Origin of the sequence: Sphingobacterium chuzhouense, from assembly GCF_014692525.1 — a bacterium.
GTDB classification, from domain to species: domain Bacteria; phylum Bacteroidota; class Bacteroidia; order Sphingobacteriales; family Sphingobacteriaceae; genus Sphingobacterium; species Sphingobacterium chuzhouense.
The window spans coordinates 1,038,085-1,153,427 of sequence record NZ_JACNYL010000001.1; the positions used below are offsets into that span (position 1 = coordinate 1,038,085).

The 115,343-nt window shown below is 41.4% G+C and carries 97 protein-coding genes (2 of these 97 only partly in view); 49 read left to right on the forward strand and 48 right to left on the reverse strand.

Annotated elements, in window-relative coordinates; all coding sequences use genetic code 11:
- On the reverse strand, positions 1-435 hold the 5' portion of the coding sequence (locus H8B21_RS03950; protein ID WP_190312464.1) for a glycoside hydrolase family 43 protein. Its footprint begins 654 nt before the window's first position; only the first 435 of its 1,089 coding nucleotides appear in the window; its start codon is at positions 433-435; the stop codon falls past the left edge of the window.
- A 45-nt stretch (positions 436-480) separates the two neighbouring features.
- Positions 481-1,551: a family 43 glycosylhydrolase gene (locus H8B21_RS03955; protein ID WP_190312465.1), complete on the reverse strand. Its 1,071-nt coding sequence runs from the start codon at positions 1,549-1,551 to the stop codon at positions 481-483.
- A 177-nt stretch (positions 1,552-1,728) separates the two neighbouring features.
- On the opposite strand from H8B21_RS03955, the gene H8B21_RS03960 reads away from it, so the two are divergent.
- Positions 1,729-4,845: a ligand-binding sensor domain-containing protein gene (locus tag H8B21_RS03960; RefSeq protein WP_190312466.1), complete on the forward strand. Its 3,117-nt coding sequence runs from the start codon at positions 1,729-1,731 to the stop codon at positions 4,843-4,845.
- Here H8B21_RS03960 and H8B21_RS03965 read toward each other — a convergent pair.
- The 14 genes from H8B21_RS03965 to cobA form a co-directional block, all read right to left on the reverse strand.
- Positions 4,842-6,257: a Gfo/Idh/MocA family oxidoreductase gene (locus H8B21_RS03965; RefSeq protein WP_190312467.1), complete on the reverse strand. Its 1,416-nt coding sequence runs from the start codon at positions 6,255-6,257 to the stop codon at positions 4,842-4,844. The genes H8B21_RS03960 and H8B21_RS03965 overlap by 4 nt on opposite strands.
- A 21-nt stretch (positions 6,258-6,278) precedes the next feature.
- The gene (locus H8B21_RS03970; protein WP_190312468.1) at positions 6,279-7,658 is read right to left on the reverse strand and encodes a 3-keto-disaccharide hydrolase; all 1,380 of its coding nucleotides are present in this window, start codon (positions 7,656-7,658) and stop codon (positions 6,279-6,281) included.
- A gap of 30 nt (positions 7,659-7,688) precedes the next feature.
- The gene (locus tag H8B21_RS03975) at positions 7,689-8,969 is read right to left on the reverse strand and encodes a Gfo/Idh/MocA family protein (protein ID WP_190312469.1); all 1,281 of its coding nucleotides are present in this window, start codon (positions 8,967-8,969) and stop codon (positions 7,689-7,691) included.
- A 187-nt stretch (positions 8,970-9,156) separates the two neighbouring features.
- Complete coding sequence (galK, locus tag H8B21_RS03980; protein WP_190312470.1) at positions 9,157-10,311, reverse strand: galactokinase; 1,155 nt, start codon at positions 10,309-10,311, stop codon at positions 9,157-9,159.
- A gap of 4 nt (positions 10,312-10,315) precedes the next feature.
- On the reverse strand, positions 10,316-11,353 hold the full coding sequence (locus H8B21_RS03985) for a UDP-glucose--hexose-1-phosphate uridylyltransferase (RefSeq protein WP_190312471.1): 1,038 nt from the start codon (positions 11,351-11,353) through the stop codon (positions 10,316-10,318).
- 102 nt (positions 11,354-11,455) lie between these two features.
- The gene (locus tag H8B21_RS03990) at positions 11,456-12,730 is read right to left on the reverse strand and encodes a metallophosphoesterase (protein WP_190312472.1); all 1,275 of its coding nucleotides are present in this window, start codon (positions 12,728-12,730) and stop codon (positions 11,456-11,458) included.
- 10 nt (positions 12,731-12,740) lie between these two features.
- The gene (gene hemH / locus H8B21_RS03995) at positions 12,741-13,766 is read right to left on the reverse strand and encodes a ferrochelatase (protein WP_190312473.1); all 1,026 of its coding nucleotides are present in this window, start codon (positions 13,764-13,766) and stop codon (positions 12,741-12,743) included.
- 73 nt (positions 13,767-13,839) lie between these two features.
- Complete coding sequence (locus H8B21_RS04000; RefSeq protein ID WP_190312474.1) at positions 13,840-14,688, reverse strand: 4-hydroxy-3-methylbut-2-enyl diphosphate reductase; 849 nt, start codon at positions 14,686-14,688, stop codon at positions 13,840-13,842.
- An 18-nt stretch (positions 14,689-14,706) separates the two neighbouring features.
- A complete protein-coding gene (locus H8B21_RS04005) occupies positions 14,707-15,051 on the reverse strand; it encodes a Rieske (2Fe-2S) protein (RefSeq protein WP_190312475.1) in 345 nt (114 codons plus the stop codon).
- A 102-nt stretch (positions 15,052-15,153) separates the two neighbouring features.
- Positions 15,154-16,959 carry a translational GTPase TypA gene (gene typA / locus H8B21_RS04010; RefSeq protein WP_190312476.1) on the reverse strand — a complete coding sequence of 602 codons (1,806 nt, stop codon included), beginning with the start codon at positions 16,957-16,959 and terminating at the stop codon, positions 15,154-15,156.
- Positions 16,960-17,044: 85 nt separating this feature from the next.
- On the reverse strand, positions 17,045-18,235 hold the full coding sequence (gene kbl, locus H8B21_RS04015) for a glycine C-acetyltransferase (RefSeq protein WP_190312477.1): 1,191 nt from the start codon (positions 18,233-18,235) through the stop codon (positions 17,045-17,047).
- Positions 18,236-18,309: 74 nt separating this feature from the next.
- On the reverse strand, positions 18,310-19,557 hold the full coding sequence (locus H8B21_RS04020) for an ABC transporter permease (RefSeq protein WP_190312478.1): 1,248 nt from the start codon (positions 19,555-19,557) through the stop codon (positions 18,310-18,312).
- 51 nt (positions 19,558-19,608) lie between these two features.
- Positions 19,609-20,040 (reverse strand): DUF2147 domain-containing protein, encoded by a 432-nt coding sequence (locus H8B21_RS04025; RefSeq protein ID WP_190312479.1) that lies wholly within the window; start codon positions 20,038-20,040, stop codon positions 19,609-19,611.
- An 88-nt stretch (positions 20,041-20,128) separates the two neighbouring features.
- Positions 20,129-20,890: a uroporphyrinogen-III C-methyltransferase gene (cobA, locus tag H8B21_RS04030; RefSeq protein ID WP_190312480.1), complete on the reverse strand. Its 762-nt coding sequence runs from the start codon at positions 20,888-20,890 to the stop codon at positions 20,129-20,131.
- 150 nt (positions 20,891-21,040) lie between these two features.
- On the opposite strand from cobA, the gene nirB reads away from it, so the two are divergent.
- The 17 genes from nirB (at position 21,041) to H8B21_RS04115 (ending at position 37,745) form a co-directional block, all read left to right on the forward strand.
- The gene (gene nirB, locus H8B21_RS04035; protein ID WP_190312481.1) at positions 21,041-23,560 is read left to right on the forward strand and encodes a nitrite reductase large subunit NirB; all 2,520 of its coding nucleotides are present in this window, start codon (positions 21,041-21,043) and stop codon (positions 23,558-23,560) included.
- Positions 23,561-23,594: 34 nt separating this feature from the next.
- The gene (gene nirD / locus H8B21_RS04040) at positions 23,595-23,942 is read left to right on the forward strand and encodes a nitrite reductase small subunit NirD (RefSeq protein ID WP_148917271.1); all 348 of its coding nucleotides are present in this window, start codon (positions 23,595-23,597) and stop codon (positions 23,940-23,942) included.
- A 27-nt stretch (positions 23,943-23,969) separates the two neighbouring features.
- A complete protein-coding gene (locus tag H8B21_RS04045) occupies positions 23,970-24,359 on the forward strand; it encodes a hypothetical protein (protein WP_223814821.1) in 390 nt (129 codons plus the stop codon).
- A gap of 13 nt (positions 24,360-24,372) precedes the next feature.
- Positions 24,373-25,119, forward strand: a complete 747-nt coding sequence (locus H8B21_RS04050; RefSeq protein WP_223814878.1) for a HesA/MoeB/ThiF family protein — start codon at positions 24,373-24,375, stop codon at positions 25,117-25,119.
- The gene (gene moaCB / locus H8B21_RS04055; RefSeq protein ID WP_190312483.1) at positions 25,116-26,066 is read left to right on the forward strand and encodes a bifunctional molybdenum cofactor biosynthesis protein MoaC/MoaB; all 951 of its coding nucleotides are present in this window, start codon (positions 25,116-25,118) and stop codon (positions 26,064-26,066) included. The genes H8B21_RS04050 and moaCB overlap by 4 nt, the downstream gene beginning before the upstream one ends.
- Before the next feature lies 1 nt (position 26,067).
- Positions 26,068-27,276: a molybdopterin molybdotransferase MoeA gene (locus H8B21_RS04060; RefSeq protein ID WP_190312484.1), complete on the forward strand. Its 1,209-nt coding sequence runs from the start codon at positions 26,068-26,070 to the stop codon at positions 27,274-27,276.
- Between the two features lie 12 nt (positions 27,277-27,288).
- Complete coding sequence (locus H8B21_RS04065) at positions 27,289-28,611, forward strand: MFS transporter (protein ID WP_190312485.1); 1,323 nt, start codon at positions 27,289-27,291, stop codon at positions 28,609-28,611.
- Positions 28,612-28,639: 28 nt separating this feature from the next.
- A complete protein-coding gene (locus tag H8B21_RS04070) occupies positions 28,640-32,152 on the forward strand; it encodes a nitrate reductase (protein WP_190312486.1) in 3,513 nt (1,170 codons plus the stop codon).
- On the forward strand, positions 32,145-33,641 hold the full coding sequence (locus tag H8B21_RS04075) for a rubredoxin (protein ID WP_190312487.1): 1,497 nt from the start codon (positions 32,145-32,147) through the stop codon (positions 33,639-33,641). The genes H8B21_RS04070 and H8B21_RS04075 overlap by 8 nt, the downstream gene beginning before the upstream one ends.
- Position 33,642: 1 nt before the next feature.
- Complete coding sequence (locus tag H8B21_RS04080) at positions 33,643-34,371, forward strand: sulfite exporter TauE/SafE family protein (RefSeq protein WP_190312488.1); 729 nt, start codon at positions 33,643-33,645, stop codon at positions 34,369-34,371.
- Complete coding sequence (gene moaA, locus H8B21_RS04085; RefSeq protein ID WP_190312489.1) at positions 34,371-35,321, forward strand: GTP 3',8-cyclase MoaA; 951 nt, start codon at positions 34,371-34,373, stop codon at positions 35,319-35,321. Before H8B21_RS04080 ends, moaA begins: the two co-directional genes overlap by 1 nt.
- A 2-nt stretch (positions 35,322-35,323) precedes the next feature.
- A complete protein-coding gene (locus tag H8B21_RS04090) occupies positions 35,324-35,560 on the forward strand; it encodes a MoaD/ThiS family protein (protein ID WP_190312490.1) in 237 nt (78 codons plus the stop codon).
- 2 nt (positions 35,561-35,562) lie between these two features.
- A complete protein-coding gene (locus H8B21_RS04095; RefSeq protein WP_190312491.1) occupies positions 35,563-36,009 on the forward strand; it encodes a molybdenum cofactor biosynthesis protein MoaE in 447 nt (148 codons plus the stop codon).
- An 8-nt stretch (positions 36,010-36,017) separates the two neighbouring features.
- Entirely contained in the window at positions 36,018-36,632 is a 615-nt protein-coding gene (gene mobA, locus H8B21_RS04100) for a molybdenum cofactor guanylyltransferase (protein ID WP_190312492.1), read from the forward strand.
- Positions 36,633-36,639: 7 nt separating this feature from the next.
- Positions 36,640-37,026 (forward strand): TonB-dependent receptor plug domain-containing protein, encoded by a 387-nt coding sequence (locus tag H8B21_RS04105; protein WP_190312493.1) that lies wholly within the window; start codon positions 36,640-36,642, stop codon positions 37,024-37,026.
- Positions 37,027-37,037: 11 nt separating this feature from the next.
- Complete coding sequence (locus H8B21_RS04110; protein WP_190312494.1) at positions 37,038-37,238, forward strand: cytochrome-c peroxidase; 201 nt, start codon at positions 37,038-37,040, stop codon at positions 37,236-37,238.
- A gap of 63 nt (positions 37,239-37,301) precedes the next feature.
- Entirely contained in the window at positions 37,302-37,745 is a 444-nt protein-coding gene (locus H8B21_RS04115; protein WP_190312495.1) for a molybdopterin-dependent oxidoreductase, read from the forward strand.
- Between the two features lie 20 nt (positions 37,746-37,765).
- Here the strand turns inward: H8B21_RS04115 and H8B21_RS04120 are convergent, their stop codons facing one another.
- Positions 37,766-38,449, reverse strand: coding sequence for a Crp/Fnr family transcriptional regulator (locus H8B21_RS04120; protein ID WP_190312496.1), 684 nt, complete (start codon positions 38,447-38,449; stop codon positions 37,766-37,768).
- Positions 38,450-38,595: 146 nt separating this feature from the next.
- Here H8B21_RS04120 and H8B21_RS04125 point away from each other — a divergent pair, with 146 nt between their 5' ends.
- The gene (locus H8B21_RS04125) at positions 38,596-38,958 is read left to right on the forward strand and encodes a phage holin family protein (RefSeq protein ID WP_190312497.1); all 363 of its coding nucleotides are present in this window, start codon (positions 38,596-38,598) and stop codon (positions 38,956-38,958) included.
- Positions 38,959-38,965: 7 nt separating this feature from the next.
- Here the strand turns inward: H8B21_RS04125 and H8B21_RS04130 are convergent, their stop codons facing one another.
- The 7 genes from H8B21_RS04130 to H8B21_RS04160 form a co-directional block, all read right to left on the reverse strand.
- Positions 38,966-40,531 carry a tetratricopeptide repeat protein gene (locus tag H8B21_RS04130; protein WP_190312498.1) on the reverse strand — a complete coding sequence of 522 codons (1,566 nt, stop codon included), beginning with the start codon at positions 40,529-40,531 and terminating at the stop codon, positions 38,966-38,968.
- Between the two features lie 100 nt (positions 40,532-40,631).
- The gene (locus tag H8B21_RS04135; protein WP_190312499.1) at positions 40,632-41,576 is read right to left on the reverse strand and encodes an FAD:protein FMN transferase; all 945 of its coding nucleotides are present in this window, start codon (positions 41,574-41,576) and stop codon (positions 40,632-40,634) included.
- Positions 41,577-41,578: 2 nt separating this feature from the next.
- Positions 41,579-43,765 (reverse strand): PepSY domain-containing protein, encoded by a 2,187-nt coding sequence (locus H8B21_RS04140; protein ID WP_190312500.1) that lies wholly within the window; start codon positions 43,763-43,765, stop codon positions 41,579-41,581.
- A gap of 6 nt (positions 43,766-43,771) precedes the next feature.
- The gene (locus H8B21_RS04145; protein WP_190312501.1) at positions 43,772-44,251 is read right to left on the reverse strand and encodes a DUF2271 domain-containing protein; all 480 of its coding nucleotides are present in this window, start codon (positions 44,249-44,251) and stop codon (positions 43,772-43,774) included.
- 1 nt (position 44,252) lies between these two features.
- Entirely contained in the window at positions 44,253-45,761 is a 1,509-nt protein-coding gene (locus H8B21_RS04150) for an ankyrin repeat domain-containing protein (RefSeq protein ID WP_190312502.1), read from the reverse strand.
- 162 nt (positions 45,762-45,923) lie between these two features.
- Positions 45,924-47,282, reverse strand: a complete 1,359-nt coding sequence (locus H8B21_RS04155; RefSeq protein ID WP_190312503.1) for a hypothetical protein — start codon at positions 47,280-47,282, stop codon at positions 45,924-45,926.
- A gap of 5 nt (positions 47,283-47,287) precedes the next feature.
- The gene (locus H8B21_RS04160) at positions 47,288-49,759 is read right to left on the reverse strand and encodes a TonB-dependent receptor (protein WP_190312504.1); all 2,472 of its coding nucleotides are present in this window, start codon (positions 49,757-49,759) and stop codon (positions 47,288-47,290) included.
- 266 nt (positions 49,760-50,025) lie between these two features.
- Here H8B21_RS04160 and nagB point away from each other — a divergent pair, with 266 nt between their 5' ends.
- The gene (gene nagB, locus H8B21_RS04165; protein WP_190312505.1) at positions 50,026-51,948 is read left to right on the forward strand and encodes a glucosamine-6-phosphate deaminase; all 1,923 of its coding nucleotides are present in this window, start codon (positions 50,026-50,028) and stop codon (positions 51,946-51,948) included.
- Here nagB and H8B21_RS04170 read toward each other — a convergent pair.
- Positions 51,945-52,823, reverse strand: coding sequence for a helix-turn-helix transcriptional regulator (locus H8B21_RS04170; protein ID WP_190312506.1), 879 nt, complete (start codon positions 52,821-52,823; stop codon positions 51,945-51,947). The genes nagB and H8B21_RS04170 overlap by 4 nt on opposite strands.
- Positions 52,824-52,971: 148 nt before the next feature.
- Between H8B21_RS04170 and H8B21_RS04175 the strand changes: the two genes are divergently transcribed.
- Positions 52,972-53,655 (forward strand): peroxiredoxin family protein, encoded by a 684-nt coding sequence (locus tag H8B21_RS04175; protein WP_223814822.1) that lies wholly within the window; start codon positions 52,972-52,974, stop codon positions 53,653-53,655.
- Between the two features lie 45 nt (positions 53,656-53,700).
- Here the strand turns inward: H8B21_RS04175 and H8B21_RS04180 are convergent, their stop codons facing one another.
- Positions 53,701-54,567: a DUF808 domain-containing protein gene (locus H8B21_RS04180; protein WP_190312507.1), complete on the reverse strand. Its 867-nt coding sequence runs from the start codon at positions 54,565-54,567 to the stop codon at positions 53,701-53,703.
- Positions 54,568-54,681: 114 nt separating this feature from the next.
- Between H8B21_RS04180 and H8B21_RS04185 the strand changes: the two genes are divergently transcribed.
- The 5 genes from H8B21_RS04185 to H8B21_RS04205 all read left to right on the forward strand — a co-directional run bounded on the left by H8B21_RS04185 (position 54,682) and on the right by H8B21_RS04205 (position 63,289).
- Positions 54,682-55,236 carry a sigma-70 family RNA polymerase sigma factor gene (locus H8B21_RS04185; protein WP_190312508.1) on the forward strand — a complete coding sequence of 185 codons (555 nt, stop codon included), beginning with the start codon at positions 54,682-54,684 and terminating at the stop codon, positions 55,234-55,236.
- A gap of 87 nt (positions 55,237-55,323) precedes the next feature.
- Complete coding sequence (locus H8B21_RS04190) at positions 55,324-56,409, forward strand: FecR family protein (protein WP_190312509.1); 1,086 nt, start codon at positions 55,324-55,326, stop codon at positions 56,407-56,409.
- Positions 56,410-56,563: 154 nt separating this feature from the next.
- Positions 56,564-60,019 carry a SusC/RagA family TonB-linked outer membrane protein gene (locus tag H8B21_RS04195; protein ID WP_190312510.1) on the forward strand — a complete coding sequence of 1,152 codons (3,456 nt, stop codon included), beginning with the start codon at positions 56,564-56,566 and terminating at the stop codon, positions 60,017-60,019.
- Between the two features lie 25 nt (positions 60,020-60,044).
- Complete coding sequence (locus H8B21_RS04200; protein WP_190312511.1) at positions 60,045-61,826, forward strand: RagB/SusD family nutrient uptake outer membrane protein; 1,782 nt, start codon at positions 60,045-60,047, stop codon at positions 61,824-61,826.
- A gap of 41 nt (positions 61,827-61,867) precedes the next feature.
- A complete protein-coding gene (locus tag H8B21_RS04205; RefSeq protein ID WP_190312512.1) occupies positions 61,868-63,289 on the forward strand; it encodes an arylsulfatase in 1,422 nt (473 codons plus the stop codon).
- An 84-nt stretch (positions 63,290-63,373) separates the two neighbouring features.
- On the opposite strand, the gene radA is transcribed toward H8B21_RS04205, so the two are convergent.
- Positions 63,374-64,759, reverse strand: coding sequence for a DNA repair protein RadA (gene radA / locus H8B21_RS04210; protein ID WP_190312513.1), 1,386 nt, complete (start codon positions 64,757-64,759; stop codon positions 63,374-63,376).
- 26 nt (positions 64,760-64,785) lie between these two features.
- Entirely contained in the window at positions 64,786-66,504 is a 1,719-nt protein-coding gene (locus H8B21_RS04215; RefSeq protein WP_190312514.1) for a serine hydrolase domain-containing protein, read from the reverse strand.
- A gap of 207 nt (positions 66,505-66,711) precedes the next feature.
- On the opposite strand from H8B21_RS04215, the gene xseA reads away from it, so the two are divergent.
- Together xseA and xseB are read left to right on the forward strand one after the other, a co-directional pair.
- Positions 66,712-67,962 carry an exodeoxyribonuclease VII large subunit gene (xseA, locus tag H8B21_RS04220; RefSeq protein ID WP_190312515.1) on the forward strand — a complete coding sequence of 417 codons (1,251 nt, stop codon included), beginning with the start codon at positions 66,712-66,714 and terminating at the stop codon, positions 67,960-67,962.
- A gap of 16 nt (positions 67,963-67,978) precedes the next feature.
- Positions 67,979-68,224 (forward strand): exodeoxyribonuclease VII small subunit, encoded by a 246-nt coding sequence (xseB, locus tag H8B21_RS04225; RefSeq protein ID WP_190312516.1) that lies wholly within the window; start codon positions 67,979-67,981, stop codon positions 68,222-68,224.
- Positions 68,225-68,236: 12 nt separating this feature from the next.
- On the opposite strand, the gene proB is transcribed toward xseB, so the two are convergent.
- The 8 genes from proB to H8B21_RS04265 all read right to left on the reverse strand — a co-directional run bounded on the left by proB (position 68,237) and on the right by H8B21_RS04265 (position 75,254).
- Entirely contained in the window at positions 68,237-69,013 is a 777-nt protein-coding gene (gene proB / locus H8B21_RS04230; protein ID WP_190312517.1) for a glutamate 5-kinase, read from the reverse strand.
- A 1-nt stretch (position 69,014) separates the two neighbouring features.
- Positions 69,015-69,827 carry a pyrroline-5-carboxylate reductase gene (gene proC / locus H8B21_RS04235; protein ID WP_190312518.1) on the reverse strand — a complete coding sequence of 271 codons (813 nt, stop codon included), beginning with the start codon at positions 69,825-69,827 and terminating at the stop codon, positions 69,015-69,017.
- A gap of 385 nt (positions 69,828-70,212) precedes the next feature.
- Positions 70,213-70,641, reverse strand: a complete 429-nt coding sequence (locus H8B21_RS04240) for a hypothetical protein (RefSeq protein WP_223814823.1) — start codon at positions 70,639-70,641, stop codon at positions 70,213-70,215.
- A complete protein-coding gene (locus tag H8B21_RS04245) occupies positions 70,638-71,510 on the reverse strand; it encodes an LpxL/LpxP family acyltransferase (protein ID WP_190312519.1) in 873 nt (290 codons plus the stop codon). The genes H8B21_RS04240 and H8B21_RS04245 overlap by 4 nt, the downstream gene beginning before the upstream one ends.
- Before the next feature lie 13 nt (positions 71,511-71,523).
- Positions 71,524-71,778 carry an acyl carrier protein gene (locus H8B21_RS04250; RefSeq protein WP_223814824.1) on the reverse strand — a complete coding sequence of 85 codons (255 nt, stop codon included), beginning with the start codon at positions 71,776-71,778 and terminating at the stop codon, positions 71,524-71,526.
- Entirely contained in the window at positions 71,768-72,994 is a 1,227-nt protein-coding gene (locus tag H8B21_RS04255; RefSeq protein ID WP_190312520.1) for a beta-ketoacyl-[acyl-carrier-protein] synthase family protein, read from the reverse strand. The genes H8B21_RS04250 and H8B21_RS04255 overlap by 11 nt, the downstream gene beginning before the upstream one ends.
- Before the next feature lie 9 nt (positions 72,995-73,003).
- Positions 73,004-73,735, reverse strand: coding sequence for a 3-oxoacyl-ACP reductase FabG (gene fabG / locus H8B21_RS04260; protein WP_190312521.1), 732 nt, complete (start codon positions 73,733-73,735; stop codon positions 73,004-73,006).
- A 1-nt stretch (position 73,736) separates the two neighbouring features.
- The gene (locus tag H8B21_RS04265) at positions 73,737-75,254 is read right to left on the reverse strand and encodes an HAL/PAL/TAL family ammonia-lyase (RefSeq protein WP_190312522.1); all 1,518 of its coding nucleotides are present in this window, start codon (positions 75,252-75,254) and stop codon (positions 73,737-73,739) included.
- 110 nt (positions 75,255-75,364) lie between these two features.
- Here H8B21_RS04265 and H8B21_RS04270 point away from each other — a divergent pair, with 110 nt between their 5' ends.
- On the forward strand, positions 75,365-76,597 hold the full coding sequence (locus H8B21_RS04270; RefSeq protein ID WP_190312523.1) for an NAD(P)/FAD-dependent oxidoreductase: 1,233 nt from the start codon (positions 75,365-75,367) through the stop codon (positions 76,595-76,597).
- Here the strand turns inward: H8B21_RS04270 and H8B21_RS04275 are convergent.
- From H8B21_RS04275 to H8B21_RS04285, 3 genes are read right to left on the reverse strand one after another with little or no spacing between them, the layout of a single operon-like run.
- Positions 76,594-77,382 (reverse strand): hypothetical protein, encoded by a 789-nt coding sequence (locus H8B21_RS04275; protein WP_190312524.1) that lies wholly within the window; start codon positions 77,380-77,382, stop codon positions 76,594-76,596. The two genes, H8B21_RS04270 and H8B21_RS04275, sit on opposite strands and share 4 nt — an antisense overlap.
- A 12-nt stretch (positions 77,383-77,394) precedes the next feature.
- Positions 77,395-78,120, reverse strand: coding sequence for a YebC/PmpR family DNA-binding transcriptional regulator (locus tag H8B21_RS04280; protein WP_190312525.1), 726 nt, complete (start codon positions 78,118-78,120; stop codon positions 77,395-77,397).
- Between the two features lie 4 nt (positions 78,121-78,124).
- Entirely contained in the window at positions 78,125-79,072 is a 948-nt protein-coding gene (locus H8B21_RS04285; RefSeq protein WP_190312526.1) for an NAD-dependent epimerase/dehydratase family protein, read from the reverse strand.
- A gap of 225 nt (positions 79,073-79,297) precedes the next feature.
- On the opposite strand from H8B21_RS04285, the gene H8B21_RS04290 reads away from it, so the two are divergent.
- The 6 genes from H8B21_RS04290 to H8B21_RS04315 all read left to right on the forward strand — a co-directional run bounded on the left by H8B21_RS04290 (position 79,298) and on the right by H8B21_RS04315 (position 85,510).
- On the forward strand, positions 79,298-80,287 hold the full coding sequence (locus H8B21_RS04290; RefSeq protein ID WP_190312527.1) for an aspartate-semialdehyde dehydrogenase: 990 nt from the start codon (positions 79,298-79,300) through the stop codon (positions 80,285-80,287).
- 104 nt (positions 80,288-80,391) lie between these two features.
- A complete protein-coding gene (locus H8B21_RS04295; RefSeq protein ID WP_190312528.1) occupies positions 80,392-81,135 on the forward strand; it encodes a DeoR/GlpR family DNA-binding transcription regulator in 744 nt (247 codons plus the stop codon).
- A gap of 77 nt (positions 81,136-81,212) precedes the next feature.
- Positions 81,213-82,652 carry a lipopolysaccharide biosynthesis protein gene (locus tag H8B21_RS04300; protein ID WP_190312529.1) on the forward strand — a complete coding sequence of 480 codons (1,440 nt, stop codon included), beginning with the start codon at positions 81,213-81,215 and terminating at the stop codon, positions 82,650-82,652.
- Entirely contained in the window at positions 82,649-83,740 is a 1,092-nt protein-coding gene (locus tag H8B21_RS04305) for a DegT/DnrJ/EryC1/StrS family aminotransferase (protein WP_190312530.1), read from the forward strand. Before H8B21_RS04300 ends, H8B21_RS04305 begins: the two co-directional genes overlap by 4 nt.
- Complete coding sequence (locus H8B21_RS04310; RefSeq protein ID WP_190312531.1) at positions 83,734-84,369, forward strand: acetyltransferase; 636 nt, start codon at positions 83,734-83,736, stop codon at positions 84,367-84,369. Before H8B21_RS04305 ends, H8B21_RS04310 begins: the two co-directional genes overlap by 7 nt.
- Positions 84,356-85,510, forward strand: a complete 1,155-nt coding sequence (locus tag H8B21_RS04315; protein ID WP_190312532.1) for a TDP-N-acetylfucosamine:lipid II N-acetylfucosaminyltransferase — start codon at positions 84,356-84,358, stop codon at positions 85,508-85,510. Before H8B21_RS04310 ends, H8B21_RS04315 begins: the two co-directional genes overlap by 14 nt.
- 12 nt (positions 85,511-85,522) lie before the next feature.
- Here the strand turns inward: H8B21_RS04315 and H8B21_RS04320 are convergent, their stop codons facing one another.
- Positions 85,523-86,425 carry a glycosyltransferase gene (locus tag H8B21_RS04320; RefSeq protein WP_190312533.1) on the reverse strand — a complete coding sequence of 301 codons (903 nt, stop codon included), beginning with the start codon at positions 86,423-86,425 and terminating at the stop codon, positions 85,523-85,525.
- Between the two features lie 236 nt (positions 86,426-86,661).
- Between H8B21_RS04320 and H8B21_RS04325 the strand changes: the two genes are divergently transcribed.
- The 5 genes from H8B21_RS04325 to H8B21_RS04345 all read left to right on the forward strand — a co-directional run bounded on the left by H8B21_RS04325 (position 86,662) and on the right by H8B21_RS04345 (position 91,964).
- Positions 86,662-87,570, forward strand: a complete 909-nt coding sequence (locus tag H8B21_RS04325; protein WP_190312534.1) for a glycosyltransferase family protein — start codon at positions 86,662-86,664, stop codon at positions 87,568-87,570.
- An 8-nt stretch (positions 87,571-87,578) separates the two neighbouring features.
- Entirely contained in the window at positions 87,579-88,337 is a 759-nt protein-coding gene (locus H8B21_RS04330; protein ID WP_190312535.1) for a glycosyltransferase family 2 protein, read from the forward strand.
- 6 nt (positions 88,338-88,343) lie between these two features.
- Positions 88,344-88,595, forward strand: a complete 252-nt coding sequence (locus H8B21_RS04335) for a DUF3820 family protein (RefSeq protein WP_190312536.1) — start codon at positions 88,344-88,346, stop codon at positions 88,593-88,595.
- Between the two features lie 95 nt (positions 88,596-88,690).
- Positions 88,691-89,692, forward strand: a complete 1,002-nt coding sequence (gene trhO, locus H8B21_RS04340; RefSeq protein WP_190312537.1) for an oxygen-dependent tRNA uridine(34) hydroxylase TrhO — start codon at positions 88,691-88,693, stop codon at positions 89,690-89,692.
- Positions 89,693-89,837: 145 nt separating this feature from the next.
- The gene (locus H8B21_RS04345; protein WP_190312538.1) at positions 89,838-91,964 is read left to right on the forward strand and encodes an ATP-binding response regulator; all 2,127 of its coding nucleotides are present in this window, start codon (positions 89,838-89,840) and stop codon (positions 91,962-91,964) included.
- On the opposite strand, the gene H8B21_RS04350 is transcribed toward H8B21_RS04345, so the two are convergent.
- From H8B21_RS04350 to H8B21_RS04380, 7 genes are all read right to left on the reverse strand, one after another.
- Entirely contained in the window at positions 91,965-92,732 is a 768-nt protein-coding gene (locus H8B21_RS04350; RefSeq protein ID WP_190312539.1) for an exodeoxyribonuclease III, read from the reverse strand.
- An 85-nt stretch (positions 92,733-92,817) separates the two neighbouring features.
- Complete coding sequence (locus H8B21_RS04355) at positions 92,818-93,540, reverse strand: peptidylprolyl isomerase (protein WP_223814825.1); 723 nt, start codon at positions 93,538-93,540, stop codon at positions 92,818-92,820.
- Positions 93,541-93,591: 51 nt separating this feature from the next.
- The gene (locus tag H8B21_RS04360) at positions 93,592-93,942 is read right to left on the reverse strand and encodes a hypothetical protein (protein ID WP_190312541.1); all 351 of its coding nucleotides are present in this window, start codon (positions 93,940-93,942) and stop codon (positions 93,592-93,594) included.
- 19 nt (positions 93,943-93,961) lie between these two features.
- Positions 93,962-94,399 carry a low molecular weight protein-tyrosine-phosphatase gene (locus H8B21_RS04365; protein WP_190312542.1) on the reverse strand — a complete coding sequence of 146 codons (438 nt, stop codon included), beginning with the start codon at positions 94,397-94,399 and terminating at the stop codon, positions 93,962-93,964.
- Positions 94,400-94,535: 136 nt separating this feature from the next.
- The gene (locus H8B21_RS04370; protein ID WP_190312543.1) at positions 94,536-96,143 is read right to left on the reverse strand and encodes a SusD/RagB family nutrient-binding outer membrane lipoprotein; all 1,608 of its coding nucleotides are present in this window, start codon (positions 96,141-96,143) and stop codon (positions 94,536-94,538) included.
- Between the two features lie 17 nt (positions 96,144-96,160).
- Positions 96,161-99,355, reverse strand: coding sequence for a SusC/RagA family TonB-linked outer membrane protein (locus H8B21_RS04375; protein WP_190312544.1), 3,195 nt, complete (start codon positions 99,353-99,355; stop codon positions 96,161-96,163).
- Between the two features lie 124 nt (positions 99,356-99,479).
- Entirely contained in the window at positions 99,480-99,671 is a 192-nt protein-coding gene (locus tag H8B21_RS04380) for a hypothetical protein (RefSeq protein WP_190312545.1), read from the reverse strand.
- Between the two features lie 107 nt (positions 99,672-99,778).
- Here H8B21_RS04380 and H8B21_RS04385 point away from each other — a divergent pair, with 107 nt between their 5' ends.
- Positions 99,779-100,171: a hypothetical protein gene (locus H8B21_RS04385; RefSeq protein WP_190312546.1), complete on the forward strand. Its 393-nt coding sequence runs from the start codon at positions 99,779-99,781 to the stop codon at positions 100,169-100,171.
- Between the two features lie 71 nt (positions 100,172-100,242).
- Here the strand turns inward: H8B21_RS04385 and H8B21_RS04390 are convergent, their stop codons facing one another.
- Positions 100,243-101,784 carry a Do family serine endopeptidase gene (locus H8B21_RS04390; RefSeq protein ID WP_190312547.1) on the reverse strand — a complete coding sequence of 514 codons (1,542 nt, stop codon included), beginning with the start codon at positions 101,782-101,784 and terminating at the stop codon, positions 100,243-100,245.
- A gap of 210 nt (positions 101,785-101,994) precedes the next feature.
- Between H8B21_RS04390 and dapF the strand changes: the two genes are divergently transcribed.
- The 8 genes from dapF to H8B21_RS04430 all read left to right on the forward strand — a co-directional run.
- Positions 101,995-102,792, forward strand: coding sequence for a diaminopimelate epimerase (dapF, locus tag H8B21_RS04395; RefSeq protein ID WP_190312548.1), 798 nt, complete (start codon positions 101,995-101,997; stop codon positions 102,790-102,792).
- Positions 102,793-103,014: 222 nt separating this feature from the next.
- On the forward strand, positions 103,015-105,891 hold the full coding sequence (locus H8B21_RS04400) for a DEAD/DEAH box helicase (RefSeq protein WP_190312549.1): 2,877 nt from the start codon (positions 103,015-103,017) through the stop codon (positions 105,889-105,891).
- 138 nt (positions 105,892-106,029) lie between these two features.
- A complete protein-coding gene (locus H8B21_RS04405) occupies positions 106,030-107,694 on the forward strand; it encodes a glycoside hydrolase family 18 protein (protein ID WP_190312550.1) in 1,665 nt (554 codons plus the stop codon).
- Positions 107,695-107,716: 22 nt separating this feature from the next.
- Positions 107,717-109,360: a beta-N-acetylhexosaminidase gene (locus tag H8B21_RS04410; RefSeq protein WP_190312551.1), complete on the forward strand. Its 1,644-nt coding sequence runs from the start codon at positions 107,717-107,719 to the stop codon at positions 109,358-109,360.
- A 24-nt stretch (positions 109,361-109,384) separates the two neighbouring features.
- A complete protein-coding gene (locus H8B21_RS04415) occupies positions 109,385-109,984 on the forward strand; it encodes an RNA polymerase sigma factor (protein ID WP_190312552.1) in 600 nt (199 codons plus the stop codon).
- Positions 109,985-110,076: 92 nt separating this feature from the next.
- Positions 110,077-111,156: a FecR family protein gene (locus tag H8B21_RS04420; RefSeq protein WP_190312553.1), complete on the forward strand. Its 1,080-nt coding sequence runs from the start codon at positions 110,077-110,079 to the stop codon at positions 111,154-111,156.
- A 90-nt stretch (positions 111,157-111,246) separates the two neighbouring features.
- The gene (locus tag H8B21_RS04425) at positions 111,247-114,780 is read left to right on the forward strand and encodes a SusC/RagA family TonB-linked outer membrane protein (protein ID WP_223814826.1); all 3,534 of its coding nucleotides are present in this window, start codon (positions 111,247-111,249) and stop codon (positions 114,778-114,780) included.
- A gap of 10 nt (positions 114,781-114,790) precedes the next feature.
- Positions 114,791-115,343 carry the start of a RagB/SusD family nutrient uptake outer membrane protein gene (locus H8B21_RS04430; RefSeq protein WP_190312554.1) on the forward strand. Its footprint extends 1,247 nt past the window's final position, so the window shows 553 of its 1,800 coding nt (coding positions 1-553); its start codon is at positions 114,791-114,793; its stop codon lies beyond the right edge, outside the window.

Sequence of the window (115,343 nt, forward strand, 5' to 3'; positions counted from 1 at the left end):
GGGATCAAACAATGGCTTTCCTGTTATGTCCTCAAACGGGCCTGTCGGCGTTGAGGAGACTGCAATACCTATTTTGTAATTTTCAAGTTCATTATTCGGATTTTCCTTCCAATGTGCGCTATAGAACATATAGAATTTATCTTCCCACCGATATACTTCGGGTGCCCAAAAATCTTTTGTGCCCCATGATTTCTCTTGCTCCGCGGTATACACAATACCTTCTTTTTTCCAATTTTTTAAATCTCTGGAGGAATAGGCTACAAAACCATTTGTTACACCACCGGTTCCATACATATAATAGGTATCCGAGTTGTCGTCGAATATTATATAGGGATCGCCAAATGGCACATCCAACGGGTTTACCGGCTTTACTTGCGCTTCTGCACTTAGGAAACACACCACTAAAAACATCAATAAGTTAACTATCTTTATCATAATCTCTGTTTAGAAATAAACAACGTATAATCTATGCTTTTCTTCTCAAAAACTCGGAATCTCTTTTTGGTTTTGCGAAGGTTCTCCTAGGTGAACAATCGGCCATCCGTCTTCCCAATGTACTTCATCCAACATCAGCACTCTCCGTGAGGTACCGTTCTTCAATTTATCTTGCTCCTTTCTTATGGCATGATATAATATCCAATCTTTGCCCCCTTTATCCGTAAATATACGAGAATTATGTCCAGGTCCGGCATAAATATCGTTTCCTTTCATGGCAACAGTACCGCTTTTTCTATCCCGAAGGTCGTTTCCCTCTTTGTCATAATACGGTCCTAACAGATTTTCGGATCTGCCTACTAATACGTGATATTTACTATTAGCTCCATCACAACAACTTCCTTTTGAACCAAAAAAATAATAGTAACCATCCTTTTTGTGGATCATGACAGCTTCGAAATCACCGGCTGCAATTTTAGTCGTCTCCTGCAAGCTTTTCACCTTTGTAGCCTTGTCTTTCAATTTCACCGCAAAAGTTCCCTGCTTGGCACTCCTATCAAAGCTCCCCCAAAAAAGATATTCCTTACCATCTTCTTCCATGTAAAACGGATCGATCGAATTCGGCACGTCTATTTCTTTACTTGTAAATAATTTCCCTTGGTCCACAAAGGGTCCTTTAGGACTATCGGCAATAGCTAGACCAATGCCGGGATTATCATCGCCCCAAGTAGACATCGAATAATAGAGATAATATTTATCGTGTATGTAATTGATATCCGGCGCCCATAACCAACCCTCCTTTTTCCACGTTGGCTTTTGTTGAAAAGCTTCACCCACATAAGTCCAATCCGACAAATTAGTGGATTCCAAAATAGGCACCAAGCGAGCAGCATTTCCATCAGCCCAATTGTCTTCCGTACCATATGCATAAAACAACCCCGTCTGTTCGTCATGTACGATCGTGGGATCTGCGAGTACAGGTTCAAACACCGGATTTGTAAAATATTTGTTTTTTGCCTTGTCTGATGGATCTTTAACCATACCGGAATTTGCACAGCTCCAACAGGCAACAGAAAGCAAAAAAACCGGGAGAAAGCCTAACTTCTTATTTAGCATCAAAATTGTCTTATTCTTTAATAATGATTATTCTTAAATTATACACCTACCAAAAGTCTATAATCGTCTCTAAACATTATGTACATTTTGTGTCAATAAATACTTAAATTGTCTCATTAAAAACAGAAAGCTGATAAAACGTTGAGTTTAGCTTACTTTTGATCTGTAGCTGTATCCATGTCCAGATTTAGAAACGTCGTTGTATTGATATTTGTGCTATACGCTTTAGGTGGGTATAGCCAAATGTACTATTTCAATCATTACACAGTAGATCAGGGGTTGTCTAATAATTCCATTTTGTGTTCGGTACAAGACGAAGATGGATTTTTATGGTTCGGCAGCAAAAATGGTTTGAATCGGTTTGATGGTAACCAGTTCAAAATTTATCAAAGCGACCCTTCTATGCAGAATGGGTTGGAGAGCAACTTCATCCGACAGCTATTGGTGTATAAAGACCATACGATTTGGGTAGGCACCGATCAAGGGATTTATATTTTCGACAAAGAGAAAGAACAATTCCACATCTTCCGTGACGATATACGCGGTGAAGTTTTATCTATCCAGAAAGACCATAATGAACAGATATGGTTTGTGGCCAACCTCACACTATACCATTATCAACCAGCGACCGACGAACTACGCCAGTTGACCAAGCCACGCGATTTTTTTGTTTCAGCCGTAACAATAGACAGTTCGGGAAATACTTGGTATACGACCCATAGGGGACGCTTATTTTGTGTACAGAATCAGCGTGAGATCAACCTCAACGAAGCTCTTGAAGCAAAAGACATTTGGGTGGAAAAACTGTATACGGACAAACAGGGATATATCCTGGCTGGGACAAGAAACCATGGACTGTTGCGCATTTCACCTCATGATCTGTCGGTTGAACGTATTCTCCAGACAAGTACGGAAAGCAAAAGTCTTTTTGTTCGGGATATCCTCCATTTGAATCAGGAATATTGGGTAGCAACGGAATCAGGAATATTTATATATGATACGAAAACCGGTCTCACCAAAAAACTCAGTTATGAGAATGACAATCCCTGGAGTCTTTCGGACAACGCAGTGTATACCTTATGCCGCGATCACGAAGGAGGGTTATGGGCAGGCACTTATTTTGGCGGTCTAAATTACTATCATCCCCAATTGGATTTGTTTGAAAAAATATTCCCCCGAAGTCAAAAGCCATCCATTTTAGGGTATGCTGTTCGTGAAATGGAAGAGGATCGGCATGGAAATATTTGGATAGGTACTGAAGACAAAGGTCTCAGTTGTTGGAATCCCCACCTCGGAACTTTTGCACACTACGGTATTGCAGAAGGGCTATCCCATAACAACATCCACGGGTTACTGTTGGTAGGTGACACCCTATTAATCGGCACCTTTGATAAAGGGCTCGACTTATTTGACACTCGCCGCAAAAAGTTAATTGCACATTACGATAGCTATAACACCAACAACAGTCTCCGGAGTAACTTCATTTACCATATCTACAAAACCCGATCAGGAACCATCTACCTTGCGACAGTTCGGGGGTTACATATTTTTGATCAGAAAAAAGGAACTTTTACACTGTCCACTAAAGTCCCTAACTATATTTTTTATACAACCATTTTTGAAGATTCGCAAGGTAATATCTGGTTGGGAACATGGCGGGATGGACTATTTAAATACGACCCTGCTACAGATCAAACGAGTCGATATACGCATGACATACAACAGCCTTATTCCTTAAATAGCAATAGAGTAAACCACATTCATGAACTTTCTACGGGGGCGATATGGGTAGCAACTGAAAACGGAATTGCTATTCTAAATGAAAATAAAAAAGATTTTAACAGAATTACCACTGCCGATGGTCTTCCCAGCAATCTCATTCTCACGCTTACGGAAGATTCTTTTCACACTCTTTGGATATCAACGTCGCATGGGCTTGTCAGTTATCATATACAAACCGGCAGTATGCAAATATACAACAGAGAAAGAGGGATAATTGGATTACAATTTAATTACAACTCGGTATTAGACACTGATAACTTCATCTATTTTGGAGCACTTGGTGGGATGATCCGATTCAATCCGAAGCTTATTCAACGTCATTCTGCTCCTTCAAAAATTCCTATTTATTTTACTCGTCTTCAAGTACAGCACAAGGAAGTTCTCGCGTCCAACCCCAATACTATTTTGGATACCGCTATTGCCTATACACATGCCCTTACCTTGGAGCATGACCAATCGACTTTCAGTATTGAGTTTGCAGCTATGACATTCCTCTCTCCACAATCAAAGGTATATCGCTATAAACTTGATGGATATGATAACAGATGGATTACCTTACAAAACAGCAATACGGCTTATTTCACACAGGTACCGGCGGGCAAATACACGCTTCGCGTGCAATTGACAGAAATTGATGGTACTCCTCTGTCTCTTGAAAAAACACTTCACATCACTATCCGCCCTTCTATATGGTTGTCTCCTTTTGCCTACATCTGTTATGGGTTGGCTATATTGCTTATCATCGGGTATATACTTTGGAGCTACGACAGAAATATCAAAGAAAAAAACCGAAAACGTTTGGAGGCACTTAAAATCCATCGTGAAAGAGCTTTGTACAAAGCGAAAATTGATTTCTTTACCAATATTGCCCATGATATCAAAACACCGCTTACATTAATAAAAGCTCCATTGGAAAAGATAATGTCTAAAATTGATGGGCAATCTCCATTAATCAAGTGGTTACATACGATAGAACGAAATACTAACAAATTGGTCTTGATGACCAACCAATTGTTGGATTTCAGAAAAATCGAGTCGGATAGTTTTAAATTGTATTTTACACCTGTACATATTAACCAGCTCCTAAAGGAAATCGTTGTTGATAACAACACGCTCATCCATTACAAAAAGATTAAATTATCTTGGCAATTAAATGCTCCCGAGCCGTTAACACTCGACAGGGAAACCGTATCAAAAATTATAACCAATCTATTAAGCAACGCGATAAAATATACACGTGACTATATTCATATAACAACCGAAGTTATTGCTGATAAGCAGCTGAGGATTACCTTCAAAAATGATGGAAATCTAGTCCCAAAAGAAGAGATCGAAGATGTCTTCAAACCATTTTATAGAGCAAAAAAACATGCGGATAAAGCCGAAGGCACCGGTTTGGGCTTATCACTCGCGCGGTCGCTCGCCGAACTGCACGGAGGTACACTCCTTATGCAGCTGGATGAAAATGAAAACATATTTATCCTTACATTGCCGCTTCAAGACAAATCTTAAACTTTATAATATTGCTCCCAACCTTTTGCTGGTGGTGGCCCTACCAATAATGCATTTGCAAATTTATCATTGACAATTTCTTTTTTTACTGGATCGAATTCTATTTTGGTGTTTAGTCGTTGTGTAATGACGCCCAGGCAAAATACTTGACTTAACGGCCCTGCTATCTCGAAAGGAGATCTGGTTTTCTCTTCGCCTTTGCAAGCTTTCAAAAAGTTTGCAAAATGGTTTGACGGTGATGGAGGAACTTCCGGAAGCTTATTCGCTAAGTCCTTCGCTTTCGATTCGGGGATAATTTGTAGCGTACTCGCGTGCGACCCGCCTTTAAATGTTAGGTCTTTCCCGTAGATAATCTTTCCCGGATTGAGTTTTGCAGGCTCAATATCTCCTGTACTTGGCGGCGGGATGTTAGGATCCAGACCAGAAACGCCATAGCCCTCTGGTATTTTAGGTAGGTTATCCAATCCGTCGTACCAAGTGATGTCTAAAGCTGGCATCTTTTTACGTTTCGGAAAATGAAATTTAATAGTAGATGACATTGGGAAAAAGAAAGCGTTATGTCCTTCCAAGTACGTAGCTTCAACTTGGCTTGGCAGACCAAGTTCCAGAAACTCATGCGCTGTATCAAGAATATGTGCCCCCCAATCGCCTAATGCGCCCATACCGAAATCATACCAACAACGCCATTGACCATTCACAAAGTCTTTATTATAGCTATGCCCTAATGTTTGCATTTGCCATAATTCCCAGTCCAAGGTATTCGGGATCTTTTCTGCAGGCGGAAAATTTTTGATATTCGTATCCCATCCGTGCCATCGACGTGGCATATTCATGTGGGCATCAATTCTAGTTACATCTTTAATGATTCCCGCATCTTTCCAAGCTTTAAACTGGAAGTAATTCGCTTCTGAATGTCCTTGGTTACCCATTTGCGTGACTACCTTGCTATGCTTTTTCGCTTTTTGCATCATCAATTCCACTTCCCAGAACGTCTGTGCCATCGGCTTCTCGACATATACGTGTTTACCTAATTCCAAGGCCGTCATGGTGATTGCAAAATGGGCAAAATCCGGCGTGCCAATTGATACCGCATCAATTTGATTTCCCATCTTATCAAACATTTCTCTAAAATCCTGGTATCTCGGGACATTTGGAAACATCTTTAAAATCTCCTGCGTATGTTTGGCGTTCATATCTACATCGCAGAGTGCTACAATGTTACAAAGCCCTGTTTTGTACAAATCCCGGATAATTTCCCCTCCACGGAATCCCACACCTATACAGGCCAGATTCACGCGTTCATTGGCAGAAGCAAACGGGATTTTTCCTAACAGACTATTGGATAGTATCACGCCACCGCCTACCATAGCAGCACGGCTAATAAAACTACGACGCGAAAGGTAATGGTTCATATTCTAATTTTTTACAGGTAATTACTTCGATTTTTTAATTTTGATATTTCTAAACGAAACGTTGTCTCCATGATCCTGCAAGAGAATGTGTCCCTGCTCAGCTCCCCCAAAATTCTCCCAATCCTTATATTTACTCTTTGCTACCAAATCAAGATATTCTTCGGATCCACGCTTATATTCTACCATTTTAGCACCATTTAAATAATGCGTTACGGTTCCGTCTTCAGAAACTAGTATTCTTCCACGATTCCACTCTCCTATAGGTCTACGAGAACGTGCATCACTGTTTGAAGTTATTAAATCATATAGAGAAGCCAACGTACGGTTTCCGTCGCGTCCCATTTTTGCATCTGGATGCAGTTTGTCATCCAAAATCTGGTATTCCAATCCAATCGCTGACCCTTCGGTTTTTTCTTTCAGTGTCACAAAATACTTTACACCACTATTAGCACCAGGTGTCATCTTGAATTCAAAAGAAAGATCAAAAACGGCATATTGATCACGTGTGATAATATCCCCTCCATTTGTTGATTCCCCTCCATCAGATTTCAATACCGTAATTTCACCATTACCTACTTCCCAACCTTTCTCAGGAAAGGCATCACCATGCACGCTACGCCATTTGTCGGCTGTGTTGCCATCGAAAAGCAATTCAACACCGGATTTCTTCTCGGCATCGCTCAAATCATTGGGTTTAAGGTTTACGACAAATACATCTTCCGGAAAATCTGTTGGTTTCAGGTCTTCTGTTTGTATACGGATATTTTTGAAGTACACTTTCTGGCCATCCAAGCGGTCTGGAATGCTGTGCACCTGTAAACCGATGAAACCGGATTTGTCGAGCGTATCAATAACATACGCCGTCGGAATATCATTCACCCAGACGCGCAGATCATCCCCTATGGCTTCGATACGGTAATGATTATATTCATTGACTTTGTACGCTGTTTTGGCTTTTTCGTTAAGATCCAATGGGTACAGCCACATACGGCGTGCTTCGTCGTAAATACCTCCTGCCCAAGCCCTTGGCGTCGGATCCACCTCTACTTGTCTACCATAGACCCTCCCTTTGCCGTTATTCCCATTCGGGTCGATATGACTGCGGGTCTGGATACCCGAATTCGTTTCGGTACCCTCCAATTTAATATCAACCTCTAATATAAAATCCCCGTATTCCTTCTCGGTAATCAAGAATGAATTTGGCGTTCCCTTGGTCATCGTACCTACAATAACGCCATCTTCAACGGTGTATGGCGCGTCTCCGCCTACTGATTTCCATCCTTCTAGTGTCTTACCGTCAAAAAGATCTATCCATTTACCTCCGTTTTGCGCTTCGCTCGGGGATTGACAGGCAGCAAATCCGATAGCGGTAGCGACTAAAAATTTTGATATTGTGTTCATTTCTTAGTATTTATTAGATATTAGTATTTATTATACTTTTGGTAATTTATAACCATTATGGTATTTCGCCAATAGGTAGTCATTCGCTTTTTTATCTGTAAATTTACGTTTCGTACGATCCCAATACAATTTTTCACCAGTTCGGTAGGCGATATTCCCCATTTGAGAAAATACAGCAATATGTGCTCCGACCTGAATAGGTGCATTAACCAACGTATGATCTTTTTTTGCTATAGCTTGGACAAAGTTTTTCATGTGCGTATCCAAACCGTTATCTTTAGGTTTTTGAAGTGCGACGGCTTCCATTTTTCCTTTTTCGGCAATAACTTCCCAACCGCCCCTATTCAATACCAACGTGCCATTATCTCCGATAAATGCCACACCATGATTTCTGCCATACGGCCCGAGGCTAATACCTATAGCATGTTCCCATTGAATACTAAAATCTTCAAATTCATAAACAACACTCAACGTATCCGGTGTTTCCGAAGCGCCATTTGGATCTGCATATTTACCTCCTGATGCCATGACCGACACAGGATCTGATACCTTCATGCCCAGTAGCGCGTAGTCCAGCATGTGTACACCCCAATCGGTCATGAGTCCACCGGCATAGTCCCAAAACCAACGAAATTCAAAATGAAATCTATTGGGGTTAAATGGACGTTTTGTGGCGGGGCCTAACCACAGATCATAATGTACACCTTCCGGAACAGGAATATCAGGCTTCTGTTGGATTGTCTTTTTCCAATCCACATAAGACCAAGCCTTTACTGTTCTAATTTTCCCTAATCTTCCAGAGTGTACAAAATCGATGGCATCCCGAAAATGTTGCTGACTGCGTTGCCATTGACCGACCTGAACAATACTGGAACTATTATCAACAGCTTTCACCATGATATCGCATTCTTGTACTGAATTGCCGATAGGCTTTTCGAGATATACATGCTTTCCTGCTTTCACTGCATCTATAAGCTGCAGGCAATGCCAATGATCTGGCGTGGCTATAATAACAATGTCCACTATATCCCCTTCCAGCATATCTTTATAGGAGACGAACGTCTTCACATCAATTCCGCGTTCGGACAATTCAAACGTACGTTTCTTTAACACGTTTTCATCCGCATCACACAGTGCGGTACAGCGAACGTTTGGTTGCTTTAAAAGTGCATTTAAGTTTGACCATCCCATTCCATGTACTCCAATCAATCCTACCCTAAGCTCCGTTTGGTTGGCAAAAGCTGTAGAAAAAGGTATAAAAGCTGATGCTGCAAAAATGGATGAAATCTTTATAAAATCTTTTCTGTTCATTTAGCGCGTTCTTTTTCCGATTTCAAGAAATTCAATCTTACTATTCGGGTCTACAATTAACCCAAATGTAAAGAATATCGAACGCACTTTCTGTACTCGTAATATTTAATTTACGAAAACGTTGTAATTTATGCAATGGATTAATTATACCTCTGTCGGCATTGAAATGTCGTGCGTATAAGGAATTCTACAATAATTCCGTTCCGTTAGAAGGAATGACCTTGATAGCCGTCAATTCCAGATCAAACTGTTTCTGATAAATAGGTGCCAATCGATCAACCAATAAATCTTGGAAAGATTTCTTCACTAAGTTTATAGTACAACCACCAAAACCGCCACCCATCATTCGCGCGCCTATCACCTCTGGAAAAGATTTCACATAGTCTACCAAGAAATCAAGTTCGCGACAGCTTACTTCATACTCCTTACTTAATCCTTCATGTGCGCGAAACATTTGCCTGCCTACTGTTTCCAAATCGCCCTGTTCCAATGCTTCACATGCACTATTCAACCGTTCATTCTCTTCTACAACAAACCGACATTTGACATATACATCCATATCCACTGGCTTAACATGACTTTCCAGCATATCCAAAGTCATATCACGTAAGCTCTTCACCTCCGGAAATTGTTGTTGTACCAAACGGACACCTTCTTCACAGGAAGCTCGTCTGTCGTTATAAGCGGACGAAGCAAGAGAATGTTTTACATTGGTATTCAATAATAAGATTGCATAATCGCCTAATTCCAATGGTTTATAAGAAAACGAAAGATCTCGGCAATCCAGCTTTACTACATGATCGGCCTTGCTCATTACGGATGCAAACTGATCCATAATGCCACATTTTACGCCGGCATACGTATGTTCAGCCTGCTGCCCTATTTTTGCAATATCGACGCGTCCTATTTCCAAATCAAAGAGTACGTTGAGTGCAAAACCCGCAGCACACTCCAGTGCTGCTGAGGATGACAGTCCAGCCCCCAAAGGAACATCACCATCAATATACATATCAAACCCTCTTAACATAGCTCCTCTTAACTGAAGCTGATGCACTACGCCAAGCACATAGTTAGGCCAGCCCTGTTCTACAGGTTGTATCTCGCTTATTGGAATTTCAAAATATGCTTTAAAATCTTCTGCATATAAACGGATGATATCGTCGTCTCGCTTGCCTACACCCACATAAATCGCTTTATCGATTGCTGTGGGAAGCACAAAGCCTTCGTTGTAATCCGTATGTTCGCCAATAATGTTAATTCTTCCCGGCGAACGTATTACGTGTACAGGGGCATATCCAAAAACGGTTGTATATCTTTCTTCTATTTGTTGTTTAGAAATCATGTATTTATCCTTTGTAATGAATCGTAGATTGTTGTTTTAGTGTGTTTGCTGCTTGTTCGGGCGTAATATCACGTTGCGGTGTAGCCAACATCTCATAGCCTACCATAAATTTTTTGACGGTAGCGGAACGCAATAACGGTGGATAAAAATGCATGTGCCAATGCCATTCGGGATGTTCCCCCATATTTACGGGCGATTGGTGCATACCTGCCGAGTAAGGAAAAGACGTCTTAAAAATATTATCGTAACGAATCGTTAACTCTTGTAATGTACGCGCAAAGTCTTCTTTCTCGTCTTCTGTAAATTCTAAAATTGAAGATACCGGACGTTTGCTGACAATCATCGTTTCGTAAGGCCAAGCAGCCCAGAAAGGAACAAGGGCTACAAAATGTTCGTTATTGATAATGATACGTTCATCTTTCTTCAATTCAAGTGCCACATAATCTTGAAGAAGTGTACGTCCATGCTGTTGAAAATAAGCTTTCTGCTGTGTACTCTCTTTTTCTATCTCTACAGGCAATGAGCTTTCAGCCCAAATCTGACCATGTGGATGTGGATTACTACACCCCATGATACTGCCTTTATTTTCAAATATCTGAATATACTTTATCCATTCTTTTGCGGACAGCTCTCTGAATTCCTTTTGCCAAAGATCCACTACTGCTTTGATGGCCAGCAAATCCATTTGGGGAAGGGTCAAATCATGGCGAGGCGAAAAGGAGATGACTTTACATATCCCTCTTTCGGATTCAGCAATGAGCAAGTTTTCCTCATCAAATTGCTCGATGGATGTTTCTTCCAATAAAGCCGAAAAGTCATTAACAAATACGAAACTATCTTTGTAATCGGGGTTTTGTGTACCGTCTGCGCGTTTATTACCTGGGCATAAATAACACTTTGGGTCGTACTGTGGACGATTGTCCGGTGCTAAATCCTCGACCTGTCCTTGCCAAGGGCGTTTACTACGATGTGGAGAAACAAGAATATAATCTCCTGTTAAAAGATTCTTACGTTTGTGTGGTTGTTCTGCAAAATCTAACATGGTTTAAGGTTATATTTTTATAAATATCACCTTTTTTTTGCAAAATCAAAATAGAAAGGACATAAAAGTGTCAATATTACACTTTATGTTATTCACCAGTAGCTAAGAAAGAATTGGCTTTTCTCCTTTTATCAATTCAAAAACAGTAATTTCTGGCAAAATTCCTACACGTCCGGGATATCCTAAAAACCCATAACCTACGTTTACGTAGAGTTTTTGATTTTGCTCCTCATAAAGCCCAGCCCATTCTTTATATACGTATTTGGCGGGGCTCCACTGGAAATGTTCTCCACGAACGCCGAACTGCATTCCATGTGTATGTCCTGCAAACATGACATCAACATCGGTATCTAATACCTGTGCTCGCCAATGCGATGGATCATGTGATAGCAGCAACTTCACGGGAGATTCTTCCGTTCCCATCAGTGCCTTTTTCAAATCCCCTTTCTTCGGAAAACGACCTGTACCCCAGTTTTCCACTCCAACAATGGATATCTTCTCGTTATTCACCTCTATATCGCGATTCTCATCCAACAGCAAATCCCACCCCATTACCTTATGTGTTTCTTTGAGGTTTTTCAAGTTTTTACGCTTTGCTGCAGAATCCTCTCTACCAAAATAGTAATCTCCGTAATCATGATTCCCCAATACGGAATACACCCCTAAATCTGCTTTTAGCTTCGTAAAAATATCTTGATAATCCCGCATTTCGGAAGCAACATTATTGACTAGATCGCCTGTAAAAAACACGGCGTCGGGCTTTTCTCCCATCAACATTTCTATGCCGCCCAATACCGCTTTCTTATTATAAAAAGAACCCGAATGTACATCCGATATTTGTGCGACGCGCATGCCATGAAAGGATGCTGGTAGATTAGGTAAATACAGTTTCTGACGAATGACTTTATAATCATACCCGCCGGAAATCATACCCCATGACAAAGGAAATATAGGCAATGACGCTACCAGTATTCCGGATTTAGTTAAAAACTCTGAACGGGAAATACCATTCACCGGTTTTTCTGGTAAGGGTTCCGAAAGTTCTTCTACCCGCTCTGGTAAACTTTCGTTTCTGCGCGGTGAGAAAAGCTTTGCTACCCAAATCCCACCCCGACGAATATCGTCGAGAAGCAAGACGACAATGAAAATAAACTTACTAGCCGCCGTCATGAAAAACGCGACTAAAATAACCGATCTATATGCTAACGGAAGGTTGAACTTTGCCGAGATATAGAGTCCTAATAAAAGGGCAATAGAATAGCCCCACCACATTACCGAAAACCACTTTGTTTTCGCTACTTTAATTTTCGTCGCTCGTAAAGCAAAGAAAATATAAAAGTCAAAAACAAGCAGCAATATTGCGTTAAATATTAACATATTAATCTTTTTATCCTTGTGCTAATCGTTTCAGCACATTAATCCATTTGGGGTCGTCATTCAAACTTTCTACCATCGTGATCTCTTCTCCTCCTAGCGACTTAAACTCATTTGCATATTCCACCCGAATTTCATCCAATGTTTCTATACAATCTGCTACAAAAGCTGGGCTAAACACCAATAGTTTTTTATATCCTTGCTCCGCCATCTGGTGCAAAGTATCTGATGTATAGGGCTGAATCCATGGCGTCTTTCCTAAGCGCGACTGGAAGCAAACCGAATATCGCTCTTTTGAGAGACCCAATTTTGTCGCTATTGCGCGCGATGTCGCGTAACACTGTGACAGATAACAATGTGCTTTTTTGTTCTCTTTACAGGAACCGCAGCCCGAGTCCGGGCATTTTAGCGCGCCTGTAGGATCGACCTTACCAAGCTGTCTCACAGGCAATCCGTGATAGCTGAATAGCACATGGTCATATTCTTCGATGGGATATTGACGTCCATGATTGGCATACGTCTCGCACATTTCTTCGTCATCGCAATAATTACTAACGAAAGTTACCTGCGGAAAGTATTGCCAGCCCCGCATTATCTCCATTACTTTATCAATCACCGAGCCTGTTGTTGCGGAAGCATATTGCGGAAAAAGAGGAATCACCCGAATAGACTCCAACTTCATCGTTTCCATTTTTTTCAGTACCGAAGCGATAGATGGGTTTTGGTAGCGCATCGCCAACTCCACATGGTAATCCTCTCCCAATTCCTGTTGCAGCAGATCACGTTGCAATTCACTGTAATACATTAGAGGAGACCCTGTTTTTTCGTCCCATATGGTACGATAGGTTGCGGCTGAAAGTGGAGCACGTTTTGGAACAATCGCTCCTTTCACCAATAATGTACGCCCTAGATATGGAATATCCATCACCCGAGGATCCATTAAAAACTCTGTCAAATACCTACGCACATCAGCTGTTGTAGGGTTGTCCGGTGTGCCTAGTTGCACCAAAAGAACTCCTTTTGTAGCGCTCTTATTCATTTCGTACAAAAATAACCATAAATTACAGGGAAGAAGGGAAAACCCAGATAATATGAGAATAACATGACCGAGCCTAAAACTGCTCGAGTGTTTGTTTTACATTTTTCATGAGCCACATGGGCGTCGATGTAGCACCACAAATCCCCACGGTGTCGTTAGGTTCGAATAGCGTTTCGTCCAATTCTGCTGGGTCAGAGATAAAATAGCTTTGGGAATTTGCTTGTCTGCACACATCATAAAGTACTTTTCCATTGGAAGATTTCTTACCGGATACAAATACAATCTTATCGTATTGACGGGCAAAATCACCTAAATCTTCGTAGCGATTGGACACTTGCCGACATATCGTATCGTTGGCTTTTACTTCATAGCCTCGATTTTGCAACTCTTCTTTAATAGCATAAAATTTATCGACGCTTTTTGTGGTTTGGCTATACAAGGTAAAAGATGAAGGAAGTTCGACATGATCCAATTCTTCTAAGTCTTGAAACACGATTGCTTCATTGTTTGTTTGCCCTTGTAGTCCGATTACTTCTGCATGACCATGTTTGCCAAAAATCAAGATTTTTTCCTGTCCGTCATAAGAGGTCTTGATCCTGTTTTGTAGTTTAAGCACCACTGGACACGAAGCGTCAATAAGCGTAATATTGTTCTCTAATGCCGTACGATATGTTTCAGGAGCTTCTCCATGCGCACGAATCAAAACTTTCTCATTCTGTAGATTGGCTAAATCTCCATGCCCGATAATACGCAGGCCTTTTGCTTTTAAGCGGGCTACTTCTTCGTCATTATGAACAATATCGCCCAAACAATATAAATATCCATCTTCTTCCAGGATTTCTTCCGCCATATCAATAGCATAAACAACACCAAAACAGAAGCCGGAGTCTTTATCAATAGTTACTTGAAGATCTTTAGCCATACTTTACAAAAGTAAAGATTATTTTGTTAATAACCTCTTCCACCAAGACTTCTTAATACCCACGTACCATCGACTATTTTCTTCTTTTACGGGAAATACGTCGATATAGTTCCCTTGCCCTTCATCACCCTTTCCGGTTTGCAAATCGAATCGATGTCGATGATAAGAACAAACTAATTTTTCACCTTCACACCAACCGAGGCTGAGATCGGCTCCTGCATGTGGACAACGACTCGAGGTAGCATAAAGCTTTCCGTTCAATAAAACGATGCAAAGCTTTTTACCTCCGACCTCCGCTCTCTCAATTTTCCCTTCTTCGCGAGGTTTCTTTATGGCAAACCATTCTATGTTATCCTTCTCCATACCTAAAGATAATAAAATTGTAATGACTGTTAATTGCATTAAAATAAAAAAGAGACGCCTAGGCGTCTCTTAAAAATATCAATAAATCGTTAGACTCTTAATCTATTGGAATTTCTTTGCATTTATCTTCCGTTCGTTTTCTGTTAGGTAGATTTTACGCAAACGGATGGATTGCGGTGTCACTTCGATATATTCATCTGCTTGGATATATTCCATACATTCTTCTAATGAAAATTTAATAGCAGGTGCGATACGCACGTTATCGTCTGAACCAGATGCCCGCATATTCGTCAATTGCTTTCCTTTTGTCACGTTGATTGTTAGGTCATTATCCCGGATATGCTCTCCCAGGATTTGACCTTCGTAGATATCTACTCCCGGATCAACGAAGAAACGTCCACGGTCTTGCAGCTTGTCAATGGAATACGCCGTGGTTGTACCTGTATCCAACGAAATTAATACGCCTGCCAAACGACCTGGAATGGTTCCTTTCCAAGGCTCATATCCTTTTAGACGATGTGCCATGACTGCTTCACCAGCAGTAGCCGTCAACACATTATTCCGCAATCCGATGATACCTCTGGATGGAATAGAGAATTCCAAGTGTTGCATTTCTCCTTTGGTTTCCATCACCAGTAGCTCCCCTTTACGTTGGGTAACCAGCTCGATCACTTTCCCTGACACATCTGCAGGAACATCGACAACCATATCTTCGATCGGCTCACATTTCACGCCGTCAATTTCTTTTACGATTACTTGCGGTTGCCCCACTTGTAATTCGTATCCTTCGCGGCGCATCGTTTCAATCAATACCGATAAGTGCAGAATACCACGACCATACACCAACCAAGCATCTGGAGATTCCGTAGGCACGACACGCAAAGCCAAGTTCTTCTCTAATTCTTTCTGCAAACGATCGTAAATATGACGAGAAGTCACAAACTTACCTTCTTTACCAAAGAATGGGGAGTTATTAATTGTAAATAACATGTTCATCGTAGGCTCATCGATGTGGATCACCTCCAATTGCTCTGGATTTTCAAAATCAGCTATCGTGTCTCCAATTTCAAAGCCTTCTATACCAACTACCGCACAAATGTCGCCAGCTTGTACTTCCGATACTTTAGCTCGGCCTAAACCTTCAAATATCTGCAATTCCTTTACGCGGGATTTTACAACTTTTCCATCACGTTTCACTAAGGAAACAGGTTGGCCTTCTTTGATCGTACCACGTGCTACACGTCCGATAGCGATACGGCCAACAAATGTAGAGTAGTCTAACGACGTGATCTGCATCTGCAAAGTACCTTCGGAAATTTTAGGTGCCGGTATATGTGAAACGATAGCTTCTAATAAATCTGTGAAATCTGTTGTAGGCTGCTTCCAGTCTGTAGACATCCAGCCTTGTTTAGAAGAACCATATAATACCGGGAAATCCAGCTGCTCTTCCGTCGCTCCCAAGTTGAAAAATAGATCGAATACTTGTTCGTAGACCTCGTCCGGGCGACAGTTTTCTTTATCTACTTTGTTCACGACGACGATAGGTTTGATCCCCAATGCCAATGCTTTCCCCGTAACAAAACGAGTTTGTGGCATCGGACCTTCAAACGCGTCTACCAATAATACCACTCCATCTGCCATTTTCAATACACGCTCCACTTCTCCACCGAAATCGGCGTGACCGGGCGTATCGATAATGTTGATTTTGGTATCTTTATATCTTACGGATACGTTTTTGGACACAATCGTGATACCGCGTTCACGTTCCAGGTCATTGTTATCCAAAATCAATTCTCCCGTATTTTCGTTATCTCTGAATTGATTTGTATAATGTAGGATTTTGTCAACGAGGGTTGTTTTACCGTGGTCAACGTGTGCGATGATCGCAATATTTCTGATGTTTTGCATTGAGCGATAATGTATTATAAAAAATTTGAGGTGCAAAGTTAATCATTTTGCACCTCAAATTTTTATTTTTAACTACAATAATTTATTATTTTATTACCTTGAGGTCTTTCCCTACTTTCGTAAAAGCGGCAATAGCCTTATCTAGGTGCTGTTTATCGTGTGCGGCGGAAAGTTGTACACGGATTCGGGCTTTACCTTGCGGCACGACAGGATAATAAAAACCTATTACATAAATACCCTCTTCCAACATCTTAGCAGCAAACTCCTGTGCCAATTTAGCGTCGTAAAGCATCACCGGAACAATCGGATGAAAACCGGGTTTAATATCAAAACCAGCTTCCGTCATCTTTTCACGAAAATATTTCGTGTTATTTTCGAGTTTATCACGAAGCTCGGTTGTTTCACTCAACATATCCAATACGGCGACAGAAGCGCCTGCAATTGCCGGAGCCAGCGTGTTCGAAAACAAATATGGGCGTGAGCGTTGGCGTAACATATCAATAATTTCTTTACGTCCTGAAGTGAAACCACCCGAAGCACCACCCAATGCCTTACCTAGGGTTCCCGTGATAATATCCACACGGTCTATCACATCAAAGAGCTCGTGTGTTCCCCGACCGGTTTTTCCTATAAAACCGGAACAGTGAGATTCATCAATCATTACCAAGGCTTCATATTGGTCTGCTAGGTCACATATCTTATCCAACGGTGCAATAGAACCATCCATGGAGAACGCTCCGTCGGTTACAATAATTTTATGGCGAGCTCCCGAAGCCGCTTTCAATTGCACTTCCAAATCTTCCATATCACAGTTTTTATATCGGAAGCGCTGTGCCTTACATAAACGCACGCCATCTATAATAGATGCATGGTTCAGTTCATCGGATATAATAGCATCTTCCGCACTAAGCAATGGCTCAAAAACACCACCGTTTGCATCGAACGCTGCTGCATATAAAATGGTATCTTCTGTACCTAAAAATTCGGATATTTTACGTTCTAATTCTTTATGAACATCTTGTGTTCCACAGATAAAACGGACGGACGACATACCATAACCATATTGATCAACCGCTTTCTTTGCCGCTTCTATCACTTTCAGGTGAGACGACAACCCTAGATAATTGTTCGCACAAAAATTGATGACTTCCTGCCCTGTATTAACTTTGATGTCCGCTCCCTGCGGTGTCACTATAATACGTTCTTCCTTATACAGACCTGCTTCTTTAATCGCTGCAAGCTCTTTTTCCAATGCTGGTTTTAATGTTTTGTACATATTTATCCTCCCTTAATCTTCACGAAGATAAGGGGATATTTTGGAATACGACGTATGAAATCGTTTGCTCAATTTTACTCATACCGCAAAGCCTCCACAGGGTCTAGTTTAGAAGCCTTTGAAGCGGGATAATAGCCGGACAACATCCCCACTCCGACACATACGGACATTCCTAAAACCGCCCATTTCCACGGAATAATAAAGTCTGCTCCTAAAGCCAACGCCAATAAGTTGCCTATGGCAATACCGACGACAATACCTACAATCCCCCCAAGCACGCAAATAACAATGGCCTCCATTAAGAATTGCTTCCGAATAACGGCAGGAGTTGCTCCAATTGCCTTGCGCACACCGATTTCACGTGTCCGTTCGGTTACAGAAACCAACATGATGTTCATCAGACCAATCGAAGCTCCAACTAATGTTATAAAGGCGATAACAACAGCACCCAAGGTCACGTAAGCAAGATTCTGCATCAGTATCTGCGCCACCGCATCGGATTTAACAATTTCAAAGTCGTTTGTTTGTTTAGCCGTCAATCCCCTAATTTTGCGAAAGGTTGCAATAGCCTCTCCTTCTGCCCCTTCCATTTTATAGGGGTCCGTAGTCATGACAGTAATCACATAGGAAGGGTTTCCCTGAGCCATCATAGCCCTTCCTCTTGATAAGGGAATAAAACACGTTTTATCCGATCCAAATCCCGCACTGGAGCCTTTGCTTTCCAATACTCCAATCACCGTAAACCGTTCTCCTCCTATGGTGATATATTCCCCTATCGGATTCTTATTATTTTTGAACAGTTTACCCTTGACCTCTTCACCTATAATCACCACACCGTGGGCATTCTCAACATCTTGCGTGGTAAAATCTCGTCCGTCTGAAAGCTTATATCCCGATGTCTGTAAATAATTATCATCAACACCTATTACTCCAATATTGGGATTTGTCTTCTCGGCCATATACTTAGCTGTCGCTCCCCACGTGACGTTTGCACTGAGTGAAACGATAGCGCTGTAGTCAAATCTTTCCTTAAACGCCAATGCATCTCGGTATGTAATGGACGGAAAAACTTTTGCCTGACTTCCGGAGGCACCAATCTGAACATTCACGCCACGATTACGGATATTGAACGAATTTGACCCCATAGATGAAAAGGAATTGGTCAGTGAGCTCTGCATGGCGTCGATGGAAGTCAATACACCGATAAGGGCCATGATGCCTATTGCAATGATCAGTGCTGTGAGAAAAGTACGCAACTTATTGCTTACAATGGATTGTAAGGCAAGTTTAACATTCTCACGGTAAGACATATTAACAGACATGGCGCGTTATTTCATCCAAAATAAACGAAATAATATGGAAAAACAAATAAATCAGTTTGCCAGTTGCCAAGTCTGGGTTCGGCCAATTAAAGAAAAACCTACATAGCCTCGCACAAGAAGTTTATTTCCTTCCCTGGTAATAGTACACTTATACGTTTTTCCATTTTTGGGATCTGTGATAGTTCCACCAGAAAACTCGTCACCTTTTTTTGTTATTCCACGGATAATCTCCAGACCTAATAAGGGTTGATTCTTGCGATCATCTTTACACTGAATACATTTATCGTTCTCTGGCTTAACGAGAAGCTTGCTAATTTTTCCGTAATATTTTCCATCTGCTTTCTGGAAAACCTCTACAATGGATTTCGCGTCTCCCGTTTCATCGTCTATGGTTTTCCATTTTCCGATTATATTCTGGTTGCTTTGTGCTACAGCATGAAGTCCAATCAGCATACTTAACCACACAAATAATATCTTCCTCATGTGTTTTTGTTTATAATTATTCCCTATGTTAAAGGTATCAAAAAGCATGCAGAAAATTGGCCATTAAACATATTAACCGTTAGAACAATTATACAATGTTTCGCTCCTGCTGTAACAAGGACGACAGGTTGTATTGTAGATCAACAACTTCTCCTATCACGATAATTGCCGGATGCGACATGCGCGCTTCTTGGCTAACTTTCACGAGGTCCTTGACTTTGCACACTACCTTCTTTTCATCTGTCCGAGAAACCTGCTGTATAATAGCTGCCGGTTTACTTCCTTTACCGTGCATCAGATATATTCTGGCGATTTCAGCTAGCTTGCGCATACCCATATATATGACGACGGTAGAATTACAGTGGACGGCCAATGAAAGGTCAGCCGTGATATCGCCGTCCTTTTTCATGCCTGCCAAGGCCCATATCCCTTCACTAACACCACGATGAGTCAACGGTATATCGCTCAGTCCGGCACCTTGCATGCTGCTAATTCCAGGTATATATTCGACATCCATCCCGAGCTCCTTTGCAACGAACCACTCTTCAAATCCCCTACCAAATATATAAGGGTCACCACCTTTTAATCTTACTACTTTTGAAAAACGTTCACAATAATAGGCAATTAAGGCATTTATATCTTCCTGCGGAACATATTTACCATAAGGATGTTTACCTACATATATTTTTTTGCATTTTTCAGAAGCTATATTTAACATTTCTTCATTAACCAGGTTATCATAAAGCAAAATTTCAGCATTTTTTATAGCTCTATATGCTTTTATAGTCAATAATTCCAAGTCACCCGGACCAGAACCAACTATTTTTAGACTTTTAACTATTTTTTTCATTTAAAAAACTTAAAAATTCACAATAAAACAATCAAAAATAAAAATTAACATGATATATATCATAAAATATTTGATTTTTTAATATAAAAATACATAAATTAGCAAAAGTAAATCACAAATAGTCGTTTTTTACCTCTAAATACCTGAAAAATGAAAACAAAAACAATAGTAATAATCGGAAATGGGATGGTCGGACATAGATTTTGCGAAAAATTACTTGAAAAAAATAGCAATTTTAAATTAATAGTGTTCGGAGAGGAACCAATCCGTGCTTATGACCGCGTACATCTTACCGACTACTTCGGAAAAAAGACATTGGATGACCTATTTTTATCAAAAAATCAATGGTATGACGAAAATAACATCGATTTATATCTCCATGATCCCGTAATCCATGTCAATACAACCGAAAAACATGTTGTTTCCCAAAAAGGTATCTGTCAGCACTATGATTATCTGGTTTTGGCAACAGGATCCTCGGCCTTTGTACCCTCTATTCCGGGAGTAGATAAGGAGGGTGTGTTTTTATACCGAACCATCGACGACCTTAATCTTATAAAAAGATACGCTGCAAACAAAGAGAAAGGCACTGTAATAGGTGGTGGGCTATTGGGCCTTGAGGCAGCCAAAGCATTGGTCGATCTAGGCATAAACGAGACGGCAGTTGTGGAATTTGCTCCACGGCTTATGCCCAGACAGATTGATGACATGGCCAGCAGCATATTGCAAAACAAGCTACAGGCACTTGGGTTGACCTGCTTCCTGCAAAAATCTACAACCCAAATACTAGGCAAAAATAAAATAACAGGGCTTGCATTCGCTGATGGCTCTCAATTGGACAGCGACATCTTGATCATATCGGCAGGGATCAAGCCTCGCGATGAGTTAGCAAAAGCTGCGGGACTAACCGTTGGATCTCGCGGAGGAATCGTGGTAGATGAAAATATGCGCACGTCCGATCCCTCTATCTTCGCCATTGGTGAATGTGCGCTTTATAACGAAATGATATACGGCTTGGTAGCCCCCGGATATGAAATGGCAGAAGTAGCGGCAACAACTATTTCCGGTGAGCAGAAATCTTTCTCCGGGTTTGATATGAGCACCAAATTGAAATTAATGGGTGTAGACGTCGCCAGCTTTGGAGATCCCTTTATCACCGAGCCCCATGCACGAACCATTCTTTTGGAAGACAAAAACAAAGGTATTTACAAACGGCTCAATATCAGTCCGGATGGTAAAAGACTATTAGGTGGTATTTTGGTAGGTGAAGCAGCGAGTTACAATATGTTATTACAGACCGTAAATAACAATATGCTATTACCCGAACACCCTGAAACACTCCTTTTAGGAGAACAAAGTGAAAGTAAGCCCGCCGGCGCGGGACTGGAATCCCTACCAGATTCCGCATTGATTTGTAGTTGTGAGGGTGTTACAAAGGCACAGATATGCGATGCCGTTATCCAACAGGGGTGCGAAAATGCAGATAGCATAAAGAAATGTACCAAAGCCGGTTCTCGTTGTGGCGGCTGCGTCCCTATGGTCAAAGACATGGTAGCATATACCATGAAGAAACAGGGCAAATATATTCGTAACACCATATGTGAACACTTCAACTTCAGCCGACAAGAGTTATTTGATCTTATCAAGATCCATGATCTAAGAACCTACGATAGTGTGCTGGATAACCTTGGAACAGGGCATGGTTGTGAAGTGTGCAAACCATTGGTTTCTTCACTACTAGCAAGCCTTTGGAACGAAATGATATTAGGAAAGGGAAATGATGTCGCTCAAGATAGTAATGATCGCTTTTTGGCTAATATACAACGGGGCGGAACCTATTCTGTTGTACCACGCATACCGGGAGGGGAAATCCAACCGGAAAAACTTATCATTATCGGGGAAGTCGCTAAGAAATATGGGCTTTATACCAAAATCACGGGCGGACAGCGCATCGACATGTTTGGAGCGCACCTCAATGACCTTCCTTTTATATGGGAAGAGCTAATTGCCGCAGGTTTTGAAAGTGGACATGCCTACGGAAAAGCTTTACGCACGGTAAAAAGCTGTGTAGGAAGTACGTGGTGTCGTTTTGGTCTTCACGATAGTGTATCCTTTGCTATTCAGATCGAAGAACGGTATCGTGGGATCCGATCTCCACACAAATTGAAATCCGCCGTCAGCGGTTGTATCCGGGAATGTGCCGAAGCCCAAAGCAAGGATTTTGGAATTATAGCGACGGAGAAAGGCTGGAATTTGTATGTATGCGGAAATGGTGGCAGCAAACCTCAACATGCACATCTCTTGGTGAGTGATATCGATAGTGAAACTTGTATTCGTTATCTGGATCGGTTCCTCATGTTTTATATCCACACCGCCGATCCATTAACACGTACGGCTACCTGGTTAAATAAAATGGAAGGAGGCGTCGATTACCTCCGGAATGTCGTTGTAGAAGATAGCCTCGGAATGGCTGAAACCTGGGAAAAAGAGATGCAGGCATTAGTAGACGCCTATCAATGTGAATGGAAGGTCGCGGTTAACAACCCTGATATACGCAAGCGATTTGTTCATTTTGTGAATGCTCCTTCCGAAAAAGATGAAACGGTGAAATTCGAAGAAATGCGCGGGCAAAAGAAAGCTGCTGACTGGAATGCCCCAATAACCTATTAATCAATAAAAGACAAAACTTTAATACAATATCATTATGGAAACGTTAACAACCACTTCATGGAAATTAGCTTGTCGAGTAGAAGATACCATTGAAAATGGAGGTGTCTGTTTAAAACTAGAGGATCAGCAGGTTGCTTTGTTCTATTTCAAGCGCCGTAATGAATGGTACGCCACGCAGAATGAATGCCCCCATAAAAAGCAAATGATCCTGAGTCGCGGCATGATCGGATCGTTAGGAGACAAACCCAAGATCGCCTGCCCTTTTCACAAGAAAACATTCGCACTGGACACTGGCGAATGTCTCTCCGGCGATGAATGCGCCATCAAAACCTATCCAGTAAAAGTGGAAGACGGGTTCGTATATATTGCATTACAAAACTAATACATGATCACCGTAATCCATCGCAACATGAAGACAAATCGCACCTTTTGTACGATAGCATTTATAATGCTGACAGCAGTTTTACATGCGCAGCATAAAAAAATTAGTGCCCAAGCTTTTGACGGTATTATTGTAGCGGGCTATGCGGACAACGGCGCATATATTAACTGTACCGGACCTGCCGTGAAATATACCACACAGAAATGGAATCTTATGTTGGGATTTTTACCCTCTGTCAAAATTAAAGAAGACACCTCCGCCGTAAAGAATGCTACGCTTACCCCCACATTAGGTTTTGGTGCTACCTTAACCATTTTTAAGCATCTGGCAATACAGGTACCGACATTCTATATACCCAAGACAAATGTGGACAATGGGAGGTGGACTTTAGGTATCGGTTTGGGATATAAGATATAACCACATGAGAGAAATGCATAGCAGATTTTTTAGCGATCATCTTCAACTGCCGTTTATTGGCAAGAAGGGTCTCGACAAATTAAAATGTACCCGCGTTCTGGTGGTTGGTGCCGGAGGCCTGGGTTGCCCTGTGATTTCTGCACTAGCCTCTAGCGGTATCGGATATATTGGAATACTCGACGGCGATAAAGTTGAGCTCAAAAATCTGGCGCGCCAATATCTCTACACACCAGCACAAGTTGGAGAATGGAAGACTGCAGCTGCCGTCACCCATTTAAGGGACCGATATCAGGAAACGATCTTCAAAGCATATCCATTTTTTGTAGATGAAACCAATATTCATGCGATATTTTCTGCATATGATATCGTCATCGACGCCACAGACAATTTCCCATCTCGATTACGAATCGGTCATGCGGGTATTCAACTTGGTATACCTATCGTATACGGATCTATTTTCCGTTCTGAAGTACAGATTACCGTGTTTAATAACGAGACACAGCGCCTGGCCATAGATGATGTATTTACCCTGCAGCCGGCCGGCGAAGGGATGGGTTGCGAAGTTTCGGGCACTTACGTCATCGGCAGTATGGTAGCGGGTATGCTGATGGCAAATGAGGTCATCAAAGTGTTGTTGGATTTGCCAGACAAACTGACGGGTAAATTGCTTTTATTCGATGTACTCTCCCTTCAGAAACGAGTCATTAATTTTTCTTTACAGTCCGGTCCAACAGAGACCACCCTAGAAATGAAGGCATGAGAGATATAAACCATAAAATTAGCACGTTACGTACCGCATCCGCTAACGCCGTTATATATATCACGGAATCCACGGCTATCAAGATTAAACAAGATAAGTTGCCAAAAGGGAATCTACTGGATGTTGCCCGGGCAGCAGCATTTTTGGGTGCAAAGGCCACCCCGCAGTTACTTCCACACTGCCATCCCGTCAATATTGACGGGATGCAGGTCGATTTCGAGTATATCTATCCCAGCTCCCATCCAGATTTTTTTATTGGAACACCGCCATTGCGTGCCGGGATATTGATTACGGTAGCGGCCAAGTCGATTGGTCGTACCGGTATAGAGATGGAGGCGCTGACCGCCGCATCCATAGCAGCGCTCGAGCTTTATGATATGTTAAAACCTGTCGACGATCAATTGGAGATCGGTCATATCCGGCTAGCGAAAAAAACAGGTGGTAAATCTGATCATAATCATTTCCTGGCACCGCTGGCTACCTGTGCTGTTTTGGTCTGTTCCGATGCTACCGCTAGCGGGCAACGACAGGATAATAGTGGGCGAAAAATCGAAGAAATGTTGCAGGCTACCGGCGCACAGGTACTGGATTACCAAATCGTTGCAGATGAAAAACCGCTCATCCAACAAGCCATCGAAGCCTGGGTTGACCAAGATATACCCTTTATTTTTACAACGGGCGGAACCGGATTGGGACCACGAGATGTAACCGTGGAAGCTGTTTCCGAATTAGTAGACAAAACTGCAGATGGCATTGTCGAAGCCATGCGCGGACACGGGCAGCAACGGACGCCATTGGCTATGATGAGCCGTTCCGTTGCCGGCACAATTCGCAACTCACTTGTCGTCACATTACCTGGAAGTACCAACGGCGTGAAGGAATGTTTAGAGGCTATTTTGCCAGCCTTGTTTCATGCCCGGAAAATGATGATGGGAGGAGGACATTGATATGCTGACCTATCTGGAAGCCCGGGACAAGATTCGAAGCATGGTAAAGCAGCTTCCCGTAGAACACGTACCACTCGCCCAATCCTTAAATCGTGTACTGGCTCATCCCATCTTCGCAGACAGGGATTATCCTCCATTTAACCGCGCGGCGATGGACGGAATAGCCATACGCATGGACGATTGGAATAACGGCATCCGGGAATTCCGTATTCGGGACACCATTTTTGCGGGGATGGAAACGCCTACAACTATTGCAGCCGGTGAATGCTATAAGATCATGACCGGCGCCGCTTGCCCCCGTGAAGCAGACACCATCATCCGCAAAGAAGATCTCATCTATACCCCAAACGAAACAGCTCTTATCCTCGGCGAAACTGTCTCGCGTGGGCAGCACCTCGCACAACAAGCAGAAGATCTGAAGAAAAGCGAGCTGGCCGTTACCGCGCCTCGGGTTTGTGATATCTCGTTGACCGGAACGTTGGCAGCTTTAGGTATCCACCTTGTACCCGTTTATAAAATGCCCACAGTAGGGATTGTCACAACCGGCAATGAAGTGGTAGAGATCCAGCAGCAACCAACGCACTTTCAAATCCGCAACAGTAATCAATATCTATTGCTCGCGCTTTGCGAACAATGGCAATTACCCATTCGGTCTTGTCAGCATGTGTCAGATGAACCCAAAGCGTTATCAGCGGCCCTGAAACAAGCCACGCAGCAGCAACTCATCCTGATCAACGGCGGTGTTTCTGCTGGCGATGCCGATCATGTGCCCCAGATTTTACGAGAACTGGGCGTAGAGATACTATTTCATAAAGTCTCCATTAAGCCCGGCAAACCCCTTTTGGTGGGATTCTTACCAGAAGGCAAGATCATATTTGCGTTGCCCGGAAACCCCTTATCATGTTTCATGACTTTCAAACTATTTGTGGAGGAGTATCTCCACGGATGTCTGGGGTTTACGAACGAACGTTTCCAAAAGGTGAGATTAGCAGTTCCCAGATCGAAGAAATCTTCCCTCGACGAGTTTTTTCCTGTTTTTCGGCATCCCGAAGAGTACGGATACACCTGGAAACCTCACCACGGCTCAGGGGATATAACAGCGACCGTCGGATGCGACGGCATCGGCTGGCATGTCCATAACAAACAAGAAATCACAAAAAACGACACCATACCGGTGCTCTCTTTGCACCCTTTTTTTAACATCATTTAAACTATACTAACGATGCAACAGAACCAATCTCCCCTTTCAAAGCTTAACATCTTTTCGTTTAAAGGCGTTCAGATGCGTACATTCCATATCACCTGGATAACATTCTTTTTCTGTTTCTTTGGATGGTTTGGTGTAGCGCCTTTGATGCCCATGATTCGCGATCAGCTGAATTTGACCAAAAGTGAGGTCGGTAATATCATTATAGCGTCCGTCTCTGCTACCATTATTGCCCGTTTACTGATCGGGAAGTTGTGCGACACGTTAGGTCCACGCATCACCTATACCATTTTATTAATTGTGGGCGCTATCCCGATCATGTTTATCGGCCTCAGCAACAGTTATGCCTCTTTTTTGCTGTTCAGATTCTGTATCGGCATTGTTGGCGCTTCTTTTGTCATCACCCAATTTCACACATCTATGATGTTTGCTCCCAATATTGTCGGCACCGCCAACGCTGTAACCGGTGGGTGGGGAAATCTCGGCGGTGGTGTTACCAATTTGGTCATGCCATTAATTGCTGCGGGTTTTGCCGCGATGGGTTTTGTTAGCGAAGCGGATTCATGGAGACTCGCCATGGTTGTCCCTGGCATCATCTTGCTACTCATGGCTTTTATATACTACCGATACACCACAGATACACCAGCGGGGAATTTCAACGATTTGCAGAAAAGAGACGTGCCCGCTTATCAGAAAAAAAGCAAGGGATCGCTTGTGGAGGCATTGCAGGACTATCGCGTATGGGTATTGACACTCGCTTATGCCGCCTGCTTCGGTATTGAGATAACCGTAGATAACGTAGCTGCGATATTTTTTATAGACCGTTTTGGAACCAGTATCATTGTAGCGGGTGCTATGGCCGGCATATTCGGTGGCATGAATATTTTCGCCCGTGCACTGGGAGGTATCGTGAGTGATAAAGTCGGCAGGCGATTCGGACTAAAAGGAAAAGGAACATTGTTAGGGCTGCTTTTAGTTTTGGAAGGCATTGGTATTGCTTTGTTTGCCGCTTCCGGCTCTTTGGTCTTCGCTATTGTTTCCATGCTGATTTTCGCATTGTTTCTGAAAATGGCCAATGGCTGCACATACGGAATCGTCCCTTTTATCAATAAAGACAATATTGGTGTCGTCAGTGGTATAGTAGGTGCCGGCGGAAACATCGGCGCCATGTTGGTTGGTTTTCTGTTCAAGTCCGAAAACTTAACCTATGCAGATGCCTTTCAATATATTGGTGTAGGGGTCGTGTTCATCGGTTTGCTCGTTGCGGTGACTAGATTCCAGCCAAAGCCCGCCATCAAAAACAGCATAGAGACAGGAGAGCTCGACTTTCAACAATAAACATCAATTGATTTGCCTTTTGTCAGACATGAAAGAAAAAGAAGTAACAAGTACCTGTTGTTATTGCGGTGTCGGATGCGGCGTGAAAATTCGGCTGGATAAGCACGATTCCGTGACGGTAACAGGCGATGAGGAGCATCCGGTCAACCGGGGGAAATTGTGCAGCAAGGGCATGAATCTACAATACACGGTAAACGATAAATCGGATCGTCTGCTTTATCCGCAAATGCGATATCACCGCAACATGCCGATGCAACGGGTAAGTTGGGAAGACGCATTAACCCGTACAGCAGCTGTATTCCGCACGATGATAGATAAGTACGGTCCAGACGCCGTCGCTTTTTACGCGTCCGGCCAGTGCCTCACGGAAGAATATTATGTCATCAATAAACTTATAAAAGGCTTTATAGGCAGCAACAACATAGACACCAATTCACGCCTATGTATGAGCAGCGCCGTTGCCGCCTATAAAATGGCCCTGGGTGAGGACTCCGTGCCTATTTGCTACGATGATATTGAACTCTCCGACTGCTTTTTAGTGGAAGGCGCCAACCCCGCTTGGTGCCACCCCATTCTTTGGCGTCGGGTAGAAGCCCACAAAGCAAACCACCCACAGACTAAAATCATTTTGGTCGATCCTCGAAAAACAGATACAGCAGCCATTGCTGACCTGCACCTACAAATTCAACCCGGTACAGATATCGTTTTGAATTATGCTATTGGCCGGCTTTTGATTGAAAATGATGATATTGATTACCATTTTATAGCACACCATACAGAGGGATTTGAAGATTATAAAACACGTGTATTTGAGCGCACCATAACAGAGGCAGCACATATTTGCTGTATACCCGAATATGAAATCCGTCAAGCCGCAACCTATATAGGTGAATCCAAATCCCTATTGACCATGTGGACGATGGGACTTAACCAAAGTGTGAAAGGTGTGGATAAAAATCTATCCCTCATTAACCTCAACTTGATCACGGGAAAAATCGGTAAGCCGGGTTCCGGACCTTTCTCATTAACAGGTCAACCAAATGCTATGGGAGGCCGGGAAGTCGGTGGTCTGGCTAATTTATTGCCTGCACACCGTGATCTGAAAAACGAAATACACCGACAGGAAGTGGCTGATTTTTGGGGAGGAACTACGCTATCCGACAAACCGGGCCTTACAGCAACCGAAATGTTTGAGGCACTAGCCGACGGCAAGCTGAAAGCTGTTTGGATATTGTGTACTAATCCGTTGACAAGCCTACCCGATACACGAAAAGTAGAACAGGCCTTGGAAAAAGCTAAATTTGTGGTAGTACAGGAAATCAGCAACAAGCCTCAAACCTTAGCCTATGCGGACGTTATTTTGCCCGCAGCCGCCTGGGCAGAAAAAGAAGGAACAATGACCAATTCCGAACGCAGAATCAGTCATTTGCACAAAATCATCGAACCTCCGGGCGAAGCACTCCCTGACGCCGAAATTATCTGTCGCTTTGCCAAAAAAATGGGTTTCAAAGGTTTTGATTACCCAAACACCGAAGCCATATACAAAGAACACACGCGACTCACCGCTAAAACAAATCTGCATATCGAAGGGCTGGATTATGTACAGATTGACAAACATAAAACCATTCAATGGCCCTATAATAAGCGACGGAAAATAGGAACAACGCGTTTATTTGCCGATCATGATTTCTATACCCCGTCCAGAAAAGCAATTATCCATAGCCCCGACACGGATCTCCAAAGTGAATTACCGGACACTGCCTTTCCTTTTATTCTGACCACCGGACGCATCCGTGACCAATGGCATACCATGTCCAAGACCGGTAAAGTCAGTAAGCTGAAACAGCATATCAGCGAATCTCAGCTCGAAATTCATCGCGATGATGCCGAACGTCTCGGTATAAACGACGGGCAATTGGTCGAAATCACCTCAAGACGAGGCCATGTACGTGTCAAGGCCAGTCTCAGCACCAGCATAAAGGCCGGTTGTGTCTTTCTCCCCATGCACTGGGGAAAGCTTGGCGACACCGACTTACATCGGGCAAATAACCTCACCAACCCCTTGGTGGATCCCATTTCAAAAGAGCCAGATTTTAAATTCTGCGCCGTACAGGTAGTTCCTTATAAGAAGCCGTTTGAACGCATTGTGATCGTCGGCGCCGGCGCCGGCGCTTTTGGTTTTGTCAAAGCTTTCCGAGAAATCAATACAAGGGATGAGATAACGGTGATCAGTAATGAAAACCTGCCCTTTTACAACCGGGTCATGCTACCGCATTATGTAAGCGGCGATCAACAATGGGAGGAGCTCGTCAAAATGCGGGATGAGGAAGAAAAAAATGTCTACGGCATTAACCATATCAGAGGCGTTACGGTGACCCGCATCGATCGTGCGCATAAATACGTGGAAGATTCAAGAGGAATAAAAACACCTTATGACACCTTGATCCTCGGCACCGGCAGTCGGTCGGCGATGCCCAAAGATATTCCATCGTTACCGGGGATATTCAGCATCAGACATCGTTCGGATGCCGATAATCTCCGTAAATTCCTCCGTAAGGACGCTTCTGTCGTCATTATCGGAGGCGGGTTACTGGGCTTGGAGATGGCGGCGAGTTTGCGGGAAATGGACGTACAGGTAACGGTTGTACAGCGTGTTTCGCGCTTTTTGAACCGGCAATTGGATGTACTCGGCAGCCAATTGCTCCACGAAGAAATGATTGACCAAGGCTGTGATGTCTTTTACAACGATGAGGTACAACTCTATTACGGCAGAAACAAGGTCAATAAGGTGGAATTAAAGAGTGGCAGACAGATCAAATGCGATGCCGTTATCGTTGCTATCGGTACGACGCCCAATATTGAGCTGGCAAAAGCCGCCGGATTACATTGTCAGCGTGGGGTGGTGGTAAACAATAGATTACAAACAAGTGATCCAGCTATCTACGCCATCGGCGAAATTGCAGAATTTGAAGGGATCATGTACGGCTTTTCGGCTGCTGCCGAACAGCAAAGTGCTGTGGTGGCCCGTTATCATAACGGTGACATCGGCAGTATTTATCAGGGTTCTGTCTTTATGAACATCATTAAGATACAGGGCTTCGATCTCTGTAGTATTGGTATTGTCGATTGTCCGAACGAGGAATATGAAGAGATTGTATTTATTGACAAGGCAAAGCGCTATTATAAAAAATGTATTATTTACCAGGATCGCTTAGTAGGCGCTGTGCTTATTGGTGATAAGAATGAATTCCTAGAATTCAAAGACCTGATCACCAATAAGACAGAACTTAGTGAAAAACGTCTGCAGCTATTACGTAGCGGTAGCGCAAAAGAACCGGTTATTGGCAAGTTGATTTGCAGTTGCAGCCAGGTAGGTGAAGGGAACTTGCACAAGCTCATCCAATCCGGATGCACAGCGTTGAAAGCATTATGCGAAACCAGTGGTGCCGGAACAGGCTGCGGCTCTTGCCGTCCACAGGTGATGGCAATTTTGGATAGTTTTTTAGCCGAAAAAGAAGAAATGGAGGTCATGAATGGCTAAGCAGACACTACCGGAATGGCAACACGTAAAAATCAATCTGCCCGGAGGCTATGTATCGGTGGGTGATTTTAAGGCCATACTGGAAGCGGCGCATGCGGCAGATGTAAAAACCGTTAAAATCGGCGCACGCCAACAACTGCTTTTCTCTGCCTCCCCGGCGCAAATGGAAGATATCGAATATCAGCTCTTCAATCAAGAACTGCTGTATGAAGTGAATGAAAACCATTATCCAAATATGGTTAGTTCTTATGTGGCCGACGGGCTTTACAATCAGCCACATTGGTTGAGAGAAGGAATTTATAAGGATATTTTAGCCTCCTTTGAGTATACTCCAAAACTAAAGATCAACATCGTCGATGCGAATCAGTCGTTTGTACCTTATTATACCGGCAACCTGAATTTTGTATCCTCAGGCGTGGGCAATTATTGGCATGTATATATCCGATGGCCCAAAACAAATCAAGTAAGGAGCTGGTCATCACTCATTTATTCCATGGATATTGCCGCCATTAGCAAGGAACTGGAAAGCGCCATAATGGATAACGAAGATATAGCAGAAGACGACATTACTACGCTATGTGCGGATCTGGAATTAAAAATTAAAGCGTCGGGTGCGTTTCATTGTCAACAAGCCCAAGAACCGTTAACGGAATCGGATTTCCGTCTTCCCTATTATGAAGGCTTTAACCAATATGACGATAAATATTGGCTAGGCATTTACCGGCCAGACGAGTGTTACACCGTTTCCTTTTTGCTGGACGTTTGCAACGTCTGCCAGACGTCTCGGGTGGGCCAGATCTATACGACGCCCTGGCGGTCACTCATTATTAAAGACATCCGGCAGCAAGATCGCAAAGGATGGGATATCATTCTCGACAGACATCGTATTAATTTGCGCCACGCTTCCAACGAGCTAAACTGGCAAATCGAAGACTGGTGTGAACCGGCATTGAAATTGAAGCGTTCCATCGCCCGATATTTCGATCGTTGGAATATTCGAACTTATCGGCTATGCTTTGGCATCAAGATTGGATCAAACAGCGGCATTTGGGGTTCGATTATCATCAAACAGATCAACGATGGGAACCGTGAACCCTGCTTCGATGTTTTCCACACGCAAGATTTCAAGGCCAACTCCTATAACCTCGTTCTCTATAAACAACGTGTCACCGAGAAATCGTTACCCGCGACCCTAAAAACACTTTGTGATTGCTTTTACGATGCTACATTACAAAACAGCCTTCCGGTGTCTGAACATCATCCCTCCGATTTACCGGAGTTTTCGCATAGCGCCCCGCAGCAATCCTTATTCCGTTGTCCACATTGCCTCAGTATTTACGATCCCGCTTATGGGGATGTATTAGCGGCAATAGAACCAGGCATTGCCTTCGACGATCTACCTGCAGATTATACCTGTGGTCTATGTGGCTCTCCCAAGAAAGAATTTATAGCATTTGATCAAATCAACACCATCCCTTTAAAGCATTGACATGGAACTCTATTATATCGCATTCGTCCTATTCGTTGTTGGTTTCTTGTATGCCTCTGTTGGACACGGAGGTGCCAGCGGTTACATTGCTGTCTTTTCTATTTTTTCCATTCCGGTAGCACAATACAAACCGCTTATATTAATGCTCAATATGCTTGTTGCCGGCACAGGGTTCTTCCAATTTCGCCGTGCCGGGCACTTCAGGTGGTCTACCTGTTGGCCATTTTTGATCACCTCTATTCCAACAGCATTTCTAGGTGCCCGGTATGCGCTTGAAGGGAAAGTCTATTTTGTGCTACTCGGTCTTGCCCTCATATTGCCTACCATCCGGCTACTCGGTATAACCCCCAAGGAGCACCAAAAGCGTAAAACGGTAAATATACCATTGGCATTACTCATAGGCGCCATTATCGGCCTTTTGTCGGGTATGCTCAATATCGGCGGCGGTATCTTTCTAAGCCCGCTACTTATCTTGTTGGGTTGGACCAATGCCAAAGAGGCTGCGGCTACTTCTGCCATTTTTATAACATTAAATTCTTTCAGTGGCTTGCTCGGCAACACCACACCGATATACATTGATCCATCATTTGCCCTATGGTTTTCTGCGGCAGCTGTCGGAGGATTTACCGGGGCGTATTTTGGAAGTGCACGTTTCCAGATGGCAACGGTACGCACCTTGCTGAGTGTAGTGCTCCTGATCGCTTGTTGTAAACTATTATTTTTTATGTAATGCACACCTTGACAGACCCTATCGGAAGATCATTCAGCGTCCTACGCGTAAGCCTATTAGATAGATGCAACTTTGCGTGCACTTATTGTGTATGTGAAGATGGGCTCACCACAACAACACCGAAATCTGCGGTATTGTCCAGCGATGAACTCATCGATCTCATAGGTCGTTTGCACCATCTGCTGCATCTACAGACGATCCGTTTAACAGGGGGTGAGCCACTGCTATATCCCGACCTTACCAAGTTAACAAAGGGCATCCGACAATTGGGCATCCAAGATATCCGCATGACGACAAACGGCTTTTTGCTCGCGAAAAAAGTGGTTGCTCTCCAACAAGCTGGTCTTCGGTCCATCAATGTCTCGCTGGATGCATTATCCGAAAGTTCCTTCTATAGGGTAACCAAGCGGACGGGGCTAAAGCACGTAGTCGAAGGCATAATAGCCGCCCAGGAAATAGGATTGGAGGTGAAAATTAACACCGTGATTATGGCCGGTGAAAACGATCAGGAGATTTTGCCTTTACTGGATTTTGCGTTCCGGCACGGCATTAAAATACGCTTTTTGGAATTGATGGGCATGGGTCACCTATTTGGCGATACCGACAGTAAGTTCTTCTCCCGGCAAGCCATACTGGACAGAATAAGTAGCGTCTATGAAATCCACGAGCAGGTAAAGAAATACGGAGACACCGCTACATATTGGCGTACGTCCTGCGGGCATAGCTTCGGAATCATTGCCAATGAGAGCCAGCCTTTTTGTGCAGACTGCAACCGCCTGCGACTAGACTGCCAGGGGAATATTTATGGCTGTTTAAGTAGCAACACGCCTATACCGCTTCGGGAGGTTAATAGTCAGCAAGGATTGGAGGCGGGCTTACACGCCGCATTGAGGCAAAAACAAATGCGGTTTTCCGGAAGTGAAATGAGTATGTTAACAATTGGAGGATAAATATGATTACTGTGGAATTTTTTGCGGGATTGAAGGATTACTTCCCGCCCGTTATGGAGGTCCGAGAGACTCCAGAAGACATCAATTCTTTACGACGCTACCTGATTGATCAGCAATCGTTTGCCAAAACATTACTAGAGCAATGTCGGTTTGCCGTAGATGATACGTTTGTCCATGAGGATTACCCGCTTCGTCAGGGCGATCTTGTCTTAGTCATTCCACCCAGTAGCGGAGGTTAACGATGATACATCTAAGCACTGAAAAAATCGATGTAATGGCACTTTGGGAGCAGGCGCATCATCCAGCAGCAGGGGGCGTTGTATTGTTTAGTGGAGAAGTGCGGAATAACCACCAGGGAAAAGAAGTTTCGCATCTTTCTTACGAGGCCGCCGAGCAGATGGCCAACAAGATGATTGCCGCATTACTGGATGAAGCAAAACAACGCTGGGAGCTACAGGTTGCCATCGCCGTCCATCGGTTAGGCAAGGTTTCGGTTATGGAAACAGCAGTGGTGGTCATTACAGCGGCTGCCCATCGCGCGGAAGCCTATGCAGCCAATCAATATATCATCGATCGTATCAAACACCAGGTACCCTTATGGAAATGTGAGCATTTTGTGGATGGTGAACGAGCTTGGGGAGGACACTGCGCCTGCCAGCAGAAGTCAACAGGCAATATGGAACTATAGTTTTATCAATGGAAAATACAGCACATATCTTGTTAGGGCTGGTCCTATGCGGCGGTAAAAGCAGCCGTATGGGAACCGACAAAGGACAATTACGCAAGGATGGTCGTCCTTGGGCCATACATATGGCCGATAGGTTGGAAAGTCTGGGGCTGAAAACATATCTTTCCATTAATCCGCTCCAGCAAGAAGCCTACGGTCAGATTTTTCCTTCCGAAAGCTTGGTCATCGATCAAGTCGACGTAGAGGGCCCTTTGGCAGGTTTGTTAAGCACCCATCAGTTATTTCCCGAAGCAGACATCCTTGTGCTGCCTTGCGATATGATTGATGTAGAAACGCCATTATTACAGCGGCTAATGGACATTCGCCGGCAGATCGTGCAAGCAGATGTATATCTGTTTGAAAAAGAGGAACAGGTCGAACCCCTGTGTGCCATTTATACTGCTTCCGGTCTACAGAAATTATCTATTGAATATAAAAATGCCCGCCTAACAAACTTTTCGGTAAGACGTGCGATAAAAAACCTTTGTGCGGTAAAACTCCCCACAGCCGGAAACAGGAAAGATTTCCGGAACTACAATACGCCAGCGCATATTCGTAAATGGCAAAAGAGTGAGTTACATTGAAAAAATTATGAAAAAAACACTTTCCATCCTGTTACTCTGTCTACCATATGTCCTCCCGGCACAGACAGCAAACCAACCTGAAAAATCTGTCCGTTCTTTCGAGCTTGGCGAAGTGGTGGTGACGGCGGCTAATCCCGCCGATAGCTTATCCGCTGTCTATGCGGATGATATGGCTAACTATAACCGCACTACCGTAGGTGAAGCATTGAATATGCTTCCGGGTATTCATTTAGCAAATATCGGTGCGAGAAATGAGTCTGTCGTATATCTAAGGGGTTTCAATTTACGGCAGACCCCCGTATTCATTGATGGCGTTCCGGTCTATGTACCCTATGATGGATATGTTGATATGGGACGTTTTACAACATTCGATCTGGCGAAGAGGAGGGCGTGAAGCTTGGTAGGATGCTATTCTACGAAACGCGGCTTTCCGCCCGTAATACCGTGTCTTGCGTATGCTGCCATAAACAACAGTACGCCTTTGCTGATAACCGTCGATATAGTACAGGTCACGATGGCCGTTTGACAACCCGCAATGCGATGGCACTTGTAAATTTACTGTGGGTCAAACAGTTCCCTCATTTTCAAATCCTTTCAACTAAATAATCATAATCTGATACGAAAACTATATTATTATACGCTTTAACGCCCGTTTTAACTATATTGATCATGGGGAGAATCCATGCCCAAGTACTTTTGGAAATCGGTGGCGATGTAACCCAAAAATGTGCATTGACGATGGCGGAGTTGAATCGTTTACCTATGCAGCGTTATGCGGCCACGCGCCAACAAGGTGATATGGTGTTATATGATGTCGTTCGTTTGGTGGATGTTTTGGCATTGGCAGGTGTACCCACCAGAGATCAGCTCAAGGGAGAGGAATTGCAAAAGCTGGTTGTCGTGACAGCCGGCGATGGTTATAAAGTTTTGTTCACACTACCTGAGCTTGATCCGAAAACGGATGAAGCTGCGGTTTTGCTCGCTATCGGACAGGATGGGAATCTCTTGAATAAGGCGGTTGGTCCCTTGCGGATCATTGCTCCAAACGACAGATTACATTCACGTTGGGTACGGGAGGTCAGATATGTCGATATCGTTTATAGTCGAGATTAATGTCCGAGAGGAAATTGCTACTACGATTTACTATGACTAAGAAGTTTTGCCCTATCCTTTATTTTGACACGCTTATCAACCGACTCTATAACGCCCTCCGTCACCAACTCGGTCATCATACGGTATACACTTTCGTAGGTCGACCCCACATACGCCGCCAGATCTGTTCTGGATAAAATCAATTTGATATACCCTTCCTCATCAATCCCCATTTTCTCCTCCAACTGAAAAAAACTCCATGCAAGCCTTCCCTTAACCGACAAATGAACCTGATTAGTCGCTTTTCGCTCAGAAACCTGTAATTCATCCGCATAAAACATCAACATGGCGTACGTTAGCGCCGGATTCGTTCTCAATAATTTTTTAAAAAAATCGAAGGGAACAAAACACAGTACGCAATTTTCTAGACAAGTGGCCGATATCGGAAAAGTAGGTTTATCTCCCGGCATACCACGATGTCCTATAATATCGCCTTTGTTAGCAAAACGTACAATACTTTCTTTATCTCCATGTCTTTTATGTACTTTGACCAATCCTTCTTGCACAAAATAGACTCCTTTAGCTTCCTCTCCTTCATCAATGATTTGCTGCCCCTTTTTTGCCTTGATAATCTGTCGCCGGATATCGATATTTTCCCACCAATCTCGCCCGGCATGGCGGCACATAAAGCAAGAATGATCACAATTATTCAACTTTTTGCTCATCTATTTAATTTAAGAAATTAATTCTCCATTTACAATATTAATCTTTTATGAGCGCTAAACGAATAAGTGCTATTAAGAAAATTCCACCCTTTGGCACTTTTTTTGATTAGGTTAAAAGTATAAATTACATTAGCACACAACTTATTATGAGGTTTATTATCAACTTATTTATTACAGGCGCAGTGATTGCTATCGCGGCCTATATCGTCCCCGGGGCACATGTAGCCGGTTTTTGGTGGGCAATTGTAACTGGTTTGGTTATTGGATTGGTAAATGCCATTGTAGGCGGTATTTTAAGACTGTTCACTTTCCCGTTAAATTGGCTTACGTTTGGCCTTGTTTCTTTTATCATTACCATATTGATGATCCTATTAAGTGACAAACTTATGGGAGATAAATTTGATGTAGAAGGTTTCTGGACAGCTGCTCTGTTTGCTATCGTAGTAGCTATCATCGAAATGATATTTGGCAGTATCTTCGTTGGGGGAGAAGATAGAAGACGCCGATAAGGTATGTTCAAAATAGGCGTTTATTTATTACATTTTGGAAAAGAGCATATCGCTCCTCTCCCATTTTTTTGCGTAATCGCTGTTTAGATTTCTTAATAGCTCCTTGCGTAACGCCCAACAAATCACTGATCTCATCGTTGCTCAAATCTAGTTTTTGCAAGATCGCTATCCGAAGGTTACTTTCCGACAATTCCGGAAATTTGGATATTAATTCTTGATAAGAGTCAGGATATACACCGGAGAAGGTGCGTTTAAACGTTCTCCAACTTTCATCGGTGATTAAATTGGAGGCTAATAGTTGCTGTAACTTATCACGGCCTGCTTGCTGCATAATATTATCACTTATCAACGATGTGGTAGACGATGCTATTTCCATCCGTCTCATCTGTTGTCGAAACAAACTTTTCTCTTTTTGGTTTCGAACGTACGTTACCAAATAAAAACCTCCTAACAATAAAACAATGCTAACTGCCAGTCCCGTCAGGAAATTGCTTTTTTGCTTTTCCATTGCATATTCGTAATTGGACTGTGCTAAGCGTTCTGCTATAATTTCCCTTTCGGTTTGCCATCGAGTTTGTTTGGTTACATTCTCACCGTCGAAAAGATTTAGACTGTCTTGCATGTTATAAAGTAACCTCCGTTGGTTAAATTCAGCTTCTTCATTATCTTCGGCTAAGGCAATCTTCAAAAGAAGCTGATGTAGTGTATGTCGATGCACAATCAAGTTTCTATGCTTTTCGGCGAACGGTTGGATCCGTCTCAAATAATACTTAGCTTCTTCAACTTGTCCGTCTTCGAGGAGAAACTTACCTAATATATTCGTCGCATAAAGTGTGTTCAGGCTATCGCCCCCGGCATCAGACATCGCTATATCCCTTCGCAAATATTCCACCGCTTTTTGCTTTTCACCGTTGCCCCACGCAATAAGTGCTTGATTGCCCAATATCTTCGCGTATCGGATAGAGTCCTTGCTTTGTTCAGCCAATAGTAGCGCCTGTTCAAAATAACGTGAAGCATCGGATGTATCTTTTAGCTGCAGCGTATAAAACCCAATATTGTCCAACAGACTGGCTTGTTCGTGCATTTCGGTAGATTCAGTTAATGTCAGGGAACGGTGCAAAAATTTATTCGCCTTCTCAAAATCGCCTATTGTTCCCAAGAAGAAGCCAACTTGCTTATATACTTTCTGTTCGAAAGGTGGCTGTATATCGGAATGTCGCTCCAATAGGTATACAGCCTCTACCATATCTGGCATTGCCAGTGAAATCTTACGCATTCGATAATAATAATGTCCTCGTTGAGTAAGAGCAAACACCAACACTCCAGGATCTCGCAATGCTTTTGAAGCTTCTATCGCTTGGTTAAAAAGATCGTCGCTTTTTTGATTTCTTACAGATTGTTCGCGCGCATAATATTTTGCCAGATTAATTTGGTCAGCAATGGCGACGGGAACTGTGCGATTATTTTCTTCCTGTATAGGATGGCCATAGAAAAACTGCGCCGCTATAGCGACGACGACAATGAATAACAACAGACGAAACAAAAAATGTTTATACCATCGATTTCCCAACATGTATATTTCCGGTTAATATTACCTTTCCATAGTTCCCTACGAAGGTAATAATAAAATAGTATTTAACCTATGAGAAACATACAATAGCTTCTTATCTACTCTATCTGTCTTTCACCATAATAGCGTTATAATCGGGAAATTTTTCAATTAGTTTTTTGCCATACTTATGGCCTAAAACCATAATAGATGTGCTTAAAAAATTGGCAAACTCTGCTGATGAACCAGATACCGTAACGCTTGTCAGTCCCGTTGATGGCCAACCTGTCTTTGGATCTATAATATGAGAATAGCGCTTGCCGTCTATTTCTGTAAATTTTTCATTGCTTCCCGATGTCGCCACGGCACCGTGTCTTAACTTCAACACTTTTATCATTTTGTGGGCTTTGAAGGGGTTGCTTACACCTATTTTCCATGGCTTTTTATCAGGTTGTGTGCCCCAAGTCGAAAGATCCCCGGAAGCATTGACTATACCGCCTACAACACCTAAAGATTGCAACAATTCCCGACCTTTGTCCGCTGCATAGCCTTTTCCGATAGAACCAAAGCCAATTTTCATTCCTTTCTTTTCTAGAAAAATAGTTGAGTTTATACTATCCAAAATAATGTGTTGGTAACCCACATGTTGCACAGAGCTGCGGATAACATCCTCGGAGGGCAATTGTTCCATACTTCCGTCAAAAAGCCAAACCTTATCCAGAGCGGCGATACTGATATCAAAAGCGCCCTCCGTAAGTTGGGAGTAATGAACGGCACGCTGTGTTAATTCAAAAACTTCACGATCAACCTTTATTGGTCGGATACCTGCGTTTTTGTTTACTTGTGAAATTTGCGTATTTGGTTTCCACTCAGAGATGAGATTTTCAATGCGCTCTATTTCATCTGTTATTAACTGAAAATATTGTTGAGCCTGAACGGAGTCGTTTTCCACCAAAACAAACCCAAAAACCGAACCCATCAGCGTAGTTTGTTTCTTAAATATCTGTTGGGAGAAGCTGTTCGGCACATTCACCATGATCAAACAGAAAACTATCAACACATGTTTCATCCTCAATAACAATCGGTTAAGATCTGTCCCTTATAGTTGCTTAGGTCTTTGGTTGAGCATATTTCGGAAAGCATTTTCTCCACATCCTTCTGCATCGCCAATGAACCGCATATCATAATGATACCTTTATTCTTCAGTAATTTGGAAAAAAACGGTGCATCATTTCGAATTAGATCCATTACATATCGTCGATTTTCTTCCCGCGAAAAAGCAATTTGGAAATCTGTTAGTTTTCCCGACGTTATAGCCCCATCGGCAAATTGACGATATTGTTTGGAGAGTACGTTATTATATCGAAAGCCAGCATAAAGTCGGACAGGTATCTTCCTTTTGTTTTCTTCGATCATGCCGAGAAAAGGTGCTATGCCCGTTCCATTCGCAATCATAGCGACAGCCGGGGCTTTTGTGGGAAAATGAAATCCTTTATTGATAACGATCCGACCAGAAATGCTTCCGTTTTGAGTTAACTGATACAAAAATTCAGATCCCAATCCGTTGGGGTACAACTTCACCATAAGTTGGATATTTCCATCTTTTTTACCGATAGAATATAGCCGCTCCCGACCATCGTTGGCGGGATAAATAGCCAACAAATCTCCCGATCGGAAAGATTGTTTACCTTGTGGTTGAAGTATAATTTTAAAAGTAGAATTATCTTCGGTAACTTCCGTTCTTTCCAATACCTTGAACTTTTTCAGCCCTGTTATTTTGGTTGCGTACAATGCAGGTGTGATGCCCAACTCACATGCATTTTTTTCATTCCAAATCTTAACCCACGAGATAAACTCTTCTACTGAACGATCATTTACCGTATGCAAATCGAGCTGTCGTGTTGCCCAATCTTTTTGTGCTAATAGTTCATCAATCTGTCTTGCGTATGCACAAAAATCGGGATATGCCTTTGATCCAAATCCGATTACAGAATATTGCATAGGTTGATTTTGTGGAAACTTTGAGATCAGTTTATCAAAGTGTGCTGCGTTGGCCGGCGCTGTCCCCAAGCCATACGTAGAGCTAAAAACCAAGGCATGAGTTGCTTTAGGAAAAATCGTAAAGCGGTTCATCTCGGTCAGGAACGATTTATATCCGAGAGCCAGCAATTGCTCGTGAATTTTGTTTGCAAAAGATAATGTACTGCCATTTTCTGTTCCTACCAAAATCACGTATTCTGCATTGGATGCATCGAACTTGTTTTTTATTTTCGTCCCTTTTCTCCGGAACGTAATAACAAAACCGGTATAAATGAAAAATAGAATATTCAGCGAAGCAAAACCCAGAATAATGGCCCAAATGGCATTTGTTCGTCCAGTATGCAGATCGAGACTGAGTTTTTCCAATATTAGGCTATACGGGTAACGGGTTTCTTCCACAATTTCTCCTGTAACCTGATTTATTGACAACTCCCGATCTTTCAGTTTCAGCACATAAAACTCTTCGGGGTCATCGGGCATAAACGGAAATTCGATTTTTTCCACGTTAGCAAGAAGTGTTTCCTGAAAAATAGGGAAATCAGCTAAATCTTTTTGTTCCAGATTTTCATCGTCACCCAATACGTGGTCAACTGTTTGGTTTTCACCACTAATCAAACCAATCCTAACCAAAAAAAGATGTGTACCTGTAAGAGCCAATAGCAGTACGGGAATTAGAAAAATCCGCCCACTCACCACATGAAAATATTGAGAGAAAAAATCTTTATTGATCTTAGCAAAGAAATTTCGTAACCCCTGTTGGCGTTTGGCAATCAGTATAACCCCCGAAATGGTAATCAAAAGAAGCAAAAAGGAAACAACCCCGACGATAATACGTCCGGTTTCTTTTAAAAACAGGGAACGGTGCAACGCAATATTCCATTGAATAAAGTCGCTTTGTGGCTTTACTTCTCCCAAAGCAGTTCCGGTTCTCGGATCGATATAGGCTTTCATCGAATTGCCCTCTTCATCGAAGGCTTCGATCATTACAAACTGATTGTGATCTACTGTCAGTTCGGTTATTTCAGAATAAACCTCCCATAGTGCCGGAATGGCCTGTGCGAGGTTTATCTTGTCAAAATCATTGGCTTTATATGCTTGTGTTTTTTCCTCCACTGCACCGATTGCTAAAATAACTCCGGTTACCGAAAGTATTAACAAAAACAAGGAGGAAATAATGGCCAAAGCCAAGTGAGCATACCGCCAAATGGATACCGTCATTCCTGTCTACTGAACTTTGCTTAGTTTCACGAAACGAATATATCCGGCACCCTCTGTTCGTTCTAGCAGACCCTCTGGGGTTACCGCGAGCTCTACGTCTTTTACATGGTATTTCTGTTCCTCTACAGCAGACTCAAAACGCAATTTATACCCTTTGTTCAGTTTCGTATTGTCTATTTCGATGGTACGCACGGCACGGTCGCCACCACCCACCGAAGCACCGGTCACCGCACTGATTTTCTCTTTGGTCTTCGTTTGAAATTTGTACCATTCCTTTAACGTATTGAACCATTGTTTGTCCGGGCCAAGTACAGAAAGGGTCTTTTCATATTCGCCTTTGGGGTTGATCAATGAGATAATGACATAAGCTTTTTCTCCTTGGTAATTCACCATTTGGATCATGCATTTGTATTTGCTTGTTTGAGCGAAAGAATTTGTCGAAAATAAACCCATTAGTAGGGCAAATAATAAGAGTTTTGTTTTCATGTTACTGTTTTAAGAAATCAATAGCGACATTACTGCTTTTCAAGAAGTCATTTTCTTGAGCTAAATCATAAGCAGTCTCGTCAAATTCTGTCTTCAAGTCTTTTTTGGCGCCTAATGCTACTAATGTTTTTAAGATTTGGTCATCTTTGGCGATCAATGCCGCTTTGTGCAATGCCGTAGTACCTTCTTTATCTTGCGCATTGATATCAGCACCTAATTCAGCTGCTTTTTTAATGAGTGTATCATTTTCTTTAGCAACCGCCAAGTGGAATAAAGAGCTTCCGTTTCCTTGAGGAGCAGTTATATCAAGTCCGTTATTTTTTAAGATGGTCAATTTTTCGGCAAAGTCATCTGTTTGTGGTTGACCCTGTGGCCCACCCGGTCCGCCTTCTCTGAATGAATTAAACCAATGATAAGCCAGATTATGGCCATCCCGGTCTGTTACGTTGATATCTGCACCATTTTTTAATAATTGGGTAACAATTTCCGCCGAACCATTGGCGACAGCTTTAGTTAATGCCGACTCACCTCTTACGTTTACCGCGTTGATGTCCGCCGTTTTCGCGATTAATGTTGTAACTAATGCGGCATCTCTGCCACCTGCTGCGTTTATTAAAACAGTATTGCCTTCATGATCTTTTTGGTTGACATCAATGCCTTTTGCCAAGAAATAGTCGATAATTTCCGTATTTGGACGACGCACCAACGTGTGCAGGATCGTAGAACCATCTTTCGGGTTAATCGCTTTGGGATCCAATTTTAGTTCTTCGACTAAATATTGGTATGTTTCGATGCCATTTTGGGACATTCTGGAGCCTTGTGTTGCAAAGAAAAGTGCGCGGTTTGTTGGTTTTATACCCTTCGCAATTAATTTTTCCATTAACGCCTTGTTTCCTAATTTTGCCGCATAATCAACCGCCGTACTTCCATATTCATCCGTATCGCTGTAGGATAAGCCTTTAGATACAAAATAGTCTGACTTGGAAAGATCATTATCTGTGGAAACACCTAGTAATAACAATGTCGCACCATCTTCAAATTTCTGCTTTGGATCTACGCCAGCTTCGAAAAGTGCATCCAAAACAGCGAAGTTATCACTGCTGCTCATAGCCGCATTCTCGATAACGGAACGGCCGTGGCTGTCGTTTAGATGTATATCGGAACCTTTTTCGATTAAGTAAGCAACTAAATCAGCATTTCCTCTTCCTGCTGCCCAATGCAAATAGGAAGCACTGTGATGTGTCTTTTTGGTGACACCGTTGCCTTCTTGTTCCACCATGAATTTGATGGTCTCTAAAGGCGCATTGTTAAGGATGGCCCTTGCAGTTGGATCCCAGGAAGCCGCATTGGGCTGTGATGGACTATTCCCCTTGGCAATTTCTGCTTTTACCTGTTCTATAGTAGGTTTTGATTTCCAAAAATCAGCATCCATCAAGGTATTGGTTTCACGTTGCTGTGCCGTAGCATATACGGATGCAAGTAAAAATATAGAAAGAAAAAGTCTGTTCATGACGTATAAATTTATTTATATTGATTCTAAATTGATGCGAATTTAAAAAACTGTCCGCATAAAAACGAAGTATTTATATTAAATTCCTGTTCTTAAACATAAAATCAGGTAAGGTGTGTCCCACCTTACCTGATTTCGACATACAGGGTGTTATCAGTTTGTCTAGTATGACCCAATATAGCTAGAACCTGTTTGACCAGCCAATTTAGCTCCTTTGATTACTTCTCCCGTTTTCCAGTTGATAATATACAATCGACCTTCTTCACCCACAGGAGTCAATGGCACATAAGCATAATCATCTACCGCTATTAAACCTTGCCACTGAGAGACATTTAATGCTGTTTCATAATCATTGGCGATAGGTGTTGCCGTGCCAGCATTCAAGTCGATCAAGGCAATATAACCACCTCCGCTATTAGAATTCTTACTATACAATACGATGCCCTTGCCATTCTCGATATATCTCCAAGCTTGTATACGAGCAGAATTGTCCCCTAACGCTGTACGAAGATTGAAGTAAAATGAAGCATCATAGTCGTTGGTATTTTTGCTGATACGTAAGATTTCATAGCCACTTCTATCCGTAGCAGCTTGATAGATATGCCCATCTTCACCCACATATTGTGACATTGTACGATAAGCATGGTTATTTGCGGTAGAACGTGTAGACGTGATGATTTTAGGATTTTGCAGAGATGGATAATCAACAACTAAAGTCACGGTACCAATTTCTCTTGTCGCACTTGCCCAGACTAAACCACCATTTGTGTTAAGCGTAGGTTTTTTAGTTGCATCCGTTCTGGACACATTACAACCGATGAAGATTTTATTCTTAGCTTCGTTCAGAATAGGTACATCAATACGCCCCACAGCATAGCCAGCATCCTTTTGCTCTTGTGAGAAAGGAAACTCAAACTCTGTCTGCCTTGTGATCTCCGGATCATCTAGATTCAAGGTTGCTATTTTTACGGTGCTTTTAGTGGATTGGAAAACAGCATTCACTCCCTCGCCAGTGTACAGTATTTCTGAGGAGCCAAACACCCCTACTCCAATTCCCTCTGCTGCTACCACCCAACGTGGAGCAGATCCTAGAATAGGCTCTGTATTGATCTCCTCACGTGTATCGGTAAACACAGACCCTTCCGACACACGGTATTTGTTAAAAGTACCACCAGATTCTCCAGTGTACTGGATGTTATAGATAAAGTTTCCATTTTTAGACGCCTGTGCACGAGCTGTACGCTGAGATCTCAGCTCTGTACCATTGGTATAAATATTGATGACCTTATTAGGATCTTTTGCTTCTTCTGGTGTAACAGCATACACCATCGTTCCTCCGTTCCCTGCTTCTCCTTCATCATCAGGATAAGAAGCTAATAAGGTAATCCACTGTCGATCCCAGATATCAGGGCCAGATGGCCCCCCAGTATTTGGATCGGGATCATTTTTATCACAACCTATCATCGTTCCCATAACTAGGGCAGATCCAAACAATGCGACTTTCAGTACATTTGTTTTCATATTTGCTAGAATTTATTAAAATTATTTATAGTGTAATTCAGTTTAACATAAGCTCCTCGTCCGGGTTTTATTACGCCAAAATTATCATAAACCTCGGCATCCAATATGTTCTTTAGATCTAAACTCACCACCATTTTCCCACTTGGGAAACGATAACTCGCACCAATGTCATGGTGAAACTGTGTCGGTGTGACAAACCATTCCGACTCGGGCCAAACTGTATTGAAAGGAGCCACGTAACCCATATTGTAATAAACATTCAATGCAGCTTGCTTTTGGATAATATTATTCATACGGTATTGTACGCTTCCATTCATCGTAAAAAAGGGTTCATTAGGAATTTGCCTATTGTAAAAATCGTTAGGTTTGCCACTCTCATCAAGCTCTTGCTTAAAGAGTGAATTGAATTTGGACAGGTTAAAAAGCATATTCAATTTATTATCATAGATATAGATGATCTCACTCTCGAAGCCGCGTGATTGTGTTTTAGACAGATTGACATATTGAGTTACTTGGATATCCTCATGGTCTTGCTCACGACCTTCGATAATGCCATCGACAACCGTTCTAAGGGTGATCTTGTCGTAACCATTTCGCCAAAAAACATTACCATAAACAGACAGTTTATGCTTACCAAACTCGATCGTACCGTAACGCAACCCTAAGTTATAATTGATGTTCTGTTCGGATGTAATCTGCATGTTCGGCATCAAATTATTTTCCGGATCACCAAAAATCTGCGACTCTGTAGGAGCTACGTAGGAGTTTTCGGCGGAACCTATGACGAACAAATTGGGTATAGCGTTGTAGGAAACCGTCGCACCGTAACCAAAGTTACCCTCCCTTGTCGTTTTTTTCTCATGGTTAATAATACCATTCACTTCATCAACAGGTTTCGTTTGTCTATTTCGGCTCTCCGTATATTTACCCAAGATATTTGTTCGCAATTTGCCATCAAAGGTCTGTGCTTCGTAATTCATAGATACAATTCCTTTCGAAACTTGATTCCTTGTAACCCAACGATCTTTGGCAGGATTTAATAGGTCTTTGTCGTTTCGGTCAGTTAGTTCATATTTGTAATTGACCGCTACGCGATGTCCTGAGATTATGGTGTATGCTAAGTTAGAGCGGATATTGGTTATTTGCCGTTGAATATCTGATATTACAGCGTCACCTTGTTGTCCTTTACCAGATAAATGTCCTTCCGGAAGAAGCTCACCATCTTGATTTGGGGCTAACAACAAGGGGTTGCCGTCCCAATTGTACCGCATGCTTACAGTATCTTCCAGATACGTGGTCCTTCTACTATGTACAGCGTCCAAATTCAGCGCTAAACCCTCTACGAACAGGTTTCTTTTATTATAATTGAGGCTGAATGCATTTGCCTGATATTCTGCGTGACGTCCCACATAGGGTCTCGCCATGGTTGTACCATGCGGAATCTCGTTATATGTATCAGAAACATTATACCCCAAAAAGAATTGGTCGGCCCAATCAACATCAGTAAACCCAAACTCAAAACGCCCCCCTGCTGCCCGATAAGAGTCATTAAAGCGCTTGCCTTCATAATAGCGCATAACCCTTCCCCCCGGTTGTGTATATTTCGAGAATTTGCCGCGCATCTTATAACTGTTGTCAGTATATGTATAGAAGCCTGACATCCTCGTCGTAAAGCCATTTTTCTGATTTCGATACAAAGCGCTCAAGTCACCTTGTGCCGTATTGAATGATCCGTAAGACAATGCAGCTGTGATATTGTTGGCTGAGGCATCTTTTTTCATCACTACGTTAATAGCTCCACCAACATAATCACCACTGAGATGTGAGGGCAATACACCTTTATACACTTCAATCCGTTCAATCATAGCGGGAGGAATATTATTGAGATTAAAAGAAGAACCATATGTAGACACCTCTATACCGTCAAGGAATATCCCCACAGCACTTCCCGACATCCCATTTAAGTTATATTCTATAGGAGCACCCACTCCACCATTTTGCCGAACACGCACACCGACGGCACGATCTAACAACTCATTTGTCGTGAGATTTCTAAGAGAAGCTTCCTTGGTTTCGATAACTGCCACAGCAAAACCACTCGTTTCCATTTCCCTTTTTTCCGTCATACGGCTCACCTCCACACCTTCTAGCGCTATATCGCCTGTCGCCGATACCGCAATCAAAAAATTGTGTATTGGTTTATCTACTTTTAGCCGAACCGTTTTCGGCTGAATTTCGATAGCTGTTACTTGTATTTCCCGATTACCGTAAGGCACATTGTTTAAAGAATAACGTCCTTCTTTATCGGACATACTGCTGATATCCGTACCTTTCACCCGTATCGTAGCATGGCTAACGGATTCGCCGGATGCCAGATGGATTTTTCCCGTCACCGTGCTCAGCTGCCCAAAAGCTGTTATTGATAATAAGGTTAATAAGCAAATTAATATATATGGTATGAATCCTTCTAACTTCATTTTAGAACTGGTCTAAATAATAATGCGGTGCAAATATAGAATAATTCTAAATAACATTATGACGTAATCGGAAAATAAATGTTCAAATTCGGAAAATGGAAGTCTATGCTAATATACTTTTTTTGGATAAGTCGTGTACGAACAACCGATTGCGTCCTTATTTATGCTTTTTTTTGCATGATTTTGCCTACTTTTTTCGACTTAGACCGGTTTTATTTTTAAATTTGTTATTCAGGTTGTAAACAATATAAATTATTCCTTATTCAATGGCAAGATTAAACTTATTGGAGGAGACTCGTTTTGAGCGTGTACCGGTAAAAGTGTACGCTAATCAAAATGAAGCCTCTATGGATGTTGCTAATCGTATAGCTACCATCATCAAAGAAAAGCAGGCAAAAGGCGAGACGGCAGTACTAGGTCTGGCTACCGGCGCTACGCCTGTTAAAGTGTATAAAGAATTAGTCCGTCTTCACAAAGAAGAGGGGTTAAGCTTTAAGAATGTTGTCACATTCAATTTGGACGAGTATTATCCCATGAAACCTGATGCTCCCCAAAGTTATGTGGCCTTCATGAACAAAAATCTGTTCGACCATATTGATGTTCCTAAAGAGAGTATCAATATCCCCGATGGTACATTGCCAGAGGATGCTATACACGCCTATTGTGAAGCATATGAGCAGAAAATATCCAATTTAGGAGGCATTGACATTCAGCTTCTCGGTATTGGCCGGACAGGGCATATCGGATTTAACGAACCGGGGTCAGCACCAAACTCAGGTACCCGTCTGGTTGTATTAGATGATCTGACACGCCGCGACGCTTCCCGTGATTTCGGAGGTAAAGAAAATGTGCCTACTAAAGCGATAACGATGGGAGTTGGAACAATCTTCAAGGCGAAAGAGATTGTGCTCATGGCTTGGAATGAGAAAAAAGCAGAAATTGTAAAAAAGGCTGTAGAAGGCGAAATATCTTCTGACATTCCGGCAACATATCTTCAGCTTTCCAATTCCGTGGAGTTTATATTGGATACGGACGCCGCTTCACAATTGACACGATTTGACTTACCTTGGTTAGCACACGAGGTAACATGGACGGATACATTGATAAAAAAAGCGGTTGTATGGTTATCATTGAAATTGAATAAAGCCATTTTAAAGCTAACCGATGACGATTACAACAATAACGGTATGGCTCAACTTGTGACAGAGAAAGGTCCGGCATACAGCATCAATATCAAGATATTTAACGAATTACAGCATACCATTACAGGCTGGCCTGGAGGAAAACCTGGGGTAGATGACACGAATCGACCAGAAAGAGCAGAACCAGGACATAAAAATGTTATCCTATTCTCCCCTCATCCCGATGATGATGTCATTTCTATGGGGGGAACGTTTATACGTTTGGCTGATCAGGGACATAATGTACATGTTGCTTATCAAACTTCAGGCAATACGGCGGTTTGGGACGATGATGTCTTACGCTATCTGGAGTTTGTCCAAGATTTTGCGGTTGCTGTAGATGACGACAACGGTGTTACGGCCAAAATCTACAATGAAGCGAAAGAATTTTTCAAAACAAAACAGCCAAACCAGGTCGATCCAGAAATCATCCGAACAATTAAAGCTTTTATTCGCAAAGGAGAGGCCATTGCGGGCGCACGTTTTGTGGGGCTTCCAGATAGTAACATTCATTTCCAAGATTTACCTTTCTATGATCGCGGTAAATTTTCTAAAGATGTTTCCTATGAAGACGATATCCAACAAACCATGGAATTACTTCGAAAAGTGAAGCCGCATCAGGTATTTGCTGCTGGTGACTTTGCCGATCCGCATGGAACGCATAGAGTATGTTTTGATATCATCTTCGAAGCTTTAAAACGACTATCGAAGACCGATGAGTGGACAAGAGATTGTTGGTTATGGCTATACAGAGGAGCTTGGCATGAATATCCGATCCACGAAATTGAAATGGCAGTTCCACTTTCTCCACAAGAGGTAAAACGCAAGCGTCTTGCTATCTTTAAGCACCAATCACAAAAAGATGTGCCTGTGTTCCCGGGGGATGATCCACGTGAGTTTTGGGTACGTGCCGAAGATCGTACAAGTGAAACGGCAGAGCTTTATCATAAACTAGGATTGGCAGACTACGAAGCTATTGAAGCCTTTGTGAGATGGAAATTTGATTAAAAAATATGCCCCAATTCCATCAAAATTTCAGTTCCTTGTTGGAGAAGAAAGCTGTATTTTAAGGAATTGGGGATAAAACCAAAATATTTTTTAAAAGTGGTCGTGAAATGGGTAGAATGCTTGTAACCCGTCATTCGAGCCACATCTGATACTCGGTAGTTACCTGTAAGAATAAGTTCTTTGGCATATTCCATTTTTTGCTCCATAATGTAGTTCATTACTGTTTTTCCAAAATATTGCTTAAAATATTTTTTCAGATATTGAACATTCGTACCTACCTGTTTGGCTAATTCTGGTATACTGTGATTCTTCGACAAATCTGCTTCAATAATCTCTTTGACAAGTAGGATTTTCTCATAATGATCTTTCATCACGATTACCTGCTGTGTATTTTTGCTTTCTACTGCGAGTGATTCTATCTGATGAAATATAATTTCCAAGATAACCAACTCTGAGCGCATCTTGTAAAGCAAATCCATTTTCGGCAATGATTCCAGCTGTTCGAATAAAAGCCTAAAACGTGTATCACTCTTCGTCATAAAACCTTTTGCAAACCTCACGGATTCTTGTTGGTATTTATCATGAAAAAAGTGGAGGTTTTCTGGTGCAATCAATACAATGACAAGACGATTACATTCATCTTCGCTCCGTATTTCAATAGTACTGTGCGCGTCGAGATAATGAATAACATTATGCCCTTCCGGCAAAACGCACGAATCATGAGATAATCTGTAATGAACGGTTTGCGAACAATTATGGGAAAGAATGTTGATATAACATGCTTTTTCTGTCTGATAAGAAAACAGCGCATTTCCTTTAATATATTGATGTTGAAAAGCGTATTGCGTAACGGTCAATGCACAACTATTCTCCATTTTATTTAGATCGATTCTACACAAACAAATATAGTCATATTTTTATTGTAGCCAAATTTGGAGTTCACTTACACTCAATTTACAATGTGCTGACTAGAGATAACGTCCAGAAAATAGAAAATCTCTATCTTTGAATAAATAAAAAGAGATGATGATGAGAAAATTTGTAGCACTGCTCCTATTCACCATACCAGCCCTTCTTTTCGCTCAGATCAAGGAAACCAAAGAAGAGCTTATCGCACAGGTAAAAGCCAACCCTTCCAGTGTTGAAACACTGAAAACTATACAGCGGGTGGGCGGATACAATCCCGATTATAAAGAGCTGCGGAAATTATTTAAAGGTTTAGACAAGACTGTACGCCGGTCAGCACAAGGCAAGCAGTTTGATTACTACCTTAAACGTTTGGAGAACTCTTCCGTAGGTAAAAAGGCGCCTGCCATCACCCAGCTTACCCCTGAAGGCGAACCTTTCTCTCTTTCGGACTTGCGTGGTAAATATGTGCTGATTGAATTCTGGGCTTCCTGGTGTCCGGATTGCCGTAGAGAAAACCCTAACTTGGTCAGGACATATGCTGAATTTAAAGACAAGAATTTTGATATCTTGGGTGTTTCTTTTGACCGTAAGCTTGACGATTGGGTCGCTGCTATTGAAAAAGATAAGTTAATCTGGAAACATATTTCCGATTTACAATCGTGGCAGAATGCGGCAGGAACGTTATACGGCGTACGCGCGATTCCACAGAATATTCTCGTTGATCCGAAGGGTATCATCGTGGCTCGCAACCTACATGGCGAAGAGCTGAATGCAATGTTGAGAGATATGCTGAAGTAAATAAATTTTTCCGTAAGGTACAAAGTTCTGTACCGCGCTTACTTTCTATCCTTTACTCCTCACAAACACCTTCTTCGCGAATGACACAACCGCAACAACGAATATCCCCGCTATCAATCCCACAGAAAATTCCTTAATAATAGCGGGTAACGATGGAAAAAGATGATGGATATAGTCGATATTATGTACAAAGATACCGCCTGAAACCAATATCAGTGCAATAGTACCTATAACCGCCAACGCTTTAATAATCACTGGCAAGGATTTCACCAATAAATGCCCCAAACGAGACGAAAAACCTTTTCCATTTCCATACTTAATGAGCTTATAACCGGTATCATCCATACGAACAATAAGTGCAACAATCCCATAAACACCTACAGTTGCCAGCAGAGCCACAACAGACACCGTAATAATCTGTATGGTCAAGGTTCTGTCCAGAACCGTGCCTAACGCGATGATAACAATCTCAACCGAAAGGATAAAATCGGTTGTTATCGCTGACCTGATTTTTGCTTTTTCTACTTCTACACTCTCTTCTTCCTTTTGCTCAACCGCGGGTGTCTCATCTTTCGATCGATGAAAGAAATATTCGATAATTTTTTCCGCTCCTTCATAAGCAAGATAGAAACCTCCTAAAATCAAAGCGACTTTTATAGCAATTGGAAAAAAAGCGTTTAGCAATAATGCAATAGGAACGATAATAAGCTTATTGAGGAACGAGCCTTTTGTTATTGCCCATAAAACCGGTATCTCTCGGGATGCTAAAAAGCCAGTTGCTTTCTCCGCATTGACAGCCAAATCATCGCCCAAAATCCCTGCGGTTTTGCGAGTCGCAACTTTAGCCGTCACCGCTACATCGTCCATTAGTGCCGCGATATCGTCTAAAATCGCAAAAATACCTGATGCCATATTACTTTAAAATATAAAGGCTAAAATAGAAAATAATCTTATATTTAAAATTGTAGTTTTGGTTTTTATAACTTTACAACTACTGGCTTGCAACATTAATCTTCTTTTATAAACGTGGAGTCTAAAAACAATCATATTCAATGGAAAAAGATCGTACATGCAATTGCTGATAAGCGTGATGAAGAAGCTTTTAAAACTCTTTTTTTGCATTTTTATGATGATCTTACCCATTTTTCCACATCAATAATACAAGACGAAACAATTGCGGAAGACTTGGTCGCAGAATTAATGATGAAAGTCTGGCTTATGGGAGAAAACTTATTAAAAGTAAAAAATATAAAAACCTATCTTTTTATTGCCATCAAGAATCTTTCACTCAACGTTCTGGCTAAAAATAAAGTTATATCATCCACTCCACTTGCTTCCTATGACTTATCTACTGTTAATAGTCCTGAGGAAATTCTAATTCATAAAGAAATTACCTTACATATAGATGCAGTTATTGAAGCTCTCCCTCCAAAATGTAAGATGGCTTTCATATTAGTGAAGGACAATGCCTGCTCCTATAAAGAAGCTGCCGCTATTATGGAAGTAAGCACCAACACAATAGACCGCCATATCCAAATCGCTTTACGTAAAATTCAAGTAGCCTTAGAAAAAATCAAATAGCTCATTTTCAGAAAATTATAAAAAATATATCTTTTCTGTTGGTGAAAAGTCTTGTAGATTTTGTCTTATATTAAAACACGATGTATTATGCCTATTGAAGATAATCGTTTTTACGAATTAATCGCCAAATACTTACGTCAAGATATAAATGACGAAGAACGGGACACTTTATTCGCAGAAATTGCTTCCGATGAAGGAAGGAGGATAGTTTTTGATAAGCTCACAAAATCATCAAAAAAAACGAGTGCAAAGGAAACTTTAGCCTTTAAATATGCACGTTTACAAGACAAAATATCTCAAACATCACCTCATGTAGGAGAAGAGGTAATCAGATATTCAAAAACTACCCGGACTTTTTGGTGGTATGCCGCCGCTTCTGTTTTATTGATTATAGGTATTACCACTCTTTTTTATGGAAACCTTATCTTAAAAAACGATTCCATAACAACGATTCTAGTTGAAGTTCCCAAAGGAGAGAAAAAAATCGTAACCATGCCTGATGGCACACAAATTTGGTTAAATGGAGGAAGCGTTATCCAATATTCCTCTACTTTCGGAAAAAAAGATCGAAATATTATCCTTTCTGGGGAAGCTTATTTCACCGTAACCAAGAACAGTACACTTCCTATGGTAGTCGAAGCAAAACAGGTTAAAGTTGAAGTATTAGGCACTATATTTAATATCCGTGCATATGAGGATGAACCGAAGGTAGAAACGGTACTCGTTGAAGGAAAAGTCCAGCTTTATATTAATAATGATAAAAGCGAGCTTCATACTATGGCACCAGGCGATATCATTGAGATAGCTCCCCGAAAACCTGCACCTCTTACCGATAATAATCACGATACAACTTTCCTGTCTATCAAAAAAATAAACGATGATTTTGTGCTAACAAAAAAACATTTCGCGAACACACAGGAGCAGGGTTTGCCGGCTGCAGTTGCTTGGAAAGATGATATTCTTGTATTTGATAATGAACCGCTTGCCTCTGCCATATCTAAAATCGAAAAGTGGTACAATGTGGAAATTAACGTCACGAATCCCACGTTAAACACCCTCCGTATTAGTGGTACTTTTGAGGAAGATTCAGTTGAACAATTATTATCCATTTTAAAAATTACCGGAGCCACTTTTGAATACCGTATCGGTAAAGATGGAATAACACTTTATTAATCATAAAATCTAAATGAGCATGATGAAAAAGACATAACATGAAGTTCTACTAAAAAAGGACACATCCAGTGATGTATCCTTGTCAATTTAAAAACAAAGCACCTAGCCCTGAGAAAGTAAAGTGCTTATTTATAAATCTATTAATACCAAAAGTATGAAAATTTATTTACATGCCAGAGAGGGCATTGTACCTATTTACCTTTACAAAACATTATTGATGACGAAGCTAATTATCTGCCTCATTTTCATATTTTCCATCAGAACCTTTGCAACACCTTCCATAGCCCAGGAGAAGGTGTCCATTCGATTGGAACGTACGGATTTAAAGAACGTCATTAAAAGCATTGAAAAACAGACAAAGGTTCGTTTTATTTATATCGACAATCTCCTGAATAATACTGTTGCTAATGTTCATGCAACCAACCAGCCCTGGACACATGTATTACTCCCATTATTAAGTAACGCAGGGCTAAGCATAAAGAAACTTGACGATCAACGGATGGTCATTCAACCGTTAAAGAATAAACAAGAGGGATATCCGGTAACGGGTTTGGTGGTGGATATAAGTGGCAAGCCCCTCACGGGAGTAAGTATTATTGAAAAATCTTCGGAAAGGGGTACAAGTACAGACGAAACGGGGCGTTTCAGTCTGAATGCGAGCAATGATCAGGCGACAATTGTTATTTCTTTTATAGGATACCTGACACAGGAAGTTCCAGTCTCTTCCCAAGAAATACGTGTCGTATTGGAAGAAGACTTAACATCGTTAGAAGAAATTGTTGTTGTCGGATTTGGTACACAGAAAAAAGCGAACCTCACAGGAGCAGTGTCCTCTGTGGACATGGACAAAGTCCTAGGCGACCGTCCTGTTAGCAGCGCATCTCAAGCTCTGCAGGGAGCACTACCGGGTATGCAGGTCACATTTGGAAGTGGACGCCCTGGTCAATCCACAAATCTAAATATCAGAGGTGAGACTTCCATTAACGGAGGGGCGCCATTGGTGTTGGTAGATAACGTACCTATGAACATAGATGATGTCAATCCCAAAGATATACAAAATGTCACGGTACTAAAAGACGCTGCAGCTTCATCAATATACGGCGCCAGGGCCGCATTCGGTGTCATTCTAATCACAACCAAAAAAGCAGGACGAAACCAACCTACCAGATTCAATTATTCCACAAATTTAACCTGGTCTACACCCACTACACTGCCGGAGAAAGCATCGCCGTTAGAATTTGTACAAGGATTGAAAGATTTCGGCAACACAACAAATTGGGCAGGACAAAATGTGGAGACTTGGTTGGGTCTCCTAGAAGAATATCAAGCTGATCCATCCTTATATCCTGACGGAATTACGACAGTGGGTGGTACGCGATACCCCCTACAGGAACATGATATGTATGGTGCCGTATTTACGACAGGAAAAGAGCAATTGCACAATCTTTCGTTTAGTGGTGGTAGTGAAAGAATTGCCTATCGTTTGTCGGGTATGTATGCCGATGAAGACGGTATTATGCTAACCAATAAGGATCGCTACAAACGCTATAATCTTAATGCTTATGTCAATACCGAACTATTCAAAAACTTCAATGCCAGTGCTAACATTTTGTATAAAAATGATAATCGCACTACACCCATGAACATGGGAGAAATGTTTTATCGTGCCATTACGCATAGCTCCTACGTTAATCCAGGATATGACATCGCGCCGGATGGTACATCTATTCCTTACGGTACACCTAACAATTATCTGAAATACGAAGACCCTACGAAAAACTATAATGACGATTTGCGTCTTTTCGGAAAATTAGAATATAATCCGTTGCGAGGTTTGAATATTACTGCAGAATATACATTCAACAAGAATAACACCAATAGGCAGTATTATCAGGTTAGACATACCTATATGAACCCAAATAACTATACCGAAGAGCATTTATTTAACAACGAATATTACGAACGTACGAGTGGCATCACCAATTATAACGCGCTGAATCTATACGCAAACTACGAGCACTCGCTGAGCGATCATAACTTTAAATATCTCTTAGGTACCAATTATGAGAAAAGTCATACAGAAAGTTACTGGGCTACACGTTATGACCTGTTAAGCCCTACTTCTCCTTCACTTGGGACAAGTACCGGAAACCAGTTGGTTGGCGATTCCTTTGGTCAATATGCGGTACTAGGCTACTTTGGTCGTATAAACTACGATTACAAAAGCAGATATCTGCTCGAGATCAATGGGCGATTGGATGGCTCTTCCCGCTTTCAAGAGGGTTCTAGGTTCGGTTTTTTCCCCTCAATATCAGCCGGATGGAATATCAGCGAAGAGCCTTTCATGGCTAATTTAAGGAATACGGTACCTTTGCTCAAGTTCCGGGGTTCTTTTGGTGAAATAGGAAACCAAGTGGTACGAAACCCGGATGGAACTGAGGTATATTTCCCTGTAACCCCAGAAATGACCGCGACGAATACCAATTGGATAAACCCCGAGACAAACATCCGGTATCTGGCAATTAATCCACCAAACTTAGTTTCTTCTACCTTTACATGGGAAGCTGTCAGAACATTAAATGTCGGCGTAGATATCGGACTTTTCAACAGTAAACTTAACACCAGTTTCGATTGGTTTCGCCGACAAACAATCGGTATGCTTTTTCGAGGAGCAGATTTACCAGCTGTGCTAGGGGCTGAACCTCCTTTCCAGAACGTTACAGATTTAGCGTCCAAAGGTTGGGAATGGGAATTATCCTGGCGAGACAAGATCAGTGAGTTTTCATATAGTATAGGCTTCAATCTATCCGACAATAAGGGAATTATTACCCGAATAAATAACAGCGCGGGACTCATCGATGGATATTACCTAAATAAAGAAATTGGTGAAATCTGGGGATATGTCACCGATGGATTCTATACGGTTGATGATTTTGTGGAAGGGACACTCGACAATAATCTCATGAATGGTCAATTAAAAGATGGTATCCCCTATTTTAACGGTGTAGCCCAAAATCCCGGTGATGTTAAATACCAAGATCTAAATAATGATGGTATTATATTCTCCGGGAATGGCACCTTGTCTGACCCGGGAGATATGCGGGTCATTGGGAATAACAGAAGGCGGTATCAATTTGGTATTAATACTGATTTCAGTTATAAGAACTTTGACCTGTCCGTATTTTTGCAAGGAGTAGGCAAGCGCGATATGTGGATGAGTAACGCATTGATATGGCCTTACAGTAACGAATTTGGAACATTGTTCAAACATAGTTTGGACTATTGGACACCGGAAAATCCAGAGGCATATTACGGCCGTATATATGCAAATGCTGGATTGAATACAGGAGCAAACAGGCGTGTACAGACTCGCTTTTTACAAGATGGTTCCTATCTACGGGTACGAAATATTACCTTAGGTTATAATCTTTCCAAGGATTTGTTAAAAACTAAATTTCTAGAGCGTGTTAGATTGTATGTAACAGGAGAAAATCTTTTTCTTTTCGACAAATTGCCCGCAGGTATTGAAGCAGATGCCGAGAATCTTGGTTCTGGAGGAATTTATCCTTACTTAAAAAAATACAGTTTTGGAGTAAACATCAATTTTTAACAAACTTCAAATCCATTTGATAATCATGAAAAAAGCTTTCAAAAATATAGGATTAGCTATTGCTTTCGCAATATCCACAACAAGTTGTGCAGACTTGTTGGATTTACAGCCGGAAGGCTCTCTGACCGAACAAACGACTTTCACTACTTACAATAATTTTATAGCCTACGCCTGGCAATTTTATGGTGTTTTTCCCGGTTATGACGCCAATGTTCCCAATTCAGAGGTTCATTCTGATCTTTTTGCTACCGCAAATACCAACGCAACGTCTGATTGGATATGGCAACGCGTTGTCATTCCAGGCTCATCCCCTAACTATAGTGATCCCTTTTCAAGAATCAGAGCTATTAACATCATGCTTGATAACATTGATCAAGCCGCACAACTTACAGACGAGGAAAAAAAACATATCCGCAGCATCGGTTATTTTTTCAAAGCATTCAATTATATGGACTTGCTCAATAAATACAGCAGTGCAATATGGGTAGAAAATACTGTTAATGATGGAGATACCGATGTGCTCTACGGTACCCCGGCCTCCCGTGATGAAATTGCACAAAAGATACTTGACATGCTTACCTTTTCTGAGCAAAACATCAAACCCGAAGGAGATGGTATCAACACCATTAATACACACGTGGTAAGGGCTTTATTATCTCGCTTTGGACTGAGAGAAGGTACATGGCGTAAATATCATGCTCTAAATGACGTTACAAAATATCTACAAGCGAGTCATGAGGCCTCCACAAAGCTGATAAACGATTTCCCAAATTTACATGCCGATTACGATGAATTGTTTAATAGCGAATCATTGGCAAATGTCGATGAAGTTCTTTTATATAAACAATATGAAATGAACCAAATCACACATTCCTTAGCTTCTTTGGCACGTAACTCCGCAGGTCGTTGGGATTTGACAAAAAACGCTGTCGATCTTTATTTATTACGGGATGGCGAAACACGTTGGACCAGTAATTTATTTGCTGGAGATCAAACCCCTTATGATGAGTTTAGAAATCGGGATATCCGTCTATATTATACCGTTCCTCCACCCTTTCGCGTACAAGTAAGCCATCCCAGCTACACATGGGGATATACAAATAATGCGGCTGACCGAGAATATATCGACCTCATGGATGAACTTTCCGTGCCCACCCGAAAAACGTTACCCACTATGAATTGGCAAGGATTGATAGTCATACAGGAACCTCATTTTGTAGATTATAATCTCGGACAACCATTTAATGTAACTTTCACGGGCTATAGGTTCTATAAATTTAGTAACAAAATTAACATGATACAAAATGTTGACATCAATGATGCTCCAATCTTTCGCATGGGGGAAATATTGCTTAATCACGTCGAAACTGCCTATGAATTGGAAAATATCAATCAAAATGTAATAGACGAGACGATCAATAAATTACGAGCAAGAGGACAAGTGGCATCCCTACAAATTGATAATATTCCAGCCGATCCGACCCGCGACGCAGAAATTAGTCCCTTACTTTGGGAAATCAGAAGGGAACGGGCAGTGGAGCTGATGGGCGAAGGTTTCCGTTTTGATGATCTTAGAAGATGGAAAAAAATGGACTACGCAGTTGAACGTAAAATTGGACGTTACATTACAAAAGGAGTAGATGTGCCTGCAAACTCGCCTATTCCTATCCTCAACAATGCTACTGCAGGATACATAGCTTACGAAGGTCAAGCACCTACACCTTTTCCAGAGCATTACTACTTATATCCGATACCATCAGCTGAAATTGTATTGAATGATAATATCAAACAAAACCCGGATTGGTAGTTTTCTATAAATTTGTATAAGACTTGAAAAAATAGATTAGCATGAACTTACATATTTCCATATTCATCATTTCCTTGCTGTGTAGTATTTATCTGCCTTCCACAGCCCAACAACAAAAACCAAATATTGTCTTTATTCTAGCCGACGATCTAGGTATCGGCGACATCGGCCCTTATGGACAAGAAAAAATTAAAACACCCAACTTGGATAAACTCGCTAGCCGCGGTATGCGATTTGAAAATTTCTACTCGGGCACATCCGTATGTGCACCATCCCGTTCCGCGCTGATGACAGGGCAGCACACGGGACACACCTACATCCGGGGGAACAAAGAAATTCAGCCGGAAGGACAGGAACCGCTGGCCGATAGCATCACAACCGTTGCCATGTTACTGAAAAAAGCCGGTTATACAACAGGGGCTTTTGGAAAATGGGGGTTGGGCATGGTCGGCACGTCCGGTGATCCACTGAAAAAAGGATTTGATGAGTTTTACGGCTACAATTGCCAACGTCAATCCCATCGCTACTATCCCACCCACCTATGGCATAATACCGAAAAGATAGTGTTGGAGGGAAATGATCTGCAGCAAAAAATACATTATGCACCCGAGCTAATCCAGCAGAAAACACTGGCTTTTATCGAGGCAAACCAACAAAAACCTTTCTTTCTTTTTGTCCCTACCGTGCTTCCTCATGCGGAATTGGCTGGTCCTAACGACGAATTCTATCAGCAGTATAGCGCTAGCTTTCCGGAGACGGCACATAAGGGGAATGATTATGGTCCGAATGCCACCGTTCCCGGCTATGCATCCGTTGAAAAGCCCCGTGCTACATTCGCCGCTATGATCAGCCGCCTAGATCATTACGTGGGCGAAATCGTAGATAAACTGGAACAATTGGGGCTATCCGATAATACGTTAATTATTTTCACCAGTGACAATGGGGCACATCGGGAAGGCGGGGCTGATCCTCAATTTTTCAACAGCTCTGCCGGATTAAAAGGATACAAACGCGATCTTTACGAAGGTGGCATTAAAGTTCCCATGCTGGCGGTTTGGCCGGGTAAAATAAGCCCCGCAAGTACAACACCCCATCTCGCTGCTTTTTGGGATGTACTACCGACACTCGCGGAGGCCTCCGGCATTTCGACACCTGATTTTACAGACGGGATTTCGATATTTCCCACACTCACTGGAAAAGGAAAACAACACAAGCATCAGTACCTGTATTGGGAATTCCATGAAGACGGAGGAAGACAAGCGGTCCGTGCGGACAACTGGAAATTGGTAAGACTTAAAGTTAAAGATGGAAGTCAAACCACCGAGGAGCTATACAACTTAAAGGATGATCCGACAGAGAGCAATAATATCATCCGCAAGCATGGCGAAATAGCCAAAAAACTCGGAAAATATATCGATGAGGCTCATCGGGAAAGTCCTATCTTTCCTTTGATAAAGCAGTAAAATGTAGCCGTTTATCTATCGCGAAGATAAACGGCTACTATCAAATTTCCCCAGTTCAACAATCAGGAACTTTCGGTATAATTTTTAACTAAATAAAGCGCTAAATAGATTCTCTAAGGTTGCCAATGGGCGAATCGCAATATCGTACTTTTTAGCGTCCAACCCTTTTGTATTATATTTCGAAATAAAAATTCCCTCGAAACCCAATTTTTCTGCCTCCGTAATCCGTTGTTCGATACGGTTTACCGCTCGAATTTCGCCGGACAACCCTACTTCTCCCGCAAATGTAACCTGCGATGGCAACGGGATATCCTGTTGAGAAGATATTAATGCCGCGATAACAGCCAGATCGATAGCAGGGTCTTCTACACGCAATCCTCCGGCAATATTCAAGAAGACATCTTGCGCACTGAGCCGAAATCCAAAACGTTTTTCCAAAACAGCTAATAGCATACTCAGACGTTTTGTATCAAAACCTGTCGACGTTCGTTGTGGTGTTCCAAAAGCAGAATTGCTTACCAGCGCCTGCACTTCAATCATCAAGGGCCGAACACCTTCCAACATAGCCGCAATAGCAACCCCGCTTACCGGTTCGTCACGCTGAGAAATCATAATTTCTGAAGGATTGGAAACTTCACGAAGCCCTGATCCCTGCATTTCGTATATCCCCAATTCAGAGGATGAACCGAAACGATTCTTTACTGCTCGCAGGATACGATACACATGATTCCGATCTCCCTCAAACTGCAACACCGTATCTACCATGTGTTCCAATACTTTTGGTCCGGCAATAGAGCCATCTTTGGTGATATGCCCTACAATAAAAACCGGCGTACTGGTTTCCTTCGCAAAGCGCAAAAGTTCTGCTGTACATTCTCTAACCTGAGATACGGAGCCAGGAGCTGATTCGATCTGGGATGAGTGTAGCGTCTGAATCGAATCAATAACCACCATATCGGGCTGTACGGTTTCAATTTGCTTAAAAATCTGTTGTGTGGATGTCTCGGTCAGGATATAACAATTTGCGGTAGAGCTCTGTGCCAATCGTTCTGCCCGCATCTTGATCTGTTGTTCGCTTTCCTCACCCGAGATGTAAAGTGTTTTGACTTTCGGTATACCCAATGCCAGTTGCAGCATCAGTGTTGATTTTCCAATTCCAGGTTCACCTCCTATCAGGACAAGTGATCCTGGTACAATCCCCCCACCTAACACCCGGTTAAATTCTTTATCCGGTGTTGTCAAACGTTGTTCATCCTGATAAACAATTTCGTTGATGATCGCCGCTTTGTTTGTTCGTCGTGAAGACGTAGGCGTCGTGGTACTTCGCCACTCGGGCACTTTAGAACTTGTCTTTTCTATCATTTCTTCGACAAAAGTGTTCCACTGTTTACACGACGGGCATTGCCCTAACCATTTAGCCGATTCGTACCCACAATGTTGACAGAAATATGTTGATTTCACTTTAGCCATTGAGCGAAGTTAAGGATTATTTTGCATTACAACCCGTCATAAATAGCATCCTGTATACGACTTCGTATATTCAAATCCAACAGCTTTGTCGAAACCTGTGGATGAACCCGATTCGATAAGAAAATATAGATAAGTTGATTTTTTGGATCGATCCATATACAAGTCCCTGTATAGCCAGTGTGCCCAAACACGGATTCATTCGCCAATCGAGACGGATATTCTTTTTTCTTGTCCGGATCAGCCCGATCAAAACCGAGTCCACGCCGACTGGTTAATGATTGTTTCGATGTAAATAAATCGACTGTCTCCGGCCTGAAATACCGGATACCACCATACTCACCTCTATTTAACAGTAATTGGCCATAAATGGCCAGGTCATTTGCCGTAGCAAAAAGCCCCGCATGTCCCGCAACACCACCAGCCATCGCAGCACCTTCATCATGTACATACCCCTGTAATAGCTCTTTTCGAAAAACGGTGTCGTTCTGGGTAGGTACAATACGGTCTTTTGCAAAGCGCTGACGCGGATTATAGCCTGCTGTTTTCATGCCTATAGGTTGATAAAGCAGTTCCTGTACGTAGTCCTCCATAGGCTTAGACGTCATACGTTCCGCAATTTCTTTCATGACGTACATACTGATATCGCTATATACATAGTTACCGACAGGCTTTACGGGAGATTGCATCATTTGCGGCCACATGACATCTCTGTAATAGTTATTTCGGAGGTAGGCTTTGTCCGCCACACGCACTTGGTGAGCTGTATCTGGTTTATGGATTAAATCACCCGGTTTCAGATTTCGATAAAAGGGGATAAAAGGGGTAAACCCTGCTTCATGCAACAACACACTGCGAAGTGTAATATCTTTTTTGTTCGTTTCCTGCACTTGTCCTAAATAACAGCCCATGGTACTATCCAGATTAATAATATCTCTTTCTTGAAGATGCATAATAACCGGGGTTGTACCAGCAATCTTACTGACGGATGCGAGATCGAATATATCAGAGGTCTTCGTTTTTACATTAGTACCATAAGTATGGGTGCCATATGCTTTATCTAAAATAACCTGTCCATCTTTCACCGCCATAACAACCAGTCCCGGTGTTGCGCGTTCCTGGATAGCCTCTGCAGCAATGGCATCAATCTTTTTTGTCATGCTCTCGATATCCAACCCGCAGGAATTTTCTGTAGCATACTGCAAGCGGGTTTGCTCTGTTCTATTTTGCCCTTGCGTAATGGCTAATCCTCCAAAAACCGACATGGCAGCATATTGCTGAGCCTCGTTATTAAATTCGGGGTAAATCAACTCCGAAAACCGACCTTGTAAGCGCCCCCGTGACCAACTCGAAGACGTCGCCCTATTTTCAAATCGTACGACAATAATTTGTTTATTGTGCACAATAGATTGTTGAATCAGCAACAATAGATCGTTTCGGAGATCTTCCTTCGTTCCGGCTATAATGATGGTATTGTGATATTTCGTATGCTCTTCGTAACCGTTGAAATCAAAGCTTTCAACATCCGCATAACGCTTTACCATGTTTACAAAATGAGCGTATTTATTAGGAAACGGTGTAATTACCGCCAAACGGTGCCTATCTAGACGCTTTAAGGGTACTATACCTCCTCCATTTTGGGTCATAATAACCTTATTGACAACAGTTTGCTTGTATTGAGCAAAGCTGCTTAATGCCGGTGCTGCTGTTAACAGTAGGGCACAGATGTAAAGTATTGTTTTTTTCATGCTTAGGTTCAAATTTAAAAAAGTTTTTTGTTTCAAACATATCATCTATATTTCCTCCGTAAAATAGCCCTTGATGGCTGAGGAGAGCTAAAGCAAATTCATTTTATATTTATGCACAATTAAAATTGCATATAAAAATGAATTACTCATGATAATTTTATATTTTAGGAATTCGTGAATGCAAAGCATTTTATTTAGGTTTGATCTATGCCCGAAGTTATAGACAATAAGACTATATTTTCCCTCTTGGAAGTATCTCGCAGTATTCAAAAAACCATTGCGGATAGATATAGAAGTCTATATTGGATAAAGGCAGAGATGAACAAGCTCAACTACTACACCCATTCGGGACACTGTTATCCCGAACTAGTCGAGAAAAAAGATGGTAAAGTAGTAGCAGAAATGCGTTCGATATTGTGGAAAGCCGATTACCAACGAATTAATGATCAATTCCGCAAACTGCTAAATGAACCATTAAGAGACGGCATTACCGTTTTATTCCAAGCCGCTATTTCTTACGACCCGTTGTATGGATTTAGCCTTAAAATCGTCGATATAGATCCTACATTTGTGCTAGGGGAGTTAGAAAAGGAGAAACGAGAGAGTATTCGAAAACTGCAGGAAGAAGGTATATTCCATGCTAATAAAAATCTACCGTTTCCTCTCCTACCCAAGCGTCTTGCAATCATCTCCGTGGAAACGAGCAAAGGGCTGTCTGATTTTTTTAAAATTATTCAGCGGAATCCTTGGCAATATAAATTTGAATATACTTTGTTCCCCGCACTGTTACAGGGAGACAAATCTATTCCATCTATTATCAGACAGTTAGCCAATATTGCCGAGAAAACCGAAGAGTTTGATGCTATTGCAATTATTCGCGGAGGCGGTGGAGAGGTAGGACTTTCCTCTTACAATAACTATCAATTGGCTAAAGCCATTGCGATCTTTCCAATTCCTGTTATCACCGGTATCGGACATTCCACCAATGAAACCGTCAGTGAGATGGTTGCATACCAAAATGCGATTACCCCTAGTGAGCTCGCCGACTTCCTGATACAGAAGTTTCATCAATTTGCCATACCGGTGGTTGAAGCTCAGAACCGTATCATACAAGCTTCAAAAAGTCTGTTTGAACGAGAAGAGCGTTTATTGATGCAATTCAGCCAATCCATATCCTGGAACAGTAAAGCGGTACTTGCCACCCAGGAACATAAGCTGACGACATTAACTAATCACTTGCAACTATTCTATAGGCAATTATTGAAAGACCGGAAAGCAGATCTCAATAGTATACAAAGATTGTTGCAGTTGGCAGATCCAAAGCAGTTGCTTAGAAAGGGATTTAGCATCACCAAAATTAATGGTCATGCAATTACGCAAGATATTTCCGTGCAGGTGGGCGACGAAATAGAAACCATCCTGTATGAAGGAACAGTGTACAGCAAAGTAATAAAATAAATCATGTAACGATATCATGGAAAACACATACACCTATAACGATGCATTTGAAGAACTTCAGTTGATAGTATCGGAAATCGAATCCGGACAAACTAATGTAGATGAACTTACAGAAAAGATACGCAGAGCTTCCCAACTAATAGCTATTTGCAAAGCAAAACTAACTTCCTCCGAAGAGGAAGTAGAAAAGCTATTGGCAAAACTAGCAGAAACCGCAGCTGATGAAGTAGCAGAAGAAGCGGATGACGACGAGGAGGAATAATTTTAGCAGTAATTACGCCGTTACCTTCGTACCTACATCTTTCCCTTCCACAATATCCAAAATAACACGATCTCTTTTACCATTAGCGATATACGTCGGAATACCTTTGGCTGCTGCATTCTTCGCAACTTTAAGTTTCGACTTCATTCCACCACGCCCCGACGCTTCCCCTTTATCACTTTTTGCGATATAATGCTCTACTTCTTGATCTACGGTAATTTCCCGGATCAATTTAGAATTGTCATCATTAGGATGCCCGGTATAGAACCCGTCTATGTCTGTAAGAATAATAAGCATATCGGCCTGGATCATTTCAGCAATCAAGCTCGCCAGTTCATCGTTATCCGAAAACATCGAATGGGACACCGAAACCGCGTCATCTTCATTTGCTATGGGAATGACGCCTTCTGACATCAATCCTTCATAGCAGTTTATCATATTGGTACGGTGTTCTCCTGGATTAAAATCACGTTTCGTACCTAACACCTGTGCACAACGCATTCCGTTGTTTTGGAAAAGCGTATAATAATGTCGCATTAATCGAGGTTGTCCGATAGCAGAAAATATCTGTCTGCGCTGCGACTTATCTTCGGTTATCACGTCGCCTAGCACTTCCTTTCCGGCGTTGACGGATCCCGATGAAACCAATACCGTCATGATATCATCTTCGTACAGTTTAGAAATCTGGTCGACGAGCTTTGTTAAAGCAGATAGCATAATACGGTTATCTCTATTGGCCATAACACTGGTACCTACTTTGACTACAATTCTTTTTTTATACGTATACATACTACTTATTGTTTTCCTTTCCCAACTGTACCGCTCTATCAAACGCGGCATAAGCTGCATCTTTAATCAATTCTTTGACATTATTTTCTTCCATAGAATCTAGTGCGGCACGTGTTGTACCTCCTTTAGATGCCACTCTATCCATCCACGCAGTGGGATTAAGGTCTGAACTATTGAATAACTCAACCGCACCTTGAAAAGTCTGTGCAACCATCAAACGTGCATCTTTCTCGCAGAATCCCATTTTTACAGCGGCTTCCATCATCGATTCCATGAAATAGAACACATAAGCAGGTCCTGAGCCAGATATACCCGTAGATTTATCGATTTCCATCTCGTTCGCAAGTTTGATAGAGCGCCCAGTGGTATCGATCAATTTTTCGACGGTTAGCAATTCCAACCGTGAAACCTCTTTAGAACCAAGAAAGGATGTAAAGCCATGTCCTACTTGAGCCGCAAGATTAGGCATTGCACGTACTACTTTTTTTATACCCATTGCTTCCTGCATCGTCTTTATCGTGACGCCCGCCATAATAGACACAAAAATCTGATCTGGCTTTTTGTGCATCTTGATGGCTTCAAAAACTTCATCGCTGTGATAAGGTTTCACAGCAATAAATACAATGTCTGCTTGCGGCAAGCAATCTTCTAATTTTCCGTAGACATCGAACGTACCCTCCGCCCGTAATTCAGCTAGCTTTTCTGCTGAGTTGTCCAAAATCATTAAATCTTTTTCTCTCAATAAGTCTGATTGGGCCATCCCATGAGCATACGTTAGCCCCATGTTTCCGGCGCCAATTACTAAAATTTTCATCGTAATAATTTGTTTTTAAATGTGATGAAGCTATCAGATTTTTCATGCCTTTATACGGGCTGAAAAATCATGATGGTTTCATTTTTTAAATTGTTTTAAAAGTGATAAAAACTTGCCCAAGCTATCTCTTTCGGGAGGTAACTCAGCCAACTTTATCTGATTAAAATTTTTATTGTAATAACATTAGTTCAGGTATAACCCCACAAGGAACGTGCTGAAAATTAATATGATGCAAAATCATCCGGGATATCCTTGAGAAAAAAAAGACACAACTCGCTGCTAAGTAGTCGTTTATACTGCCTCTTAACTTTTTTCATATTTTTTTAAGTGGAGCGAATGTCAGTTCTGCCAAAATGACTATAAAAGTTAACACATATCAGGTCTTCTACGGTGCTATCACCGTTTTCATGCGAGCACGTGCAATGAATTCGCCATCAAGTTTGGTTTCGATTTCCACTAGGGTTACTCCCATAAATTCCTGTATGATTTGTATGCTGGAAAAAACGGTTTCCCCTATTTTTGGTAGTTTATGAATCTCCACATTTTGCATAGAGCCAATATAACCCATCGGCGCATTTTCGCCTTTCAAGAAATAGCTATATCCGGTATGCAGAGCAACGGACTGGGCCATGTGTTCAAGAAGACCGCTTTCAGCCAATTTTTCGTCATCGACGAACACACCTTCTGCTCTCACAAAAAAAGACGACACTAATCCATTTTCGTCATATCTTTCTAAACTCGACACCAAAACAATAGGAGTTCGCTGTGGGATGAGGGTTAATAGTTTTTCACCTGAAATCGGTAGAGTCATCATTTCCAAAAGTCAAAAAAGTTAAACCATTGTAGCGGATACTTCTGCAATATGTGTTCCACACTGCGAGTGTATGCGATAAGATAAGATTGCGGATCCCGCTGTTTTACATCCACAGCCCTACGCGCATAAAGATGATAATGCAATCCGGATTCGCGCATTACATATACGAAAATAACGGGAGCGGATAATCGGGAAGCAATACGAAATGGCCCTACCGGAAAACAGGCTTCTTTACCAAGCAAAGGGGCTGTTAACGTTTTAGCACCGTCAAAATATCGATCGCCTGTAAAACAAATCAGTTCGTTATTCGATAGCGCCTCGTTTATCGCGAAAACATGCGACATATCCTCTTGAATATGGATGAACTTAACGCTTGGTTTTTCGGAAATGCGTTCTATATATTCTTTGATGATTGTGCGTTCCTGGTCTACGGTCACCAGGTTAATCTGAAGATCTAAATCAATATCTGCAAAAAATTTATCTGCAATTTCAAAATTGCCGACATGAGCCGATATGAGAACGCCTCCGTTTTTATCCGCCAAGACTTCTCTTAAAATGTCTATTCCGTCAAATTCATAAGTAAATCTGTCGCGTAAGCCGGAAGAGATCGCTACTTTATCAATGATGGTCTGCCCAAAAACAAAGTACGTTTGATAAACTTTCCAAAATGCTTTCCAAGTTCCATAGCCCTGCCTTTGGCGCAAGTAATAATAGATAGCCCGGAAACTTTTGGGAGAGAAAAGAAAATAATAGAATGCTACAAAAACAAGTAATCCGTAGGCGGTGCGGACACCCAGTTTCTTGATTAAAAAGACGAATATCTTATAGCCAAGGAGTGTTCCTCTTGATTTTCCGTCCCATTGGCTCATCTTATTCCCCTGTTTAATTCCTCACGGCCATTTTTTGTTCTACGACATTATAGAAATCCTGAAAAGTGACCACTCCGTCAAAATCTGCTTCTACTAGTTTGACTCCAAAATTAGATTCGATAATAACAACCAAATCCACGTAGTCTAAACTATCTAGGTCAAGAGATTCTTTTAAAGACGCTTCCGGACTGATAATCTCCTCATCTACTTCAAACTCTTCTACCAAGATTTCATTTATCTTTTGATATATACTCGCTTTATCCATCATTAAATTTCTTGACTACCAATGCGGAATTGGTTCCACCAAATCCGAAAGAATTAGACAAATATATATCAAATTCTTGTTTTATTGTGTGGGAAACAAAATTTAATTCTTTGATATCATCATCTGGTTCTTCCAAATTAATATTTGGAGCGATGAATCCATGTTGCATCATCAGCGTAGAATATACAATTTCCGATGCACCTGCCATCCAACATTCGTGTCCTGTCATGGATTTTGTGGAACTGACATACGGCTTATTCCCGAATACCTCTAAAATTGCCTTTGCTTCATTAGCATCACCAATCGGTGTCGACGTTGCATGTGCATTGATATAAGCAATATCTTTCGCCTGTATATTGGCCTGTTCGAGTGCCCGCCGCATAGCCTTCGCCGGTCCACCTATATTAGGTGTCGATATATGGCCTCCGTTGGAAGAAAAACCATAACCTATTATTTCTGCGATAATAGGTGCGCCTCTTTTTACGGCCGATTCATAACTCTCCAATATGACTGTTGCTGCCCCGCCGCTGGGCACCAATCCGGTACGTCTTTTATCAAAAGGTCGTGAAGCTGTTTGTGGGTGGCTAATATCCGTCGCAAAGACACCCAAACCATCAAAACTAGCCATAGCATAGGGGTTGACTTCCTGTGCTCCCCCACAAATGATCATATCCTGTAATCCTTGCTGAATAAACATATAGCCCAGACCGATTGCGTGCGAACCACTAGCACAGGCAGCACTAATCGTCATGTTGATTCCAGACAATCCGAAGATTGTGGCTAAATTCATCGTGACGGTAGAATTCATGGATTTAAAAATGGCACCAGAGCCGATGAGTTGGGTATCTTTTTTCTCTCGCACGATATCCGTTGCTTCGATAACCGCTTTAGAGACGCTGTCGTTCCCAAACAAAATGCCCACCTCTCGCTTGCCAAGATCGTCTTCCTGCAACCGTGCTTGCGCCAATGCTTCCATTGTCGCCATATAAGCATACTCTGATTCCTCTCCCATACTGATGCGTTGACGCCTGTTGAGCACCTTCTTCAAATCCGGTGTAGGTACCATACCCGTCAATGGGGACTGAAATCCAAAGGTTAATCGCTCCTTATCAATCACAATACCTGATTTACCGTCAAAAAGCGATTGTTTAACCTCTTCTAAATTCGTACCGATGCAGGAATAGATGCCCATTCCCGTAATGACTACACGTTTGCTCATTCGACAATCCTAAGCATAAATTCCACCATTTATATTGATAACTTCTCCGGTGATATAACCGGCTTTCGTTGACGCTAGGAAACAAACCAAATCGGCAACCTCCTCTGCTTCGCCAAAACGGTTTGCTGGAATAACCTTTTTCAATTCCCTTTCGTTCATTCCTTCTGTCATATCCGAACGGATAAATCCAGGAGCAACGGCGTTCACGGTGATGTTTCTCTTCGCAATCTCCTGTGCCAGTGCTTTTGTGGCACCCACAACACCGGCTTTTGCTGCCGAATAGTTGACTTGGCCTGCGGTTCCTTTGACACCCGAAACTGAAACGATATTTATGATTCGTCCATACCGTTGGTGCAGCAGTTTTTGGATGAAAAACTGTGTTACGTTATAAAAACCCTGCAAAGAGACGTCTAGTACAGAAGACCAATCTTCCGGGGACATCCACATAAAAAGACCATCTTTCGTAATACCAGCGTTATTAACGATAACCTCTACTAAAGCTTCAGGATGGCGATCGCTCCATGTTTGCAACGCCTCTTTTACAGCCGCAGCATCTCCAACATTAAATTTGATGATTTCACCTGTTGCTCCCTCATCTTCTAATACGGCCAATGTTTCCTTAGCGGCTTCCTCATTTCCTTGATAATTAATCAGCACGTGATACCCCAATTCGACAGCTAACTTTTTACAGATTGCCCGTCCGATACCTCTCGACCCGCCTGTTACTAGAGCACATTTCATATCAGTTCATCAAATATTCCTTGACCTGCTGAATAGCAGGATAAAGCGGTTTGTCGTCTGAAAATGCAGGAATAATCTCCCTAATTTCATTGTACACCGCTTTTGTTTTTGAAGATACAAAATTTTGATAATTTAAAATATCAATTGCCTGCCTCACAGAAATAATTTGCACAGCAAGTACTTCAAATGCATTCACAATCACTCGATTTGCTATCACCGCAGCATTCGTTCCCATACTTACAATATCTTGATTGTCATTGTTATTGGGAATACTGTGTATATACATGGAAGTGGAAAGGGTTTGATTCTCAGCGGTAGTGGAAGTTGCCGTAAATTGTGCTCCTTGCATACCAAAATTAAAACCAAGCTTACCCATATTTACGAACGGCGGCAACAATCCATTGATTTTGGTATTCATGAGGTAGTTCAATTGCCGTTCCGATAACATCGTAAGCCGCGTAATTGCTAATTTTAGCTTATCCATTTCTAAGGAGATGTAATCGCCGTGAAAATTCCCACCATGATAAACATTTTGGTCTTCCACGGAAATAATAGGGTTGTCGCTGACAGAATTCAGCTCGTGTTCAAGCACTTTTCCCACTTGTTGGATAGTTTCCAAAATTGGTCCTAATATCTGCGGAACACAACGCAGCGAATAGTATTCTTGTACTTTATCTTTAAAGACGTCTTCTTGATTATTACCCGAGTATAGGTCTTCCTCACGTTTTTTTATCAATGCACTATCGAACAGGTGCTCCCGCATACGAGCTGCAACCTGGCTTTGCCCAGCATGTAGCTTTACTGCATTCAAGCTAGCCGAATAATGATCGTCATGTGCCTTTACAATTTCATTCATAGCACAAGAAAGCCAAATAGACCAATCTAGCAGCTTCGAAGCGTAGAAGTAGTTGACAATACCAATACCTGTCATCACAGATGTACCGTTGATCAGGGACAATCCCTCACGTACGATTACTTCTATAGGTTTTAATTCCTCTTCCTCAAAAACGATCGCTGTAGATCTACGTTCATTTTTATAAATAACCTCCCCTTCTCCAATCAACACAAGAGCCAAATGTGCTAATTGTACCAAATCACCACTTGCTCCCACACCACCATGAGCAAAAATGACCGGCGTAATATTTCGATTGATTAATTCTTTGAGCAGCTCGATAACACTTACATGGACGCCGGACTTCGCTTTAGAAAGATTTGCCAAACGCGTAAGCATGGTTGCTTTCACATGGAGTGGCGGCAATACATCACCTGTACCAGCTGCGTGACTACGGATCAAATTATATTGCAACTGATTCGTATCCTCGTCTTGTATACGATATTGTGCCATGGGTCCGAATCCCGTATTTACACCATAAATCACTCTATTCGCAGCAAATTCTTTTAGGAAAGTGTGGCTTTCTCTTACCAAGTCGAGTACTTCTTGTTCTATATCAAAAGGTTCTCCTTCAAATATAATCTCATAAAACTGAGACAGTGTTAATTCTTTATCTACCGAAATCATTTATTCCTGTATACGTATATTTGCTTAATCGCGAATTTGGGTATCCTATTTGTCGGACTCCATTTGCAAAAATACTATAATTTAATTTTATTTGCTTAATTCATCAAGCTATGGGTATCGAGGAAGTAGATGTTTTAATTATTGGAGCAGGACCGTCGGGTTGCGTGGCTGCAGGTTATTTACAGCAACAACATGTTCGCATTAAGGTTATCGAGAAATCCAAGTTCCCCCGTCTGGTTGTGGGCGAGAGTCTTATCCCTCGTGTTATGGACCATTTTGAAGAGGCGGGGTTGTTGCCCGCACTACAAGCCCAAAACTTTCAAAAGAAACTTGGAGCACGCTTTATTCGCGGAGAAGTCATTAGCGACTTTGACTTTGGCGATAAATTTGGTAAAGGATGGGATTGGACCTGGCAAGTGCCCCGCGCCGATTTTGACCACACTATGACGCAAGAGCTGCAGCGAAAGCATGTAGATATTGCTTTCGAAACAGCCGTAACGGCGATCGAATTTGATGGTACCGACTCTTTGACTACCATTCAGGACAAAGAGGGAAACCGTTCACAAATAAAAGCTCGATTTGTCATCGATGCCAGTGGATACGGACGCGTGCTTCCCCGTCTATTACATTTAGATAAACCATCACAACTTAACCCACATTCCGCTATCTTCTCTCACGTAAAAGACATCAATCGTCCCGCGGGTATCGAGGGCACACAAATTTCATTTGATGTATTAGATAGGGAGGTATGGCTATGGGTTATCCCTTTTTCCAATGGCATGACAAGTTTGGGTATCGTTGCACACACTGATTTTATCGAGCAGCTGAAGGGAGATGGCGGTACAGTAGAAGCTTTAAAAAGAGCGATTAACCTCTCCGATTTCTATGTCAAGCGTTTTGCGAATACGAACTTCGAGTTTGAACCTATTCATCTCAAAAACTATTCTGCTGCTGTCTCCAAAATGTTTGGGGATGGATTTGCGTTAACAGGTAATAGCGCCGAATTTTTAGATCCTGTATTTTCTTCCGGCGTATGTTTTGCCACAGAATCGGGTATTCTTTCTGCAAAGTTAGCCTATCGACAATTACAGGGAGAGAAAATTGATTGGCAGGTCGAATATGCCGATTATATGGAACGCGGTATCCGTGTCTTTACTACGTATGTAAAAGAATGGTATACAGGCAATCTGCAAACGCTTTTCTTCCACCGTCCGGAAAATCTGGATGTGAAGCGTAAAATATGTGCGGTATTAGCTGGCTATGTTTGGAACGAAGAGAATCCGTTTGTCAAGAAACATGACAGGGTAATCCGTACCATGGCTTATATGTTAGAAAATTCTTAATCGTCCTCTTCTGTTTTAGGCGGTTGTGTTTTTGTCACACCGGCCTTAAAACGAGACTTGAAACCAGCAGGTTTGTTGGACGGAGCTTCTACCGTCTCCTGCTTACTCTCCTCTTCCTTCGGTTTCTCCGGTTCAACGGCTTTGGTAACTCCTGCTTTAAAACGAGGCTTGAAACCAGCAGGCTTGTTTGACGGAGCTTCTACCGTCTCCTGCTTACTCTCCTCTTCCTTCGGTTTCTCCGGTTCAACGGCTTTGGTAACTCCTGCTTTAAAACGAGGCTTGAAACCAGCAGGCTTGTTTGACGGAGCTTCTACTGTCTCCTGCTTGCTCGCCTCTTCCTTCGGTTTCTCCGGTTCAACGGCTTTGGTAGCCCCTGCCTTAAAACGTGGCTTGAAACCAGCAGGTTTGTTTGACGGAGCTTCTACTGTCTCCTGCTTGCTCTCCTCTTCCTTCGGTTTCTCCGGTTCAGTGGCTTTGGTAGCCCCTGCCTTAAAACGTGGTTTGAAGCCAGCAGGTTTTGAAGAGACAGTCGTTTCTGTCGGATGTGGAGATAATTCTTCAAGTATCTCAGCAGAAATAGATTGATCTTTGACAGCAGTTTCCTCTTCTTCCATTAAGGCGTACTGCTTTCTCAGTTTATTAAACCAAAACTTCTTAGTATGATCAAAGCTTTTCTCACCCATTTGAGCATAATGCTGCCTAAACTCATCATATAACAGACGATTATCGCCCCGCAACTGTGGCAAGTCTATTTTCTTTTTGGCAAAAAATTCCTCAAATGTCATATCAATACCCCTCTACTCCATATTATGGTAGACCGCTTGTACGTCATCATCTTCCTCGATCTTATCGATTAACTTGAGTACATCGGCAGCCTGTTCTTCATCTAAGGCAGTATGAGATAGGGCGATACGTTCCAATTTAGCAGATTTCACTTCAATCCCTTTTTCTTCTAAAAGGCTTTGCATATTTCCAAAATCCTCAAAGGAAGTTTGGACGACAACAATATCATTACCTTCTTCGTCCGCCTCTACATATAACTCTTCTAATCCACCGTCAATAAGTTCCAGTTCCAATTCTTCCACATCAAGGTCTTCTGCAGCCTCAAAACGAAATATCGATTTCCGCTGAAAGATAAAGTCAAGGGATCCTGTCTTACCCAATGAGCCACCTGATTTGGTGAAATAACTTCTGATATTCGCAACCGTACGGTTGGTATTGTCGGTTGCTGTTTCTATCAAAACCGGTACGCCGTGGGGGCCATAACCTTCATACACATATTCTTCGTATCCTTTTGCATCCTTTTCAGAAGCTCTTTTAATAGCTGCTTCAACACGATCTTTCGGCATATTAACAGCTTTCGCATTTTGGATAGCTGTACGCAAACGGGAATTGTTTTCCGGGTGTGGGCCGCCCTCTTTTACCGCAATGGCTATTTCTTTCCCTAAACGTGTAAACTGTACGGCCATTTTGGCCCAACGTTTAAATTTTCTTTCTTTTCTAAATTCAAAGGCTCTGCCCATTTTTCTATACGTTTGTTTTGAGGTTCGCAATCATGTCTTCTGTTATCGACGCCAAATCAAACTTAGGTTCCCAGCCCCAATCTTTATTTGCATAAGCATCATCTATGCTTGCAGGCCAAGAGTCAGCAATTGCTTGACGTGGGTCGTAATCAACATAGGACATCTCAAAATTAGGAAGAATTTTTTTAATTTCTTCGGCAATCTGTGCAGGAGTGAAAGATACCCCCCCGAGATTATAACTTGAGCGGATAGAGATTTGTCCTGCAGGAGCATCCATCAGTTCGATAGTTCCACGTACCGCATCGTCCATATAGAGCATAGGTAAGGCTGTGTGAGCAGAAAGGAAACAAGTATATCTACGATACTTTAAGGCTTCAATAAAAATATCGATAGCGTAATCTGTTGTCCCACCTCCCGGTGCGGTCTTCCAGGAAATAATCCCCGGATAGCGAATACTGCGAATGTCCAGATCATATTTATGATGGTAGTATTCACAAAGCCTTTCGCCGGCCAGCTTGCTTACGCCATAGATACTAACGGGATCCATTACACAATATTGATCCGTGTTTTGCTTTGGAGAGTGCGGCCCAAAAACGGCGATGGAGCTGGGCCAAAAAATCTTCTTAATATCGAGTTCCAATGCGAGATCCAATACATTTAATAGACCATTTATGTTGAGGTCCCAGGCCTTCTGCGGATATTTCTCAGCAGTCGCGGAAAGCATGGCCGCAAGTAAATAAACCTGTGTTGGTTTATACTTCTCAAACAAGCTCTTTAACGCAGATTTGTCTAATACATTGATGATTTCAAAAATCTCGTCCTTTTTCAATGTACTTGGTTCTCGAATGTCTGACGTGATAACGTTTTCAGCACCGAATTTATGGCGAAGAGCTGATGCCAACTCTGATCCGATTTGGCCGTTCGCTCCAATCATTACTATACGCTCTTTCATTATGGCAAAGTTAGCGCATTTTATAGGCAAAATAGAACAGCAATCGATTGCTTGATTTGTCCTTTTTTTACAGAAATACTTAAAATTATAAATCTGTAAATATTCATGGAAAAACGTTACGTTGTGTGCAATAAATTGCGAAATATATTTTTATTTTCTTACTTTTGGTATCTTAAATTTATTGTAATTTATTTAACATCTTAAACAAATAAAACAAATTCAATTATGAAAGTTGCAGTAGTAGGCGCAACGGGCCTTGTAGGGTCAGAGATTTTGACCGTTTTAGCGGAACGTAATTTCCCGGTAACAGAGTTGATTCCAGTAGCATCGGAGCGGAGCAAGGGCAAGGAAATCGAGTTTAAGGGAAAGAAGTACAAGGTCGTTACGCCGGCAGAAGCTATTGCGCTTCAACCTGATGTAGCTTTATTTTCCGCAGGAGGTGGTACTTCAACAGAGTATGCGCCACAATTTGCCGAAGCGGGCATCACGGTGGTCGATAATTCGTCCGCATGGCGTATGGATCCAACGAAAAAATTGGTTGTTCCAGAAGTGAATGGTGAGGTGTTGTCGAAAGAGGACAAAATTATTGCAAACCCAAATTGTTCTACCATCCAAATGGTGGTTGTACTTCAGCCATTGCATGCGAAGTATAAAATCAAACGTGTTGTCGTGTCTACTTATCAATCTGTTACAGGCACAGGTGTGAAAGCTGTCAACCAGTTGATGGATGAGCGGGCAGGAAAAGATGGTGAAAAAGCGTATCCATATCAAATCGACTTAAACGTCATCCCTCATATTGATGTATTCCAAGACAACGGATATACAAAAGAGGAAATGAAAATGATTCAAGAAACGAACAAGATCATGGGTGACGATTCTATTCGCGTTACAGCAACAACCGTACGTATCCCAGTTATGGGAGGGCATTCGGAAGCTGTAAATATAGAATTTGAAAATGATTTTGATTTGGCTCAAGTACGTCAATTGCTAGCCGAACAAGAAGGTGTTATTGTTGTCGACGATCCCGCGAATCTCCAATATCCTATGCCGAAAGATGCACATGGTAAAGACGAGGTTTTGGTAGGACGTATCCGTCGTGACGAATCGCAAGATAAAACATTAAATCTTTGGGTTGTAGCAGACAATCTTAGAAAAGGAGCGGCAACGAACGCGGTGCAGATCGCTGAATTGCTTCTTAAAAAAAGATTGATTTAATCGCCGAACAACATTAGATAATTTTAAGGTACTGTCTCCTATATCTGTTATGTACAAATGTAGGAGACATTTTACTTTTTGATTTTTACTTTTTATCTTACACCATGTTAAAGGAAGAAAGACAGGCTTATATCATTCATCAGATAAACCTACACAACAAGGTATTATCATCTGACCTAAGTGTACAGCTGAACGTATCGGAAGATACTATACGACGCGATTTGAACGAACTGGCCGAAAATGGGCAGGTGTTAAAAGTATACGGAGGAGCCTTATCCAAATCCTTTCAATTTCCTTTTCAGGAGGGGAACGTGTATGCTAAGGAGTCAAAAAAAGAGATTGCTCACAAAGCCATCGAATTGATACAAAGTGGAATGACTGTGTTGGTAGGTGGCGGAACAACTATGATTGAATTGGCGCGATCAGTTCCTAACGATCTTCAATGCACATTCTTTACTATCAGTCCGCTCGTTGCACTGGAATTAGCAGAGAAGGACAACATTGATGTTATTCTTATTGGTGGAAAATTATCCCGAAACACAAATATTGTTTCGGGTGCACAGGTTATCAATGAGCTCTCTGACCTACGGGTAGACCTCTGTTTACTCGGAACGAATAGTTTGTCGTTGGACGAAGGTATCACAGATTCAGATTGGGAAGTTGTCCAGATTAAACGGGCAATGATCAAATGTTCTAAGAATCTTGCTATCCTCAGTATTGCAGAGAAATTGAACTCTAATCAGAAAATGCGTGTTGCTCCCTTACGGGATGTCACTTACTTGGTTACAGACCTTGATCCCAAGCACCCTAAATTAAGAGAATTTGCACATCAGATTGAAGTGAGGTAATGGCTACTTTATTTTGACATATATTATGGTTTTGACTCCATATGATAATAAATCACTTATTATAAGGGCGAAGAATAATGTCTACGAGAAAAAAGGCTGTTTCTGGAATCATTTGGACATTTTCCGAATCGTTGATAAACAAAGGATTTGGGTTTGTTACGGCTGTTGTATTAGGAAATATACTTTCCATAAATGACTTCGGGCTGATTGCTATGATCAGTCTGTTTGTACAAGTAGGTAATACCATCGTAGAAAGCGGATTTGGCAACTCGTTAATTCGAACAAAAGATGCAGATGATGGTGACTATTCTTCTGTTTTTTGGATGAATCTTGGTTTGGGAGTGATCATGTACCTGTTGCTTTATGTCGCATCCCCCTGGATAGCATCTTATTTTGATCAGCCTATACTATCTTCTTTAATCCGCTGGTATTGTCTAGCTTTTATTATCTCGGCTTTTTCCACGGTACAGTTATCCATATTATCATCGCAACTACAATTTAGAAGTATTACGCTAATCAGTATTCCCAGTGCCATATTAGGTCCTCTTATTGCTATATTAATGGCTTATTTCGGTTTTGGGGTCTGGTCATTAGTGGCGCTGTACTTGGTTTCCCAAATCGTGCAGAGCCTAGGTTTATGGTATGTTTCAAAGTGGAGACCTTCATTTATTTTCAAAAAAGAAAAAGCAAAGACGCATTTTTTCTTTGGCTACAAACTTTTGTTATCGGCTTTACTGGATACCGCGTTCAAGAATATATACAATTTTATTATCGGAAAAAGGTACACGGTCGATGCGTTGGGTTATTTTGATCGGGGACGCGCTGTCAATGAGTATCCTACCTCTATTCTCACTAACATTGTCAGTAAGGTGACCTATCCTTTATTGTCCAATATTCAGGATAACAAGACAGAAACTTCTAACGCTTATAAACAGATTATTCGAACTTCTCTTTTTATAAACGCACCGATGATGTTAGCTTTGGCAGCAATGGCTCCGCTTATCTTTGAGCTTTTTTGGAAGGAAAAATGGTTGCCGGCCGTTCCTTATTTTCAAATAGTTTGTTTGGCAAGTATGCTATATCCGATACATTCGGTCAATCTGAATATCCTTAAAGTTTATAGTCGCACTAATCTCTTTTTGCGTCTGGAAATCATCAAGAAAATACTGATGGCATTATGTATAGCCATTGCCTGGAATTTTGGCATATTAGGACTGGCCTGGAGTATTGTAGCGTCGTCGTTTCTCGCATTATTGGTAAACACATACTATAGCAAAGAATTAATTGGCTATTCCACAAAGCAACAGCTTGTTGAAATGTTGCCCACACTCCTTATTTCAGGTGCAATGTATTTGGTGATGAAACAAGTTATATCTCTCCTTGAGGGAAATGTTTTGATTTTACAAATTTTGATTAGTTTTATAGCCGGGTTTATATTCTACTTCGGTATATGTTGGATTATTAAATCAAAACAACTGTTATTTATTATCAAAACTATAAAAAGTTATTCATCATGATATATGTGACGCGCCCGTTCCTACCTCCTATTGACGAATATCAACATTATATACATCAAATCTGGAAAAGGCAATGGCTTACGAATATAGGCCCCCTTTCGAGCGAGCTGGAAGATCATCTCAAGAAATTTTTAGATGTAGAACATTTGTTGTATGTGACCAGCGGGACTATAGGTCTGCAAATAGCCATCAAGGCATTAGAGCTGAAAGGAGATATCATCACGACCCCTTTTTCCTTTGTGGCTACTACAAGCGCCATTGTATGGGAAGGGTGCAATCCTGTTTTTGTTGATATAGATTCTCAATCGCTAACTATTGACGCTACCAAAATAGAGCAAGCAATTACTCCGGATACTACGGCGATATTAGCAACACATGTGTATGGTAACCCTTGTGACATCGACGCAATAGATAAGATTGCTAATAAATATAAGATTAAGGTCATCTATGATGCTGCACATGCTTTTGCTATTACCTATAAAGGCAAATCGATCTTGACATACGGAGATATTAGCATTTGTTCCTTGCATGCAACAAAATTGTACCATTCTACCGAAGGAGGATTGGTCGCTACCAAAGACCCAATGCTTCTGAAAAAAGCTTCTCTGATGCGTAATTTCGGAATATCCGGCTTCAATCAATACAGTGACCTAGGCATCAACGGGAAAAATTCCGAATTCCATGCTGCAATGGGTTTAGCTAATCTAAAATATGTAAGGGATATAATATCTAAAAGAAAAGAAATTACAGAAAAGTATAACGCTAATTTAAAATCTGCAAAGTGCTTATTTCCTGTTTGGAACAAAGACGCATCCCGGAATTATGCTTATTACCCGATAATCCTGCAAACCGAGCAGCTGCTATTAAATGTCATGGAGGAACTGGAAAAAAATCAGGTCTTAACTAGAAGATATTTTTATCCGTCTCTTTCCTCATGTCTTCCGTATCTGGATTCTCAAGAATATCCGGTTTCTGATGATATTTCTAAACGGGTTCTTTGTCTCCCATTGTATTATGATTTAACATTGGAGGAAGTAAATTTTATTTGCAGTGTGATATTAAGAGTACAAAATAATACATCATGGTAATCATAGGAGCGGGTGGTTTTGCCAAAGAAGTACTTCATATTGTCTCCCAAATAGAGCAAGATGAGCATATTGTTTTTTTTGATAATACAATAACCTCTCCGGAATATGTATTGGACAAATATCCTGTGTTGCGCAGCGACAATGATTTAAAAGCGTATTTCAGAAGTAATGGTAATTCATTTGTATTGGGTCTAGGGAATCCTTCGTTAAGGGGCAAATTATATCACAAGATTATCTCTTTAGGTGGAGATTTATGTACTGCTGTAGACAGGTCAGCCCTAATTGGAGATTTCTGCTCTATAGGTATTGGAGCTACTATTTTGGCACATGCCTGTGTCAGTAATACCAGCAAAATCGGTCTGGCGCCATTAATATATTACCACGCTGTCATAACCCATGACTGTGTATTAGGGGATTTTGTTGAATTATCTCCTGGAGCGACCATATTGGGACATGCCTGTGTGGGCGATTACACCCATATTGGAGCCAATGCCACCGTACTTCCTAAAGTAAAGGTTGGTAAAAATTGTATCATAGGCGCAGGAGCCGTAGTTACAAAACACGTTCCAGATAACACTATTGTGGCAGGGACACCTGCTCGTATATTGAGAAAAAATGACGGACTTTAATACGAAGAGAAATCTACATATTTTACATGATGACAAATTTACGGATGGGGCTATCAGGCAATTTGAAAGATACTACCCCCACCAAAACATCTATGTTGTATTGTTATATGCGGGATCTGACTTAAAAGATACATCCCCAAACACGCTAGCACAAATATTTAAAATTCGGGATGCTGAGCTCAAAAATAAAATCTATCATATTATCCGCACCAATAACGTGGAGAACTTGTTTATCCACTATCTGGATAATTTCAAAGCCAGTATCACAAACAAAATTTTAGAACGGTTTTCACTGAAATTTTACTGGATATTTTATGGTGGTGATTTGTATGGATATCTTCAGCAGTATCGCGGTTACCATATTTTAGATGATCCCGGATTGCTTCAGAAGAAAAATATGTTGCAGCGCATCATCCGAGAATTAAAATATTTACTCTGGTTTCGCAAAACGATCAGACAGACTATGTTCAAGGCATTTGGCCAGGTCGATTATTTTTGTTTTTGGAATGAATATGACTTTGAACTTTATCAGTCGTATTTCAAAAATAATGCTGTATTCAAGCCTTTTATCTATTATCATGCTTTAGGCAACCCTGCTTTTTCCGGAAAAGAAAAAGAAGACATCATACTTATCAACCATTCTGCTTCATTTTCGGGTAATCACTTATATATATTTCGGTTATTAAACCGATTGGGCTTTTCGGACACCAGATATAGCCTTCTCATACCTTTAAGCTATGGGAATAAGGAATATGCAGATATAGTAGAGGATGATGCTATCAGACTATTTGGCGAAAAAGCAGAAATCTTGCGTGATTTTATGCCTATAGTACAATATCAACAAAAACTATCTAAGGTAAAAGTAGCTATATTTGGTATGAAACGGCAGGAAGCAGCAGGCAATATATTTCAATTGCTGAATATGGGTGCAAAAGTATTTTTGAGAGAAGAGAATACGGTGTTGAAATGGTTACGTAATCGGGATTTTGTGGTATTTTCCGTTGAAAAAGATTTGTCAGACATGCATCAAATCACCCCCCTTTCGGAAGAAGAAATCATACATAATCGAGCATGTTATCATAGATATTTCAGTGCGGATATGTATAATGATATGATGAAAAACTTGATTGGAGAAGGTTAAGAAATAGATATTTTATTTATTCAACTTATTTCTGACGAAACGAATTGCACGTTCTATTATATTTCCCTTTCTATGTTTAAAATAATGCCTTAAAGCCAAGTACCCCTCTTTAGACTCTTCCACTATAGGTGGGAAATTTCTAATTGGCTCTTCGCGGACAGTCACATCAAATATTCGACTAACGTCTGAATGCACACCAGTGCCATCATGTCCAATATTTTCAATGAGCGACTGATGAGGAGATAGCGCCAATCCTCCTTGCAGAAAAACACTTGCATACCAGCGGACGGCCCACGAATCTATTTTCTTCTCTTTTTGTTGTTGTATCTGACGCCAAAAATTCATCGTATTATCGAAAGTAAAAGCCGCTATTTTATTTGCATCAAATTGTTGGACTAAGTTATTTATGTCTTCGTCCAAAAAATCCCAAGCCCTCTGCCATGTCGCCCAAGCTTGACTCGCTACATATCGTGTAAAAAAAGTTTCAGGCAGCTTTGACCTATCTAACTCATATACAAATCCTCCGATATGCATCACACGTTCTTCATTTTCATAACGGGTCAATGCTTCGTTAAAATAAGTCAATGCATATTTTGAAAACAGTACATCATCTTCCAAGATGATAGCTTTTCTGTGTTTTTTTATGACATTACTGACTCCATCAATCACATTCTTCGCTAACCCGAAATTCTTTGGTCGTTCGATAATATGTATATCCTTGAAATTCCACGGCTCACGTAATAGCGAACGAACCTCCTCTACTGCGTCTTCCGCAGCATGGCTTTTTGCTCCATCGGAAAAAACATAAAGTATGCTATCTTCAGCTAGCAAATTCTTCTGTAACGCTAAAAGGGCTTGTCTAGTATGACTAGGTCTATTATAAGCAAATAAGATGATAGGAGCTAACTGTTGCATATTTTTTTAGAAAATAATGCTTCAAATGTAACCAATTTTAGACAGATATATAATTATTTGCCGTTCATCTCAGGGTAACGTGCTCGAGAAGTAGGTATATTATTTGTTAAAACATACATAATATTACAAAATGTATACACTATACCGTAAAGTATATATGTTATATAAACCAATGATATGCGGTATAAATAAATATTAGCACGGTTTTTGAATCATTCTTTGTTCCTTTGTAATGCATGCAAACACTGGCTCCTATCATATTATTTGTGTACAACCGTCCTAAGCACACTAGAAGGACGCTAGAGGCTTTGGAAAAGAACCTATTGGCCAAGGACTCGCTGTTATACATCATCTCGGATGCAGCAAAAAACGCAGATGCCGTAGAAGATGTCAATCAGGTACGTGCCATTATCCGCGAGCCCTGGGATTTTCAGCATATTACCATTATTGAACGTCAGAAAAACTGGGGGCTTGCCGAAAATGTAATTGACGGTGTCACTAAAATCATCAACGAACACGGTAAGGCTATTGTATTGGAAGATGACCTAGAAACCTCTCTCTATGCCCTAATGTACTTTAATGATGCGCTTCATCGCTATGAACATGATGAAGAGGTTATGGAAATCAGCGGTTACATGTACCCCGTAGAACACCCGAAACGATTGCCCAAATCGTTCTTCTTCCGGGCAGCAAATAGCTGGGGCTGGGCAACCTGGAAAAGGGCATGGGACCATTTTAACCCAGATATCGATGCCTTGACAAAGCATTTCAAGCGAAAAGATATAAGGCGTTTCAGCATAGAGGGGACCGAGAATTTCTGGAAGCAAGTTATGGAATTTAAAGCTGGAAAGATCAACTCCTGGGCTATCCGCTGGTATCTTTCCATCTTCAATCAAGATGGTTTGGTACTATACCCACGGGAATCCATGATACAGAATATCGGAACAGACGGTTCTGGCACCCATTCGGATATCGACGATGTTTACCGTGTGGAACTATCAACTCAAAAAGTAAAGTACTTCCCTAACGAGATCAGTGAGCATAAAAAGGCCTATGAAGCTATCAAACATTTTTATGTGCATAGAAAAGGAAATATTGCCGAACGCTTAATCCGATTCTTGATTAAAAAGTTTGGGAGGAAATGATACGGAATATGAATAAGCTTTTACCTAAAGTTTCTATTATAACGGTGGTCTATAACGATGTCCGTGGTATTGAATACACCATCCGGTCGGTCATGAAACAGACCTATGCTGAATTGGAATATATTATCGTAGACGGCCTCTCTACCGACGGTACGCTCGATGTGATAGACCGATACCGAGAAGAGATATCTATTCTCATTTCGGAAAAAGACAACGGCATCTATGATGCCATGAATAAGGGACTTGCCGCCGCCACTGGAGATTATGTTCTGTTCCTCAATTCGGGTGATGAATTATATGAAGATATGACACTGGAAAAAGTCCTTTCTTCGGCAGAAAACGCTGATATCTATTATGGAGAAACAAAACTGATAGATGAAGAGCGTAACATTATCGGTGACCGCCGCCATAAAACACCAAAACGTTTCGACTGGAAATCATTCCGTTATGGCATGAATATCTGTCACCAAGCAATTTATATAAAACGTAGTATTGCTGAACCATATGACTTACAATATCAACTCAGTGCTGATATCGATTGGGTAATCCGTGCCGCAAAAAAGGCTAATAAAATAGTTAATGTCAACCAATATGTAGCTAAATACCTTGTCGGTGGCATGACGCAAAAACGCCATCGACAGAGTTTGAAAGAACGCTATGTAATTTTCAAAAAATATTACGGTACATTCACCAACATGGTTAATCATGGTGTTATCGCCGCTCGTCTTATATTACACCGATTAAAACACGGCAAAACTAGAGAATAGATAAGGATGAAAGACCAAGGAGCAAAGAACAAAGACGAAAACCTGTTGAAGCCGGAGATATTGATAGAACTGGCGAATACGAAGATGCCTTTTGGCAAATATCAAGGCTGGTTATTATGTAATCTGCCTGAACCTTATTTAAATTGGTTTCATCAAAAAGGTTTTCCCAAAGGTAAGCTCGGAATGCAGCTGGCCACCCTTTATGAAATAAAGCTGAATGGTTTGGAGTATTTACTTAAGCCGCTTACTAAAAAATGACGCACATCAATTTTTCAATCCCATTTTTTCCGTACTTTTGTGCCAGAAAAATTTATTTAAAACATTAAACGCCGTTTGCAGCGGTATCAATGAACATGGCAAAATATCAAACATTACTGTACTATTGTTACAGTCCAATCGAACATGCAGAACAGTTTGCTGCGGAACATCTCGAATTTTGTAAATCACTTGGTCTCGTAGGACGTATTATTGTCGCTGACGAGGGGTTGAATGGTACCGTTTCCGGAACGCCAGAAGCTTGTCAAGCATATATGGATGCTGTACACGCCGATGAGCGTTTCAATAAAACGGACTTTAAGATTGACGACGTAGATGAACCATCTTTTATCAAGATGCATTGTCGATACAAACCCGAAATTGTGCACTCGGGATTACGCAATCCAGCGTCAATCGACCCCAATAAAGAAACGGGAAAACACTTAGAGCCAAAAGATTTTATGGAAATGAAGGATCAGGAAGATGTCGTGATTTTGGACGTGCGCTCCAATTACGAGCATTCTGTGGGCCGATTTAAAAATGCGGTAACATTAGACATAGAGAACTTCCGTGAATTTCCGGAGAAGATAAAAGAACTAGAACAATATAAAGACAAAAAGATACTGACCTACTGTACGGGTGGGATCAAATGCGAAAAAGCTTCTGCCCTATTACTAAAAGAAGGGTTTAGCGATGTTTACCAACTCCATGGCGGCATTATTAAATACGGTAAAGAGGTCGATGGTAAAGATTTCGAAGGTCAATGCTACGTATTTGATAATCGCGTTACAGTGGATGTCAATAAGGTCAATCCAACGGTTGTTTCCACCTGTAGAAATTGTGGAAAAATCACGTCTAAGATGATTAACTGCGCCAATCCCGAGTGTAACGAGCATTTCACTCAATGTGATGAATGTGGTTGGAAAATGGACGGTTGCTGCACTCCTGCTTGTATGGAACACCCTCGCAAACGGCCTTATGATGGTACCGGTTATTATGTAAAAGTACCACAGCCGGTCAACGAAGAAAAAATCAGCAAAAGAAAACATAAGCAATTTCCTCCAAAGGAGAAAACAGCACTTTTAAATAATCAGCAATAGCATTTTAAAGCAAGTCAACGGCAAACAATAGATAATAAAACACGAATAAATATTTATTGTTTGCCATTTTATTTATCTTTGAACCATATTAACTGACTGTTTCCAAGAAATTTAACGGTTAAATTTCAAATTAAATCCAGTAGCCGTGCCAAAAAGTAAGAAAACATTTTTACTGCGAAAAGTACTCATCGGTGCAATTATCGCCATTTTTGCCTACATAAGCATTGTCTTTATTTACCAATATATAGCTTACCAGAAAGTAAAAGAGCGTTTAGATGCTGCGTACGCTTTGGGGCTACAACAATCGTCTGCATTCTATCGTCTATTCTCTGTTTATGGAGAAGCAGATAACCTCTTCCGGCAATATACAATAGACTTTAACCAAGATACCTACGAGGAATACCGGGATAAGCTCGATACCATTAAATATTACATAGATTCGCTTTCCACACTTCCTAATACCAATAGTTTATTACAACAAAGTAATACAGACATTCAGAAAAGGGACTTATTGGCAGGTGAATTTGCCTCGCTTAAAAAGACAATCGATGACTTGGTTTTCATGGCGCAGGATTCTCTCCCGATATTGGCATCTTCGCAGTCACAGCGAGTAGCTACGCCACGCTATATATCTGCAGATTCGGCTATTAGTAAAATCCTAAATGATACCGCACTTAACGAAGTGGATACCGTAGTGCGAAAAAAACAGAATCTCTTCAACCGTATTTTTAATGCCAAGAATGATACCCTACTTGCCAATACCACACAACAATTTAATGTACAGCAGATCGATGTTTTACAACGAAATGTCGAGAATCTTATCGTACAGAACGAGACAATATACAATCGGAGCCTAGGCAATTTACGACGAAATTTTACTTCGTTGAGGCAAAAAGAGAGAGCGCTTATCCAAGCGAACTACTTTCTGTTGAACAATCTAAAAATCGGTGTAGATAATATTAGGGAGTTGGAACGGGCAGCTGTCCGTGAAGCGGAGGCGAGGGATTTGAGCATATACAAGGAAAACACCAAACGGTTGGGCAATCAACTTATCTTTTCCTTATCTGTCATGTTGCTCATGATTCTGTTTATCCTCTACTACCAATCTAGGGCTACCACTTACGAAAAGAAATTAGAGGAAGAAAAAGACTACGCGGCAAAAGTTGCTGAAGAAAAGACGAGCGTGTTAGCCAATATAAGCCATGAAGTACGTTCTCCCATTAATTCACTCATGGGCATTATCGACATTTTGCGTAAGAACGGCAGCAAGGATACGATTCAACCGGAGTACTTGGATTCGGCAGCATATGAAATATCCGTCATCAATAGTACGGTGAACGATATCTTGAATCTTAGCAAGCTCGAAGTAGGGGCATTGGAGGTGAAAAACGAATACTTTTCACCTTACCGGTTATTATTAGATATCATAAACCTTCACACCTATCAAGCACGAAAAAAAGGCTTATCCTTAACACAGCAAATTGATATTGACCCCAACTTGGAAATTTATAGCAGTTCTTTTCGGGTAAGGCAAATCGTCTCTAACTTGATTAGCAATGCTATAAAATATACGCCTAAAGGTACGGTGAGCATAAAAGCTTACACAAGAAAAGTAAGTAGTCAAGATACACTTTTTGTAGAAGTGAAGGATACAGGCTTAGGAATTGCGCCCGAACACCAGTCTCAAATTTTCCGACAATATTACATGACGGACAACAAGAGCAAAACCAAAGGTTTTGGCCTTGGGCTTTATATTTCCAAATTGCTATCGGAACAACTTCAAGGCGATATTACCTTGGATAGTATGGTCGGAAAAGGGTCTACCTTTACATTGTCGGTACCGGTTAAACAAAAACGCTTGGAAACCAACGCCTCTAAGGCTTATACCTTAGCCGATCTCTCAAAAGACGTACAGCTGGTGCTGATAGATGATAACCGTATCAATATTCTCTATTTAAAACATTATTTTAAGGATTTCCCAAATGTATATGCGTTTGAGAAAGCGGACGACGCCTTAACGTTTATACAACAAAACCCAGTAGATGCTGTTATTACGGACATCTCCATGCCTGAGATTGACGGCTGGGATGTACTTCGGAAAGTTCGGGACAATAATGAGAAACAGAATACTAAAGTCTTTGCATTTACGGCAGATACTATGCACCTGGAAGATAAAATAAAGAAAAACCAAACCTATACGTTTGATTGTGTCTTAAGCAAACCATTGGATGAACATCAGTTGGTAACCTGTATCTTGTCTCATGAATCGTGATCAGTCACGCAGCTCCAACAACACTGGACAATGGTCAGAATGCACAGCAGAGGGGATAATCTTTGCGGTAACAATTCTGTCTTCTAAGGGCTTAGACACCATATTGTAGTCAATCCGCCAGCCGAGATTTCTGGCACGTGCTCCTGCACGATAGCTCCACCAAGTGTAATGATGCGGTTCAGAATTTAAATATCGAAAAGAGTCAATGTATCCGGAATTAATAAAATTCTCCATCCATTCACGTTCTGCTGGCAGAAAGCCTGAGCTATTGGCGTTAGATTTTGGATTATGAATATCAATAGCGCGGTGACATATATTATAATCGCCTGAGATTACCAAGTTTGGCCGTTCCTGTAGTAGCTTATCACTATACAGCTGAAAATCATCCAAGAAACGGTATTTGAAGTCTTGTCTTATATCACCTGTTGTTCCGGAGGGAAAATATACGCTCATAACAGAAACATCGTCAAAATCGGCACGAATAGTACGTCCCTCAAAATCATAATCTTCATGTCCACAGCCGTATTCCACATGATTTGGTGTGATCTTTGTAAAAATAGCTGTACCACTGTACCCTTTCTTTTGCGCCGGATACCAGTAGTGCTCGTATCCCAACTGTTCCAATAAGAGAATTTCGGGAATTTGGTCTTGCGTAGCTTTAATTTCTTGCAAACACACCACATCTGCATTCACTGCCCTCATCCAGCCCAACCAATCTTTTTTGAGCGCAGCCCGCAAGCCATTTACATTATAAGTGATGATTTTCATTCGAATAAATTGTTTTTTTATGGTAATGAAGCTATCAGGTTCATTCACCTCCCTGTGTGGTTTGAATAAACCATGATGGTTTCATTTAATAATACCGTGAATGAAAAATATCCAGAAACTTCGTGAAAAAGTCCGTCTTAGGGGTTAACCCTTCCATTTCCCGTTCGAGATTCAAGGCCTCTCTTCTGGTCAACAACTTCATAGACATACGTACGTCTTCTAAGGGACGATCCCGTTCATCTGTTTCGACAGCCGCAATTTTATCGATGGTTTCCACGCCATTCAGCAACTCGCCAAAAACGGTATAATTCCCATCCAGGTGCGGTGTTCCTCCAATGGTGGTGTACAACTCTCTTTGCTGCGCAGTCAGTTTCTTCCCTTTCAATCTAAATTGCTCTAAGGAATCCAATGCCTCAGGTGTGAATACACGCCCCTGTACTAGATAAAACTGAGAAGCCGAAGACTGCTTTGCAGGATTATCATCGCGTGCCGCACCGATCGTCCCTTTCTTGTGAACAAGGCCTTCTTGAATCTCCGCCGGAATTTTATAATCGGGTCCGCCTTCGCCTAGCGGCTGTTTCTGTGCAGCATAACGCGAATTGGGGTCACCACCCTGCACCATGAAATTATGGATAACGCGATGGAACATCAACCCTTCATAGTATTCTTCTTTGACCAACTTGACAAAGTTGTCCCGATGCTTGGGGGTTTCGTTATAAAGCTTCAATAAACATTCGCCTTTATCCGTTTTTATCGATACATAATGGTATTTAGGCGTTTTCGCCCAAACTACTGTAAATAAAAGCATGCTCAATACAAGCAGACTTATTTTCCTAAAATCTATCTCCATAAATCAATATTACGATAAGGTGTAGGTATCTTCAAAATAATCAATGATCAATGATTTGAGGATCATCTCCTGTTCTAACAATGTATAGTTGGGAATAGGTTTCACTAAGTCCCAATGTGGCCAGCCCTCTTCATCCAGTCCTTTCAGTTCATAGAAGCCCATCGCGCTAAATAAACGGCAAGTAGCGATATGCATAAGCTCTTCTTTTTGCCGTTTAGAAAACTGCTGCGGGCCTTTTCCCAGTTCTTGGACACCGATAAGAAAAAGCATTACCTTAATATCGGGGAGTTCCATATCAAAGTCGCTTGCAATAACACGTTGCAACTCCCCCCATTTCTTATTAATCTCCGATGCTTTCATACTTGGCAAAAGTAGGGAATTATTTACGCAGTTCACGAATAAGTTCGCGACAGCGTTTCTCAATCATATTATAAACAGGCTCAAATTGATTTTCATCGTAATACGGATCCGGCACGATATCCTGTTGCAAAAACATACGTACTTTCGCTTTATCTTCTTCGCGTTTCGCCAGCGCTGTGACGTCTCGGAAGTTGTTGTTATCCATGACATAAATATGGTCGTAACGTTCAAAAAAATCCGTTTGGAAGCATTGGGCTCGCTGATATGTTATATCTACCCCATATTTCTTTGCTACTGCTATCGATCGTCTATCGGGTTGTTGCCCAACATGCCAATCTCCCGTCCCCGCGGAATCTATTTCCCAATCCAAGCCTTCCTCTTCCACTAGATGTTGCATCACCCCATGTGCCAGCGGTGACCGGCAGATATTACCTAAACAAACCATTAAAATCTTCATGCTTCTAAAATAACGCTATTCTTTTAGATACAAAAGATAATCCAGAAAGTTGATATGTTTATGATGATCCATAAAAAAGGTGCACTCCTGGAAAGAGTACACCCTTTTTTACCAATAGTATCTTTAAAAATACGGTTTATTTAGCAAACCAAAGCTTGCTATTAATTTGGTCTCCATTACTTAGTTTACCGGATGCTGCACGCCAATTAGTACCATTCAATGTTTGCTGAGTAACCGGATAGCGTACACGTGCAGGTAAGTCAGTTGCTACGACGTTACCCGACTGAAGTGGTCTAAATGTATACGTTGATCCGTCGTGCGGACGTGTAGCCGTCTCCCCAGGCATCAATAAAATCTCCGTATCCGGATATCCCGTTCTTCTATATTCGTTCCATCCTTCATCTGGGTTATAGAATAATGTCACATATTTCTGCACTAATACATTTCGTTCATTTGCAACCGGCAGATTGGCGATGAAAGCGTTGATATCTGACGTTTCCACACCTATACGTTCCATATTAGCCCGTACGCCATTTTCATAATGATCCTGCGACCAGTTATTAATCTCACTTAAAATAAACTCTACCTCTGCATATTCCATTAACACTTCACCCCGTTCTGAGGACAGAATATCTTTAGAAAAAAAGTTAATATTTGTTGCTGTCTGATAATATGTCTCCACGCTGGGCAAAGCATTGGGTACGCCGATATAATCCTGCATGTTGTCAGAATCTTGATAACCGCTACTATAAGCACCAAACGTCAGTCCTTTAGGTGCAGCAATTTTATAAAGACGTGGATCAAATCCAAAATTATCCGTTTCGCCTTTGAGAAGTTGTACAAAAGAACGGTTTGGCCAAAAATCCGTCCGAGGCGTCCCGGTATAAAACGTTTGCCACAACGGATTACCTTCCGAATCTGCATTAACTGAGCTAAAGCTATGAATTGCATTATCTGCATTAGACTCAAATACACCGCTCGCTATGGCATCCGCAATTTCGGCTTCAGCAGACGGATATACATGTTTAATACGGTTGGCTATCCGAAGGCGTAGCGAATTCGCAAATTTCTTCCATTGGGAAGCAATTCCTCCATAAATATTGTCACCGTTAGTAGACAAATTGAAGACGGCTTCGTCGGTATTCAGTTGAGCCGCAGCCTCTTTTAACTCCTTCAATAAGTCTGCATAGATTTCCTCTTCCTCAGCATAGACTGGTAAAGGATACTGCTCAGCTTCCAATGCTTGAAAGTTGGGATTATCCCGTTGTCCATACGACCAATATGGGACGGAGCCAAAATGTGTTATCAAATTGTCGAAAGTATAAACTAACATAATTCGTGATGCTGCTATCTGGTTATCTAAATTACCATAGCCTGACATTTGTCCACTTGTTTCAGGATCTTCGCACATCAGAATAATATCCTTAAAGGCATTGGCCGAACGATATAAATATATCCAACCGTTATTTGTCTGCGCGTCACGATACTGATATTTATCCTCTTCAACATAATTGTTCTGCGCAGAATACTGCATCCAAGGCATTGACATCCGCGCCATCCACCACCCGTCTCGAGTATACGTCATTAAGTACCTATTCGCTCCGTTAAAAACGGTATAGCTTGGAACGATCTCAGGAGAGTTCGGGTTCTTATTGATTTCCGCAAGGTCTTTTGTACAGGACACCATGGAAAGCGTGGAAATCCCGATGACAGAAGACAATAATATTGCTTTTATATTTTTCATTTTGAAATAATCAAGTTTTAAAATTGTAATTTTAAGTTCAGTCCGAAAGTTCTAGAAGCAGGGAGATTTCCACCTTCAAACCCTTGAATGTTACCACTTCCAGTGGTCGCCATTTCCGGATCAAAGTTTTTGTTAGCTAATCCCCATGTTGCCAGATTTCTTGCAAAACCGGAAATTATGGCTCCTTTTATCCGTAACCTACTAATAAACTCGGTAGGCAGCGTATAGCCGAACGTAATCTCACGCAATTTCACATAATCTGCATCGAAAACGTTTTGTGCAGTTGGACCTCCATAGAAATGTCTAAAATATTCTTTACCTTCTACGCGCTGTGCATTCACCTCTGTGTCCGTTACTGTATACGATCCGTCGTCATTATAGGTAACAGTTCCTGTTACTCCATCGACAACTACACCATTCTCTCGCACGCCATTAGCTGCCGTTTCTTCTAAGACTCCTGTATAGTGGCCAAACATATTAGAGACAGAGAAATATTTACCTCCTTTTTGAACATCAATCAACGCTGAAAGTGAAAACGCTTTGTAAGTAAAGGTATTTCGCCATCCCGCATTAAAGTCAGGTAAAATCGATCCTAAATCCTTATTTTGAGAATTCAAATATAATCCAGATTCTGCAGAAACAACCTTGTTACCTGCATCGTCATAAATGAAATCCGATCCAAAAATCTGACCATAAGGTTGTCCTGGTCTTGCAATTAAAGTAGCATTGAACGGCGCCGTTCCGATAGTTAAAGACTGCAAACCCTCTGCTAGTTCAACGACTTTATTCCTGTTTCTGGCAAAATTGATATTTGAAACCCATTCAAAACTTTCATTACGAACCGGCACCAAAGTTAACATAGCCTCAATACCCTTGTTTACCGCTCGACCTGCGTTTAGTACTCTCGAACTAAAACCTATTTCTGCCCCTGTGGTTACCGGCATAATCAAATCAGTCGTTTCTTCATTGTAATATGTAAAATCGATACCCACTCTGTTTTGAAACATTTGTGTTTCAATACCAAACTCATACGATCTCTTGGTTTCCGGACGTAATTCCGGATTCAATTTAGAAAGTCCTTTTAAGAAATAAGGGTTGCCCAAAAAAGATTTATTGTCAAAAGCATTGTTCAGATACACATCCATTAGTTGATACGGCCTTGTATCGTTACCTACTTGAGACCATCCCGCACGGAATTTAGCAAAGTTCAACCAAGGTGCTTCTACCAACTGTGAGAATACGAATGACCCCGTAACAGAAGGATAGAAATAGGAGTTATGAGCTTCAGGTAATGTCGACGACCAGTCGTTTCTCCAACCGAAATCCACATAAACTAAATCATTATATCCAACTGAAAAGTTACCGAATACTGAATTTACACGCTTTCTAGAAAGTGTTGTTGTAAGTGTCGCCGGCTGAAGACTATTATTTATAGTATATAGATTAGGTACAACTAGTCCTCCAGCGGTTCCAGCATCTGACCAAAATTGGGTTGTATTTCTACGATTTGTACCGACAAATGCGTTTAAAGAAAAAGCGTCCCAATTCTTATCAAAATGCACCCGCGCTTCATAATTCATTTCAGTGAATTCCCTTATATCTTCTTCAAAAGCAGATGTCGCGACCGAACCTTCCGCCACCCGCTGATTAATCTTTAAGGTATAGTTGTCGCCATAGATATTACCCGTTGCATATAACCCAGGCATGATATCATATTTCAACTCTATGTTTCCATAAAACCTATCACGCTGATCCGTTGCAATGTTTTCATAAACAATCCAGTAATGGTTGTCTGCATAATTCGGTATCGGATCGTTCCAAGATCTTATATTCCAGGATTTTTGTGCGCCACTTATTGTTTTATAGTTTTTAAGACGGGAAAAATCTAATTGATTCTGTCCCCATTGAAACATCTTCTGACCAATCGAATTATCACCGTATCCCTGTTCAGGCCTGTTAAAGCCATTCGTACGCACATAATTGATTGTTCCCCTAGCAGTCAATTTATCCGAGAATTTATTATCTATACTTAAAGCTGCGGTTGTTCGTTTAAGTTCACTATTCGGTACAATCCCTGATTGCGTAACGTTCGATAAAGAGAGTCTCGCTGCTGTATTTTCATACGATTTTGCTAGTGATAACGCATTGGTGTAACTAACGCCTGTGTTGAAAAAAGATCGATAATCATCTTTAGGATACGCCCACGGGCGGGTTTGTAAATAATTAGCCTGGTCATCTGGGTCAAAAGCATCCCAATGCAATACCTGTTGTCCTTCTAATTTCGGTCCCCAAGATTCGTCAGCGGAATAATCGACTACTTGATATTCTTTACCATTGATAGTGGCTGTACTGAAGTCCGATTCATATCCTCCACCATACAATTTCTGCAATCTTGGTGTAATACCTAAATTCTCAAAAGCCACGCCGGTATTGAAGACGATCTCATCACGTCCTTGTTTAGCCGTTTTAGTTTTGATCAATATGACGCCGTTAGACGCTCTTGCTCCATATAGTGCTGATGCCGGCCCGCCTTTCAGTACGTTCACCGATTCGATATCATCGGGATTAATATCAAAGCCGGCGTCGCCGTAGTCACGTCCACCCGCACCACGCTCTGCATTAGCAGTATTGTAGTTGGAATTATCCATTGGTATTCCATCGACGACGATCAACGGTTTATTTTCTCCCGTTAACGATCCGATACCACGTAAAATGATCCGTGTAGAACCGCCTAGGCTAGAAGAAGGCGCTGATACGGTAGCTCCGGCAACATTCCCAGATAAGGACTGTAGTGCGTTATTCCCACGGGCAGCGGACAGTCTGTCTCCCGAGACTTCCTGTGTAGCATAACCCAAGGATTTCTTTTCTCTAGTGATGCCGAGAGCGGTTACAACCACCTCTTCCAGAGTTTCGTCATGACTCACTAACTGTACATTCACGGTAGAACGATTACCTACGTTGACACGTTGGCTATCGTAGCCTACATAGGAGAATACGAGCGCCGCGTCATTTCCAATCACATCAATGGAATAATTTCCTGAACCGTCTGTTTGTGTAGCGTTCGATGTTCCAACAACTGCAACAGACACTCCAGAAATAAGAGCGCCATCACTTGCTGATGTTACCCGACCACTCACTTGTCGGCTTTGTGCGAACGATTGCCCTACCAGGCACGTCAGCACAAATAGCATACTGAGTAATTTTTGTTTCATGTTTATTTGTTTGTTTAGTTAAAAAAATGCTTGTGTTAGTAGATTACCGAAGTATTATTAAGGACAGGAAATTGAACAGTTGGTCCGCTACTTCATTCGTTATATGAACAACTGTTTATAGCAATTAGCCGCCTAACGCTATTTTGACCCTTTCTTCCAATTCAGTATATTCTCTTTTCAATATATCAGCTACCTCCGCTTTTCTAGTTCCATTGATACACTCACGTATATAATTCTTACTATATCCATATTTTTCATGGAGACGCTCAATGACCAACGTGTTGTAGGAGGCTCTTTTTTTAGTATTTTTGTCCATTGTGCTAGGTGTAACGTAATTAACAACTGACCTATATATCAAGATTGATATATACAACTGCGCAAATATATCAAAATTGATATGTAAAAAAGAAAAAAATAAAGCTGATGATAGGTTTTTTCGATAGACTAGACGCGTATATGGTTTTCAAAAACCTGAATGACAACAGATTAACATTAGATACGGGGTTATCTAATGGAATTATCGGAAAAGCTAGAAGAAGAGGGTCATTGTCACAAGATAATATAGCAAAAATACTATCAACTTATTGTGACCTAGATGCTAACTGGCTATTCACAGGCGAGGGAGAGATGTTAAAACAAACCCAAAAGGACGGTCAGCTTACAGCAGATAAATTTCTTGACTTTAAAGAATTAGCAGAAGCCCGTAAAGAGATTATTCTTCTTAAAGATGAAAAAATAGCTCGACTACAGGAAGACATCAAACGATTAGAAGAAAAACTAAGCAATTTAAAAATGGAACTAAAGGACGAAATCTAGTTCCACCAAAATAAGAACGCGTCATCTACTTTTCAGCAGATGACGCGTCCGAAATAAATCTATTAATTCAATTAGTATTGGATCGGGAAGTTGAATTCGACCGTTCCACTTTCTGAAACGCCTGTAATACGGACGATATTCCGTTTTGTGCTACCTAAAGCAGACTCTACATCATCCACATTGTTCACTGGTTTTCCATTCACATGCGTAACGACTAAACCTTTTTCAACACCAAAATATTCAAACATTCCGCCACGGTGTACCTGTGTAATCACAACACCTGAATTCACACCAAATTTCTTCTTCTGCGCGTCGGAAGCAGGTGTAAAGCTTGCTCCCAGTTTATTGAAAATCTCTGTAGCGCTCGCGCTAACTTCTTCATCGGCACTCGATTTTTTTGCCTCTTGCGCTTTTAGGGTAACCGTTACATCACGTTCTTTTCCATCGCGTTTATAAGTAAGTTTAAGCTTATCGCCCGGATTCAATCGCGCCACACGTTCTTGTAAGTCGGAAGACGAATAAATTGTATTCCCCTCTACTTTCGTAATCACGTCTCCTTTCTGAATACCTGCCGCTGCCGCCGCACCCTCTTTTACGACATCAAACACATAGAGACCATTAATATCGTCAATCTTGTATTCTTTCCTGATCGCCTCATCTATCTCACGGAAGTTTATACCCACATATCCACGTTGTACTGCACCAAACTCTTTAAAGTCGTTTACGATTTTCTTCACTAGATTGACTGGAATAGCGAACCCATAACCAGCATAAACACCAGTCGGTGAAGCTATAGCGGCGTTGATCCCGATCAATTCGCCGCGTGTATTCACCAATGCACCGCCACTGTTACCCTTGTTAATAACGGCATCCGTTTGGATAAACGACTCCACTGCAGTACGCACCATAGGCTCTTGTGGTTGCCCATATCCGTAAGGTGATCCCTGTCCTTGCTCACCTAGGATACCAATTTGGCGCCCTTTGGCACTCACAATACCGGCTGTTACCGTAGACTGCAAACTCAATGGATAACCAACAGCCAACACCCATTCGCCAATGCGTACGTTATCCGAATCACCAAATTTAACGAAAGGCAGCTTAGATGCGGTCACTTTCAGCAATGCCAGATCGAAGTCTGGGTCTCTACCGATAACTTTCGCCTCAAATGTCCGTTGGTCAGTTAATTTTACTTCAATTTTATCCGCGTCTTCTACAACATGGTTATTGGTTACAATATATCCGTCAGGAGAAATCAAGACGCCCGATCCAGATGCTTTAGCCTGGCGAGGTTGCTGCTGTTGGCGACGTTGTGGCATACCAAAAAATTCCTCGAACATATCAAAAGGAGACCCGCCACCACCTCTGGAACCCCGAGCGGTCATTGTTACATTAATATGCACAACACCAGGTGATACAGCCGCCGCGGCTTCTGTAAAATCCGGATTGCCGGTTGAAGACATTATCTCACTTCCAGGGTTATTTGCGAAATAAACCTTTTGCTGTTCCTCAAAGGTCATGTTTTCGTTTTGTTTATTCTCAAAGAGTTTGTACCCCCCTATAGCTACCGCACCTCCAACAGCAGCTATCAATAAACTCATTCCTATTTTCTTCATTGCTGTAATTATCTATTATTTTTTAAAAATATTTTCTTTTACTTTTGTTTTTACGGCTTGTTCAAATGTAATACCATTAGGAATTGCTTGGGTAGTTTTGACAGTTAAAAAATGTTAATGAAACAGCTCTGCTTTGGTTTTTAACAAGATTTAACAATAAAACTTAGCTTTGTAACAAGGATATTAATTTCTTATCAAATAATCAAACAAATGGACGGAAAAATAAAGTTCTCGAAATACCAAGGGGCAGGTAATGATTTTGTGTTAATCGATAACAGAAGTGGTTTTTTTGACGGAGATAATCATGATCTAGTTCAATTGTTATGTAATAGAAGATTCGGAATTGGTGCAGACGGTTTAATGCTTCTTCAAAATAATAAAAATTTTGATTTTGAAATGGTATACTACAATGCCAATGGTGGCGAGGCGAGCATGTGCGGCAACGGAGGACGATGCATCGTTGCGTTTGCACGGGATCTCGGCATCATAACTGACAAGACTGTCTTTTTGGCAGTAGACGGCAAACATGATGCTCATATCCATGATAATCAAGTGGATTTGGGTATGATAGATGTGTCTTCTGTAGAACGAGACGGAGCAGCATATGTGTTGAACACAGGCTCCCCACATTACGTAACGTGGGCAAACGATCTTAAAAATATGGACGTGTATCACATCGGATCCGCTATCCGCAATAACGATACATATCAAAAAGACGGCATTAATGTGAATTTCCTAGAAAAAGAGGGTAATGGATATTTTGTCCGCACCTTTGAACGCGGTGTAGAAGATGAGACATTTGCTTGTGGCACCGGGGCTACCGCCTCCGCTATGGCTATAGCTCTACATGAGAACTTAGAAGGCGAACTGGAAATTCCCATCCGCGTGCTCGGCGGACAATTGTACATCAGTTTTCACAAGCAAGGACAACAATTTACAAATGTGCGTCTTAAAGGTCCTGCTCAATTTGTTTTCGAAGGGACATTTCTTTCCCCTTTTTCTAGATAAAAAGGGGACAACCAATCATTAATCGCTTTAATTACGCTATTGCACTACCCCTACTTAACACATAAACGTGGCATCCGGATATTTAAGGTATGTAGAAATTCATCCTTAGTACTATCCCTTATTTCAAATATCCGAAGCCACGAGGTTTTGGTTCTTTTCACGGGGAAAAGAACAATAAAATCCTTATATTAGAACTTTTTTTAGAAAGCATCCGGATTTTTAATGCAGCAGGTTGATCGTAAATTACCATTCAAGTTAATCTATTCGTTAGGACAACATCCTTATCTGGGTTATCTGATAGAACCCCATATTGTTCAACTGAACCCCAATGGCTCTTATTCGTTGAGCTATAAACGTATTTTTACAAATACCATTGGTGATTTTGCTCCTGCATTAGACGAAACCGATTATCATCTTATTAAGTTATTAGATGAAATCGAACAAACACATATTATTAAAGCATTCAACAAAAAGGCCATACGTCCTGTTGATTTTTTCGGGAAAGTATTCGATGATAAAATTTATGATAGGATACGACCCAAAATCGAACAGAAGATGCTCACTGTTTTAAAGCAATTACGGAGCAAGCCTCTATTTTTAATGAGCAAAGACGGTTATCCCGCCGATCAGGAAATACATATTGCTGACGAACCTACTTCCATCTTATTCCATTTTCGCCGTAACGAAACAGAGACTCGCTATTTCCCGACGTTAAAACACAATGGTCATCGATTGGATTTTATGTATAAGGGCGCACAGGTTGTTGTGAACAGGGAGGCTTGGTTATTATTGGAGAATAAGCTTTATTATTTTGAACAAGATATAGATGGTAAAAAACTCAGCCCGTTTCTAAACAAACGTTATATCAGCGTAGCCCGTAATACAGAAAGACGATACTTTGAAACATTTGTAAGCGGGTTAATAGAAAAATATCATGTTTATGCCGAAGGTTTTGACATTAAAACGCATAAAGAAAATGCGACCCCGATTCTTAAACTATTCTACGCTCCTACCGGTCAATCTTTTTTGCAGCTGTCTTTTGCTTACGGTCCTTATGAATTTTCCGCTGGTACAGACCATCCCGTTACGGTACGTTTAGAACATAACGAAGAAACGGATAGCTATGTATTCCATCGAATAAAGCGTTCGTTGACTTGGGAGAAAAATCAGGGTATTTACCTAGAAGAGTTAGGGCTTCAAAAGAAAGATTTGCTATTCGCAAATTATATAGTCAAAGCAGAGCACGCATCTATTATCGATTGGCTAAATCAAAACCAATCCACTCTTATGGAGAAAGGGTTTTCTATTACCCAAGCAAAAGGTGACCGACGCATCTTCATCGGACAGACTTCATTGGAAATGGCCATCGAAGAGGGTAACGATTGGTTTGATATACAGGCCTTAGCTCGCTTTGGACCTTATGAAATTCCATTTATAGCATTGCGGGAACATATTTTAAATAAAAATAAGGAGTTTATATTGCCAAATGGAGAAATCGCTATTATACCCGAGGAATGGTTCTCCCAGTATGAACATTTGTTCCTTTTTACAACAAACAAGCATAGCTTAAAGCTAAGTAAAACCCATATTGGGTTGTTATACGAAATATCGGAACATACGGAACTTTCCTTTCACCGCAAGCTGGAACAATTACTAAATTTCAATAAGATTACCGAAGCGCCCATTCCAACAGGTTTCCGAGGAGATCTTCGACCGTATCAGCTCGCTGGGTACAATTGGTTTCATTTTCTTCAAGAATATAAGTTTGGCGGATGTCTTGCTGACGATATGGGATTAGGAAAAACCGTACAGACACTCGCCTTGCTACAACAACAGAAAGAGCATTTGAACGGAACAGACTATGCGAAAACTTCCCTTCTGATACTGCCCACATCACTTATTTATAATTGGCAAAAAGAAGCAGAAAAATTTGCTCCCAAGCTTCGAATACACCTCCATACCGGTTCCAACCGTTTAAAAGATGCTTTTGGCTTGTCACATTTCGATTTGATCATCACCACTTATGGGATCGTACGCAGCGATGCAGATATGTTAAGCAAGTTTTTCTTCAACTATATCATCTTGGATGAAAGTCAACACATCAAAAACCCGACCTCCAAATCTTTTAAAGCCATTAAAGTTTTAAAAAGTAAACATAAACTAGCTTTGAGCGGTACTCCAATAGAGAATTCTGTAGCAGATATATGGTCACAAATGCATTTTGCAAATCCGGGATTGCTCGGCTCCTACAGCTATTTTCAAAAGGAGTTTGTGATACCTATCGAGAAAAAGAAAGACGAGGAAAGAGCTGCCCGTTTGCAAGCTATCATCAAGCCCTTCGTTCTCCGGCGTACCAAAGATCAAGTAGCGAAAGAACTCCCTCCCAAAACGGAACAAACGATTTATTGTGAAATGGCGGAAGAGCAAGCGAGATTATATGAGCGTATAAAATCGGAGTATCGAAATGCACTGCTTGATAACCAGATGCAACAAAACGGACAGGGCAACCAGATTATGCTATTACAGGGACTTACGAAGCTTAGGCAGATAGCAAACCACCCTGCAATGGCAGACGGGGACGAAGCCTTTTCATCCGGCAAATTTGAAACGGTTATGGAGATGTTGCAATCCATCATCGCAGAGCATCATAAAGTGCTCATCTTCTCCCAGTTTGTAAAACATTTACAGCTGTTTCGCGATGCGTTCGATCGTGAAAAAATAGCATATGCTTACCTGGATGGGAATACCAAAAACAGAGCGGACGCAGTAAACACATTTAAAGAGCGTGAAAATACACAAATCTTCTTAATCTCCATCAAGGCCGGCGGCGTGGGACTTAACCTCACTGAAGCCGACTACGTGTTTATTTTAGACCCTTGGTGGAATCCAGCGGTAGAACAACAGGCGATCGATCGATCGCACCGTATCGGCCAAACAAAAAATGTATTTATCTACAAGTTCATCAGTAAGGATACCGTTGAAGAAAAGATACTCGCACTCCAAAGTCAAAAGAAGGCGTTATCCACGGCACTCATTACCACCGAGGAAAGCTTTATAAAATCACTATCATCAGAGGATATACAAGAGTTGTTACGGTAAACTTTTTTTGACGAAAAAAAAATTTACCGGTCATCCACCGGACACAACATAACGTTTCTATCCGTAGTGAGCAGATAAATTTAAAATAGATATACCACTTTTGTCTTTGTTAGTCGTCCTAGTTTAATATAACTAGATATGCTAACATCGATCAGCCTGGTGAAGTACCTTTTTTTTGTACTGTTTTTACTAGTCTCTTTCTGTCAAAGGAGTCTGGCAGTTGCTTATACTCCTAATTACAAAAATATTCCGGATTCGACTTCTTTTATCAGTTCGTACATCCGAAACTCATTTTATGAGAACGGTGCTATTGATACATCAAAAATCCTTCATTCCAATGATCTTATTCTATTGAATGCAAGTATATATAAAGATGGTCGGCTGTTTTTTGAATTACCCGATAACCGGGGAACGGTGAATGATGGAGAATACATCGAAAACTATCACTCGCAACCAGGTGTATTATCGCTTCACGGCAAACATAGCCAGATGAACGCCAAAGAAGACCTGTTAGTGACAATGGGTCATACTGCAGTTTCAGCTTTTACCTTCGGTACTTGGTTATATATAGAAAAATGGCGAGAAGGGACTTATCTTTTTATCAAACAAGGAGAAGAAAAAGAAGTATCCCTACGGTTTTCCTCTCCTTCAAATCCGGGATTGATTTTTAAGATAAAAGATCACACGCAGGTGAAGGAGGTTTTCTTTAAAGTCGGATTGTCCGTTAACCTCTGGCAACAGGTGACTTTTGTCTATAATGAAAAATCAAACGATGAGCTTTCTACTGTGCTTTTTTTGAATGGGAAGATTTTCACAGGGTCAGGACAACACCAAGAATTAAAACTACCTTTTATGCAGGGATCTTTTCTGATAGGGAAGGGATTGGATGCCAAATTGGACAATACCTATCTCAACCATACCGCTTTATCTAGCGAAGATAGGAATGAACATGAGCAAGGTATTATAGATTTATCCAAATGGAGCCATACAAAAACGGTAGCATTTTGGAATTATGACGATCCGAATGATGTGGGAAAAGACCTGCGCTCATGGAAAAATATCTTAGCGAATATTCGCCAGACTATCGGGCAAAAAGATATTACAATAAGATTGGGATTGATTCATGGTGATTGGAAAACTGCCCTTTCTTCAGAGAAAGCTACACAGACATTTGTGCAGGAACTTCATTCCTGCTTGCGAGAGAATGCATTGGATGGTGTTGATTTTGATCTGGAGTGGTGCGTAAATGAAAGGGAATGGCACTTTTATTCGAATGCCATCGTGACCAGTCGCCGTGTATTGAGCCCTCAATATATCATCAGTGCCAGCTTGCATCCTCTGTATTATAAAATTTCCCAGAAAGCTATTGAAGCATTGGATTTTGTTTCTCTGCAAGCATATGGACCGAGTCCTGTTCGCTTTGGTTACGAAACTTTTGTACAGGAGATTAATCTCTTCACCGAATATGGCATCCCATCCAATAAAATCGTGATGGGGTTACCGTTCTATGGTGTAGCATCGGATAATCGACGTCCACTCATCGCAAAAAGCTATCGGGATATCTTAAACTTCAACCCAGAACTACCCCCTCTTTTAGACACGGTTTCTTTGCCTGTCGGTCGTGAGGTCGTTACGTTGACTTTCAATGGATTGGAAACTATAAAAAAGAAAGTCGAATTGGTAAAGAGGCATAATCTAAGGGGTGTTATGTCCTGGGACCTAGCAACTGATGTACCTTTTAATCATCCAAAATCACTCTTCAGAGAGGTCGTGCATATAATGAATGGCGATGAGAACAAATAGCGGAAATAATTCTAGTAATATAATGAGAGAAAATAAGACTATTTTTCTTGCTATCCTGCAAGTTGTATTTTTTTTAGTAGGAATGGCACAAGAGTATCCGATCATACCAAAGCCCGAACAGATTATTTATGGAAACGACAACCTTAGATTGGATAAAGATATCGGTATACTTTACGAAGGCGAGAACGATACTATCCAAAAGACCTTAGAAGTTTTCAGGCAACAGTTGCAGAAGGTCAGCGGATTAAAAGTTGTCAGCAATGAGAAGAAAACCGTCAATATTCAAGTCGTTGTCAGATCAGATGAAAAACAACATGAGGAAGGTTATGAACTAGATATCCATCCGCAAGGCATAGCGATTACGGCGAAAGGACATGCCGGTGTTTTCTATGCATTGCAAACTTTACGACAACTCTTGCCTCCCATAAGAAACAACGATAGAATCGTATTGCGCACTGCCCGGATTATCGATGCTCCCGCGATAGATTGGCGGGGAATGATGTTGGATGTATCCCGGCATTTCTATCCTAAAGAATCGATTCTCCATCTATTGGATCTGCTAGCTTTGTACAAGATCAATGTCTTCCATTGGCATCTCTGTGACAATGAGGGTTGGCGTCTGGAAATAAAAAAATACCCCAAACTGACCGAAATAGGAGCCTGGCGTGATGAAGTATATGGTAGCCAGTTTTATAAGGATGATTCCACCTTGAATTTGAACGACACGTATCGGTACGGTGGATTCTATACACAGCAAGAGATTAGGGAGGTAGTTCAATATGCTGCAGAACGCCATATTACAATATTGCCTGAGATTGAGCTCCCCGGGCATTCGGGTGCTGTATTGGCGGCCTACCCCGAACTTTCATGTAACGGCAAGGCACAGGCGGTTCCGAACAAAACCGCGATGGGTAGTCTAGCTAATCAACAGCGGTATAACTTCGAGTTCTGTGCAGGCAAAGAAGCACCCTTTGAGTTTTTGGAGTCTGTATTGGACGAGGTTATCGAGCTGTTTCCTTCAACCTATATACATATTGGTGGAGATGAGGTAGATAAGACGCATTGGAAAAATTGTACATATTGTCAGCGGCGCATGCAGAAAGAGAATCTAAAAGACGAAGAGGAACTTCAAAGTTATTTCGTGAAGCGGATTGAAAATTTTTTAGCAAAAAATAATAGACACTTGATTGGTTGGGATGAAATTTTAGAGGGTGGGTTGCCAGTGAGTAGTACGGTGATGTCCTGGCGTGGTGAAAAGGGAGGCATCAAAGCTGCACAGATGGGGCATGACGTGATTATGTCACCAAGTGACCCGTTGTATCTGAATAGGTATCAGGATGATCCAGCTAAAGAACCGTTAGCTGTAAAGTTTTCTATCAACACCCTAGATAACGTGTATGCATATTCTCCTTATGCCAATCTCGGGGGTGAGACATACCATAAATTTATAAAAGGCGTACAGTTTGCTATTTGGACAGAGTTCATACCATCTTTGGAACACTTGGAATATATGATGCTACCTCGTTTACCTGCATTTGCGGAAGCGACTTGGACAAAACCTGAACAAAAAGATGTTGATGGTTTTGTTCGTAGACTCAACGGCGGACATTATCAACGTTGGCAACAAACGGGCATACGGTTTCATCATGAGCTATTTAGACAATAAATCATTATTTTTACTTATTCCGTCATGTCAATAGGTGGAGTAAATATGTTGGATAGAGACGAATTGCAGAAATTAGAGGATAAAAATCTACTCAACTTACTACGGGTCGGTAATGTACAGGCTTTTAATTTATTATACGATAGGTATTCACCAGTTTTATATGTACATGCCTGTCGAATGCTGAAGGATGTCGATTTAGCAAAAGATGTAGTACACGATCTTTTTGCTATGCTATGGCATAAAAAGGAACAGCTCCTTATCGACAGTAATCTGAAATCATATTTGTACAGAGCCGTTCGGAATAGAGTCCTCGATCTTTTTGCCAAAGAAAAGGTTCGGATCGACTATCAAAACTACATGATGATTAGCAACGAACATGACGGTGCAGATGAAAACCACTTCCACAAGCAGGAACTAGAAGAGATCATCGAATCTGAATTGAATAAACTGCCCGAACAGATGCGTAAAGTATTTTTGTTGAGTCGACTGGAAGACAAGAGTTATAAAGAGATTGCAGCCGACCTAGACATTGCCGAAGGCACTGTAAAAAAACAAATATATCTAGCACTTAAACGACTAAAAAAGAGCATTGTATATATTCTTATATTCTTTATTTTTTCATAGCGAGCCGTTATCGTGATTTTTTTTAAATAGCCTTATACCACTTTTATCAGCGTGCCCCGTCTTCACTTTGTATAAACCGCAATCCGTTTAAGATGAAAAAGCGAATACACTTTTTATTGGAAAAATATCGAACAGGAAAATTGAATGAATCGGAACTTGACGAGCTTTACTCTTCTATCTCTGCTTTGCAAAAAGATGAAGGAAAAATATGGGATCAATCGGAATTGGAAAGGGATCTGCGAGAGATCAAACCCGTTATCGAGGAACAGAGAAGTCGATTTTTTAATTTGAGATGGTTTCATTATGCGGCGTGCGCTGCTTTACTTCTGGTAAGTGGCCTGGGCTACGTTTATTTTTCTGGCAAAACACCAGAGCAATTGCTGGCGTCAGATATGGTAGATATGGAGGCTAGCGATAAACCTGCCGGAACTTTTAAAGCCTATATGAAAGGGAGCGATGATACTGATTATGTCCTGTTGGATAGCACGTCAATGCAGATAAGCTCTCTGCTCAACAAGAAGGAACACGATAAAAGTGAGACGGTATGGCAATCACTCCACACACCTGCAGGAGCCGAATATAAAGTAGAACTAGAAGATGGAACATTTTTGTGGATCAATGCAGGCTCTACCGTTCGTTTTCCGACTCATTTTACTACGGATAAAAGGGAAATTCACATAGCGGGCGATGTACTTCTTCATGTAAAGCATCAAAATGGGATGCCTTTTCTGGTGTATACGGATCAACAACAGATTGAAGTGAAAGGGACATTGTTTCATGTTAATGCGAATAAGAACAGAAGCATAACCACACTGATCGAAGGAAGTGTAGTAACTAGCAATGTGGATGGGGCGGGGTCTATCCACATTAGCCCGGGAGAAAGTATTCGAGGTGAAAATGGACAACAGAAATTCACAACGGTATCTATTGATGAGATATTGGCATGGCGGGATGGTTATTTCTATTTTGAGAACAAGCCTTTGGAGGATATACTGCAAAAACTAGCGGTCTGGTATAATGTCAAAATAGAACGTGCAGGTGTAGATACTTCTGTCAGATTAAATGCACGTATATCCAAGAATAAAAGCCTAATGGAGATAACAAAGATATTCACGATGTCTACAGGAATCCAATTCAAACTGATAAATAATACGTTAACACTAAAAAAATAAACCTGAATAATGATTAAAAAAACAAACTATTTTAACGCAAAATGGAGAATACCTTCATTTTTATGTAAGTCATTACGCCATTTCTTGTTAATGACAAGTTTGGTTTTTGTCCATCAATCTCATGCGGCAAACTTTCAAAGTATTCGATTAGAGCAAAAAACGAACAAACTGGAGTCCACGATTAAGACCATCAGCGACCAGACAGGTTATGATTTTATTTATCTGTCAGATCATGCTAGAGCGATTGACGTCAAACCGAAGCAAGGTTATTACCCTAATATCGAAATGGCTCTTTCAGATATTCTGAAAGGAACCGCTTTGCAGTATAAAATAGAATCAAAAACGGTCATTCTTGAGCGGGTGTCGGTCTTGGGGCAACAGCAGCAAGAGACACGAGGTGTTGTTGTAGGAAGCGATGGCAAACCTTTGGCTTCGGCAGTAGTACGTGCAATAGGCAGTAGGCAGGAAGTCAACACAGATACCAATGGTGCATTTATTCTGCGGGTGGAAAACTATCAGACAGAGCTCACCATATCCTATTTGGGCTACGAGACATTACGGATCACAGCAAAAGCTAATTTAGGTGTTATCAAACTGACTCCTTCCGTAAGCGTTATGGACGAAATCGTCGTCGTGGGAATGGATAAGCAAAAAAGGAATACGATCACCTCGGCTATCTCAACAGTGAAACAAGACGCCATCGAATCCCGTCCTATTACCGACTTGACAAGTGCATTACAAGGAAATGTGGCAGGATTGAACTTTGCCACCGATGCCTCTTCCAGTAATCCCGTAGGGGGCGAGATCGGTGCCGAAATTCAATTTAATATACGGGGAATCGGTTCGATCAATGGAGGCGAGCCATATGTTCTGGTGGACGGGGTCGAACAGAGTATGCAGAATGTAAACCCTGCCGATGTGGAAAGCGTAACTGTCCTAAAAGATGCTTCGGCATCGGCAGTGTACGGAGCAAGAGCAGCTTATGGTGTGGTATTGGTGACGACAAAAAGCGGAAGAGCCGAAAAACCCAGACTCAACTATCAGGGTACAATGGGGTTTAATAGCCCCATTAATATGCCGCAAATGATGAACTCAATAGAGTTTGCCCATTATATCAATCAGCGAAACGACAATATGGGGGTAAGACCTATTTTTTCAGAACAAACGATCCAAAAAATGGAAGAATTTCTACAAAATCCTTACGGTGAGGGATTACCTGGTTTAGGACTCAATCCTGATGGATCGGACTGGGCAGGGGCTTATGATAACCAATATGCCAATACGGATTGGTTTGATTACTATTTCAAAGATATATCCCGGTTGAATATACACAACCTCAATATCACAGGAGGTTCAGAGACAACCAACTATTACGTAGGAACAGGTTTTGTAAATCAAACAGGTCTTTTGGATAAAGTAGACGATACAATGAAGAAGTTGAATCTCAACACGAAGCTGGAAGTCCGTGCCAAAAACTGGCTTAAATTCAATTTTAATAATAATCTGACGTACAATAAGATCAACCGTCCGATGCCCAACCAAACGATTTTTTACGGTACCATAGCAAACGCCTTCCCGAATCGACCTACACATCTTCCCGTAAATTCGGCTTATGATCTTCCTAATTGGAACGAAATGATGTATCTGACCAATGCCGCCTATCAGCAGGCCAGGATATCGGATGCACTAGCATTATCGGCGACCGTTACGCCGTTGAAAAACTGGGATATCATGGCAGATATGCGCATGCGCTTTGATGTAGAGAGCAATGATTTTACGTTAAAGAGACCACAATATCAGCTGCCAACCGGCGCGTTCATGATGATTGAAGGAAATAGACAGGGATATCAATACCCTGGCATGATGTGGCAGAATACACAGTTTGGATCGTATACGCGGGGTAGCGCTTTTAATTATTACCTCTCTCCAAATATTTCAACAAGTTATAGCTATGAAACCGGTAATCATTACTTCAAGGCGATGACAGGTTTCCAAGCAGAAGTGCAACAGTTCTCTAGTGAGTATATGTACAAAGATGCTATGATGAGCGAGGATGTTTATTCGTTTGACAATGCAAATGGGAAATTGTATGCAGGTGAAGCCCGTAGCCACTGGGCGACGATGGGAACTTTTGCCCGTTTGAATTGGCATTACGCCAACACCTACTTTTTGGAGATCAGCGGTCGCTATGATGGTTCGTCGCGTTTTGCCAGAGCACACAGGTGGGGATTATTTCCTTCCTTTTCTGCCGGATATGACATGGCCAGGACCGATTATTTTTCTCGTTTGAATTTGCCAATCTCTCAATTAAAAGTCAGGGTGTCCTATGGACGTTTGGGCAATCAGAATGGAGCAGGACTTTACGACCATATTAGTACCATGACATTAGTACCCGATCATGCAAACGGTTGGTTGTTGCCAGGAGTAAATGCAACCCCTGGATTAGGCACGGTAGCCATCACACCCAATATGCTTAGTCCTTTTATCACTTGGGAGAAAGTAGATAATGCTAATTTAGGTTTAGACCTCCTTTCTTTTGATAATCGATTGTCATTGACAGCCGATATGTATCAACGGACAACCAGGGACATGATCGGCCCTGCCGAAGCCATACCCTCTATGTCGGGACTGGCACCGAGCGCGCGGTCTAAAGTAAATAATGCAACACTGCGCAACCGTGGATGGGAACTTGCCGTCAACTGGACCGACCAATTGAAATCCGGATGGAACTATAGTGTGGGTTTTAACCTCTTTGATTATAAGGCCATCGTTACCCAATATAATAACCCAGAAGGCATGCTGTATAACAATCATACAGGGTTACCACGTAATAAAGGCTATTATAAAGGAATGGATATTGGTGAAATATGGGGATATAAAGCCGATAATCTGTTTACATCCAACCGTGCTATAGATCAATACCTGAACGAAGTTGACTTATCTTTCTTTAAGGCCGACAATGCTTGGCAACTTGGTGATTTACACTATTTGGATACCGACGGTGATGGCAAGGTAGACCCGGGCAAAGGTACATTGGATGATCACGGCGACCTGATGATCATCGGTAATACAACACCAAGATATTCTTTTGGATTTAATTTTAAATTGGGCTATAAAGGGATAGAATTATCTACATTTTTTCAGGGAGTTGCCAAAAGAGACTTCCCAATGGCTGGAAGTACATATCTATTTGGCGGTAGAAATTACTTTAAGGAGCATCTCGATTATTTTAGCTACGATAATCCAAACGGCTATTTACCTCGGTTAACGGACCCCAATCAAATGGACTATCAAGTCAATACAGGTTACAATACAACGCGATATTTGCTGAATGCGGCCTATGTGCGGTTGAAAAACGTAATGCTATCCTATACTGTTAAAACGAAAGCCATAGAGCGACTAGGTATACGCAATCTGAGGGCATACGTGACGTCGGACAATTTGTTTACAATAAGTTCGCTTAAGGGGCAGTTTGATCCAGAAACGATTAATCAAGTCAACACATGGGCTGGGGGTAGCAATGCCAGTGCGCCGGGATTGACATCGATCCTGCTGCAAAATGGAAATGGAAAAGTATACCCCATGAATAAAAATATTGTTTTAGGTGTAAATCTAACTTTTTAAAAAACTGATTATGAAACAGATATTTATCGTGCTTTTATTGAGCATATGTTGTTTAAGTTGTTCTGATTTTTTAGATAGAGAACCATTGACAACCCCGAATAGTGATAATTTTTTAGTGGGACATTCACAGATAGAAAACTATATCAACGGATTGTATATGGCTTTGCCTTCCCTTCCAAAATTTGGTATGGGCGTACGTGGCGAAGAGAAAAATTCGGACAATATTCTTGCTGAAAACTATGATAGACGTTTAAATGGGGAGCTTAGAGTGTTTGATGGTGGTACAGACTGGAATACGGGTTATCAAAATCTGCGTGGAGTCAATTATTTTTTCACGTACTATAAGGTGGATCCGACCTTGGAATCGGCAGATATCTTGTCCTTAAAAGGTGAAGCTCATTTCTTACGTGCTTTTTGGCATTTTTACCTTTTGTCCCGTTTCGGCAAGATTCCCGTTATGGATCAATTGTGGGATCAACGGGCTACATTGGACGGCTTACAGATACCTGCAAAAGATCGTACCGAGGTCGTGAAATTCATATTGGAAGATTTGACGAAAGCAA

Coding starts and splice junctions, on each gene's coding strand:
- H8B21_RS03955 (WP_190312465.1), bottom strand. CDS start 1,551: ATGCTAAATAAGAAGTTAGGCTTTCTCCCGGTTTTTTTGCTTTCTGTT.
- H8B21_RS03960 (WP_190312466.1), top strand. CDS start 1,729: ATGTCCAGATTTAGAAACGTCGTTGTATTGATATTTGTGCTATACGCT.
- H8B21_RS03965 (WP_190312467.1), bottom strand. CDS start 6,257: ATGAACCATTACCTTTCGCGTCGTAGTTTTATTAGCCGTGCTGCTATG.
- H8B21_RS03970 (WP_190312468.1), bottom strand. CDS start 7,658: ATGAACACAATATCAAAATTTTTAGTCGCTACCGCTATCGGATTTGCT.
- H8B21_RS03975 (WP_190312469.1), bottom strand. CDS start 8,969: ATGAACAGAAAAGATTTTATAAAGATTTCATCCATTTTTGCAGCATCA.
- galK (WP_190312470.1), bottom strand. CDS start 10,311: ATGATTTCTAAACAACAAATAGAAGAAAGATATACAACCGTTTTTGGA.
- H8B21_RS03985 (WP_190312471.1), bottom strand. CDS start 11,353: ATGTTAGATTTTGCAGAACAACCACACAAACGTAAGAATCTTTTAACA.
- H8B21_RS03990 (WP_190312472.1), bottom strand. CDS start 12,730: ATGTTAATATTTAACGCAATATTGCTGCTTGTTTTTGACTTTTATATT.
- hemH (WP_190312473.1), bottom strand. CDS start 13,766: ATGAATAAGAGCGCTACAAAAGGAGTTCTTTTGGTGCAACTAGGCACA.
- H8B21_RS04000 (WP_190312474.1), bottom strand. CDS start 14,688: ATGGCTAAAGATCTTCAAGTAACTATTGATAAAGACTCCGGCTTCTGT.
- H8B21_RS04005 (WP_190312475.1), bottom strand. CDS start 15,051: ATGGAGAAGGATAACATAGAATGGTTTGCCATAAAGAAACCTCGCGAA.
- typA (WP_190312476.1), bottom strand. CDS start 16,959: ATGCAAAACATCAGAAATATTGCGATCATCGCACACGTTGACCACGGT.
- kbl (WP_190312477.1), bottom strand. CDS start 18,235: ATGTACAAAACATTAAAACCAGCATTGGAAAAAGAGCTTGCAGCGATT.
- H8B21_RS04020 (WP_190312478.1), bottom strand. CDS start 19,557: ATGTCTGTTAATATGTCTTACCGTGAGAATGTTAAACTTGCCTTACAA.
- H8B21_RS04025 (WP_190312479.1), bottom strand. CDS start 20,040: ATGAGGAAGATATTATTTGTGTGGTTAAGTATGCTGATTGGACTTCAT.
- cobA (WP_190312480.1), bottom strand. CDS start 20,890: ATGAAAAAAATAGTTAAAAGTCTAAAAATAGTTGGTTCTGGTCCGGGT.
- nirB (WP_190312481.1), top strand. CDS start 21,041: ATGAAAACAAAAACAATAGTAATAATCGGAAATGGGATGGTCGGACAT.
- nirD (WP_148917271.1), top strand. CDS start 23,595: ATGGAAACGTTAACAACCACTTCATGGAAATTAGCTTGTCGAGTAGAA.
- H8B21_RS04045 (WP_223814821.1), top strand. CDS start 23,970: ATGAAGACAAATCGCACCTTTTGTACGATAGCATTTATAATGCTGACA.
- H8B21_RS04050 (WP_223814878.1), top strand. CDS start 24,373: ATGCATAGCAGATTTTTTAGCGATCATCTTCAACTGCCGTTTATTGGC.
- moaCB (WP_190312483.1), top strand. CDS start 25,116: ATGAGAGATATAAACCATAAAATTAGCACGTTACGTACCGCATCCGCT.
- H8B21_RS04060 (WP_190312484.1), top strand. CDS start 26,068: ATGCTGACCTATCTGGAAGCCCGGGACAAGATTCGAAGCATGGTAAAG.
- H8B21_RS04065 (WP_190312485.1), top strand. CDS start 27,289: ATGCAACAGAACCAATCTCCCCTTTCAAAGCTTAACATCTTTTCGTTT.
- H8B21_RS04070 (WP_190312486.1), top strand. CDS start 28,640: ATGAAAGAAAAAGAAGTAACAAGTACCTGTTGTTATTGCGGTGTCGGA.
- H8B21_RS04075 (WP_190312487.1), top strand. CDS start 32,145: ATGGCTAAGCAGACACTACCGGAATGGCAACACGTAAAAATCAATCTG.
- H8B21_RS04080 (WP_190312488.1), top strand. CDS start 33,643: ATGGAACTCTATTATATCGCATTCGTCCTATTCGTTGTTGGTTTCTTG.
- moaA (WP_190312489.1), top strand. CDS start 34,371: ATGCACACCTTGACAGACCCTATCGGAAGATCATTCAGCGTCCTACGC.
- H8B21_RS04090 (WP_190312490.1), top strand. CDS start 35,324: ATGATTACTGTGGAATTTTTTGCGGGATTGAAGGATTACTTCCCGCCC.
- H8B21_RS04095 (WP_190312491.1), top strand. CDS start 35,563: ATGATACATCTAAGCACTGAAAAAATCGATGTAATGGCACTTTGGGAG.
- mobA (WP_190312492.1), top strand. CDS start 36,018: ATGGAAAATACAGCACATATCTTGTTAGGGCTGGTCCTATGCGGCGGT.
- H8B21_RS04105 (WP_190312493.1), top strand. CDS start 36,640: ATGAAAAAAACACTTTCCATCCTGTTACTCTGTCTACCATATGTCCTC.
- H8B21_RS04110 (WP_190312494.1), top strand. CDS start 37,038: ATGCTATTCTACGAAACGCGGCTTTCCGCCCGTAATACCGTGTCTTGC.
- H8B21_RS04115 (WP_190312495.1), top strand. CDS start 37,302: ATGGGGAGAATCCATGCCCAAGTACTTTTGGAAATCGGTGGCGATGTA.
- H8B21_RS04120 (WP_190312496.1), bottom strand. CDS start 38,449: ATGAGCAAAAAGTTGAATAATTGTGATCATTCTTGCTTTATGTGCCGC.
- H8B21_RS04125 (WP_190312497.1), top strand. CDS start 38,596: ATGAGGTTTATTATCAACTTATTTATTACAGGCGCAGTGATTGCTATC.
- H8B21_RS04130 (WP_190312498.1), bottom strand. CDS start 40,531: ATGTTGGGAAATCGATGGTATAAACATTTTTTGTTTCGTCTGTTGTTA.
- H8B21_RS04135 (WP_190312499.1), bottom strand. CDS start 41,576: ATGAAACATGTGTTGATAGTTTTCTGTTTGATCATGGTGAATGTGCCG.
- H8B21_RS04140 (WP_190312500.1), bottom strand. CDS start 43,765: ATGACGGTATCCATTTGGCGGTATGCTCACTTGGCTTTGGCCATTATT.
- H8B21_RS04145 (WP_190312501.1), bottom strand. CDS start 44,251: ATGAAAACAAAACTCTTATTATTTGCCCTACTAATGGGTTTATTTTCG.
- H8B21_RS04150 (WP_190312502.1), bottom strand. CDS start 45,761: ATGAACAGACTTTTTCTTTCTATATTTTTACTTGCATCCGTATATGCT.
- H8B21_RS04155 (WP_190312503.1), bottom strand. CDS start 47,282: ATGAAAACAAATGTACTGAAAGTCGCATTGTTTGGATCTGCCCTAGTT.
- H8B21_RS04160 (WP_190312504.1), bottom strand. CDS start 49,759: ATGAAGTTAGAAGGATTCATACCATATATATTAATTTGCTTATTAACC.
- nagB (WP_190312505.1), top strand. CDS start 50,026: ATGGCAAGATTAAACTTATTGGAGGAGACTCGTTTTGAGCGTGTACCG.
- H8B21_RS04170 (WP_190312506.1), bottom strand. CDS start 52,823: ATGGAGAATAGTTGTGCATTGACCGTTACGCAATACGCTTTTCAACAT.
- H8B21_RS04175 (WP_223814822.1), top strand. CDS start 52,972: ATGATGATGAGAAAATTTGTAGCACTGCTCCTATTCACCATACCAGCC.
- H8B21_RS04180 (WP_190312507.1), bottom strand. CDS start 54,567: ATGGCATCAGGTATTTTTGCGATTTTAGACGATATCGCGGCACTAATG.
- H8B21_RS04190 (WP_190312509.1), top strand. CDS start 55,324: ATGCCTATTGAAGATAATCGTTTTTACGAATTAATCGCCAAATACTTA.
- H8B21_RS04195 (WP_190312510.1), top strand. CDS start 56,564: ATGAAAATTTATTTACATGCCAGAGAGGGCATTGTACCTATTTACCTT.
- H8B21_RS04200 (WP_190312511.1), top strand. CDS start 60,045: ATGAAAAAAGCTTTCAAAAATATAGGATTAGCTATTGCTTTCGCAATA.
- H8B21_RS04205 (WP_190312512.1), top strand. CDS start 61,868: ATGAACTTACATATTTCCATATTCATCATTTCCTTGCTGTGTAGTATT.
- radA (WP_190312513.1), bottom strand. CDS start 64,759: ATGGCTAAAGTGAAATCAACATATTTCTGTCAACATTGTGGGTACGAA.
- H8B21_RS04215 (WP_190312514.1), bottom strand. CDS start 66,504: ATGAAAAAAACAATACTTTACATCTGTGCCCTACTGTTAACAGCAGCA.
- xseA (WP_190312515.1), top strand. CDS start 66,712: ATGCCCGAAGTTATAGACAATAAGACTATATTTTCCCTCTTGGAAGTA.
- xseB (WP_190312516.1), top strand. CDS start 67,979: ATGGAAAACACATACACCTATAACGATGCATTTGAAGAACTTCAGTTG.
- proB (WP_190312517.1), bottom strand. CDS start 69,013: ATGTATACGTATAAAAAAAGAATTGTAGTCAAAGTAGGTACCAGTGTT.
- proC (WP_190312518.1), bottom strand. CDS start 69,827: ATGAAAATTTTAGTAATTGGCGCCGGAAACATGGGGCTAACGTATGCT.
- H8B21_RS04240 (WP_223814823.1), bottom strand. CDS start 70,641: ATGATGACTCTACCGATTTCAGGTGAAAAACTATTAACCCTCATCCCA.
- H8B21_RS04245 (WP_190312519.1), bottom strand. CDS start 71,510: ATGAGCCAATGGGACGGAAAATCAAGAGGAACACTCCTTGGCTATAAG.
- H8B21_RS04250 (WP_223814824.1), bottom strand. CDS start 71,778: ATGATGGATAAAGCGAGTATATATCAAAAGATAAATGAAATCTTGGTA.
- H8B21_RS04255 (WP_190312520.1), bottom strand. CDS start 72,994: ATGAGCAAACGTGTAGTCATTACGGGAATGGGCATCTATTCCTGCATC.
- fabG (WP_190312521.1), bottom strand. CDS start 73,735: ATGAAATGTGCTCTAGTAACAGGCGGGTCGAGAGGTATCGGACGGGCA.
- H8B21_RS04265 (WP_190312522.1), bottom strand. CDS start 75,254: ATGATTTCGGTAGATAAAGAATTAACACTGTCTCAGTTTTATGAGATT.
- H8B21_RS04270 (WP_190312523.1), top strand. CDS start 75,365: ATGGGTATCGAGGAAGTAGATGTTTTAATTATTGGAGCAGGACCGTCG.
- H8B21_RS04275 (WP_190312524.1), bottom strand. CDS start 77,382: ATGACATTTGAGGAATTTTTTGCCAAAAAGAAAATAGACTTGCCACAG.
- H8B21_RS04280 (WP_190312525.1), bottom strand. CDS start 78,120: ATGGGCAGAGCCTTTGAATTTAGAAAAGAAAGAAAATTTAAACGTTGG.
- H8B21_RS04285 (WP_190312526.1), bottom strand. CDS start 79,072: ATGAAAGAGCGTATAGTAATGATTGGAGCGAACGGCCAAATCGGATCA.
- H8B21_RS04290 (WP_190312527.1), top strand. CDS start 79,298: ATGAAAGTTGCAGTAGTAGGCGCAACGGGCCTTGTAGGGTCAGAGATT.
- H8B21_RS04295 (WP_190312528.1), top strand. CDS start 80,392: ATGTTAAAGGAAGAAAGACAGGCTTATATCATTCATCAGATAAACCTA.
- H8B21_RS04300 (WP_190312529.1), top strand. CDS start 81,213: ATGTCTACGAGAAAAAAGGCTGTTTCTGGAATCATTTGGACATTTTCC.
- H8B21_RS04305 (WP_190312530.1), top strand. CDS start 82,649: ATGATATATGTGACGCGCCCGTTCCTACCTCCTATTGACGAATATCAA.
- H8B21_RS04310 (WP_190312531.1), top strand. CDS start 83,734: ATGGTAATCATAGGAGCGGGTGGTTTTGCCAAAGAAGTACTTCATATT.
- H8B21_RS04315 (WP_190312532.1), top strand. CDS start 84,356: ATGACGGACTTTAATACGAAGAGAAATCTACATATTTTACATGATGAC.
- H8B21_RS04320 (WP_190312533.1), bottom strand. CDS start 86,425: ATGCAACAGTTAGCTCCTATCATCTTATTTGCTTATAATAGACCTAGT.
- H8B21_RS04325 (WP_190312534.1), top strand. CDS start 86,662: ATGCAAACACTGGCTCCTATCATATTATTTGTGTACAACCGTCCTAAG.
- H8B21_RS04330 (WP_190312535.1), top strand. CDS start 87,579: ATGAATAAGCTTTTACCTAAAGTTTCTATTATAACGGTGGTCTATAAC.
- H8B21_RS04335 (WP_190312536.1), top strand. CDS start 88,344: ATGAAAGACCAAGGAGCAAAGAACAAAGACGAAAACCTGTTGAAGCCG.
- trhO (WP_190312537.1), top strand. CDS start 88,691: ATGGCAAAATATCAAACATTACTGTACTATTGTTACAGTCCAATCGAA.
- H8B21_RS04350 (WP_190312539.1), bottom strand. CDS start 92,732: ATGAAAATCATCACTTATAATGTAAATGGCTTGCGGGCTGCGCTCAAA.
- H8B21_RS04355 (WP_223814825.1), bottom strand. CDS start 93,540: ATGCTTTTATTTACAGTAGTTTGGGCGAAAACGCCTAAATACCATTAT.
- H8B21_RS04360 (WP_190312541.1), bottom strand. CDS start 93,942: ATGAAAGCATCGGAGATTAATAAGAAATGGGGGGAGTTGCAACGTGTT.
- H8B21_RS04365 (WP_190312542.1), bottom strand. CDS start 94,399: ATGAAGATTTTAATGGTTTGTTTAGGTAATATCTGCCGGTCACCGCTG.
- H8B21_RS04370 (WP_190312543.1), bottom strand. CDS start 96,143: ATGAAAAATATAAAAGCAATATTATTGTCTTCTGTCATCGGGATTTCC.
- H8B21_RS04375 (WP_190312544.1), bottom strand. CDS start 99,355: ATGAAACAAAAATTACTCAGTATGCTATTTGTGCTGACGTGCCTGGTA.
- H8B21_RS04380 (WP_190312545.1), bottom strand. CDS start 99,671: ATGGACAAAAATACTAAAAAAAGAGCCTCCTACAACACGTTGGTCATT.
- H8B21_RS04385 (WP_190312546.1), top strand. CDS start 99,779: ATGATAGGTTTTTTCGATAGACTAGACGCGTATATGGTTTTCAAAAAC.
- H8B21_RS04390 (WP_190312547.1), bottom strand. CDS start 101,784: ATGAAGAAAATAGGAATGAGTTTATTGATAGCTGCTGTTGGAGGTGCG.
- dapF (WP_190312548.1), top strand. CDS start 101,995: ATGGACGGAAAAATAAAGTTCTCGAAATACCAAGGGGCAGGTAATGAT.
- H8B21_RS04400 (WP_190312549.1), top strand. CDS start 103,015: ATGCAGCAGGTTGATCGTAAATTACCATTCAAGTTAATCTATTCGTTA.
- H8B21_RS04405 (WP_190312550.1), top strand. CDS start 106,030: ATGCTAACATCGATCAGCCTGGTGAAGTACCTTTTTTTTGTACTGTTT.
- H8B21_RS04410 (WP_190312551.1), top strand. CDS start 107,717: ATGAGAGAAAATAAGACTATTTTTCTTGCTATCCTGCAAGTTGTATTT.
- H8B21_RS04415 (WP_190312552.1), top strand. CDS start 109,385: ATGTCAATAGGTGGAGTAAATATGTTGGATAGAGACGAATTGCAGAAA.
- H8B21_RS04420 (WP_190312553.1), top strand. CDS start 110,077: ATGAAAAAGCGAATACACTTTTTATTGGAAAAATATCGAACAGGAAAA.
- H8B21_RS04425 (WP_223814826.1), top strand. CDS start 111,247: ATGACAAGTTTGGTTTTTGTCCATCAATCTCATGCGGCAAACTTTCAA.